Genomic DNA, 111,132 nt, shown 5'->3' on the forward strand with positions numbered 1-111,132 from the left:
GACAAGAAGGAGAACGACAAGAAGGGGAAGTGACCTTAACGGTCACAGGCGTCAGGGTCGGCGTGTCCTGCTCGCCCAGACCAGTCCACGTTCGACGATCGTCCGGACGTTGGTGTCCTCGAGCACGTCGACACTGTGGCCCGGGGTGGCCACGAAGACCCGACCTGCACCCCATTGCCTCGTCCACACCGCAGGCGACGTCACAGGACGATGCCACGGATGGTAGGGCTGAACGGGGTGAGTGGTCGTCGCGAGAACATCGATGAGATCATCGTGCAGCACCCAGTACTGCTCCGTCGTCAACGAGAAATCGTTGATGCCGGCCGTGATCTCATGCGCTCGGCCGAGCTCGGTCATGTCGAGCGTGTACGACAGGTAGTTGTCGGTCTCGTCACCCGGCCGTTCTGCCGGCGGCCGGCCGGGATGCGTGGCGAACTGCCCGCCGATGAGATGCAGATAGTCGGAGTTCGCGCGGTACGAGTCAGCGATCCCGCCGTGCCAGCCCGCCAGGCCGGTGCCTGCTTCGACGGCTGAGCGAAGCCCGGCGAACGCCTCTTTCGAGATCTCGGACATCGTCACCGACTGCACTATGAGATCGGTCGCAGCCATGACCTCGGCATCCGCGTAGATCTCATTGGACTCCTCGACGCGCACCTCGAAACCCGACTTCTCGAGGAAAGGGATGAAGAGCTCCGTCGTCTCGACGGGATGGTGTCCGTCCCATCCACCACGGACGACGAGTGCACGTCGATCGGTCATGAGGTCATTCCTTTCAGTGCCGTGAACCGGCTGTCAGAGCGTGCGGATTCTGTCGTCACGGCGGCTACCATCGGTCGGGCCGGGAACCCGCCGGAACGGAATCCGGCCGCCCGGTCGTGCTCGTCAGAGCCACCACCCGACGCTCCCGCCCAGCGATGAGCACCGCTTCCATCGTCTCCAGCACGTGGAAGGCGAGCCGTCCAGACGCACGGTGCGGGCGCCCCGTCTCGATCGCTCTGGCCATGTCGGCGAGACCGACTCCGCGCCCCGCGTCGGCGTAGCCGCCGGAGACCGGAGCGACCGTCCATTCCGGACGCTCGGCTGTCCACACCTCGGTCGGATCGGAGAAGCTGTTCGGGTCGGCCACGGAGATCGTGCCCGTGGTTCCGTAGATCTCGATCAGCGGAGCCCTCGACTGCCAGACGTCGAAGCTCATCGTGACCGTCGAGCTGACCCCGCTCTCGTGGAAGAGGATGGCGGAGATGTGGGTGTCGATCGATACGTCGAGCGGCGTTCCCTGCAGCGGACCGGTGCCGATGGAGCGGCTGCGACCGGAGGTGCTCACCGACCCCGCCACCGACGTCACCGGTCCGAACATCGTGATGAGCGTGGTCAGGTAGTACGGCCCCATGTCGAAGAGCGGTCCTCCGCCCGGCTGGTAGTAGAACTGGGGCGACGGATGCCACGACTCATGTCCCGGCGACGACCAGTGGGCGGCGGCACCGACAGGGGTGCCGATCGTCCCGTCGTCCAGCAGATTCCGCGCCGTCTGCACGCCGGTTCCGAGCACGGTGTCAGGTGCCGATCCGACGCGCAGTCCCGCGGCGTCCGCCGCCTGCAGCAGCTGCGTCGCCTCAGTGATATCCAGACCGAGCGGCTTCTCGGCGAACACATGCTTGTCTGCGGCGATCGCGCGCAGACCGACTTCCACATGCGCGGCCGGGATCGTCAGATTCAGTACCGCGTCGATCCTTTCGTCCGCGAGGAGGTCATCGACGCTCAGCTGCTCCACCCCCTGCTCCTGGGCGACGCCGCGCGCCCGCACGGAGTCGACATCAGATACGGCGACGAGCGACAGATTCGACAGCTTCGGAATCTGAGCGAAGTACTGTTCGGCGATCTTGCCGACGCCGACGACGCCGATCCTCATCGGAGTGGTCATGGGTGTTCCTATTCGGTCGGGTTCGCGGCAGCCATCATTCAGCTCGCGACACTGCTGGTGCTGTCGCGAACGACGAGTGACGTCGCGAGGTTCAAGCGGAGGCTGAGATCCGGCTCGCGGTCGCGGATCCGGATCACGATGCGCACAGCCTCTTCGGCCATCCGGGTCAACGGCTGCCGCACGGTGGTCAGTGGAGGGCCGGCCCACTCCGCCCCCTGCACGTCGTCGAAGCCGACGACCGACAGCTGCTCCGGAACGGAGACGCCCAGCCTGCGCGCTGCGGCGTACACGCCGAATGCCTCGAGATCGTTCAGAGCGAAGATCGCCGTCGGCGCTTCGGGCAGCGACAGCAGCGCTTCGGCTGCGCTGATCCCGCTCTCCGCGCTGTAGTCGCCCGGGCGGATGAGTTCCTCCCGGATCGAGATGCCGGCCGCATCCATGGCCGTGCGAAACCCCGCGACCCGTGCCCGCGCTGACATCACGTCGGCTGGCCCGCCGACGACGCCGATCCGAGTGTGTCCGAGTTCGATGAGATGCCTCGTGGCGAGAATGCCGCCTTCGTAGTTCGCGGCACCGACGACCGGCACGTCCGCAGCCGGCTCTCCCGATGGGTCCACGAGAACGAACGGGATTCCGCGTGTTCGCAATTGACGCTGCAGCTCCGGCGACAGGCTCGCGAGTACCAGCAGGACGCCATACGGACGCCGACGGAGCACTCCATCGATCCAGTCCGGCGCGGGCGAATGGCGATCGCCACTCTGAGTGAGGATGAGGCTGAGTCCGCGCTGACGTGCGACGGCTTGCGCCCCCCGGATGATCTCGGCCGACCACTGCGTGTCGGTCTCGCTCATCACGAGTTCGAGGAACGGCTCCCAGGCTGTCGCCTGCCCGCGCGGCGAGTAACCATGACGATCGAGCAGTTCCTCGACGAGAGCACGAGTGTCGGCTGAGACGCCGGATCGGCCGTTCAGCACCTTCGACACCGTCGACATCGACACCGAGGCTTCCCGGCTGATCATCGCAAGCGTCGCCCGACCGGTCTCACCTGTGCTTTCGGGCATCTCTTGGGCCCTTCCTGGGTTTCCGGCGCCGACGCTGCGCTACGAAAACTATCGTACCCAAGAACGAAAGATGAGAACGAACCCGCCGATCCTTCTAGATCATCGGCGGTCTCCAGTCACGGGAGGTCGGACAGGTTCACGTCCTCGTCGTCATCTTCTTCGTCGTCCGTGTCATCCGAGGTGACGGCGGCTGCACCGAGTTCAGGGTCGACGTCTTGACCGGGCAGTACACCGTCCTCGTCGGGCATGGCGCCTTCTTCATCGGGAAGCGGGTTGGACATGGCTTTCTCCATTCGACAGCGGTTGGATCCTCTGCATAGAGGTTCGCCGCCGCCGCGGATTTCGACAGCCCCATTGACATGAGGCCGGCGACGTGACCGTCGAGGCGACTAGCCCAGCGTCACCGCGAACGGATCGAAGTCCGCCGGCATCACCGGAACCGCACCGACTGTGCTCTCGATCTCGAGATACTGGCCGGTCGCCGCTGAGTCCTGCGCCGACAGCAGCACGTCGAGCACGTGATAGCCGAGCTCGCCCGTGGCGATGTGCGGACGATCGGCGGCAATGGCGCGCGCCATGTCGAGCACGCCGAGACCTCGCCCGACGACGGTGCCCTGCTGCTCGACGTCGATCCACTCCTGCACCGTCGACATGCCGTCGCGCAGCACTCCGAGAGGTTTGACGTAGGCGGTCCGGCCCGAGAAGGTGTTCGGATCCGGCATCACCAGAGTGCCCTCACTGCCGTGGATCTCGATGACCCCGTGACGCTCGAGCGCCGAGTCGAAGCTCAGCAGATGCGTTCCCTGCTGACCGCCTTCGAAGGTCGAGAGCACCTGCACTGTCGACGGGACCTCGACGGAGAAGCTCTCCCCTGCACGAGGACCGGTGTGGATCTGCCGCTCGGTGCGCCATCGCGAACCGCGCGCGGCGACACCGGCGATCGGACCGAGCAGGCTGACGAGAGCCGAGAAATAGTACGGGCCCATGTCGAGGAGCGGGCCGGCTCCGGCCGCGAACAGGAAGGCGGGTTCCGGATGCCACAGGTCAGGGCCCTGGGTCTGGAACGCGGTATGCACGAACTGAGGAGTTCCGATGATGCCTTCGGCGATCGCACGTTTGGCAGTCTGGAAGCCCGGTCCGAGGATCGTGTCGGGTGCTGACCCGATGCGCACACCGGCAGCGTCCGCAGCACGAAGCAGTTCCTTCGTGCTCTCGCGGTCCATCCCGATCGGCTTCTCCGTCCACACATGCTTGCCCGCGGCGACGGCGCGCGAGGATATCTCGATGTGCGTGGCGGGAATCGTGAGGTTCACGACGAGATCGACGTCGGGGTTCGACAGCACAGCATCCGCGTCTCCCCAGGAGGGCACGCCATGTTCCTCTGCCTTCGCTCGAGCGCGCTCCGGGATCAGGTCGCCGACGGCGACGACGCGCACGTCGGGGAAGGAGGTGAGGTTTTCGAGATACGTCTGGCTGATGACGCCCGTGCCGATGATGCCGACGCCCAGGGGCGCGCTCATGCGACGAACCCGCCGCCCTGAAGGAAGGTGAAGCCGGCCGCGATGTCTTCGAAGACGTCGCCCGGCGCGTGGTCGTATTCGATCACGGCGTACTTGATGTTGTCGTTCGCGCGCAGCGCGTCGGCGAGCGGTACGTCGCCTGTTCCCGGATGCCGCTGGTCGAGGCTGTCCGAGGAGAACGACGCGCCTTCCGGTCCCCACGGGTTCACGGCGGGGATGATGCCGTCCTTGACGTGGACGGCCGTGAGCCGATCGCCGAGGCGTGCCGTCAGCGCCGTGACGTCCTGCCCGCCGGTCTGTGCCCAGAACAGGTCGAGTTCGATCTGCACCCGCTCGTCGGTGAGCTCGATGAAGCGCTCGTACGCGGTCTGATCGCCGAACGACGCGACGAACTCCTGCGCGTGGTTGTGATAGCCGACCGACAGGCCGAAGGTCGCGGCGACGTCTGCAGCGCGGTTCAGCCGGTCTGCGATGTCGGCGACGCCATCCTCGGTGAGCCACCGCTCCGGTGCGACGAAGGGATCGAACACGGTCGTCATGCCGATGGCCGCTGCTGCCTCGAAAACGATCTCGGGCTTGGGCGTGGGGATCGCGCCGTCCGGAGTCCACAGCTCATCGGAGAGCAGCGGGGCGTGCCCGGTGGAGGCCGCGATGCCGGTGGCGTCGAAGGCCGCGCGGATCTCGGCCGGGCGCCCGACGAAGTCGAATGCCTCCACTGTCGTGAACCCGATCGCGGCAAGTCGTTCGAGCGACCCGTGCATGTCGGTCGAGAACTCGCTCGCGAGCGAATACAGCTGCACTGAGGCAAGAGGCAAAGCCATGGGTCTTCCTTCGTACGTCGTTGTGGAGGGGGTCCGTGAGGCGCGGATGCGACGAGATTATCACAAAACCTCCACATGGAGGTTAATCTCGTCGACTCTCGGATATGTTGTGAGATATGGACTCAGAGCCGGTGATCGGACGCCGCGGTGCCCACGCCAAGGGCGTCGCGCGGCGGCAGGAGATCCTGGACCGCGCCATCGAAGTCTTCAGAGAGCGCGGTGCTGACGGCACCTCGCTGCGGCGCATCGCCGAGGCCATCGGGGTCTCCCATGCCGCGTTGCTGCACTACTTCGATTCGCGGGAGCAGTTGCTCGTGGCCGTCTACGCGCACGCCGAGGCGACGCGCGCCGCGACCGGCGCTCTCGACAGTTCCCCGGGAGTCGAACGGATGGTCGACGCGGCGATCGCGAACGTCGAGGTTCCCGGGCTCGTGCAGCTGTACTCGACGCTCGTCGCGGCGGCGCTGGAGAGCAGCAGCGAAGTCAGTCGCGACTACTTCTCCGCGAGATTCGAGCGGCTGCGCGCCGAGTTGACGACCAGCTTCCGCGCACAGCAACAGGACGGTCGCATCCGTGACGACGTGCCTGCTGAGCATCTCGCAGCACTCGTCATCGCGGCATCCGACGGCCTTCAGATCCAGTGGCTGCTGAATCCTTCGGTCGAGTTGGAGGGAACGCTGAGGTCCATCGCGACGTTGCTGCAGCCAGGCGCGCCCGGCACATCACTGCGCTGACCGTCAGGGCGCGACCGGGTAGTGACTGCGCACCGCGACGCGATTCCATACGCCCGTCACGATCGCAAGCCAGCTGATCGCTGAGATCTGCTCGGGAGTGAGAGACCCGTCGTCCCAGTCCGCACGCTCTGGCACGACCATCTTCGTGACCTCCTCCGCAAGGCCGAGCGCGGCCCGTTCTTGGGCGGTGAAGTACTGAGACTCCCACCATGCGGTGACGACGGCGAGCCGGTCCGCGGACTCGCCCTTCTTGATCGCGTCGCGTGTGTGCATGCGCAGACAGTAGGCGCACCCGTTCAGCTGCGAGACGCGCAGCTTCACCAACTCGACCAGCTTCCCATCGACGCCTGCGGCAGCCAGGGCTTCCGCCACCTGCCCATCCAGTTCGAGCACGTGACGGTATGCGGCCGAGTTCGTCTTGCTGAGGTTCACCGTTGTCTTGTCCATCGCCTTCTTCCGGGTTGCGCGCAGCGCAGTGTTCCACGCGCTCCTTGCGTGTGTCTCTCCTGACCCGACGACGCGGCGCGGTGGAATGTCAGGTGGCCGCCCGACTTCTCGGAGGGTTTCCGCGAATCACATCCGCGCGTACCGGGCGCGCGCGAAGCAGAACAGACCGTAGATCACGAGTCCGGCGCCCACGGTCCACAAGATGATGGTGCCGAACGGCAGGCCCGCCAGCGCACGCAGCGCAGAATCCAGCCCACCCGCAGTCTCGGGGTCATGTGTGAGTGCAGCGATCACGAAGAGGACACCTGCTACCGCGACGGCGATGCCCTTGGCGATGTACCCGACGACGCCGAAGGTGACGATGCCCGATCGCGTCGCACCTGAGGGAAGGTCGAGGTGCTTCTTGAATGCTCGAGTGACGCCGCGCACGATGAAAGCGATACCGATAGCCGCCACGATGAGACCGAGCAGGACGAGCAGCACGACGCCCGCCGGCACTGCCAGCAGCCGCGCACTGAGCGACTGCGAGGACTGAGATGACTGGGACTGCCCACCAAGGGCGTAGGTGAGGGCGGTGCCGGCGATCGCGAGATAGGCGAACGCGGTGCCGACGAACTTGACCCGATGTCCCCACTTCTTCTTCGTATCGGGGTCACGCTCGATCACGGCTTCGGCAACCTGCCAGATCGCGAGCGCGAACAGGCCGAGCACGATCACCCACAGCATCACGACGCCTGCCGGTGACTTCTGGATCTGCTGCATCGCACCTCCCTGATCGGCGTCTCCGCCTCCTCCACCAGTGGCGATCGAGATCGCGATCGCTCCGATCAGGAGATGAAGGATGCCGAGCACCACATACCCGATGCGGGCGAGGACCCGGAAGACGGTCGAGTCCTGCGCCGCGCTGGCTGCGGAGGCGGCTGAGGTGTTGGGGTTCATGAGTTCGTGACGCTTTCGCTCGGTTGTTCATTGGAGGATGCGCCGACTGCGCGGGCGGCGTGACGATCGCGCGCGGCTTCGATGGCGACCCAGACCAACGTGGCGACGGCGATGCCTTCGAGCATCCCGGCGACCACGTCGCTGAGCCAGTGGGCATGGAGATACGTACGACTCCACATCATCGTGAGAACCCATACCGCGCCGAGGATCCACACGTACGAGCGTCGGAGCAGGAGCCCGAGGACCACCGCCACAGTGGTCGCGACGGCGGTGTGCCCTGAGGGGAAGGAGGTCGCCATGCTCTCCGCGAGCGAATCCTCTGGACGGGTGCGTCCGAGCACGGCAGCCATGGTCGCCCCGATCGCGACGACGATGATCATCGAGACCGCCAGCGTCACGGCATCCGCACGGCGTCCGCGCCACAGGAAACACGCGATCAGCACGGCACCCACGACGATCATTCCGATCGTGCCGCCGACGATCGCAGGCACCCACGCAACGGCGATCCACACGTCGCTGCGATCCGCGACCATCAGATCGTGCCACCAGATGTCGACTGCCAGCGGCTCATGCTCTCCCGCCGCCACGATGAGCCGGAGGGCGATGAACGCGATGGCAGCGGCAGCGCCCACGACGAGAGCGACAAGACGGCGCCGCGAAGTCGGGACGATCGTGTTGCTCATGCCAGTGCCCATCCTCCCCAGAGATCGCGCCTTTGCGCTGCACGGATAAGACTATTCTTCAGCAGCCGTTTCGTGTACGGCTTTGCAGCTGAAACGACCTCCCATCCGGCCGCTCGGGCGAGTATCGTGCGAGATGGAGGACACTATGGACAGTGTTCGAGATCTCGTGGCCGAAGCGGAGGCTCGCTCCGCGCTCGCGCCCGGCGCGACGGAACGCTTCGCCGGGTATGCACTCATGAGCCTGCCGTTCAGTTCCGGCTACGTGCTGGGGCTCCGCCGGTTCCCCGTCACGTCGATCGGCCCCGGGTATACATCGGTCTGGTTGCGCACACCTGCGGATGTCTGGACGATCTACACCACCGTCGATGCGACCGTCTCCTGCCCCCGCTACTTCGGGGCGGCGCTCGAGTCCACCTCCGTTCACAGGATCGAGGTCGAGTGGACGGGCGAGCGCACCTTCACCGTGAACATCGACGACGAGGTCGATCTCCGCTGGTCGGTCACGCTCGCCGCCACGCCTATGACGCGGATCATGTCGCGAGTCGCCAGTTCACTGCCTGCTCGTTCCTGGCAGAGCGAACGGTTCCTCTCCGCGCTCGGCGCAGTCGCCGGGCCGTCTCTCCGGGCCGGTCGCATCGGCATGACGGGGAAGACTCCGAACGAACAGCTGTTCAAAGCCAGCCCCCGACGAATGTGGATCGTCGACACGTCGCAGGCGTCCGTCCGCGGCGAGGACCTCGGGGCGATCGAACCATTGCCTCGCCAGACCAGACTCGGTGACTTCTGGATGCCGCAACGCGGGATCTTCATGATCGGAGGCGCGGAATTCGATCCGTTGGCAGCAGGGGTCGTTCCACCGACCACCAAGGCCGCTTCCCGTGGCTGATGAACGATGCGGTCCCGAGCCGCATGCGCCGGTGGATACGAAAAAACCCCCGATCTCCCGGGGGTTTTCATCTGTAGCAGGAGCGGGGCTTGAACCCGCGACCTCACGATTATGAGTCGTGCGCTCTCACCAACTGAGCTACCCTGCCGCACGGCATCCAACTCGCGAAAGCGAATGCTGCGAGCCCCGAGTCAGGATTGAACTGACGACCCCTTCCTTACCATGGAAGTGCTCTACCACTGAGCTATCGGGGCGTTGTCACCCGTGAAGGCAACCACACGAGAATACCATTTCTTCGGCGTTCTCAAAAACCGAGGCGGTCAGTACGAGTCCCGTCCCGCGTTCTCCTGCAACCACGGGAGCGGGTCGATGGTCGAGCCGTTCACGATGAGCTCGAAATGCATGTGCGCACCGTAGGAGCGGCCGGTGTTTCCGACCTTTCCGATGATGTCGCCGACCTTGACCTTGTCGCCCGCCGCGACCCGCAGAGAGCCGTACTGCATGTGCGAATAGTGGCTCGTGATGAGCTCGCCGTCGACGATGTGATCGATGTAGACCGTGACGCCGTAGTTGCCGCCGGACTCCGTCGCGATGCGCACCGTGCCGTCCGCGATCGACTGCACGGGGGCGCCTGCGCCCGGAACGAGATCAAGACCCTCGTGAAGGCGTCCGCTGCGCATGCCGTATCCGTAGGTCATGCCAACGCCGACCACGAACGGCCACTGGATGGCAGCTGCCGGGTCGTTCGTGTACAGCGAATCCGAGTAGTTGATGCCCTGCTCAGCTGCACGGTCGACAAGCGAGAGCGTGGAGTAGTCGTCGGTGCGTTCGATCGCGTCGTTCTGCAGACCTGACGACGCGACGTACGCCTGAATCTCATCGTCGGAGACCTCGGATGCCGCACCCGCTGACGCAGCGACGAGCGACGTCGTCGACTTCGCCGGGAGTCCCTGAGCGGCGGCGACAGCCTCGGCGGGAAGCGTCATCGACACAGCGAGCAGACCGGCGATCCCCATGATGCCGACCGTGGCACCGGCCGCGAGAACCTTGCGACGCGAACGTGGCTTGCGCGGTGCGACATGCACGGCAGTCGCCTCGGTCGGAAGCGCACGCGCTGCAGGGTCGGTGTCGGAGGAGACGACCGGCAGCCCCCCGGTCACGGCACGGAAGGCACGGGATGCTGCGATGAACGCATCCTCGACACTCTCGGCATCCTCTGCCTGCTCAGCGACGATCTCGACGACCGGCTCTCGCCCGACCTCGGCCTCTGCGGTCAGCTCGACGACCACTGGCCCGTCGTGCACGACCTCGTCAACGCTCTCGGGCACTTCGTCGACGCGCTCGGATGCGACGACCGGCGTCCCGCTCGACTCGGCGCGCTGACGCTCGCGAGCTGCGCGGCGCGAGAGCATCGGCACGATGACCTCAGTAGGAGACGTCTCTCGAACACCCGCCAGGGTCACGGAATCCGCGGTCTGACGACGGCTGGAACGGCGCGAGGGCGCAGGTTCAGCCATAGAGGTGTCAAAGGGCAAAACGGTTCTCTCGGGATTCGTCACGCTGGGGGGCTTAGGACCTTCGATGTTCGGGCACCAAAGGTAACGATCGGGTAAACACTACCGTGCTGGCGCTGAGAATGCCATGTACGGATCCTCAAATGTCCTTGTCGAGGATACCGGAAAGCCGTGCGTGCAGAGCGGCGCCGGCAGCGACCAGCATCGGACGATCGGATGCCGTGTCGAGACGGGTCACGACGCCACCTGCTTCTGCGACCAGGAGCGCACCTGCGGCGAAGTCCCAGGGCTTCAACCCCCGTTCGAAGTACCCGTCCAGGCGCCCGGCTGCGACATAGCTGAGATCCAGCGCTGCCGACCCGATCCGGCGCAGGTCGCGCGCGAGCGGCATGATCTGCCGCACCGTCAGCAGGTCACCGTCATGCGTCGCCGGGTCGTAACCGAATCCGGTCGCCAGCAGTGCCCCCGCCGGAGTCTCGGCGGTGACCGCGAGCCGCATGCCGTCGCGCCATGCTCCCTCGCCGCGTCCGGCGGTGAAGAGCTCCCGCAGCACCGGCGCATACACGGCAGCGGCGAGCGGGCGCCAGGTGTTCGGATCTGCACCGCCTTCCACAGCCGCGACGCTCACGCTGTATGCGGGGAGGCCGTATGCGTAGTTCACCGTGCCGTCGATCGGATCGACGACCCACGTGACCCCTGTCGTGCCGTCGCCGCCGCCGGACTCCTCACCCAGGAACCCGTCTCCGGGGCGCTCGGCGCTCAGCCGTGCTCGGATCAACGCTTCGACCTCGCGGTCCGCCTCTGTGACGATGTCGGCGATCGTCGACTTCGTGGCGGCGAGCGAGACGCCTTCGGCACGTCGAAGGCGCGCGAGCTCTCCTGCCTCGCGAGCGATATCGGCTGCGAGCTCTTGCAGGCTCAGCGCCGCGGTCACTGCGGCGGCGCGGGGGGAGGCGGCGGGAACGCACCGGGAGCTGCCGGTGGCACGTTCGGCGTCGGCGGCAGGTCGGGCATCGGAGGCGCGTCGGGCGTCGGAGGTACATCGGAAGCCGGTTGCGCGTCCGGCGCCGAGGGCACGGTGAGAACCGACGTGTCGCCGGCGATGCCGTCGGGTGCAGCCGGCGCTCCTGCGGGCGGAACCGGCAGCCCGTCCGGCCCGATCGGCGCGTCAGGAGACGAGACGAAGCCCTGCTGCGAAGGCGACGGCGGATAGATCTGCTCGGGGGCCTCAGGCGCCGCTGGCGCCGATTCGGGCGTCGGGAACGGTGCCGCCTGCGCAGGGTACTGGTTCGGTTCCGGGAACTGCTGCGGAGCCGAGAGCTGGTGCTGTCCGGGGTACTGCCCCTGCTGCTGAGTGGTCGGGAACCCGGTGTAGTAGGCGTTCCAATCCGGCGAGCCATCCGACATCACCGGCAGCGGCGTGACGCCGTCGGCATATGTCGGCCACTGCTGCTGGACGGGCTGCTGACCTGGTGCACCGATGGCAGGACCAGAGGAATAAGCCTGAGGTGCGTACCCGGTGGCTGCTGATCGTGGCTTCTTCGGCGCGAAGAGCGCGTTCAGCAGCGGGATGAGCGTCGTGCCGACCGCCGCGAGGATCGCGAGCGCGACGACGATGCGCCAGTAGAGGTCGCCGTAGTGGAACGTGTCGGGAAGCGTGAGGTAGATCACGAGCATCGCGACCAGCAGTACGAGAACGGCGATCGTCACGTAGTAGATGACCGTGGTGAAGGTGGTGACGTAGCGCTTCGCGGCCGGGGTGAACAAACGCACGTGCAGCAGGGCGAGCTGGAGAACGCCGATGACGAGCAGCAGCATGAAGAAGCGTGCGATGCCGCCGGCGTACTCCCCCGGCTCTTCCGGCAGCCAGATCTTGATGGCGCCGACCAGGAGCGCGACGATCCAGGTGATCATGCTGGCCAGTGCCAGCCAGTCGGGCCGCTTCGGGGCGAGTCCTGCCTCGAGGATCGCGATGCCGGCGAATGCCGCCAGCAGCAGGATCGTCAGGAACGCGCGGCCGATGATGCCGTCCTGATCACCGATCAGCACCCACACCACGCAGACGAGTGCCGCCGCGATCAGCGCACCGATGGCGATCCAGATCGCCCCTCTGATCAACAGGGAGGCATCAGCCTTCCCCTTGGTTTCCGTGCTGACCTCTGACATGGCGTTCCCCTCTTCGGCCGATTGCTCTCATCCTGCCACGCCGCTCGCCGCGCGTGCAGAGCCGGCGTCGGTCTGTGCGTAAGTCGCGTGCGGGCTCAGCGCGGTTTCTTCGCGGATGCTGCGGCGAACCCCGCAACGCGAGCCTTGGCATCCGGGGTGTCGAACGCCGCTCCGATGGAGCGAGCCTCTTCATCGAGCTGCTCGACGAACGAGCGCTCCGGGCGCGAACGGACCAGTCGCTTCGCCTGCCCGTACGCATCGGCGGCGCCGGAGAGCCAGAAGCGGGCGATCTCCTCGGCGCGCTCGCGCACACGGTCGGCCTCGTCCGCGGCATCCGTGCCACTGACCACCTCGGCGACCAGCCCCCATTCCTGCGCCTCTTCGGCCGTCAGCAGGCGGTCCTGCAGCACCAGTTGCAGGGCACGTCGTTGGCCGACCGCTGCGGCGAGCTGCGCTGACACCGACAGGTCGGGAGTGAGGCCGATGTTCGCGTAGAGGCTGCCGATCTTGGATCGTCCACCGACGACGGCGTAGTCGGAGCAGAGCAGGATGCCGAGGCCTCCGCCTGCCGTCGTGCCATGGGCTGCGGCGACGACAGGGACGGCGGATTCGGTGAGGGCGCGGATGCCGGCGTTGATCACTCCGGCGAGGTCGGCGATGTCGGACCCCGCGCCCATCGTGGTCGCCATGTCGAGCACGTCGCCGCCAGCGCAGAAGGCAGGACCTGAGGCATCCAACAGGATCGCCTTGACGTCATCCCGTGAGACAGCCTCGATCGTGACCTCGCGCCACGCTCGAGCGAGGTCGGCGTTGAACGCATTGAGCCGCGTCGGACGGTTCAGCGTCAGCCTCGCCAATCCTTCGTCGACCGAGAACAGGATGGCATCGCTCATGGCAACTCCTTCGAAGCACAGGGTGAAACAATCGCGCTCAGCGTAGCTGTCAGCCGGCGTCGTCCAGAACTCTGTTGGCGAAACCCTCCATACGCCGCCGTGTGCCGTCGAGGCGCATGTCGATCTGGCCGGGGACGCGGATCTCGTTCGGGGCGAGCGGATGCGCGAGCCGCACGTTCTCGTGGCACGAGAGGTCGGTGCACATGTACGTGCCGACGCTGTCGCCTCGGCGTCCGGCATCCCCCGCTCTGCGAGCAGAGAACAAGGCGACCTGATTTCCCGGCTGCATCGTGTGGCAGATGTTGCACATGCCGGCGCGACCTCGGCCGGGGTCGGTGGCTCGCAGCACGATGCCGACCAATCGCTTGTCGATTTCGACAAGGACGCACCCGCGCTTGCTTGACGCCGGATCGCGCCAGGCGAGGAAATCATGGAAGTCCCAGTCGACGAGCAGGAAGTCGTGCGGCATCTCCATCAGCCGCAGTTCCTCCGGCGAGGCATTGACGAACGACGCCCGGACATCGGATTCGGTGAGCGCTCGCATCGCTCCAGTCTAGGAAAGCCTCAGGGCTTCGGCGCTCGGCTCACGCTCGCGGATGAGGAAACCGAATCCGAAGGCGATGAAGAACATCAGCACTCCGTAGACCGCGGCAGGCAGACTCAATTCCACCGAACCGAGGACGGTCTGCGCGATGACGATCGCCAGGGTCGCGTTGTGGATGCCGATCTCGAACGACGCCGCGATCGCCTGACGTCGTCCGACCTTCAGCAGCCGCGGAACCACATACCCGACCGCGAGGCTGATCAGGCAGAAGAGGATCGTGATCAGAGCGAGCCCTGCGAAGTTGTCGACCAGGAGATTCCAGTTGGATGCGACGGCTCCTGCGATGACGACGATGAGGATGACGACGCTCGCGATGCGCACCGGGCGATCCATGCCGTCGGCGAACTTCGGCCAGAAGCGCCGGATGAGCATTCCGAGGGCCACCGGGAGCAGCACGATCGCGAACACCTCGAGGGCCTTCGCCCACTGGAGCCCCAGCTGATCATCGAACGGCTGGAAGTACATGATCGCGAAGTTCGTGATCATGGGGAGCGTGATCACGGCGATCACCGAGTTCACCGCGGTCAGGGAGATGTTCAGTGCGATGTCGCCTCGGAACAGGTGGCTGTAGAGATTCGCCGTGGTACCGCCTGGCGATGCGGCAAGCATCATCATTCCCACCGCGAGCACCGGTGGGAGCTGGAACAGCAGCACGAGTCCGAAGCAGATCGCGGGCAGGATGAGCAGCTGGCACACCAGTGCGGTGAGCACGGCCTTGGGCTGCTTCAGCACGCGTGCGAAGTCCCCGATGGTGAGGCTGAGCCCGAGGCCCAGCATGATGATGCCGAGGGCAACCGGCAGTCCGATGGTGGTCAACGCTGATCCCATGGGACTCAGTATGGCGGCTATCGGTGTTCAGTGTCACTCCATGCGGACAAAGTCTCGCGGGCCGGATCCGTGCGATCCGGCCCGCGACCCTCACGTCAGATCACGCCGAAGCGGTGCCGCCACTGCGACGACTGCGGCCACGAGCGTGTACCCCAGCAGGATGAGGACACCGACCAGGGGCGGCAGCAAAGGTGCACTCGCCAGCGACGTCTGCTCGGCGACTGCGTCAGTGAGGAACGTGAAGCGAGTCAGCGACGCCGTCGCTCCCCCGGGCAGAAGCGGATAGATCACGTTGACGCCCGGCACGAGCATGAGGACGTTCTCCAGGAAGTAGAAGTAGCCCAGCACGATTCCTACGGCAACGAGCTGGTTCCGCGCGAGCGCTCCTATGGCGACGCCCAGCACCATGTAGACCGTCGATGCCAGCGCCAGCTGCGCGAGCATCGTGACGAGTTGACCTGTCGTGATGCCGAGCTGCACGTCGCGCACAGCCGCCGCCAGTACCAGGGCGATGCCCGCGGACCCCGCCGCGACCAGACCGTACAACAGGCCGAAGAGCGTGTAGACGCCCAGCTTCGCGACGAGGACCCGACCGCGCCGTGGGACGGCGAGGAATGTGGCCCCGATGGTGCGGTGCCGATACTCACTCGTGATCGCGACGGTGCCGATGAGTGCCGGGACGAACAGCAGCATGGCACTGAGTCCTACGGCCACGCCCGCTCCCTCTGGGGTGTCGAGTCCCGGCATCGGAGGGTTCGCGTTCTCCGGCCCGATGAGAGCGATGACCGCCGTCAGGATTCCTCCGCATCCGATCGCCACGAGGAACGACCAGAGCGGAAGCCGGGTGGAGAACAGCCTGACGACTTCGCCACGGATTGCGTTCATGAGTGTGCTCCTTGAATGGCGTGGAGAAAGGCGTCTTCCAGGGAAGAACTCGAGGCGAGCAGTTCAGAGAGCTCCCCCGCCCACGAGATCTGTCCTCGGTCGATCACGATCACATCGTCGACGCTGTGCTCGACCTCGCTGAGCACGTGACTGGAGAGGAGGACGGTTCCGCCGCCGGCCGCGAACGCGCGCAGGAAGCCACGCATCCACGCGATGCCGGCCGGATCGAGGCCGTTGGACGGTTCGTCGAGGACGAGGATCTCGGGATCACCGAGAAGCGCTGTCGCCAGGGACAGCCGCTGCCGCATCCCGGTCGAGAACGTTCCGATGCGACGATCGGCGAATTCGCTCGCTTCGACGATCGAGAGCACGGCCTCGACTCGCCCGTTCGGCAGGCCACCGAGCGCGCAGTACGTACGCAGGTGAGCACGAGCCGTCATACGCGGATGCGCGGAGGCGATGTCGAGCACGGCGCCGACGGTGCGCGTCGGCGATGCCAGATCGCGATAGCTTCTTCCGTTGATGAGCGCCGAGCCCGAATCGGGCCGAACCAGCCCGAGGAGCATTCGCAGCGTGGTCGATTTCCCCGCTCCGTTCGGGCCGAGAAAGCCAGTCACCCGACCAGCTCGCGCAGCGAACGTCACATCACGGACGGCATCCACCGCGCCGAAGCGCTTGCGGAGCCCCGCCACTTCCATGACCGCGTTCATCGCCGCCCTCCTGCATCAATCGTCCGTGCGCAGCCCGATCGAGCCATGATCCGCACCTCCTGCTTCGTTAGAATGAATCAACACTGAGAACATTATCACGGTGATAACAATCAGGAGTTCCCTCATGCCCGAAGAGTCATCAATCGCTGATGTCGTGCTCCACCCCGTGCGGCTGCGCGTCGTCCAACAACTCGGCGGACGCAGCCTCACCACGGCACAGCTACGCGCAACGCTTCCCGACATCACACAGGCGACCCTGTATCGACACGTCGCGGTGCTCGTCGAGGCCGGCGTCCTCAAAGTCGTCGACGAAAGACGCGTGCGCGGCGCTGTCGAGCGCACTCTCGCACTCGGCGAACGGATGGCGCACGTCGACCAGGCCGAGCTGCGCACGATGAGCGACGCACACATACGCGGCGCGTTCCTCACCTTTCTGGGAGACGTCGCCGCCGACTTCGACCGATTCATCGACAGCGACGACGGATCTCTGCGCGACTTCGTGGGCTTCGGGCGCACACCGCTCTATGTCGATGCCCAGGCCCTCGCGACGATCCAGACCGGTCTCTCCGAGCTGATCGCTCCGTACACGTCGGAAAGAGACGGGCGACGGCGCGTCAGTTTCGGGACCTTGCTGGTGCCTGACGCCGCTGATCCCCAACAGTCGCAACACTTCGAGAACGACGAAAGCCCCTGACGTCAGGGGCTTTCTGTGGTGGCGAGTGAGGGATTCGAACCCCCGAATGCGATGCAGTCTGATTTACAGTCAGATCCCTTTGGCCGCTTGGGTAACTCGCCAAGTGCACACCCGTCCAGCTTGTACAGCCAACCGGGGGCGCGAGAATCAAGCATACCCGCCAGAAGCGGGTGTAAGAAATCGGCAGGTCAGCTCCCCCGGACCCCGCGTTCGCCGCCCTCGAGCGACTCGGGCGTCCGCAGCAGACCGCCCTCAGCGCGGCAGGTCGCGGCGGCGACGTCCATCGCGCGATCCAGCAACTCCTGCCAGTCATCCGCGGTCTGCGGTCGCCCTCCGACGAGCCCTGCGGCGACTGCTGAGAGCGTGGCATCCCCTGCTCCGACCGTGTCCACGATGGGGCCCGGCAAGTCAGCTATCGGAGCACTCAGGATGCCGGCATCCGTCTCGAGCGCCGCGCCGTCCTTGCCCGCCGTCGCCAGTACGGCGTCGGTCCCCAGCGCCCGCAGCCGCGCCCGCAGCGCATCGAGATCGCCGTCGTAGAGCAGCGCGGCGTCGTCCGCCCCGACCTTCACGATCGCGGCACCCGCGACAAGACGTTCGAAGCCGCGCACGAACTCGTCGCGGTCGCTGAGCATGCCGGCGCGCGGGTTCGGGTCGATCGCCACCCTGACGCCGGCGAGAGCGTCGGCGAGAGCATCCACCTCTGCAGGCACGTCCAACGGGAAGCAGCTGATCACCGCGAGATCGGCGTCCGCGAGCGCCCGGCGCGCCTCGTCGCCGTACCGGATGCTGCGCCGCTGAGCCGCCTCGTTGAAGACGTAGGTCGGCTCACCGTTCCGATCGCGTTGTACGATCGCTCTCGACGAGCCGAGCGGAGCGTGGCTGGTGATGAGACGCACGCCGTGGTCGGCGAGATACTCACGGATGTGGGAGCCCGCCTCGTCGTCACCGACCATCGCGATGAGCGTCGTCGGCACGCCGAGCCGGCGAAGCCCGACGGCGACGTTCAGCGCCGCACCCCCGACCAGCTCGCGCACGCCGCCGTTGTCATGGATCTCGTCGATGAGCGCGTCGCCGATCACGACGGCGCCCGGGGTGTTCTGCTGCATCCTGCAATTGTGGCCTAGGTCTGGCGTCAGCCGACGCGGTCAGCCCGATGGAAGAAGACTTTCGGGGCTCTCGAGCGGCGGGAAGCCCCGAAACTCTTCTTCCGACGAAGGATGTGCCCCCGGTGCACAAAGAAGGCCCCAGGGCGAACCCTGGGGCCTTCTTCAGTGGATCAGAACGCTCAGTTGTGTCGCGACTTCGTCACTCCACAACTTCAATCGGCTCGGCCGAACGAGCAAGCTCGCTCGGCTCTCGCCTCAATCAGTTGTAAGTACCGGGCGTCACGTCATCCGTCGAGAACGCGTCGAAGTCGACATAACCGAAGTCGCCCTCAGCGTACGCGCCGTCGGATGCGAAGATCCGGTTCGGGTAGCGCTCGCTCTTGGCTTCCTCAGTCGCCTCGACCGTGACGTCGCGGTACTTCGCGAGGCCCGTTCCAGCGGGGATGAGCTTACCGATGATGACGTTCTCCTTGAGACCGACCAGCGGGTCGCGCTTGCCCTGCATGGCAGCCTCGGTGAGCACGCGGGTCGTCTCCTGGAACGACGCAGCCGACAGCCACGACTCGGTCGCAAGCGACGCCTTCGTGATACCCATCAGCTCCGAACGACCGGATGCGGGACGCTTGCCCTCGGCGACAGCCGCACGGTTGATCGCCTGGTAGCGCTTGAGGTCGACCATCTCACCCGGGAGCAGGGTCGTGTCGGCGTGATCGACGACGGTGACCTTGCGGAGCATCTGACGGACGATGACTTCGATGTGCTTGTCGTGGATCGGCACACCCTGCGAGCGGTAGACGCCCTGGACGCCGCCGACGAGGTAACGCTGCACCTCACGGGCACCCATGACACGCATGACCTCCTTGGGGTCCAACGTGCCCACCAGGATCGGCTGACCGACCGTGACGTGCTGGCCGTCCTCGACGAGAAGCGTCGCACGCTTCAGCACCGGGTAGATGACCTCCTCATCGCCGTTGTCGGGCGTGAGGATGACCTTCTTGGCCTTGTCGGTCTCGTCGATCGTGATGCGGCCATCGGCCTCTGCGATCGGCGATGCGCCCTTCGGCGTACGAGCCTCGAAGAGTTCCTGCACACGGGGCAGACCCTGGGTGATGTCGTCCGCCGATGCCGAACCACCGGTGTGGAACGTACGCATCGTCAGCTGGGTACCGGGCTCACCGATCGACTGAGCGGCGATGATGCCGACGGCCTCGCCGATGTCGACGGTCTTACCCGTTGCGAGCGAACGGCCGTAGCACTGCGCGCAGACGCCGACAGCCGAGTCGCAGGTCAGCACGGAGCGCACCTTGATGGTGTCGACACCGAGCTCGACGAGCTTGTCGATCAGGACGTCTCCGACGTCGTCGCCTGCAGAGGCGAGGACCTCGCCCTTGCTGTCGACCACGTCAGCGGCCAGCGTGCGAGCGAACACCGAGTTCTCGACGTTCGCATCGCGCACGAGCTCACCCTGCGAGTTCGGAGCGGCGATCGGGAGCTCGAGGCCCTTCGACGTGCCGCAGTCCTCTTCGCGGATGATGACGTCCTGCGAGACATCCACCAGACGACGGGTCAGGTAACCCGAGTCGGCGGTACGCAGAGCCGTGTCAGCCAGACCCTTACGAGTACCGTGCGTCGCGATGAAGTACTCCGCCACCGACAGACCCTCGCGGTACGAGGAGATGATCGGACGCGGGATGATCTCACCCTTGGGGTTGTTCACCAGACCACGCATACCCGCGATGTTGCGGATCTGCAGCCAGTTACCACGAGCACCGGAGGACACCATGCGGTTGATGGTGTTGTCCTCAGGGAAGTTCTCGCGCATCGCGACCTGAACCTCGTCGGTTGCCTCGGTCCAGATCTTGATGAGCTCCTGACGACGCTCGGCGTCGGTGGTGAGACCCTTCTCGTACTGGGACTGGACCTTCGCAGCAAGCTTCTCGTGCTTGGCGACGATCTCCTTCTTGTTCGGCGGTGTGAGAACGTCGCTCAGCGCGACGGTGACACCCGAACGAGTGGCCCAGTAGAAGCCGGCGTCCTTGATGCGGTCCAGCGTCGCCGCCGTCTCGACCTTCGGGTACTCCTCAGCGAGCTTGTTGACGATCTGCGACAGCTTGCCCTTGTCGGCAGGCTCACGCACGAAGGGGTAGCCCTTCGGGAGCGTGGCGTTGAAGATCGCCTGACCCAGCGAAGCATCGACGAGGCCGTGGCGCTCGTATCCCTCGGGCGCCTGGCCCTCGAGGAACGTCAGGCCGTGGATGCGGATGCGGACCTTCGCCTGCAGGTCGAGCGTGCCCTCGTCCTTGGCGAGGATCGCCTCGGAGACGGAACCGAATGCACGGCCCTCGCCCTTCGCGCCGGCCTTGACCACCGTGAGGTGGTGGAGACCGATGATCATGTCCTGCGAAGGCAGGGTGACCGGACGGCCGTCAGACGGCTTCAGGATGTTGTTCGAAGCGAGCATCAGCACGCGGGCCTCGGCCTGAGCCTCGACCGACAGCGGCAGGTGCACAGCCATCTGGTCACCGTCGAAGTCGGCGTTGAACGCAGCACACACCAGCGGGTGAAGCTGGATGGCCTTACCCTCGACGAGTTGAGGCTCGAAGGCCTGGATGCCGAGGCGGTGCAGGGTGGGCGCACGGTTCAGCAGCACAGGACGCTCGCGGATGATCTCCTCGAGCACGTCCCAGACCTCGGGACGGGTGCGCTCGACGGCACGCTTCGCGGCCTTGATGTTCTGCGAGTGGCCAAGGTCGATCAGACGCTTGATCACGAACGGCTTGAACAGCTCCAGAGCCATCTGCTTGGGCAGACCGCACTGGTGCAGCTGCAGCTGCGGGCCGACGACGATGACCGAACGGCCGGAGTAGTCGACGCGCTTTCCAAGCAGGTTCTGGCGGAAACGACCCTGCTTGCCCTTCAGCATGTCGCTGAGGGACTTGAGGGCGCGGTTGCCGGTACCGGTGACGGGACGACCGCGGCGGCCGTTGTCGAACAGTGCGTCGACGGCCTCCTGCAGCATGCGCTTCTCGTTGTTGACGATGATCTCGGGGGCACCGAGGTCGATCAGACGACGAAGACGGTTGTTGCGGTTGATCACGCGGCGGTACAGGTCGTTCAGGTCGGAGGTCGCGAAGCGACCACCGTCGAGCTGTACCATCGGGCGCAGCTCCGGCGGGATGACCGGGACGACGTCGAGAACCATGGATGCCGGGCTCATGCCGGTCTCCAGGAACGAGTTGACGACCTTCAGACGCTTGATCGCACGGATCTTGCGCTGGCCCTTGCCCTCAGAGATCTGAAGGTGCAGGTTCTCTGCCTCCGCCTTCAGGTCGAAGGCGGCCAGCCGACGCTGGATCGACTCCGCACCCATGTGGGCCTCGAAGTACTGACCGAAGCGGTCCTGCAGCTCGTGGAAGACGTCATCCTCGGGGCGAAGAGCGCCGACCTGAAGCGTGCGGAAGTCTTCCCACACGCGCTCGAGCTTGGCGATCTGCTCGTCGTGGCCCTTGCGAAGGAGAGACATCTCCTTCTCAGCGGCGTCCTTGACCTTCTTCTTCGCGTCGGCCTTGGCACCCTCAGCCTCAAGGGCTGCGAGTTCCTCTTCCAGACGCGAGAGGCGCTCCGCGATCTTCGAGTCGCGGCGGTCCCCGAGCGTCTTCAGCTCGAGGCGGATGTTGTTCTCCTGCGTCGCGAGGTCGCGGTGACGAGCATCCTCATCGACCGAGATGACCATGTAGGCGGCGAAGTAGATGACCTTCTCAAGGTCCTTCGGAGCCATGTCCAGCAGGTACCCCAGGCGAGACGGAACGCCCTTGAAGTACCAGATGTGGGTGACGGGCGCGGCGAGCTCGATGTGGCCCATGCGCTCGCGACGGACGGAGCTCTTGGTGACCTCCACGCCGCAACGCTCGCACACGATGCCCTTGAAGCGGACGCGCTTGTACTTACCGCAGGCGCACTCCCAGTCGCGGGACGGTCCGAAGATCTGCTCTCCGAAGAGGCCGTCCTTCTCGGGCTTGAGCGTGCGGTAGTTGATGGTTTCGGGCTTCTTGACCTCACCGTATGACCAACCACGGATGTCGTCGGCGGTGGCCAGGCCGATGCGAAGCTCATCGAAAGTGTTTGACTCGAGCACTAGTTCTCCTGTGTCTCAATAAGAATTCGTTATCGGCCGGATCAGATCTCGTCGATCGAGGCGGACTCGAATCGGCTGGAGATGTTGATACCGAGCTCCTCCGCTGCGCGGAATGCCTCGTCGTCGGTGTCGCGGAGGTTGACCGCCGTGCCGTCTGCCGAGAGGACCTCGACGTTCAGGCAGAGCGACTGCATCTCCTTCATGAGCACCTTGAACGACTCGGGGATGCCGGGCTCCTGGATGTTCTCGCCCTTGACGATCGCCTCGTACACCTTGACGCGGCCGAGGATGTCGTCGGACTTGATCGTGAGGAGCTCCTGGAGGGCGTATGCAGCGCCGTAAGCCTCGAGGGCCCACACCTCCATCTCACCGAAGCGCTGTCCACCGAACTGCGCCTTACCACCGAGCGGCTGCTGGGTGATCATCGAGTACGGACCCGTCGAACGCGCGTGGATCTTGTCGTCGACCAGGTGGTGCAGCTTCAGGATGTACATGTAGCCCACCGAGATCGGCGCCGGGAACGGCTCACCGGAGCGGCCGTCGAACAGCTGCGTCTTTCCGGTCGAGTCGATCAGGCGGTCACCGTCACGCGTCGGCAGCGTGGAGTCGAGAAGACCAGCGATCTCCTGCTCCTCCGCACCGTCGAACACCGGGGTCGCGACCTTGGTGCCAGGGGCAGCCTCGAATGCGTCCTTCGGCAGGTTCGTCGCCCACTCCGGGTTGCCCTCGACCTTCCAGCCCTGCTTGGCGATCCACCCGAGGTGGGTCTCCAGCACCTGACCGAAGTTCATTCGACCGGGGATGCCGAGCGGGTTCAGGACGATGTCGACCGGGGTGCCGTCCGGAAGGAACGGCATGTCCTCGATCGGCAGGATCTTGGCGATGACACCCTTGTTGCCGTGACGACCGGCGAGCTTGTCACCCTCGGTGATCTTGCGCTTCTGGGCGATGTAGACCACGACGCGGCGGTTGACGCCGGAGCCGAGCTCGTCGTCGCCGTCTTCGGCGTTGAACTCCTTGACAGCGATGATCGTGCCCTGCTCACCGTGGGGCACCTTCAGGGAGGTGTCACGGACCTCGCGGCTCTTCTCGTTGAAGATCGCGCGGAGCAGACGCTCCTCGGCCGACAGCTCGGTCTCGCCCTTCGGCGTGACCTTGCCGACGAGGATGTCGCCGGGGCGGACCTCGGCACCGATGCGGATGATGCCGCGCTCGTCGAGGTCCTTCAGCAGCTCAGGGCTGACGTTGGGGAGGTCACGGGTGATCTCCTCCTTGCCGAGCTTCGTGTCGCGGGAATCGACCTCGTACTCTTCGATGTGAATCGAGGAGAGGGTGTCGTCCTTCACGAGGTCCTGGCTGAGGATGATCGCATCCTCGAAGTTGTAGCCCTCCCACGTCATGAACGCGACCAGCAGGTTCTTGCCGAGCGCGAGCTCACCGTTCTGGGTGGCGGGGCCATCAGCGATGACCTCGTTGACCTCGACACGCTCACCGGCTGACACGAGCACCTTCTGGTTGTACGAGGTGCCCTGGTTGGAGCGATCGAACTTGCGGAGGTAGTACTCCTTCGTGCCGCCCTCATCGAGCTGGAGCACGACGCGGTCTGCCGAGACCTCGGTGACCACACCGGCCTTGTCGGCGCTGATGACGTCGCCGGCGTCGATGGCTGCGTAGCCCTCCATACCGGTTCCGACCAGCGGCGAGTCGCTGCGCAGCAGCGGCACAGCCTGACGCTGCATGTTGGCGCCCATGAGCGCGCGCTGAGCGTCGTCGTGCTCGAGGAACGGCACGAGCGAGGTCGCGACCGACACCATCTGGCGCGGCGACACGTCCATGTAGCCGATCTCGGAAGGCGCGAACACGTCGACCTCGCCACCGGGGCGGCGGGCCAGAACGCGCTCTTCACGGAAGTGACCGTCTGCCTTGAGGGGCGCGTTGGCCTGAGCGACGATGAAGTCGTTCTCCTCGGAGGCGGTCAGGTAGTCGATGTCATCCGTGACCTGGCCGTTGACGACGCGACGGTACGGGGTCTCGATGAAACCGAACGAGTTGATGCGCGCGAAGGTCGCGAGCGAGCCGATCAGACCGATGTTCGGGCCTTCAGGAGTCTCGATCGGGCACATGCGGCCGTAGTGCGACGGGTGAACGTCACGAACCTCGACACCTGCGCGGTCACGGGACAGACCACCAGGGCCCAGCGCCGACAGGCGACGCTTGTGGGTCAGACCCGCGAGCGGGTTGTTCTGGTCCATGAACTGCGACAGCTGCGACGTTCCGAAGAACTCCTTGATCGCGGCGACGACGGGGCGCACGTTGATCAGGGTCTGCGGCGTGATCGCCTCGATGTCCTGCGTGGTCATGCGCTCGCGGACGACGCGCTCCATACGGGAAAGACCCGTGCGGACCTGGTTCTGGATGAGCTCGCCGACGGCGCGGATACGACGGTTGCCGAAGTTGTCGATGTCGTCGGTCGACATGCGGATCTCGGCCTTCTTGCCGCTGCGGAGACCCTCGAAGGTCTCGTCGCCGCGGTGCAGACGCACGAGGTACTTGATCGTCGCGACGATGTCTTCGACGGTCAGCACCGACGAGTCCAGCGGCTGGTTCAGGCCCAGCTTCTGGTTGATCTTGTAGCGACCGACCTTCGCGAGGTCGTAACGCTTCGCGTTGAAGTAGAAGTTGTCCAGCAGCGCGCGGGCGGCCTCAGCGGCGACCTGCTCGCCCGGACGGAGCTTGCGGTAGATGTCGCGCAGCGCATCTTCCTTGGTGAGGATGGTGTCCTTCGCCAGGGTCTCCTCGATGGAGGGGTACCCGGCGAACTCGACGAGGATCTCCTCGCTGGTCATGCCCAGCGCCTTGAGGAAGACGGTGACCGACTGCTTGCGCTTGCGGTCGATGCGCACGCCCACCTGGTCGCGCTTGTCGATCTCGAACTCGAGCCATGCACCACGGCTCGGGATGACGCGAGCGGAGACGATGTCCTTGTCGGAGGTCTTGTCGGGGGTCTTGTCGAAGTAGACACCCGGCGAGCGCACCAGCTGAGACACGACGACACGCTCGGTGCCGTTGATGATGAAGGTTCCGCGGCTGGTCTGCAGCGGGAAGTCGCCCATGAAGACGGTCTGAGTCTTGATCTCACCGGTCTGGTGGTTCATGAACTCGGCCTCGACGTACAGCGGAGCGGCGTATGTCTTGCCGCGCTCCTTGCACTCGTCGATCGAGTACTTCTCAGGCTCGAGGTACGGGTTCGTGAAGCTCAGCTGCATCGTCTCGCTGAGGTCTTCGATCGGAGAGATCTCCTCGAAGATCTCCTCCAGACCGCTGAACTCGTTGAGATCCTTGCGACCGGCCTTCTTGCCTTCTGCGACACGAGCCTTCCAGGCGTCGTTGCCGACGAGCCAGTCGAAGGACTCCGTCTGCAGCGCGAGAAGGTCAGGGACCGTCAGCGTGTCGGAGATCTTGGCGAACGAAAGACGGGAAGCTCCGCGTCCGTTCTTGTTGGTGGTGGATGTGGATGCGTTGCGAGCAGCAGCCAAGGGAATAACCTCCGTGAGCCCCGCAGGGCTTCTCGATTCCTTTGTCGTCAGGTGGAGTGCGCACTCGTGTGCTCAACATCTGCCGACCACCATATGAGGGCAGGGAGAACCGAGGCGCAAAGAACAACTATACGTCCGATTTCGCGACATGGCAAGTAGAGTCCTTGACCAATTCCGGATGCTGCGGTAAAAGGCCCTTCGACCCGTGAGTGGGTCGAAGGGCCAGGGCGCGTCACGCGGGGTCAGGCGATGTTCAGTTCGTTGCCGGGAATCGAGGCCAGCAAGCGGCGTGTGTACGGATCCCGCGGGTTCGTGAAGATCTCCTCGGACGTCGCGGCCTCCACGAGTGAGCCGTCCTTCATCACGCAGACGTAGTCGCTGATCAGCCGCACGACCGCGAGATCGTGCGAGATGAACAGATAGCTGAGTCCGTACTCGCGCTGCAGATCGCCCAGCAGACGGAGGATCTGATCCTGCACCAGCACGTCGAGTGCGGAGACCGGCTCGTCGCACACGATCAGGTCGGGTGAGAGCGCCAGAGCCCTCGCGATCGCGACGCGCTGACGCTGCCCGCCGGACAGCTCCGACGGATACCGCCGCAGCATCGACTGCGGCAGCGCCACGTCATCCAGCAGCTGCCGCACCCGCTTGCGTCGATCCGATCCGCTCCCGCGCCGGTAGAACTCCAGCGGTTCACCGATCAGTCTCTCGATCGTGAACATCGGGTTCAGGCTCGAGTACGGATCCTGGAAGATCGGCTGCACACGCTGACGGAAGTCCCGCGTCTCGGCACGGTCGAGGGTCGAGATGTCCTTGCCCTCGAACCTGATCAGGCCGCTCGTCGGTTCGAACACCTTCAACAGCATCCGCGCTGTCGTGGTCTTGCCCGAACCGGACTCCCCCACTATCGCGACGGTCTCGCCGCGCGGGATCACGAGGGACACGTCGTTCACCGCGACGAAGTCCTCGCCTCGACCCCGCACCGGATACACCTTGGTGAGGTTCTCGAACTCGACGATGTTGTCGGGTTTCGTGTCGGCGCCCTCGCGCCCTTCGACACGCTCCGGGAGCTCGGTCCCAGCCGGTTCCTGACCCTTCGACTGGCTCAGGGGTCGAAGGATCGGCGATTCTGCTTCCGAGGAGACGGAGAACGCCTCGGGCCGCAGGCGCGCGATCGCTACCGACGGGGCGGCCTTCACGAGCGACTGCGTGTACGGATGCTGGGGGTCTTCGAGGATCTGCTTCGCAGCGCCCTGCTCGACGACCTTTCCGCGGTGCATCACGATGACGCGCTCGGCGCGCTCGGCGGCGAGGCCGAGATCGTGAGTGATCAGCAGCACGGCCGTGCCGAGCTCGCGCGTCATCGTCCCGATCTGGTCGAGGATCGTCTGCTGCACCGTGACATCCAGCGCACTGGTCGGCTCGTCGGCGATCAGCAGCCGCGGCTTGCAGGCGAGTCCGATCGCGATCAGCGCGCGCTGGCGCATACCGCCGGAGAACTCGTGCGGATACTGCTTGGCGCGCTTCGCCGCATCAGGCAGACCGGCGGCTTCGAGAGCCTCGACGACCTTCGCCGAGACGTTCTGGCGGTTCGCGAGTCCGTGGGCGAGCAGAGTCTCCGCGACCTGCGTGCCGATCTTCGCGACCGGGTTGAGATTCGACATCGGATCCTGCGGCACGAGGCCGATGTGGCGTCCGCGGATCGCGCGCATCTCGTGCTCAGGAGCCTTCGATATCTCCCTGCCGTCGAGGCGGATGCTGCCGGCGGCGATGCGTCCGCCACCGGCGAGGAGCCCGATGATCGCCATCGCCGTCGTGGACTTGCCCGAGCCGGACTCCCCCACGATCGCGACGGTCTCCCCCTCCGAGATCTCGAGATCCACACCCTCGACCGCGTGCACGACACCGTCGGTGGTGTTGAAGTCGACGGCCAGGCCTTCGACTGACAGCAGCGGAGTACTCATGCTCTGTTGTTCTTCAACCATCTCAGCGCGCCCTCGTCCTCGGGTCCATGGATTCTCGCAACGCCTCACCGAACAGGGTGAAGCCCAGCGCAGTCACGGCGATGCAGATACCGGGCAGGAAAGCCAGCCACGGTGCGATCGCCAACTCGCTCTGCGCGTACGTCAGCATCCGCCCCCACTCGGCCGTCTCGGGGCGTCCGCCGCCGAGGCCGAGGAAGGAGAGGGCCGCCGCGTCGATCACGGCGGTCGCCAGCGTCAGCGTGCCCTGCACGATGACCGGGCCGATCGCATTGGGAAGCACGTGCGACATCGTGATGCGTCCACGACCGAGACCGAGCGTCTGCGCCGAGAGCACGTAGTCACTCGATCTCTGCTGCAGCATGGATGCACGGAGCAGGCGCGCGAAGATCGGCACCTGCGATGCACCGATCGCGATCATCACCGCGTACGGCGTCTGGCCGAGGATGGCAGCGATCGAGACGGCGAGCAGCAGGTTCGGCACCGACAGGATGATGTCGACGATGCGCATGATCACGGTGTCGACCCAGCCGCCGAAGGTTCCGGCGAGCAGGCCGAGGATCATGCCGCCGACCAGACCCATCGCTGTCGAGACCACACCGACCATGAGCGAGGCTTGGGCTCCCCAGATCAGCTTTGAGAGCACGTCGCCGCCGAAGCGGTCGAGCCCGAGCGGGAACTCCGGCAGCTCGCCCGGTCCCGGGATGTGCGTCGGCGTGATGTACTTCGCGCCGGGCAGCGCGGTCTCAGGGTATGGCGCGAGGATCGGCGCCAGCGCGGCGACGAGCAGGAACAGCAGCACGATCACCGCGCCGATCCAGGCGGTGGGACTGTGACGCAGACGCCGGAAGACGTCCTGCCAGAACCCGCCGCCGGCATCCTTCAGCTCGGTCTGGGCGAGCGCGACCGTGTCGATGATCTCGCCACCCTGCGCCGGTGGAAGTGGAATGCTCATTGGACCCTCACTCTCGGGTCGATCAGGCTGTAGGACACATCCACCGCGAGGTTGATCAGCGCGTACGCGATCGCGATGAAGATGATGAAGCCCTGCAGCACGGGGAAGTCACGCGTGAAGATGGCCCTGGCCAGGAACGAACCGATTCCCGGATAGGCGAACACTGTTTCGGTCAGCACCGCGCCAGAGATCAGCAGACCGGTCTGCAGACCGATCGTGGTGATGACGGGCAGCATCGCGTTGCGCAGGATGAACCGAGCGCGCAGCGTCGAGTTCGCGACGCCCTTCGCGCGACCGGTGCGGACGTAGTCGGCGTTCTGCACCTCGAGAACGCTCGCCCTGGTGATGCGGACGATGATCGCGAGAGGGATGGTCCCGAGCGCGAGCGCGGGGAGGATCAGATGGAGGATCGCATCCCACGAGGCGTCGAACTCGCCCGTGATGATCCCGTCCCACACGTAGAACCCGGTGGGGTGCGTGGCATCGATCCGCGGACTCTGCCTGCCGTCGGCCGGGAGCCAGCCGAGCTGCACCGCGAAGATGTACTTCAGGATGAACGCCAGGAAGAAGACCGGGATCGTGATGCCGACCAGGCTGAGCACGACGGCGGCGTGGTCGCTGAATCTGCCGTGGCGTCGGGCTGCCCAGTAGCCGAGCGGAATACCGATGCCGACCGCGATGATCAGCGCCGCGACCGACAGTTCGATCGTCGCAGGGAAGCGACGGAAGAACTCTTCCGTCACCGGGCGGTTGGTCTGGATCGACGTGCCGAAGTCGCCTTGGAGCAATCGGCTTATCCAGATGAAGTACTGCTCGATGAGGGGTTTGTCGAAGCCGTAGAGCTCGTTGACCCTTTCGATGGCTTCCGGGGTGGCCTTCTCTCCGAGGAGAGCCACGGCGGGTCCGCCCGGGAGGGCTCTGACCCAGGCGAAGAGCAGGATGCTCAGGCCGAAGAGAGTGGGGATGAGGAACAGCAGTCGCCTGCCGATGGTGCGCAGCAAGAAGTACTCCCAGCTTTCAGGTCAGGATCATCACCCCTCTGATCATTGTGATCAGAGGGGTGACGCCCGAGTGAATCCTTACTTGGTGAGGACGATGTCCGTGAAGACCTCGTCGTTCACCGGGCTGGCAGGGTAGCTCTCGACGCGCGGGTCGAAGGCCAGGGTGGGAGCAGGGTGCGCGAGCGGGACGCCGGGGATGAACTCGGCGACCATCTCGTTGATGTCCTGGTACAGACCGGTCTGCTCGTCGAGGTCGGCGACCCCACGCGCCTCGGTCAGTGCCGAGAACAGCTCAGGGTTGTCGAAGCCCCACTCCGAGCTCTTCGCACCGAAGAAGACGCCGACGAAGTTGTCGGTGTCGTTGTAGTCGCCGGTCCAGCCGAGCAGGTGGATGCCGTGATCGGCGGTGCCGGTGGTGCGGTCGAGGTATTCGACCCACTCCTCTGAGACCGGGGTGGTCTCGACGCCGACCTCAGCAAGCTGCGAGGAGAGCACCGTGAAGATCTGCTCGGGGTCCGGCATGTACGGACGCGACACGTTGACCGGGTAGTTGAAGTCCAGCTTCAGCGGGTTGGCCTCGTCGTAGCCGGCCTCGGCCAGCAGCGACTTCGCCTTGTCGACGTCGTACTCGTACGTCGTGACGTCCTCGTTGTACCCGTTGACGACCTCGGGGATGAACTGGGTCGCCTTCTGCGTGCCCTCGGGCAGCACCTGGCTGATCAGCGCATCCTTGTCGATCGCGTACGACAGCGCCTCGCGCACCTTCGGGTCCTGGAGCTCGGGGATCTGCTGGTTGAACGCCAGGTACAGGATCGTGAACGGAGGACGCGACACCATCGTGAAGCCGTCCTCTTCGAGAGCGGCCGTGTCGGCGGGGCCGACCAGGTCGTACCCGTCGATGTCTCCGGCCTCGAGCGACTGACGGCGAGCGGTCGGGTCGTCGATCGTGCGGAAGATGATCTCCTCGATCTGGCCCTTCTCGCCCCAGTAGTCGGGGTACGACTTCAGCGTGACCTGCTCACCGGGTGCCCACTCGTCGAACTGGAACGGTCCGGTGCCGACCGGGTGCCCCATCGCGTATTCCGAAAGAGCGGGGGCCTCGGCCGAGCCGCCGACCTCGTCAGCGGCGAACTCCTGCATGGCTGCGGGGCTCTGCATGGCGAATGCGGGCAGCGAGAGCGCCGGGATGAATCCGGCGAACGGCTTGTTCAGCTCGATCGTGGCGCTGTAGTCGCCGTCGGGCGTGCAGGACTTGTACACCGCGTCGGCCGGGTTCTCGGCGTAGCCGTGGAACAGCTTGTTGTAGTAGTAGCCGAACGCCTCGGAGGCGGCGAGGCCGGTCCAGTTGTACCAGCGGTCGAAGTTCACGCAGACGGCTTCGGCGTTGAACGGCGTGCCGTCATGGAAGGTGACGCCCTCCTTCAGAGCGAAGGTGTACGACAGGTTGTCCTCGGACGGCTCCCACGACTCGGCGAGCAGCGGTGCGGGGTCTGCCGTGCCTGGCTCCGTGCCGACAAGACCCTCGAAGATCTGACGCGAGACGCGGAAGGTCTCGCCGTCCTGAGCGAAAGCCGGGTCGAGGCTGGCCGGGTCGGAGGATGCTGCGAACACGAACGTGCTGTCGACGTCGCCTTCTGCATCTCCGGAGTCGTCGCCGCGATCGCTGGCGACGCAGCCCGCGAGCAGCATCGCTGCGATCGCGGTGCCGGTGACGGCGATGAGCCCTCGCCGGCGCATGGATGTGTGGTGCATGCTGTGTACCTTCCCTGTTGGGGCGCTTCGTTGCGCGTGCCGGGGCGTCATCGCTCCGTTACACGGTGATGCAATGACGTTACCCAGCACGCTCCTGGAATCCAAACGCATCCGTGTTGCGATCCGGTATCAGCTGCGTAACGGCCTCGTGTTACCGTCAGGCAGGATCGGAGGACAACGGATGAAGAAGGTGCCTGACGCGCTCCACCGCTCGACCGTCGCGCGCCACGCGACGCTGTCCTCGCCGACCAGGACATCGACAGGGCTGAAGCTGCTCGGCGGCGCACTCGGCGCCGTTCTGCTCGCTACCATCGGCGTCGGCGCGTTCATCGCGATCGACCTCGCCACGCGTGCGACGGCGGATTCCGTCGCGCTCGAAGGCGCGCCTGACATCGCTCCCCCGGCGCTCGGTGAATATCCCGGCGCGTTCGACGTGCTCGTGCTCGGCACCGACGAGTGCGGACCGATCTCCGAGCGCTGGCTCGGCGAGCGCTGCGAGGAGAGCGACGCCGGCATCCTGAACGACGCGAACCTGCTGGTGCATGTGTCAGAGTCACCGCGCAAGGTGACAGTGGTGTCGTTCCCGCGCGACCTGATGGTCGAGGTTCCGGAGTGCACCCGCGAAGACGGCTCTGAGGCGTCGGCGCAGGGGACGCAGTCGCTCAACAGCGTGTACGCCCACGCCGGGCTGTCCTGCGTCGCGCAGACCATCACCGAGCTCACGGACGTGCCGATCGGCTTCGCCGCGAAGCTCAGCTTCGACGGCGTCATCCAGATGACGGATGCGATCGGCGGCGTCGAGGTCTGCATCGCCGAGCCGGGCATCAGCGACACGCAGACCGGAATCGACTGGCCTGCCGGCACCCGCAACGTGAAGGGCCTCGAGGCGCTGCAGTTCCTGCGCACACGCCACGGCGTCGGCGACGGGAGCGACCTCGCACGCATCTCGAACCAGCAGCAGTACATGTCGCGCCTCGCGAAGAAGATCCTCAGCGCAGAGGTGCTCAGCGACCCCACGAAGGTGCTGCGCCTGGCGAACACCGTGGCGGAGAACATCGTGCCAAGCGACACCCTCTCCAATCCGCTGACACTGGGCCAGCTCGCTCTCGCGGTGAAGGACGTGCCGTTCGACGACTTCGTGTTCGTGCAGTACCCGAGCTTCACTGCTCCGTACGATCCCAACAAGGTCGTGCCCGACTACGACTCCGCCGCAGTGCTGTGGGATGCTCTCGCGGCGAACCAGTCGCTGGAGCTCACCGGCGGCGCGAGCCCCAACGGGGGTGTCGAGAACGTCACCCCCACGCCTGAGCCGGCGCCGGGCGAGAGCGCCGCTCCGGAAGAAAGCCCCGCCCCCGAGGACAGGGCGACGCTTCCACCCGAGGTCTCCGGGACGAACGTCGAACAGGAGACCTGCTCCGCGGGCAACCTGAACTGAGCGAGCCGCCGCTCGGGCCGGGCGCGCCCCTGTGTGGCGCGTCGGCGCGGCGCGAAGTGTCGCAGATGGTCGGGTTGACGTTGTTGAAGCGACCATCTGCGCCACCACTCACGCTGCGGCCGCTCGGGAGGTGTCGCAGGTGGTCGCTTTCTCCGCTCGAAGGCGGCAATCCGCGCCACCTCAGCCATCCGCGCCACCTCGTGCCACCCGCGCCACCTCGGGGCGGGCGAGCGGGCGAGCGGGCGGCTCAGCGCCCGAGCAGCATGGCGCGGGCGGCCTCGGCTCCGACGCGGCTCGCCGCGGCCACCTCGACCACTGGAAGCGGCAACGGATGCCGGGCCGGCAGGCCCACGTTCACCACGACGGCGCCGGGGTCACGGTCGGCTGCGAGTTCTGCGAGGGCGCGCTGCGCAGCATCCACGTCGGGGCGGTCGACCAGCAGGACGAGGCGTCCTTCGGCGGCGATCGCCGCGTCCAGCGCAGCATCCCGCTCCTCCTCCGTCGCACGCTCGACGTCCAGCCGGACGCGGAAGCCGTCCCCGGCGAGGGCGTCGGCGACATACGCGGCCGCGCTGTCGACCGCGAGTGTCGAGCGGCGACGCGCGTCGATGACGGACAGAGCGGATGCCGCGGCATCCGCCACCCCATCCATCACATGTGTCACGCGCAGAGCGCGGCTGACGATGTCGGCCGCCTCGTAGGACGCCCCATCGGGGCCATCCGAGTCTGCCGTGGCGGCGCCCGCGAGCTTCGTCGCCAGCATCCGTACCCGATCGCGTGCTTGCTCGACGCGCTCGCGAGGCAGAGTGCCGTCGCGCAACGCGGCGACGATCGCCTCTCGCGCGGTGAGATAGTCGCTCTCGTCCTGGTCGGCCCTGGCCGCAGCCCCCGGGTTCGTCGGGTTGCCGATGCAGAGCAGATCGGCGCCCGCAGCCAACGCCTGCACGGCGCCACCGCCGATGCCGACGGACTCGCGGATCGCCGCCATGTCGAGCGCGTCTGTGATGATCACGCCGTCGAATCCCATGGTCCGCAGGCGCCCGAGCACCCCAGCGTTCAGCGTCGCCGGCTGCTCACCCCACTCCGGGACGACGATGTGCGCGGTCATGATCGAGTCGACTCCCGCGGCGATCGCGGCGCGGAACGGTGCGAGGTGCACGTCCTCGATCTCGGCCGGGTCCAGGTTGATCACCGGGAGCGCATGGTGCGAATCGAGATGGGTGTCGCCGTGACCTGGGAAGTGCTTCACACACGCCGCGACTCCCCCGCCCTGCATGCCCTCGACGGTCGCTGCGACATGCCGTGAGACGAGCGCGGCATCCGCGCCGAACGAGCGCACGCCGATCACCGGATTGCGCGGATCGGTGTTCACATCGGCGACAGGACCGAGCACGACATCGATGCCCGCTGCATGCGCACGCCGGGCGAGCTCTGCGCCGGTGGCCCTGCTCGCGGCGACGTCATCGACGACGCCCAGCTGCGCTGCACCAGGAAGTGTCGAGCCCGTGCCGACCTCGAGACGGGTGACGCTTCCCCCCTCCTCGTCGATGCCGATCAGGGCGTGCGGGTTCGCCGCACGGATCTGAGCGCTGAGCGCGGGCAGGTCGGCCGAGATGTTCTGGCCGAAGTACACGACGCCTGCGAGATCATCCTTGAGCGCCGAACGGAGCCACGCCGGCGCGTCGGTGCCGAAGAATCCCGGCCACAGCACGCTGTTGGCGAGACGGGTGAGCTCGTCCGTCATCCCTTCACTGCTCCCGCGACCATGCCGCTGGCGAGCCTGCGCTGCACGATCACGAAGAAGATCATGACCGGGATGGTGATGATGGTGGAGGCGGCCATGATGCTGCCCCAGTCGTTGGAGTGCAGGCCGAAGAACGACTTCAGACCGATCGCGACCGTGTACTGGTCACTCGCTCCGCCGAGCATCGTCATCGCGAAGATGAACTCGTTCCATGCCGTGATGAAGCTGAAGATGCTCGTGGCGACGAGGCCGGGCATCACCAGCGGCAGCAGCACGGAGCGGAACATGCGCCACCAGCTCGCGCCGTCGATGTACGCGGCCTCTTCCAGCTCGACAGGCACGGCGGCGACGAAGCCGCGCAGCATCCAGATGCCGAACGCGAGCGAGAGCGCGACGTAGACGATCATCAGGCCGATGATGCTGTTGAGCAGACCGAGGCTCTTCACCTGCAGGAACAGCGGGATGACGAGCGCCTCGAGCGGCACCATCTGCACCACGAGGATCATCATCAGGATCGTGGTGCGGAACTTGAACTTGAACCGCGCCACCGCGACGGCGGCGAGCAGGCAGACGAGCGCGCTCACCAGCACCGTCACAAGCGCGACGATCGCGGAGTTGCGCAGGAAGACGCCGAAGCCGCCCTCGGTGAAGACGAAGGTGAAGTGGTCGAACGTGAGCTCTTCCGGGAAGAACGAGCGCCCACCGCTGGACGCGTTCTTGTCGAAGGCGCTGGAGATCATCCAGTACACCGGGAACAGCGTGAAGATCAGGACTGCGGCGACGGCGACGCCGATGCCGACCTTCGACAGGACGGACTTGTTGTTCGGGTTCACAGTTCGTCCTCCTTCATGAGCGAGCGGATGTACACGATCGTGATGCCGATCAGCGCCAGTGTCAGCAGCACCGCGAGCGCGGCGCCGAACCCGTAGCGGTTCTGACCGAACGATTCGACGTACGACCAGACGCCGAGGTTGAGGACCGAGCGATTCGATCCGGAGCCGCCCGGCATGAGGTAGACCTGCGCGAACACCTTGAAGTCCCAGATGGTCGACAGGATGATCACCACCGAGAAGACCGGACGCAGAGTCGGGAAGATGATGCCCCAGAATCGACGCCAGGCGCCGGCACCGTCGAGTGCCGCTGCTTCGAGCATCTCCTTGGAGACACCGAGCAGACCCGCGAGCACGGTGATCGCGACGAACGGGAAGCCGTGGTGCACGACGTTCAGCAGCACGATCGCGTAGAACGACCACTGGTTCGTGAACCAGTTGACCGAGTCGTCGATCAGGCCGAGGCCCTGCAGCATGTCGTTGAAGACGCCTCGGTCGGCGTCGAAGATGAACGTCCACACGTAGGTGCCGGTGACGGCCGGCATCGCCCACGCGATCATGATGCAGCTGGAGACGATCACGCGCCAGGTCGTGCCGAGACGCTGCAGCAACAGCGCTACGAGCGTGCCGACGGCCACGGTGGCGAACACGGCGACGGCGGCGAAGCCGACGGTGTTCGGGAGGACGACGGTCCAGAGCGTCGGATTGGTGAGCGCTTCGACGTAGTTGTCGAAGCCGATGAAGTTGGTCTCTCCGGTGTTGATCTCCCGCAGCCCGTAATCCTGCAGCGAGTAGATGAAGACCTGCACCAGCGGCCACAGCATGAGCACCGCGAGGATGGCGAGGCCGGGGGCGAGGAGCAGCCAAGGGCGGGCCTTGGCGATGGAGAGGAACCGATTGGATCGGCGGCCACCGGCCACGGAGGCGGGGGTGTTCCCCGCCTCCGTGGGTGTCGGCAGCGGTGCGTGCACCGTCGACATAGAGGGTTATTGCCTAACTGGTTGTTACTGGTTGAGCAGCTCGGTCATCTCGGCCGCGGCATCCTTCGTCGCCGTGGCGACGTCCTTCTGCCCGCTGAGGATCGACTGGATCATCGCGTTGGTGGTCTTCTTCGCCTGGACGGCGCCGAAGTTCGGAGTCACCGGCACGGATGCGCCGCCGTCGACCATCTGCTCGGCGAACGGTGCGACCAGCGGGTCGGTCGAGGCGAGGGCCTCTTCCATCGCCGAGGCGACACCCGGGAAGTAACCGGTCTGCTCAGCCCACTGCTCGGCGTACTCGCCGGTGGTCATGAACTGGACGAACTCCCATGCGAGGTCGGCGTTCTTCGTGGTGTTGAAGATCGACAGGTGCGATCCGCCGAGCACGGACGGGGCGATGTCGCCGTCCTGGCCGGGGATGACGGCTGCGCCGAGCTTGCCCTCGAGGTCGGGGTTGGTCTCGATGAGCGCGTTCGGCGTCCACGAGCCGGACAGCATCATCGCGACATTGCCCTGCGTGAACGCGTCACGGACGTCGGTCTCCTTCCAGGTGGTGGCACCTGCGGAGGAGAAGCCGTGCTCTGTGGCCAGGTCGGTGTAGAACTGGATGCCGGCCTGCGACTCAGCGCTGTCGAGCTCGCTCGTCCAGGTGTCGCCGTCGAGCGTGGCGATCTCGCCGCCGGCGCCCCAGACCCACGGGTAGACGAAGAACTCGGAGTCTCCGGCGACCGGGAACGCGAGCATCTCCGGGTGCGCGGCCTTGATGGCCTCGCCTGCTGCGACGATGTCGTCCCAGGTCTTCGGAGCCTCGAGCCCGAGCTCTTCGAAGATGTCGGCGCGGTAGACGAGCGAGCGGACACCGGCGTACCACGGCATGCCGTAGAGCTCTTCTTCGTAGGTGCCTGCGACCTCGAGTCCCTCGACCAGGTCGTCACGGAGGCCGTCTTCGGCATCGACGTACTCATCGATGGGCAGCAGCGCGCCTGCGTCGGCGAACTCGGCGGTCCAGGTGGTGCCGGTCTCGGCGATGTCGGGGGTGGTGCCGCCGGCGATCGAGGTCACGAAGCGGTCGTGCGCGTCTGCCCACTGCACCTCTTCGAACTCGACGGTCGCGCCGGTCTCTTCCTTGAACGCCGCGGAGACCTCGTCGAGGAACGCTGTGGCGTCAGGGTTGGTGCCCTGCATGATCCAGACGCTGAGTGTCTGATCCTCACCGTCGGCCGAGCCGTTGCCCGAGCCGCCGGAACATGCGGCGAGGCCCAGTGCTGCCGTGACGCCGAGCGCCACGATGGGAAGAATGCGCTTCTTCATCTGGTGAATCTCCTCATTGAAAAATGCCTCGGCGCGCAAGGGTTGCATGCCGATCAGGAAAAAGTATTCATCACTAACAAAATACCTGCAACTCCTGCCGACGATCGTCATACACCTGTAACACGCGCCGGAAGCATAGGCTCAGAGCATGGGACGGATGCGCACGAAGAACACCGAGCATCCGCACGCCACGCTCGATCACGGCGGCATCGCACAGATCTCACCCTCGGAGTTCACGAGTGGTTTCGAGCTGATCGTCGACGACACCCCGCAGTCCCACGTCGACCTCGATGACCCGACGCATCTGCACTTCGAGTACGTCGTGCGAATGGGCGCGGTGATCGATCAACTCACTTTGGAGGGTGCGCCGCTGACCGCCGTCCACCTCGGTGCGGGTGCGATGACCATCCCCCGCTACATCGAGGCCACGAGACCGGGATCGCGTCAGCAGGTGATCGAATGGGAGGCGCCACTCGCAGCTCTCGTGCGCGAACACCTCCCGCTGCCCCGAGGGGCAGCGATCCGCATCAGGATCGGAGATGCGCGCTCGGGTGCGAAGAAGCTGCCTCCTGCGCTCACCGGCGCGTGCGATCTCGTCGTCTCGGATGTGTACTCCGGGGCACAGACGCCCGCTCACCTGACCAGCGTCGAGTTCTACCGAGAGCTATCAGGGCTCCTCGCCCCGTCGGGCGTGCTGCTCGTCAACGTCGCCGATGGACCAGGACTGGCATTCGCGAGGCGGCAGGTCGCCACGATCGGCCATGTGCTTCCCGAGATCGCGCTGCTGGCCGACACCCAGGTGCTCAAGGGCCGCCGGTTCGGGAACCTCGTGATCGCGGCATCCGCTTCTCCCCTGCCGACGCAATGGCTGCCGCGGATGCTGGCGGCCGGCCCCCACCCGGCGAAGATCGCGCAGGGCGCCGAGGTCGTCGCCTTCGCGAAGGGGGCCCGCATCGTCACTGACGCGGATGCTGTGGCGTCCCCGAAGCCGGACGCATCGATCTTCCTGCGCTGAAATCCGCCTCCGGGGCGTGCCGCCGACTCGTCTGCAGATCCGACAGGCAGACTGGAGCGAGGCGCCGCGGAAGGAGAGCACATGGGTTACATCAAGGGTTACGATCCACAGACTCTTCGTGAGCAGGTCGATCGGGTCGAGTGCGCGCAGCGACTGGTCGAGATCGAGGCGCAGCGCAGCCTGCCGGCATTGCTGGAGCGGGTCTGGCTGCTCAAGGTGCTCGACCAGCTCGACGATGCGCTCAAGCTCTCCGACGAATCGGTGCGCGTCGCGCGCATGGCCGGCACCCGCAAGGATGTCCTGCGGGCACGCGTGCTGCACGCGACGATCCTGCAGTACCGCGGCGCACACGCGGCCGCCGAGCAGGAGCTCGCGACCTGCGCCTCCGAGGCCGAAGGACAGGGCTGGACATCGATCGCGGCGTTCGCGTACCAGCACCACGGCAAGAACGCGTATGACGCAGGTGACTTCGATGAGGCTCGTACGAGCCTCAAGCAGGCGCTTTTCCTGCGCCGCGAGGCCGGCGCCGCTGACGCCGAACTCGAAGTCGCGCTGCTCGCGATCGAGGCAGCGGAGAAGCGCCGCAGCGGACAGCTCGTCGGAAGTTGACCTGCTCGCTCCCCTAATGTCTGCGGGATGATTTAGCCTTGGCGCATGGCGGAACTTGACCGTGTGCGCATCTGGGGCGAGGCGTTGATCCGGTTGCATCTCGACGAGTCGTGGTCGTTCGGCTTCGACCACGCGAAGCGTCGAGCGGGGCAATGCGATTTCCGTGCGAAGCGGATCACCGTGTCGCGCTATCTCGCAGCACGTTTCGACGACGACGAGATCCACCAGGTGCTGCTGCACGAGGTCGCACACGCTCTGGCCGGACACCGTGCCGCGCACGGGGCGAAGTGGAAGCTCATCGCCCGTGACCTCGGCTACGTCGGAGGAACGACGCACCACGGCGAGACGGCAGAAGAGCTGGCACCGTGGATCGGCACCTGCCCTGCGGGTCACGTGACGTACCGGCATCGTCGGCCGAGCAGGGCCACGTCGTGCGTCAAGTGCTCACGCACCTTTGACCCGCGCTTCGAGTTCTCCTGGACCCGCCGGGAGATCACCGCTGACGTTCGCCTCGCCGCGCAGATGCCGCGCGAGCAGTAGTCGGCTGCTCAGGCGAACGCGACGAAGACACCGTCGCTGAGAACCGGCACGACATCGGTCGCGTCGACCTCGGCGGCAGCCGCCGTGGCGGTCGGAACGAGACCCGCCGCTTCGATGCGCGCGGTCGCGGAGACGCCCTCGGCGATCTCCTTGGCCGATCCGGATGCCGTGAGCAGGTGTCGCATCGCCCGACGAAGCCCGCGTGCCGATTCGCAGACGGCCGCCGCCTCAGGAGACGTGTGGTCGGCGCCCAGGTCGCTCAGCGCCGCGATGATCGTGCCTGCACCGAGCTGGTCTTCGACGGCGAAGCGGAGGTCTCCAGCATCCGTCAGCTCGCCCGCAGCGATCACGGCCACCGACGTGCGCTGCTGGCGACGATTCTGCAGTTCGAGCACTGTCCTCGCCACCGCTGATGCATTGCGCAACGATCCGAGCAGCACGCTCGGCTCGCCCGCTGCCGCCGCCGTGACCACGGCTGCCCCGTTGCGTGACCAACGCTCGGCATCCGCCAGCGCGACCGTGCGGCCGGAGGCGACGGCATCCGTCACGATCGAGGAGAAGCGGAGCACGTCGACGACGACGATGACATCGGCCGGCGCGAGCCGCTGCAGTCCGGCGACTCCCCACTCGAAGCGGACCTGGTACGCGGACTGATCGAACGGATGCGGCATCCTCCCAGCCTAGGAGAAGTGGGAGGGCGGCCGCTCCTCCGCGCGCGGTCCGCGAGGTGTCACCGGATGCCGCATCCCCGGCGCCCAAGCGACCTCCCGCGCCACCCTCCGCGCCACCGAATCACTCTCGCCCCCGAGAGGTGTCACCGGATGCCGCATCCCCCGCACCCAAGCGACATCCCGCGCCACCTCACGCGCCACCCGCCATGGGCTCGACCGCTGAGCCTGTCGAAGCGTCCGAGAGCTCAGTCGACGGCGAGCGCCTCGACCGGGGCGACCCTGGTCGCGAGCCGAGTCGGAGTCGCTGCAGCCACGAGCGTCAGCACCGCGGTCGCGGCGATGATCACGACCACCGGGATCCACGGCACCGCGGGCGCCACGAGCCCCGCGGTCTCCTCGAAGTGCGGAGGCATCCGAACTGAGCCCAGCAGCGACTGCGCCGCGATCCAGCCGTACAGCACTCCGAGAACGAGCCCGGTCGCTGTCGCCGTGATCGTGATGTGCAGTGCCTCGAGCAGGATCATCCGGCGCACCTGACCGTTCGACAGCCCGATCGCGCGAAGCAGCCCGAGCTCGCGACGCCGCTGCACCACTCCGATCGTGAGCAGGTTCACCAGCCCGACCGCAGCGATGACCGCCGAGATGCCGACCAGCACCATCATGACCGCTGCGAAGCTGTCCATGATGATCGCGAACTCGGAATCGAGCTCTCCTCCTGCGGCCGTGGTCAGCAGAACCTTGACCGATTCCAGGGCCACCGCGAACATCGTCACGAGGGTCACTCCCATGACGACGCCGATGGCCATCCGACTGGAGCGCTCCGGATACCGCAGCGCGTTCTCCGCGGCGAGTCGCGCCGTGGCCGAGCGACCGAACAGCCTGCCCACGAGGCGCAGCAGCGGTGGAATCACGAGCACGGCGGCCAGCGAGATCCCAGTGAAGGAGAGCAGCCCTCCGAGGAAGGCCACGATGACTCCCAACGGGGTGACCAAGCCGACGAGCACCCCGAACACCAGCAGCGCGACGCCGGCGATCAGAAGCAGCAATGCACCGACATGACGCGCAGGGCGCCCGGCGGCGTCCTCGTGCGAGCGCTCGACCGAACCGGCGATGGCCTGCAGCGGGGTCACCGCGAGCACCCGCCGTGATCCGACCCAGGCGGCTGCCCAGGTCGTCAGCACGACTCCGAGTGTCGGGATCAGGATCGTCGGGAGCATCGGCGTGAAGGCGGGCACCTCGCCCAGCATGCGGTCGGCGAAAGCGACACCGGCCCACGCGATGAGCAGCCCGGCGACGAGGCCGATGCTCGCACCGATCGCGCCGACGATCAGCCCCTGACGAGCGACCTCGGCTCGTTGCGAGCGCGCACTGCCGCCGATCAGGCGAACCAGGGCGATGTGCCGTGTCCGCCCGGCGATGATGGTCGAGAAGGTGTTGGCCGTGACGATCGCCGCGACGTAGAGCGCGACGCCGATCAGCAGAACCGACAGCATCGCGACGACGACGGCAAGCGTTCCGCTGTCACCGATGTACGGGTCCGCCTGCAGCATCGCACCGATGTACGCCGTCGCCTCGACCAGCACGACGCCGAACGCCGACGAGAGTGCGGCGACCAGGATGCTGGCGCCCATGCCGCGATCACGCAACCAGGTGAGGCGAGGGCCCGTCGCCGTCGACTCGGGAACGACCGCAGCCACGGCACTCATGCCGACACCTCGGCAGCGAGCATGTACGCCGCGATCTGCTCTGCGCTCTGGCGAGGGTGATCGGCCACGATGCGGCCGTCGCCGAGGTACAGCACGCGGTCGGCGTGACTGGCGGCGATCGCGTCGTGCGTGACCATGGCGATGGACTGACCGTGCTCACGACTCGCGGTGGAGAGCAGCTGCAGCACTTCCCGACCGCTGGCGGAGTCGAGGTTGCCGGTGGGCTCGTCCGCGAAGACCAGGTCGGGTGCGGTGGCGAGCGCGCGGGCGATCGCCACACGCTGCTGCTGGCCGCCGGAGAGCTCATGCGGGCGGTGGCGCAGACGTGCACCGAGGCCGAGCGTCTCGACGAGCCCGTTGATCCTGGCGCGTTCGATCGCGCTGGGGCGGCGGCCATCGAGTTCGAGCGGCAGCAGGATGTTACCGATCGCGTCGAGCGTCGGCACCAGGTTGAACGACTGGAAGATGAACCCGACGCGGCGACGCCGCAGGATCGTGAGGTCGAGGTCGCCGAGACCCGTGATCTCCGTGTCGCCGATCCATGCGCGACCCTCGGTCGGGGCGTCGAGGCCGGCCATGATGTGCATGAGGGTCGATTTGCCGGAGCCACTGGGGCCCATGATCGCGGTGAACTGTCCGCGGCGGATGCCGACGCTGATGTCGTCGAGAGCCGTGACGGCACTCTCGCCGGCGCCGTAGGACTTCGTCAGGTGCTGCACACGGGCTGCGAGCCCGAGGTCTGTGGTCGTGATCTCCATACCTACGACGTTAGGAAGAACGGATGCCACGCCACATCGCCCGCCCGGAGCATCCGCCTACATCTCAAGGATGATCCTGCTCGCCTCTCCAACTCGCGAGACGCGCGTCCCGATCTGCTGACCTCGTCCCGATCTGCGGACAGATCCGGCGAAATGCTCAGCCAATCGTGACACCGTCCGCGAATCGGGACACGCCAGTCCGGCGAACACCTCAGTTCAGCCCGTGCTCGAACGCGAACACCACGAGCTGCACCCGGTCGCGCAGCGCGAGCTTGGTGAGAATGCGGCTGATGTGCGTCTTCACCGTCGCCTCGCTGAGGAACTCGCGCCCGGCGATCTCCGAGTTGGACAGCCCGCGCGCGGCGAGTGCGAAGATCTCCCGTTCACGATCGGTCAGGGAGGCGTACGCAGGTGGCACCGGCTTCGCAGCCTCGGTGAAGTGCGCGAACAGCTCGCGCGTGGCGGATGCTGCGATCACGTTCGAGCCGGAGTGCACGGTGCGGATCGCCGCGAGCAGGAACTCCGGCTCTGCGTCCTTCAGCAGGAAGCCGCTCGCCCCCTGCCTGATCGCACGCGCTGCGGCTTCATCGAGGTCGAAGGTCGTGAGCATCACGACCTTCGGCGCATCCGGCGTCTTGAGGAGCTCGGCCGTCGCGGTCAGGCCGTCCATCACCGGCATCCGGATGTCCATGAGCACGACATCCGGCGCCGCGTGCGCGACCGCGGCGAGCGCCTCCTGCCCGTTGCCGGCCTCCGCGACGACCTCCATGTCCGGCTGGGATGAGACCAGCATCCGAATGCCGGCGCGGAACAGCGCCTGGTCGTCGACCAACAGCACCCGGATCATGCATCTCCTCCAGTGGTCACAGGCATCTCCTGCGCGGCTCCGATCGGCAGTGTCCCGCGGACGACGAACTCCTCGCCCTCCCGCTCTGAGGTGAGCGAGCCCCCGACGAGCTGCGCACGCTCTCGCATCCCGACCAGACCGTGCCCGCCGGACGCGCCCACCACGGGGACCGCGGCGATCTGGTTGCGCACTTCGACGTCCACCCGGTCCGTCAACCACGCCAGGTGGACGTCGACGGCCCCGCCCGCGCCGTGTCGGATGGCGTTGGTCAGGGCTTCCTGAAGGATGCGGTAGACGGCGAGCTGAATCGCGCCAGGCGGTTCCCCCGGCGGCATCGGGTCGACCGTCACGCGCGGCTCGACGCCCGCCTGCCGCACCTGCGCGAACAGCTGCTCGAGGTCGGCGATGGTGGGCTGAGGTCCGTCTCCCTGACGGTGACGCAGCTGGGTGAGCAGCATCCGCACGTCGGACAGCGCGGAGCGGGCGGTCTGGGAGATCGTGCCCAGCGCCTCGGTCGCCACCTGCGGATCGGATGCCGCGGCGTAGCGCGCCCCATCGGATTGGGCCACGATCACTGCGAGCGAGTGCGCGACGACGTCATGCATGTCGCGGGCGATGCGCACGCGCTCCTGCTCCTCCGCCGTGGCGATCTCGGCCAGAGCCTGAGCTGCGCGACTGACCCGCCAGCGCAGCACCATTCGCCATCCGAAGCCTCCCAGCCACGGCGAGCCGAGCGCGAGGATGCTCATGAACGCGAGCAGCACGAAGGAGGCGACGGTGCTGGAGATTCCGGCCGCGAAGAGCTGGCCGTTGCTGAAGGCGACGTACGTCGCGGCGATGACGCCACCGACGAACGACGAGACGAGACCGGCCCAGAAGACGCGCGTCGTTCCCCAGGCAGCGGTCGCGTACAACACGCCGAGGATCGCGACGTTGATCGGAAGAGGTCCGAGCCCGGCGGCCATCTGCACGATCGCACCGAGCCAGGCGACGGCCAGCGCGATGCCGGGCGCGAGCCGCCCGATCGCGACGGCGCCGCACTGCAGCACCGCGGCGACGACGAGCCCGCCGACACCGACGGCCTCGGGAACGGTCGAGCTGAGGTTTCCTGGCGCATAGAACACCACGGACGTGGGTGTGAAGATCGCGAACAGCACGAACGCCCCGACGATGTCGAGGATGAGCGAGGTGCGGGACAGCGGGCGGATCACCCTCTCACGCTACGCGAGGCTACGGTCGTCAGCATCCGCCCAGCGATGTATCCGCGGATGTCACGCGCGGGCCAATATCTCGCCGTGCGGTACGAGGTACCAGCCGTCTGCGGCGTCGGACCAGGTGCGCCAGGCTCGACTGATGCGGTGCAGGTCGGCGCTCGTCGCGAAGCCGTCGTCGACGAGCTGGCGTGCCAGCGCGGACTCGACGATGCGATCCGCCCACATACCGCCCCACCACTCGCGCTCCTCGCGTGTCGCGTAGCACCAGGTCGAAGCAGACGCGGTGATCTCTTCGAAACCCGCTGCCCGCGCCCACGACAGCAAACGGCGTCCGGCATCGGGCTCGCCGCCGTTCGCACGCGCGGCGGCCCGGTACAGCCGGAGCCACTCATCGAGCTCCGGCGCAAGAGGGAACCAGATGAAACCGGCGTAGTCGGCGTCGCGCGCGGCGACCAGCCCGCCCGGCTTCGTGACCCGCCGCATCTCTCGGAGCGCCCCCACAGGGTCCGCGACGTGCTGCAGCACCTGATGGGTGTGCACGATGTCGAAGCTGTCGTCGGCGAAGCTCAGCGCATGGGCATCCTCGACCGAGAAGGCGACGTTCGACCTGCCCTGTGCTGCCGCGAGCCGCTGTGACAGCGCGAGCTCGGCCTCACCGATCTCGGTCGCGGTGACGTGGGCGACGTGCTGTGCGAAGTCCATCGTGATCGTGCCGGGGCCCGCGCCGACATCGAGCAGTCGCACATCGGAGTGCAGATGCGCGCGCAGATACTCCGCCGAGTTCGCGATGGTGCGATTGCTGTGCGAGCGCAGGACCGACTCGTGATGCCCGTGGGTGTATGCGGCCATGATCTCACTCTCCTGAATGTCAGCGCAGCTGGGTGGCCAGGCGTCGGATCGCCTCGCGATCGGGCTTGCCCGAACTCAGCGTCGCGATCTCGTCGACGATCACCATTCGTGCGGGGCGCGCGGGCTTGCCCAGCTCTTCCGCGACCACCTCTCGCGCATGTTCGAGCTGTTCGGATTCGCTGCGTCTGAGAGCCTCGCCGCGCTCGGCGACGATCACGGATGCTTCGCCCCATCGCTCGTCGTCCACGCCGACCACCACGGCGCCAGTGAGCCCGGGGATGGTGCGGACGATGCGTTCGACCCTGTCGAGGGAGATGTTGACGCCCCCGGAGACGATCACGTTGTCGGCGCGGCCGTGCACACGCACGACGCCGTCCTCGACGATGCCGAGGTCGCCGGTGCGATACCAGCGGATGCCGTGCTCGTCGCGCACGAAGGTGGTGTCGGTGAGGACCGGATCGCCGAGGTAGCCATCGGCGAGCATGGGACCCGCGATGCGCAGCTCACCGTCGACGGCCTTCACAGCGACGGTCTGGAGCGGCACGCCGTCGTAGACGCATCCGCCGCTCGTCTCCGTCGAGCCGTAGGTGCGCACGAGGCGCACGTCGAGCTCGGCGGCGCGTTCCCGCACCGGTTCAGGCAGTGCCTGCCCTCCGACGAGGATCGCGGAATAGGCCTGGAGCGCCGCACGAACCGTCGTGTCCTCGATCGCCGCGTCGAGGAGGGTGGCGACCTGCGCCGGTACCAACGACGTGAACAGCTGCTCGCCGCGGCCGCGCAGCATCGGCAGCGTGGCCTCGGTGAAACTCCGTGCCGAGAAGCCTCCCTCCAGCACCACCGGAGTGGTTCCGGAGAGGATGGAGCGGGCCAGCACCTGAAGGCCGGCGACGTATCCGGCCGGCAATGCGAGCAGCCAGTTGCCTGAACCGATGCGATCGGCAGTGGCTTCGGCGCCTGCCCGCAGCGCCTCTGCGCTCAGCACGACACGCTTCGGGATGCCGCTCGAGCCGGAGGTTCCGATGACCACCGCCGTGCCCTCTGCGACAGCCTCCGGCTCATCATCCGAGCCGCCGAGCCCCAGCATCCCCAAGGCCAATGCGGGGCCGCCCTCGAGCGCACGTGCGAGTTCGCGCTGCAACTGAGCCGCGTCGTCGGCCGAGGTGGCGATGAGTCGTGTCATCCGTCAGCCCTTCAGAAGTGCCAGGGGAACGACGTCCAGTCGGGGTCGCGCTTCTCGAGGAATGAGTCGCGCCCTTCGACGGCCTCGTCGGTGCCGTAGGCCAGACGGGTCGCCTCACCGGCGAACACCTGCTGGCCGACCATGCCGTCATCCACTGCGTTGAAGGCGAACTTGAGCATGCGGATCGCCGTCGGCGACTTCGTCAGCACGGTACGAGCCATCCGCAGCGCCTCGCGTTCCAGCTCAGCGTGCGGCACGACCCGGTTGACGGCGCCCATCTCGTAGGCGCGCTGCGCGGAGTACTCCTCGGCGAGGAAGAACACCTCACGGGCGAACTTCTGACCGGTCTGCCTGGCCATGTACGCCGAACCGTAACCCGCGTCGAAGCTGCCGACGTCGGCATCCGTCTGCTTGAACCTCCCGTGCTCTGCACTCGCCACGGTCAGATCGCACACGACGTGCAGCGAATGCCCGCCGCCGGCTGCCCAGCCGGGCACCACAGCGATGACGACCTTGGGCATGAAGCGGATCAGCCGTTGCACCTCGAGGATGTGCAGGCGCCCGGCTCGTGCCGGATCCGCCACGGTCGCCTCGTCCTCGGAGTACTTGTAGCCGTCGCGGCCACGGATGCGCTGGTCGCCGCCCGAGCAGAACGCCCAGCCGCCGTCCTTCGCGCTCGGTCCGTTGCCGGTGAGCAGCACGGCGCCGATCTTCGGGTCCTGGCGGGCGATGTCCAATGCCCGATACAGCTCGTCCACCGTGTGCGGCCGGAAGGCGTTGCGCACCTCCGGTCGGTCGAACGCGATACGGGCGACGCCGCCGTCGTGCGTGACGTGCGCCGTGATGTCCGTGTAGGCATCTGCGCCGGGCGCGAGCACCCATTCAGCGGGATCGAAGAGTTCGGAGACGGATGCGGTGGCCACGGCATCCAGCCTATTGCCCGACATGGCCACCTCACGCAAGAAAGCGCCGCCTCCGGGAGGCGGCGCTTCCTGCATTCGATCCTGATCAGGCGTTGCGCGACCGCAGCGTCTTGAGCCAGCCGTCCACGATGTCCCACACCGGGAAGGCGACGAGGCAGAAGCCCGTGATGATCGTGAGGACCTGCATGGTGTCCTCCTTCACCCCGTTGTCAGTGAACACGAAGCTCAGGAACTCCGGATTGATCAGCTCACCGCGCATGAGAAGCGTGACTGACCATACGGCGAAGGCCACCGCCAGCAGCGTGTTGATCACCGCTGCACCGATCGTCCACCGCCGCTTGGCGTGGACGGCGACGGACAACGCGGCCTCGGCGACGATCAGCGCGAACAACACGGTGATCCCCCACGGCCACAGGCCAGGGTTCAACATCGGGATGGGGTCGCCCCCGGTCGGGAAGAATCCCATGAGGGCGTCCCAGAACACTGCGCCGACTCCGATCGCCAGGAACACGAGCGAGGCGATGGCGTCTGCACGCCCCGCGCCGTTCTGCGTCGGCTCCGGCAGCTGATCGAGATCCCACTCCGGCAGCGTCGTGTCGCTGTTCGTCCGCTCCAGGATGACGAACACGAGCGTCGTCCAGAATCCGATGTGCACCACCGTGCTGATCGCGACGGCGACCATCGCGCCGATCACCGCACCGACGTCACCGCCCGAGATCGCCGTGCCGAACGCGACGCCGACCATGGCGATGGGCGGGACGATGATCAGGAGCAGCTTCAGCAGCCGCCACCAGGTGAGGTAGAAGCGCGGTCCGATCAGGTGAAGCGGACGGTCCGCGTAGCTCGCGGCGAGGATGCCGGGGTCACCGAGCTCCATCAGCACCGCCCGCTCCGCGGCTTCGCGCGGCTCGCCCTGCTCGAGCCGGGCCTCGATGGCGTCGTCGATGGATGCGCCCAGCTCGGCACGCACGTCGTCCTGCGCGGCCGGGGTGATGCTCTTGACAGTGGCGGCGATGTACCGCTCGGTGAGCGTGGTTGACATGTCAGTGATCCTGTTCGGTGAGTGTCGCGATCGCGGCAGTGAGCGCGAGCCAGTCTTGGGTGAGGGTGTCGGCGAGCCGGATGCCGGCTTCCGATGTGCGGTAGAACTTTCGAGGCCGTGCCTCTTCGGTGTTCCACTCGCTGGTCAGGTACTCCTGCTTCTCGAGCCTGCGAAGCAGCGGGTACAGCGTGTTCGCATCAGTGGCGAAGCCGCGGCGTTCGAGCTCTTCCAGCAGCGCGTACCCGTAGCCCGCCGTGCGCAGCAGTTGCAGACAGGCCAGCACCACAGTGCCGCGCCGCAGTTCCTGCAGGTGCGTATCGAGGGTCTCGTTCATGTCGATCACATTACTGTGTCTCACACACTAATGTCAATGACGCTTTGATGCGCAATCGATCAAGCTACGGTTGCAGGATGCTCGAACTCATCCAGATCGACCCGTTCGACGGCGTCGCGGTGACGCTGTGGTGGGAGATCTACGCCGCCGCAGAGCGCGCGGATCGTGGCGCCGACACGGCGGTCTGGACGCGACACGAATCGCAGCGCGAGCTGCAGCAGGACACCGAGACGATCGACCGACGCGCCTACCTGGCCTGCATCGACGGCGAGATCGTCGCGAGTGGCCGGCTCGCGCTCCCCCTGCGCGACAACCTGCGCGTGGCGACGCTCGGCGTGCACGTCGCGCCCGAGCTGCGGCGTCAGGGTGTCGGCACGGCCGTACTCACTGCACTCGAGACCGAAGCGCAAGAGGCCCATCGCGATGTCTTGAAAGCGAGCGCGTCGTGGCCCTGCAGCGCCGGCGACGACGGCCACGGAGTTCCGGGTCGAGAGTTCGCGCGGCGCCACGGCTACGCACTGGCACTCGGCGACGTGCAGAGTCGGCTCCGGCTGCCGGTCGCGGAAGCGCATCTCGCCGGTCTCAGTGCCGAAGCATCCACTCGTTCGCAGGGATTCTCGCTGCGCTCGTGGATCGGCAGCGTTCCCGAGGCGGTCGTGGGCGGGTGGGCCGAGCTGGACGCTGCTGTAGACACCGAGGCGCCTGTCGGAGATCTCGAGATCGAGCCGGCGTCGGTGGACATCCGCGAGATCCGCAGGAGCGAGATGCTGATCGCTCAGCAGAATCGGCGCAGTTTCGGAACCGTGGCGTGCGACGGCGGGGGCCGCGTCGTCGCATACACGCAGCTGGTCGTGTCCGGCGACGACGGGAACGCATACCAATGGGGCACTCTCGTGCGGCGAGAGGCGCGCGGTCACGGATTGGGCCTGGCCGTCAAGATCGCGAACCTGCAGTTGCTGCAGGAGCACGCCTCTGACGTGCGCGCGATCTACACGTACAACGCCGGGGTCAACGAGCACATGCTCGCCATCAATCGCCGGCTGGGCTTCGCTCCCTCGGAACTCATGGCCGAACTGCAGAAGCGCCTGGCCTGACATGTGTCCCAGATGGTCGTGCGTGATCGGCACGGCTGGCAGCCCGATGAGACCCGGAAGGGCATGATGGGGACATGAACCCGTCGCTCGCAGAGCTGCTCGAGACGGCCCGTGTGGTCGCCCTCCCCATGACGACACGTTTCCGTGGCGTGGATGTGCGCGAGGCGCTGCTCTTCGAGGGACCCGAGGGCTGGGCGGAGTTCTCACCGTTCGTCGAATACGAGGACGCCGAGGCATCCGTCTGGCTCGCCTCAGCGATCGACTACGCCTGGAACGCGCAGCCGGCGCCGCTGCGGCAGTCGATCGGTGTGAACGCCACCGTGCCGGCAATCGCCGCGGCCGATGTTCCCAGGGTGCTTGCGCGATTCCCCGGATGCCGTACGGCGAAGATCAAGGTCGCTGACCCCGGCCAGCCGCTGAGTGACGACATCGCCAGGGTGCGCGCGGTGCGCGACGTGCTGGGCCCTGAGGGGCGCGTGCGCATCGACGCCAACGGTGTGTGGAACGTCGACGAGGCGGAGCACGCGATCCACGCCCTCGCCGAGTTCGACCTGGAGTACGCCGAGCAACCGTGCGCCACGGTGGAGGAACTCGCCGAGCTGCGCAAGCGAGTGAAGTACATGGGCATCCCCATCGCCGCTGACGAGAGCATCCGCAAGGCCGACGATCCTCTCGCTGTGGCAAGAGCCGGCGCCGCCGACCTCATCGTGATCAAGGCGCAGCCGCTCGGCGGCCTCACGCGCGCACTGCAGATCGTCGTCGCCGCAGGGCTTCCCGCGGTCGTCTCCAGCGCGCTCGACACCGCGGTCGGTCTTTCGCAGGGAGCAGCCCTCGCTGCGGCGCTCCCCCATCTCGACTACGACTGTGGCCTCGGCACCGGCGCGCTGTTCGTCGAGGACGTCGCAGACCTCTCTCCGGTCGACGGCGCGATCACGGTCGGCCGCGTCATCCCCGACGCGACGAGACTCGACAGGCTCGCGGCATCCGCCGAGCGCCGCGACTGGTGGCTCGATCGCCTCGAGCGCTGCCACGCACTGCTCGCCGACCGGTAAAGCAGAGAATCGAGCGAGCAGCGCCGGTTCAGCCTGCGGCAGGCGCGATGAGCAGATCGACGAGTTGTCCGAGCGCCTCGGCGCCGGCACGATGCAGCTTCTCGCCGTCCCATCCGGACACGGCCGCGCGCGCCATGCAGCCCTCCCACTGGATCATGAGCATCTGCGCAGCAGTGGGGACATCGATCCGCAGCGCGAACAGACCGGAGTCGACGATGCCCTGGATGATCTCCTCGATGCTCGCGGTCATCGCCCGATCCTGTGCGAGATAGGCCTTCCCGAAGCCTTCATCGCGCAGGGCGCGAATGCGGATCTCGCTCATCATGAGCACGCTCAGGCGGTCGTCGAGCCGTGAGTCCATCACCTTCTGCACGAGTTCGATGGGATCTGCATCACCGTTCAGTACGCCTGCGGCGACGAACTCCTCGATGCGTCCGCGTACTGAGGCCAGACGCTGCTCGGCCACCGAGGAAGCGAGCTCGAGGAACAGCTCGTCCTTGGACTCGAAGTTCGAGTAGAAGGCTCCGCGAGTGAAGCCTGCCCGCTCGCAGATCGCCTCGACGCTGGCGCCCTCGAGCCCGACCTCGGCGAACACCTCTGCCGCGGCATCCAGCAGCCGCGCGCGGGTGTTCTCTCGCCGTCTCGTCATGGGAATCGTCATCGAAGCCTCCTCCCTCCACACTTTCACATCCGGCGCACAGATTCGCACGCACGACCCACCGTAGGATACACAGATGTATCGGATACATCTCTGTATCCATTCTCCCGTCCGCTGCCCCGGAGGAATCTGTGTCCACTCTTCTGTCGTCGCTCGGGCGCTGGTCCTTCCGTCACCCGTGGCGCGTGCTCGTCGCCTGGCTCATCGTCCTGGGAGTCGCCGGCGGGGGCGCACTCGCCCTGAACCAGGGCACGGACAACTCATTCAGCATCCCCGGCACCGAGTCGCAGGACGGTCTGGAGCAGCTCTCACGCTCGTTCCCCCAGGTCAGCGGCACGAACGCGCAGTTCATCGTGGTCGCCGCCGAGGGTGACTCGATCACGGACGACGAATACCGCGAGCCGATCGCGGACGCCGTCGACGAGCTGAGTGACCTCGACGGAGTCCTCGCCGTCACCTCTCCGTACGACGAGATGATCGAGGGGATGATCAACGAGGACGAGACCGCCGCGATCGTCCAGCTGCAGTTCGACGGCCAGGCGACCGACGTCTCCGCTGAGACGAAGGACACGCTCACCAGGTCGGTCGATGAGCTCGCCGCCGCCCTGCCCGACGGCTCGCAGACGAAGCTCGGCGGAGACCTCTTCGCCATCTCGATCCCCGGCGTCACGATCACCGAGGCCGTCGGACTCATCATCGCGCTGCTGGTGCTCATCGTCACGTTCCGGTCCTTCGTCATCGCCGGTCTTCCGCTTCTCACCGCCATGCTCGGCGTCGGCATCTCGATGGCCGGCATCTTCGCCGCCACCGCGTTCGCTTCGGTGTCATCGACCACGCCGTTGCTCGCGCTCATGCTGGGCCTCGCGGTCGGCATCGACTACGCGCTGTTCATCATGGCCAGGCACCAGGATCAGGTGCGCGCGGGCGTCGATCCGGAGGAGTCCGCCGCTCGCGCGGTCGGCACCGCCGGGTCTGCCGTGGTGTTCGCCGGCATCACCGTGCTGATCGCCCTGATCGGCCTCGGCTTCGCCGGCATCCCGTTCCTCACGACCATGGGCATCGCGGCATCCGTCGCCGTCGCGTTCGCCGTCGCGATCGCCGTCACTCTGACTCCCGCGGTGCTCGGCTTCCTGAAGGGCCGCATCGTCGGCCGGCCCAAGAAGGAGCGCCCGGCGAAGAAGGGGAAGGAGGCGAAGCCCCGCCGCGGCTTCAGCGACCGCTGGGTCGGCGGAGTGACGAAGCATCCGATCCTCACCTCGCTTGCCGTCGTCGTCGGTCTCGGCATCGTCGCCGTTCCTGCCCTCAGCCTCAACCTCGCTCTGCCCAACGCCGGCGTGCTCGCCCCCGACGACGAGGGCAGGCAGAGCTACGACCTCGTCGCCGAGGAGTTCGGCGCCGGATTCAACGGTCCCCTCATCCTCACCGGCACGATCGTCACGTCCACCGATCCGCTCACGCTGATGGAGGACCTCGGGGATGCTGTCGCCGAGATCGATGGAGTGAAAGAGGTCGCGCTCGCCACTCCGAATGAGACGGCAGACACCGGCATCGTGCAGGTGATCCCCGAGACCGCCCCGGACGACCCGGCGACCAGCGACCTCGTGCGCGAGCTGCGCACGCACCACGACGAGTGGCTCGACGAGTTCGGGATCGACCTGAAGGTGACGGGCTTCACCGCCGTCGCGATCGACATCTCCGACCAGCTCGGAAACGCCCTGCTGCCGTTCGGCGTCTTCGTGATCGGACTGTCGCTCATCCTTCTGACGATCGTGTTCCGCTCGCTGTGGGTGCCCGTCACCGCAGCACTCGGGTATCTGCTCTCGATCGTCGCGGCGTTCGGCGTCGTCGGCGCGGTGTTCGAGTGGGGCTGGTTCGCCGATCTGCTGCACGTCGCCAAGGTCGGGCCGATCATCAGCTTCATGCCGATCATCCTCATGGGCGTGCTGTTCGGTCTCGCGATGGACTACCAGGTCTTCCTGGTCTCCCGCATGCGCGAAGACTTCGTGCACGACCCCGACGGCCGCTCCCCCGACAGGCGCGTCCGTAGAGCCGCCGCCCTGCGTGCCGTGCGCAGCGGATTCACCGGTTCGGCGAAGGTCGTCACCGCGGCGGGACTCATCATGTTCGCGGTGTTCGTGGCCTTCGTGCCCGAAGGCGACTCGTCGCTGAAGCCGATCGCCCTCGGCCTCGCGGCCGGTATCGCGATCGATGCGTTCCTGGTGCGGATGACGTTGATCCCTGCACTCATGGCGATCCTCGGCGAGCGCGCCTGGGAGATCCCGGCGTGGCTGGAGAAGATCCTTCCCAGCGTCGACATCGAGGGCGAAGCCGTCGAGCGCGAGCGGCATCTCGAGGCGTGGCCCGGTGACGGCTCAGTCGTCGCGGCAGATGACCTCGTGCTGAATGCGGATGCTCCGATCCTCGAGGACGTCACTTTCCGAGTCGCGCCAGGCGCGGCGGTCATCGCCACCGGACGCGACAGCCGGGTGCGCCGCGCACTGGCGCTGGCCGTCGCCGGCAGGCTGACTCCGGATGCCGGCAAGCTGCGGGTCGCCGGGCACCTGCTGCCCGGACGCGCCGCCTGGGTCCGCAGTCACGTCGGCTGCGTGCTGGTCGACGATGCGGATGCTGCGCTCATCGACCTTCGCGAAGCTCTGCGTGGGGCGCCCACTCTTGTCGTCATCGACGGCATCGACCGCTTCACCGGCGGGCAGCGCGATCAGGCCACCGCGATGCTGCAGGATGCTGCGGCATCCGCGCGCGCAGCCTCTCACGGTGAGGATGCGGCTCCTCGTTCGCTCGCGGTCTTCGCGACAGCATCCGATGCAGATCTCGCCGGCGTCATCCTCGCAGAGGCCGCCTGGCCCGCTGCTGAAGTACTCGACGTCACCGCGCCGATGCCTCCTGCTCAGACCACCTCCGACACAGACTCCCATGAGGTGAACGCATGACCCTCTCGATCGAACGCGCCCGTTCGCGCAAGCCCATCACCTGGTTGACGCTGCTCGGCGTTCTGCTGCTGCCGGCAGCGGTCGGCGGCATCCTGGTGGCTGCTCTCCAGAACCCGACCGAGCGGCTGGACACCATGACAGCCGCCATCGTCAACCTCGACGAGCCGGTCACGATCGACGACCAGTACACGCCGCTCGGGCGCCAGCTGGCGTCGGGTCTCGTCGAAGGCTCCGACGAGCTCGACTCCAACCTCACCTGGGTCATCTCGAACGAGGAAGACGCCGCCGAGGGGCTCGCCGACGGCAGCTACCAGGCGGTCATCACGATCCCTGCGGAGTTCTCGTCCGCAGCGACGTCCGCCGGCCAGGCGATCTCCGATGGCGGCGGCACCGCAGAGAAGGCGACGATCGAGGTCACCACGCCGGATGACGGCCTCGTCGCCGACGATCTCATCACCGGACAGATCGCGTCGGTAGCCGCCTCCACGATGGGCACCATGCTGTCTGAGGCGACCATGGAGAACGTGCTGGTCGGGTTCACGACGATCGGCGATCAGATCGGCGAGGCCTCCTCGGGGGCGCTCGAACTCGCGAACGGCGCGAGGTCCGCAGCAGATGGCGCCGCCGCTCTGCCAGACGGCGCGACGAAGCTCGCCGACGGTGCTGCACAGTTGGGGACAGGTGCGTCGGAGCTCGCCGGCGGCCTCGGTACCATCGCCTCTGGCACGCGCGATGCGGCCGGAGGTGCGAGTGACCTCGGCTCCGGGCTGACGAAGGGTGCGGACGCGCTCGAGGCGCCTGGGAGCGATCTGAACAAGCTGGTGGGGGCGGCTTCGACCGGAGCCGGCTACGCGAAGACCGCGGCAGATGAGACGGCCGAGCTGGCACAATCCCTCGGCGCGAACGCGCAGGGTCTGGGCACCCTCGCCGGTGAATGCGAGGCATCAGGTGCATCACCGGAATTCTGCGATCAGCTGGCCATCGCAGCGCGAAGTGCGGAAACCAATGTCCAGAGTGCGGGCACCGCGGCAAAATCGGCAGGAACCGCGGACGTCTACGCCGGGAATGTCTCGACGGGCGTCAGCGCGCTCCCCGGCGCACTCGCCGGTCAGCTGCGAACCGCCGGAGCAGGCGCGACCGAACTCGCCGGTGGGCTCTACCAGCTCGCCTCCGGCGTCGATCAGTCCGCGGCCGGTGCGAACGCACTGAGCACCGGCGCCACTACGCTGAGCGACGGTGCGACTGCACTCTCCGACGGCGCAGCAGAACTCGCCTCCGGTGTCGACACGCTCGCCACCGGCACGGGAGACCTGGCCGGTGGACTGAAGACGGCGTCGAAGTCGCTTCCCTCGTTCGGGGATGAGGAGTCGGCCTCGCTCGCCTCCGTCATCGCAGACCCTGTCTCGTCGAATTCGTCCGGCTCTTCGATGAACACGATCTTCGGGCCTACCGCCATCCCGCTGCTCGCTGCGGTGGTGCTGTGGTTCGGTGGTCTGGCTTCGTTCATCGTGATGCGGGCCCACACGGCGCGCACGCTGACCTCGCGCCGCTCGTCGGCAGGGCTGACGCTCCGGGCCTTCGCTCCTGCCGCGGCGATCGGCGCAGGACAGGGACTGCTCGTCGCGCTGATCGTGCAGTTCGTCGCCTCATACGACGCCGCAGCATGGTGGGCCTTCGCAGGCACAGCGGTCGTGGCAGGAATCGCATTCGCCGCGGTGAATCAGGCCCTCGTGGCGCTGTTCGGCGGCATCGGACGCTGGGTCAGCGCACTCATTGGAGTCGTGGCGGTGGCCACAGGGCTCATCTCGACTGTTCCCGACTGGCTCGCATCGATCGGCGGTGCGCTTCCGACGGCCCCGGCCTTCACTGGCCTCATCGCCGCGAACGGCAGCGCACTCGCCGGCCTGGTGGTGTGGGGCGTGCTGTCGCTCATCGCGACGACCCTGATCGTGGCCGTTCGGCGGACGACCTCAGCGAGGGCCGTGCTCGCCGGCGCGTGATGCTGCTGAAAGGAGGAAATCGCACGTCATCCTCGAGTTTGGCCGGCACTTTCCTCCTTTCACCGCCCCTGGACGGACGATGCGGCGTGTTGCGACACTCTTAGCCTCGAGCGCCGTAACCACGACCCGCGGGCACCCTAAGCTCGGGGCATGCGCCGTCCGTTCATGAATGATCCCCGACAACTCACGTCTCTGGACGGTCAGCAGTACCTGGTGCTGCGTCCGACCGGAGCAGTTGCCGACGACTACCGAGCGGTTCAGGATGCTGTTCTCCAGACCCTGCCGGCCGACGTCACACATCCGCATACCGGGCACGTCACGCTTCGCGGGTTCTATGAGCCGGAGCGTCTGAACGACGTACGCGCAATCGTTCGCGAATGGGGCGCAGCGCAGCATCCGATCGAGATCACGACCGAGGCGATCGACACCTTCCCCGCGCCGTGGCAGATCGTCATCGCGCGGCTCGCGCGCACCGCATCCGTCGTCGACGCGTACGCAACGCTCACCGATGCCCTCGCCGGCACCGACTTGCGCCGCCTCGACGAGCGGTCGCTCGACGACTGGACCTTCCACATGTCCGTCATCTACGGCAAGACGCTCGACGTGGACGAGTGGTCCGCGATCGCGGCATCCGTCACGCGCGAATATGCGGAGCGCCCCACCGAGGTCGTCACCGTGGCAGAACTGGTCTGGTACTCCGGCTGCGTCGAGCACCATGAGGTGATCTCGCTGGGGTGATCTCGCTGGGGTGAGTTCGCTGGGGCGAGCTGGGCGCGAGCTGGGCGCGAGCATCCGCCGATTTCGGCAGGTGTCGTTGGATGCCGCATCCCGTCGGACGATGCGGCGTGTTGCGCCACCTTACGAACGACTCCATGTCGAAGGGTGTCGCTGATGGTCGCTAACGCTCACACGATGCGGCGTGTTGCGCCACCTCGTGAGCGGATGCCGTGAGCGGATGCCGCGGCCGATCCGCGCCGCAGCCGCGGGCCGCGAGGGCGGCGCGAGCGCGCCCCTCAGCTCAGGCCGGAGTAGGCGTGCAGACCCTTGAAGAAGACGTTCACGATCGTGAAGTTGAAGATCACGGCGGTGAAGCCGATGATCGCGAGCCACGCCGACCGGCTGCCCCGCCAGCCACGTGTCGCCCGTGCGTGGATGTACCCGGCGAACAGCACCCAGATGATGAACGTCCAGGTCTCCTTGACATCGAAGCCCCAGTATCGGCCCCAGGCGTCCTGCGCCCAGATCGATCCTGCGATGAGCGTGAAGGTCCAGAGGATGAACCCGACGATCGCGAAGCGGAAGGCCAGCCCCTCGAGGCGCTCGGAGCCTGGCAGCGTCGCGAGGAAGGACGGTCCGGTCTTCTCCGCTTCCTCAGCGATGCGACGCTCGCGCCTGTGCTGCATCAGCTGCAGGCCGGACAGCGCCGCGGTGAGGGCGAAGAACGCAGTTCCCAGCGACGCCACGAACACGTGGATCACGAGCCAGACGCTCTTGAGCGGATCCATCAGCGGCACAACGCCGACGTAGAAGCTGAGCGCGGCGGAGCCCATCAGCACGACGATGAGGCCGGTGATGAAGGTGCCGAGGAAGCGCAGATCGATGCGTGTGAGCACCAGCAGGTACACCAGGACGACCAGCAGAGTGCCGATCATCGCGAACTCGTAGAGGTTCGCCCACGGCACGCGCTCCGCGGCGATTCCCCGCAGCACCGTGGCGGCGAGATGGAACGCGAACGCGAGCCAGGTCAGGGTGGTGCCGATGCGCGCCATCACATAGCGCGGCTTCGCGGGCTCAGCGGATGCCGCATCCTCGGCTGCCACGGTCGATCCGCCGCCGGAGCCGACCAGCACGGCTTCGCGCGCGAGACGCGCATCGGCGCTGACCTCTGATCGACGCGCGAGATCGAACGTGTAGGCGACGAACGCCGCCGCGTAGATCGCGATAGCCGTCCAGATGAACAGGATCGAGAGGGAATCGAGGTCGGGCATGGTCCCAGTCTACTTTCGAGGCTTCTTCTCAGAGGTGGTGGAGCGGCGAGGGTCATCGAGCAGTCTCGCGTGACCCGCGGCGAGGTCTTCGACGGCCGAGGCGAGAGTCGGATCCTCGCCGCGTGCCAGACCCGCGTATTCGAGGGTGACCGTCCCGTCGGCGGAGGTCGCCTTCACCCACATGCGCCGACGCGGCACGAACAGCGCGAGCATGAGGCCGGCGAGGGCGAGCAGCGCGAACACGAGCACCCACACGGCCGAATCGTCGTGATGGATCTGCAGTGACACGAACCGCTTGACCGACTGCGTGTAATCGGTCGCGCCGGCGGGCGACTCGTCTTCGAAGGTGATCGTCCCGAGGCCGTTGGGCAGATCCGCCGTCTGCCCTGGCTGCAGCTCGATGGAGTCGACGTCGGTGGTCCGCCCGGTGAGCTTCGTGAGTTCTTCGGTGTCAAGCACGTACACCGAGCGGGGCGTCCCCTCGTTGATGCCGAGGTCCCCCTCGTAGACGTCGAGGGTGAGCAGTGGGGCCAGGAGGTCGCCGTGCGCAGACGCGAACGCACCGGTGTCGAGCCTTGCCGCGCTCGGGTAGAAGAAGGCGGCGATGCCGAGCTGTTCCGGCATCCCGTCCGTCACCTTGACGACGCCGAGCGAGGTCAGGTTGGTGTCCTGGGGCAGGAACGGCACCGAATTGCTGTAGACGACATCGCCATCGGCGTTACGCACCGTGAGAGTCGGGGCGTAACCGTTTCCGAGCAGGTAGATCTTGTCACCTGCGACGCTCAGCGGATGGTTCACGCGCACGGATTCCTCGCGGGTCTCACCGCTCTCGCGCACCGAGACGTTCGCGGAGAAGTCACCCGCCTGGCCGGATGCTGCGGAGCCGTACTCCTGATAGGTGACGTCGAAGGAATCCAGGGTCATCGCGTACGGCGACAGGGCGTCGTCGCTGACGAAGCGTCCGCGGTTCATCGACTCGTAGTCGAGCAGCGTGTTGACGAACGTCTGCCCCTCGACGACGACGCGCTGCCCCGTGTACGCGAAGCTGCCGCCGATGCCGACGACGAGAAGGACGCCGACGAGCGCGAGGTGGAAGACGAGGTTGCCCGTCTCCCGCCAGTACCCGCGCTCGGCGGACACCGAATACGTGCGGCCCTTGTCGTATCGCTCGACGCGGTATCCGAGCGCCTTGAGCTGCTTCTGGGCGACATCGATCGAGCGTGCGGCTTCTGCTTCAGCATCCGTCGCGTCGCGCGTCGCCTCGCGGTGATCCTCGAGCCGTCCCAGACGTGCCGGCGTCCGCGGTGGACGCGCGCGCAGCGCCTTGAGGTGGTGCTTGATGCGCGGGATGACACAGCCGACGAGCGAGATGAACAGCAGCAGGTAGATCGCGGAGAACCATGGCGACAGATACACGTCGAACATGTTCATCGCATCGAGCACGGGGAACAGGTCGGGGTTGTCGCTCTGCCACTGCGTGACGCCGTTGGGGTCGGCCATCCGCTGCGGGAAGATCGAGCCGGGGATCGCGGCGATCGCGAGCACGAGCAGCAGGATGATCGCCGTGCGCATCGACGTCAACTGGCGCCACCCCCACCGCAGCCAACCGATGAAGCCGAGGCGGGGCTGAGTGATCGCGGAGTCGTCGCCGTCGATGTGGTCGGACGGACGAAGCGGATCGGAAGACGTCACGGCATCCTTCTGGTCGGTTCGGGGATCAGAGCGGGAGGATGACACTGCCCATCACCGCCGTCAACTGCGACATGATGCGCGTCCAGATACCGGTGACCATGAGCACGCCGAGGAGGATCAGCAGCACGCCGCCGATGATGTTCACGACACGGATGTGCCGGCGCAGGAACCCGACCGCTCTGGTCGCCCAGCTGAAGCCGAGAGCGACGAGCAGGAAGGGGATGCCGAGACCGAGGCTGTACGCCAGGCCGAGGAAGGAGGCGCGCCACGGGTCGCCGACGTTCCATGACAGCGACACGATCGTGGTGAGCGTCGGGCCCATGCACGGGGCCCAGCCGATGCCGAGCGCGAGCCCGAGCAACGGGGCGCCGATGATTCCGGCCTTCGAGTCGACCTGGAAACGGAACTCCCGCTGCGCGAATCCGAAGAGGCCGAGGAAGACGAGACCCATCAGGATGATGACGACGCCCAGGATGCGGGTGATCAGTTCGCCCCACTGCACGAAGAAGTGCCCGGTCATTCCGCCGAGCACCGTCCACGCGACGAACACCACGGTGAAGCCAAGGATGAACAGCAGAACACCCAGCACGAGGCGGCTGCGGCCGGCTTGAGAGGCCGAACCGTTCGACGAGCGAGGAGCCACCGCGCCCCCGAGGAATCCCAGATAGCCGGGCACGAGCGGAAGCACGCAGGGCGACAGGAAGGACACGAGTCCTGCGAGCATCGCGACAGGGATCGCGAGCCAGAGCGCTCCTGAGCCGATCAGCTCCTGGGTGTTCACGCGCTCTCCGCGAGCGCGTCCTTGACGAGCGTGGAGAGGATGGACGGACCATCGAGCGGACCGACGATACGGGCTGCCACACGCCCCTGCTTGTCGAGCACGAGAGTGGAAGGCGTTCCCTGCAGCGGCGCGTCGCTGGCGAACGCGAGCTTCGCCTCGCCGCTGTCGACGTCGATGAGGCTCGGGTAGGTCACCCCGTACGTCTCGGCGAATGCCTTCGCCGTGTCCGCCTGATCGTAGATGTTGACGCCGACGAAGGAGACGTCCTCATCCTCGTTCGCCTGCCAGACCGATTCGAGATCCTTCGCTTCGACGCGGCAAGGAGCGCAGCCCGCGTACCAGAAGTTGACGACCGTGACATCGCCGGCGATGTCCGCGCTGCGGAACTCTTCACCGTCTTCTGTCACCCCGCCGAAGACGATTGGTTCGCCACGATCTTCCGGGGCGATCTCCACGACGGCACCATCCGCCGAGATGTATCCCTTGTCGTCGCCGGAGAGATACTGCTCAGCGACCGGATCGGGCGCGCAGGCCGTCAGAGCGACGGCGAACAGCGCGGCGAGCGCGGCTCCGACCACACGACCGGAGCGTCGAGTACGGGAGGAGCGGCCGCTGCGAATCGGTCGAATCGTCGAGGCGAGTGGCACATTCCCAGTCTAGACGCGGGAATCTATGCGGCCCCTGTACTCTGTGCGCGCTGACTCGGCGCGCACGGCGCGGCGGGTGCCGGCGCCTCGGTAGAGATCCTCGTATCGCCGGACGATCGTCGTGGCGTCGTGCTGAACGGCCCGCTGCACGGCGTGCCCGCTCATCGTCAGGTAGTCGTCCTCGGGGAGACTCAAGATCCTGAAGATCTGGCGGGCGAACTCCGCGGCGTCGTAGGTCGGGACGAGATATCCCTCGACGCCGTTGTGGACGAGGTGCGGGAGAGCCATCGCGTCGGCAAGGACGACGGGGGTCCCGGATGCCAATGCCTCAAGGGTCGCGATGCTCTGCAGCTCTGCGGGCGAAGGCATGACGAAAACGGTCGCCTCATGATGCAGCGTCACAAGCTGCTCGTCCGTCACGCGTCCGTGAAATCGCACGCGATCTGACACACCGAGTTGTGCGGCGAGCTGCTCCAAAACGGCCCGCTCGGAGCCTCCGCCGACGATGTCGAGGTGCGCGTCGACGTCGTGGTCGAGCAGTGCGATCGCTCGCAACAGCGTCGGAAGGTTCTTCTCGGGATCCAGACGCCCGACGAAGAGGATGCTGCGCTGTTCGGGCTTCGCCTGCTTCGGGGTGAAGCGGTGCAGGTCGACGCCGCACGAGATCGGAGTGACAGCTGCGATGCCGATGCTGCGTTCCAGGTAATCAGCCGCGATCGGGGTCGGGCTCGTGACGACGTCCGCACGCGAGTAGACCGCGGCAGCCAGGTTCCAGCCGCGTCGCGTCACCGCGGGGACGATGCGGCCAGGGAGCCCGCCGACAGAGGCGAGGTTGTCCGGCATCACGTGATTCGTCGCCACGATCGGGATGCCGCGCGCGTGCGCTTCGTACGCGACCCCTCGACCGATGCCGATGAACGACTGCACGTGCACGACATCGGGGCGGACCTCGTCGAGGATTCGACCGACACGTCGGCGCACCTCCCACGGCGGAGCGATCCGCAGCCACTCGTGCGACGGCCATTTCACGCTGCGCAGTCGATGCGCCCGGATCGTCTCGCCGTCGATGATGGTGGGCCCGGAGTGTCCCGAGAACGTCGGCGAGGGCGCGATCACATGCACGTCGTGTCCGCGGCGAGCGAGGCGCACCGCATGATCGCGGGCGAACCGGGCCGCGCCGTTGATGTCCGGCGGGAACGTGTCTGTGGCGATGAGGACGCGCAGTGGTTCAGTCGGATGCTCGGGAGACGCGGTACTCGTCATCGTCTACGTCCTTTTTCGTTGTGGACAGCTTGTTGTCCTCGACGTTACGACGAGACCGCCCCTGGCGCGTCCATCTGCGGTGCCATTTCTCGACCGATCGCGTGCCTCTTCGGTAGGGGGCGTCGCGCGCCCGCCGTCACGGGGCGCTCAGACCGCCCCGACGTCGACCGCGTCGCCGGTCGCTGCCGGTTCCGCGTACTCGACCTCGCGCCAGACGTCACCGACGCGCTCGAAGGACGTCACGCTCGAGAGTGCGCAGCGGCGCGTGCGAGGGTCATGCCGCAACGCCAGCCCGGCGACGCGCAGGTGCGCGATCCAGATCGGCGCCTGATGCGACACGATCACGGCATCCCCGCCGTTGGACTCGCGCCAGGCGCTGTGCATGGCGTCTTCCATCCGGGAGGCGATCGATGCGTATGGCTCGCCCCAGCTCGGCACGGACGGCCGGCGCAGATGCCACCAGTTGCGCGGATCGCGCAACGACCGGCTCATGCGCGTGCCCTCGAACACGTTCGTGGGCTCGATGACCCGTTCGTCGATGATCGGATCCAGCCCGAAGATCTCGGCGAACGGTTCTGCCGACTCCCTCGCGCGCTGCAGCGGAGAGCAGTGCAGAGAGGTCACCGTACGGCCGAGCCCGGCGACGTACTCGGCAGCATCCTGTGCCATTCGCCGTCCGTCATCGCTCAGCCGATAGTGCGGCAGTCGGCCGTAGAGCACGCGTTGGGGGTTGTGAACTTCGCCGTGGCGGACCAGATGGAGACGTTCGGCGGGCATGGCCCCAGTCTAGGGAGGCTCGGCCGCAAGCGTCCGCGAGCACCCACGTAGAATGGCGGAATGCTGCGAACTCACACGACCGGCTCCCTGCGAGCCGAGAACATCGGTCAGACCGTCACCCTCACGGGTTGGGTCGATCGTCGTCGTGATCATGGAGGAGTCGCGTTCATCGATCTCCGCGATGCGTCAGGCATCGCCCAGGTGGTCATCCGCGATGAGGAGACTGCGCACCCGCTGCGCAGCGAGTTCGTGCTGAAGGTCACGGGCACGGTCTCCGCCCGACCGGCCGGCAACGAGAACCCGAACCTGCCCACCGGCGAGATCGAGGTCATCGCGACCGCTGTCGAGGTGCTCAACGAGTCCGCTCCCCTGCCCTTCCAGGTCTCCACCGGCCTCGGCGACAGTGAGACGGTCGGCGAGGACGTGCGATTCGCGCACCGCTATCTCGACCTGCGTCGCCCGTCCTCGGCATCCGCTCTTCGTCTGCGCTCCGACGTGAACAAGGCGATCCGCGATGTGCTGCACGCGCGCGACTTCCTCGAGGTCGAGACCCCGACGCTGACGCGCTCCACTCCGGAGGGCGCCCGCGACTTCGTCGTGCCTGCGCGCCTGCACCCCGGCAGCTGGTACGCCCTGCCGCAGAGCCCGCAGCTGTTCAAGCAGCTGCTCATGGTCGGCGGCGTGGAGAAGTACTACCAGATGGCCCGCTGCTACCGCGACGAGGACTTCCGCGCCGACCGTCAGCCGGAGTTCACCCAACTCGACATCGAGATGAGCTTCGTCGACCAGGAAGACGTCATCGCTCTGATGGAGGAGCTCATCCCCGCGATGTGGGCGACCATCGGTGTCGAGGTGCACACTCCACTGCCGCGCATCACGTACGCCGACGCCATGGCGAAGTACGGCTCGGACAAGCCCGACTTGCGCTTCGGCCTCGAGCTCGTCGAGGCGACCGAGTATTTCAAGGACACCACGTTCCGCGTCTTCCAGTCCGACTACGTCGGCGCCGTGCTCATGCCCGGTGGCGCATCGCAGCCGCGCAAGCAGCTGGATGCCTGGCAGGACTGGGCGAAGCAGCGTGGTGCTCGCGGCCTCGCGTACGTGCTCTTCAACGAGGACGGCTCGCTCGGCGGCCCTGTCGCCAAGAACCTGTCCGACGCGGAGAAGGCCGGTCTCGCCGATCTCGTCGGCGCCGCGGCAGGCGACTGCGTGTTCTTCGCCGCCGGATCCGCGAAGGACGGCCGCGCCCTGCTGGGAGCTGCCCGCGTGGAGATCGGACGCCGGCTCGGCCTGCTCGACCCCGACGTCTTCGCGTTCACCTGGGTGGTCGACGCCCCGATGTTCGAGCCTGCGGCGGATGCCGTGGCATCCGGTGACGTCGCCGTCGGCGCCGGGGCATGGACGGCCGTGCACCACGCCTTCACCGGCCCGAAGCCGGAGTTCGCCGACACGTTCGACACCGACCCCGGCTCAGCGCTCGCCTACGCGTACGACATCGTCTGCAACGGGTCGGAGCTCGGTGGCGGATCGATCCGCATCCATCGCGAAGACGTGCAGAAGCGCGTGTTCGAGGTCATGGGTATCAGCGATGAGGTGGCTGACGAGCAGTTCGGCTTCCTGCTCGACGCGTTCAAGTTCGGCGCCCCGCCGCACGGCGGGATCGCGCTCGGCATGGACCGGGTGCTGCAGCACCTCACCAAGGCCGAGTCGATCCGCGAGGTCATCGCGTTCCCCAAGACCGGCAACGGCTTCGACCCGCTGACCAGCGCTCCCGCGCCGATCACGGATGCGCAACGCGCCGAGGCCGGCGTCGACTTCGTCCCGGAGCCCGCTGAGGCCTGACCCGCATTCGGTGTTCGCCGAGACCCCGCCTTGTCACCGAGACCCCCTGCTGCAGACGTCTGCAGCAGGGGGTCTCGGCGCTATCCAGGGGTCTCGGCGACAGGTCAGGTGACGTCGCGGGCCGCCTCGACGCTGAGACAATGAGCGCATGCTCGATGCACTGCCCCTGCCGTATCCGTTCGACTCCCGCGCCGGACGCGCGATCCTGCGCAGGGCGACGCCTGCGGATGCGGATGCATTGATCACGCTGCTCGCGGACGATCCGATCAGCGCAGCGCGCGGGGACGTGGCATCCGATGCGGATCGTCCGGCGTACGCCGGGGCGCTGCGGGAGATCCTCGCGGAACCGTCGAACGATCTGCTCGTCGTCGACCTCGAGGGCACTGTCGTCGGCACCCTGCAGCTCACGTCGATCCCCGGCATGGCGCGCCGGGGCTCGCGGCGACTGCTGGTCGAGGCCGTCCGAGTGCGCAGCGACCTGCGATCATCCGGCATCGGATCGGCCGTGATGCGCTGGGTGGCCGACGCTGCCGCACCGGCACTGACCGCGTCGATGATCCAGCTCACCTCGGATGCCGCCCGCACCGACGCGCATCGCTTCTACGAACGCCTCGGATACACCGGCTCCCACGTCGGCTTCAAGTACACGCTGTGAACGTCGTCGCGCCCACCTGCCACTGACCCGACACCTTCCGTTCACCGGAGCCGCGCCCGCACGTCATCCGGGCGCAATAGTTTCCTCTCGCAACCCGATTCCGGCCGACCCGCGGCCGGACACCGAGAGGACTCCCCATGGCCACCATTGCCCGTCGCACGCGGCTCGTCGCAGGCATCGCCCTTGCCGCGACCGCCGCCCTCGTTCTCACCTCCTGTGCTGCCGATACCGCCAGCGGAGACGGTGCCGGTGGCGGCTCAGAACCCGGCGCGGATGCCGCGACCGCGACGTCCATCGAGGACTTCGGCTCTTTCGAAGACCTCGAAGCCGCGGCCAAGGCCGAAGGCCAGCTCAACGTCATCGCCCTCCCCCGCGACTGGGCGAACTACGGCGAGATCCTCGACCTTTTCACCGAGACCTACCCCGAGATCACGATCAACGAGCAGTCGCCCGACATCTCGAGCGCTGAGGAGATCACTGCGGCGGAGACCAACGAGGGCCTCGACACCGCCCCCGACGTCTTCGACCTCGGCCTCGCCGTCGCGCTCTCCAGCACGGACCAGTTCGCGCCGTACCAGGTGCAGACCTGGGACGAGATCCCTGACGCACTCAAGGAGCCGAGCGGCCTGTTCGTCGGCGACTACGGCGGATACATGTCGATCGGCTACGACTCCTCGAAGTTCGACGAGCCCGGCTCGCTGGATGACCTGCTCGGCGCCGACTACAAGGGCGCGGTCGCGATCAACGGCGACCCGACCCAGGCAGGCGCCGCGTTCGCGGCCGTCGGCCTCGCCGCAGTGCAGTCCGACGGAACGCTCGACGACTTCCAGCCCGGAATCGACTTCTTCGGCGAGCTGCAGAAGGCCGGCAACTTCCTCAAGGTCGACGTCACACCAGCGACCATCACCAGCGGTGAGACACCTGTCGTCTTCGACTGGGACTACCTGAACGCCGCCGCCGGTGCTGACAACCCCGACTGGAAGGTCGCGGTGCTCGACGGCACCGGGTACGCCGGCTACTACAACCAGGCCATCAACAAGGACGCTCCGAACCCGGCGGCTGCCCGTCTGTGGCAGGAGTTCCTGTACAGCGACGACGTGCAGAACCTGTGGCTCAAGGGCGGGGCACGTCCGGCACGCATGGAGGCCATGACCGAGGCCGGTACGATCGACGCCGACCTCGCGGCAGCGCTGCCCGAGGTTCCGGAGGAGACGGTCGTCCCGACCGAAGAGCAGAGCACCAACGCCGGCACCCTGCTCGGCGAGAAGTGGGCAGCGGCGGTCCAGTGACCTCGATGATCCTGGGGGCGGATGCTGCGGCATCCGCCCCCTCCACCGCCGGGCCGTCTCGCACGGTCCGGCGGTCGGGCATGTCCCTGGCGTGGCTGGGACTCATGCCGTTCGCCGCCTACGTGTTGATGTTCCTCGCGGTCCCGACGATCCTCGCCGTCGGCTCAGGGTTCTTCGCCGACGACGGCGCATTCACGTGGACCAACGTCACCGCCCTCGCCGATCCCGTCGTGCTGAACACGTTCGCGAACTCCGCAGGGCTCTCGCTGCTCACCGCCATCGTCGGCGCGGTCGCCGGAGCGCTCGTCTGCTACGCCCTGCTCGGTATGAATCCGCAGGGCACGGTGCGCTCGAGCGTGGATGCAGCGGCCGGTGTGCTCGCGCAGTTCGGCGGGGTCATGCTCGCCTTCGCCTTCATCGCCACAGTCGGCGCGCAGGGGGTGATGACACTGTTCCTGCAGGACGCGTTCGGGCTGAACATCTACGAGAACGGCATGTGGCTCTATGAGGTCCCGGGTCTGATCATGCCGTACGTCTACTTTCAGGTGCCGCTCATGGTGATCACCTTCATGCCGGCTCTCGCAGCGCTGAAGCCGCAGTGGACGGAAGCGAACCTCACCCTCGGTGGCACGCGCGCGAGCTTCTGGCTGCGCATCGGCATCCCGGTTCTCGCGCCGTCGTTCCTCGCCAGCCTGCTGCTGCTGTTCGCGAATGCGTTCTCGTCCTATGCGACCGCCGCCGCCCTCGCCAGTCAGGGCTCGCAGATCGTTCCGCTGCAGATCCGCGCAGCGCTCACCAGCGAGACCGTGCTCGGCCGTGAGAACCTCGCAGGGGCCCTCGCGCTCGGCATGATCGTCGTGGTCGGCATCGTGATGGCGCTGTACTCGCTCGTCCAGCGCCGAGCAGCGAGGTGGCAGTCATGAACCGCCACGGGCCCTCCCGCGCGACCCGGTGGATCATCGGCATCCTCATCGGCGCCTTCTTCGCGATCCCGCTGGTGTCGACCCTGCTGTACACGCTCCGCAGCCCGGACGGCGGCCTGTCGTTCGAACGTTGGGCCGCGCTCTTCGACCCAGCGGCATCCGCGGCGATCAGGCCGATCTGGACCGGCCTCGGCAACTCGCTCGTACTCGCCTTCATCACGGTCCTGATCGTGCTCCTGCTGCTGGCACCGACCATGATCCTCGTGAACCTGCGCTTCCCGAAGCTCAAGCCGTTCTTCGAGTTCACCGTGCTGCTGCCGATCTCGATCCCGGCGATCGTGCTCGTCGTCGGGCTCTCGCCGATCTACCTGCAGATCGGCCGGACGCTCGGCACCGGCACGTGGACGCTGGCGTTCGCCTACGGCATCACCGTGCTGCCGTTCGCCTTCCGTTCGATCCAGGCGTCGATCGACGCCGCCGACCTGAAGACGCTGTCTGAGGCTGCCCGATCGCTCGGCGCGAGCTGGCCGGTCGTGGTCGTGAAGGTGCTCGCTCCGAACATCCGCCAGGGTCTGCTCGCAGCATCCCTCATCTCGATCGCCGTCGTGCTCGGCGAGTTCACGATCGCCTCCCTGCTCAACCGTCAGGTGTTCCAGACCGCGATGGTCGTCGTCCAGAAGCAGGACGCATACGCCCCGGCGATCTTCACGCTGCTCGCGCTGCTGTTCTGCTTCCTGCTGCTGCTCATCATCGGCCGCGCCGCCCGCGGCAACCGAAAGGCCCGCTCATGACCGCTCTACCCGCCACCGCTGACAACGTGCTGCTCGCCGAGGCCGGCGAGGGGACTCGCGTGCAGTTCCAGGGCATCGAGAAGAGCTACGGCGCGAACCGCGTGCTGCACGGCGTGGACCTCGACATCGCGCCCGGCGAGTTCGTCTCCCTGCTCGGTCCATCGGGCTGCGGCAAGACCACGGCGCTGCGGGTGCTGGCCGGCCTGGAGAGCGCAGACGGCGGGGCCGTGCTGCTCGGTGGTCAGGACGTCTCCCGCATTCCGACCAACAAGCGCGACATCGGCATGGTGTTCCAGTCGTACTCGCTGTTCCCCCACCTGCGCGTGGACGACAACACCGCGTTCGGGCTGCGTCGTCGGGGCGTGGGCAAGGCGGCGGCTGGTCGACGCGCTCTCGACGCCCTGGCGCTGGTCGGACTCGAAGGGTTCGCCGATCGGTTCCCCCACCAGCTCTCCGGCGGGCAACAGCAGCGCGTCGCGCTCGCGCGGGCGCTGGTCACCGAGCCGCGCGTGCTGCTGCTCGACGAACCGCTGTCGGCGCTCGATGCGAAGGTGCGGGTGCAGCTGCGCGACGAGATCCGCCGCATCCAGCTGCGCCTCGGCATCACGACGGTGTTCGTGACCCACGACCAGGAGGAGGCGCTGGCCGTCTCTGATCGGATCGCGGTGATGGATGCCGGACGCATCGATCAGATCGACACTCCGGAGGAGCTCTACCTGCGGCCTGCGACGGCACATGTCGCCGCCTTCGTCGGGCTCTCCAGCGTCGTCTCCGGTGTCGCGTCGGGTGATCGCGTGACGGTGTGGGGACGAGAGCTGCCCACCAACGCACCGGCCGAGGGTCTGGTCCAGGTGCACCTGCGCCCCGAGAACCTGCGGTTCTCCGGCGAGGCGGATGCCGCGATCGGCGGCGTCGTCGAGGAGAGCACCTTCCTCGGCAGCATCCGTCGCACGCTCGTCAAGACGGATGCCGGAGAGCTGGTGCGCGTGCAGCACGATGCCCGACAGCATCCGGCCTTCGGTGACCGCGTCCACCTCGCCGTCGAGCCCGTCCCCGTGGCCGTGCGCGCAACCTGACCCCGAGACCCCGGGTTCGTGCCGAGACCCCCTGCTGCGAACGTCTGCAGCAGGGGGTCTCGGCGACAAGACGGGGTCTCGCCGGAGGTCAGAGAACGCGGGAGAGGAAGTCCTGAGTGCGCGGATGCTGCGGGTTCGCGAGAACCTCGCGCGGTTCGCCCTCTTCGACGATCACGCCGCCGTCCATGAAGATCAACCGCGAGCTGACCTCGCGTGCGAAGCCCATCTCGTGCGTGACGACGAGCATCGTCATCCCCTCGTCGGCGAGCGTCCGCATCACCTGCAGCACCTCTCCCACCAGTTCGGGGTCGAGCGCCGAGGTCGGCTCGTCGAAGAGCATCATGTCGGGGTTCATGCACAGCGCCCTGGCGATCGCGACTCGCTGCTGCTGACCGCCGGACAGGTGTCCGGGGAAGGCGTCGGCCTTCTCGCTGAGGCCCACCCGCGCCAGCATCTCGTGCGCGATCTCGTCGGCATCCGCCTTCGAGCGCTTCAGCACACGTCGCTGCGCGAGGGTGAGGTTGCCGAGTACATCGAGGTGGGGGAACAGATTGAAGCTCTGGAACACCATCCCGATGCGCGTACGCACCCGATCGATGTCGACGTCGGGATCGGTGACGTCGATCCCCTCGATGATGATGCTGCCGCCCGTGGGTTCCTCTAGTAGGTTCACCGAGCGCAGCAGAGTCGATTTGCCGGAACCCGACGGACCGATGACGCAGACGACTTCGCCGGGCGTCACCGTGAGGTCGATGCCCTTGAGCACCTCGTTGTCGCCGAAGCTCTTGAACAGTCCTCGGACCTCGATCGCCGGGGCCTGGACATCGATCAGATCTGTGCTCATCGCTGCTTCGCCATCTTTCGTTCGAGCCATGCGACCGCCCGCGTGAGTGGGATCGTCACCACCAGGTAGAGCAGTGCCGCCATGATCAGGGGAGTCGAGTTCGCGTCCACCGACTGTGCATCACGAGCGAACGTCGTGAGCTCCTTGGTCGCGAGCGTGGAGCCTACGACGAACAGCAGCGACGTGTCCTTCAGCAGCAGCACGAACTCATTCGTCATCGGCGGGATGATGATGCGGAACCCCTGCGGGAGCACGACCCAGAACATCGTCTTCATCGGCGACATCCCGAGCGACCGTGAAGCCTCCGTCTGCCCCTTGGGCACCGCCTGGATGCCTGAGCGGACGACCTCTGCGATGTAGGCGGACGACACCATGATGAGGCCGAGCAGACCGGAGACGATCGCGCCACCCGGCATCTGGAAACCCAGGCCGATCGGCAGGCCGTAGGCGATGATGAACAGCGTCAGGATCGCCGGCATCCCGCGGAAGAGCTCGATCCAGGCCGTGGCGAACCACCGGTAGGGCCCGACGCTCGACAGCTTCATGATGGCGAACAGCACTCCGAGGATCGCTCCGCCGACGAACGCGATCAGCGTGAACAGGATCGTGTTGCGCAGCGCGATCACGATGATGTTGGGGAACTGCTTGATCGCCACTTCGACGTTGAAGAAGACCGTCGTGATCTTCACCCAGTCGGTCGCCAACGCCACCCACACGACGATGGCGATGAAGATCGCATACATCGTGAACCGGTAGAGCTTCGTCCGCGTCGTGCGCCTCATCGCCATCGTCCGCAACCGCCCTGGTTACTCGGCCGCGAAGTAGGAGTCGTAGATCTCCTGGTACGTTCCGTCGTCACGCAGTTCCTGCAGTGCCTCGTTGACGGCCTCGATCAGCTCGGCGCGCTCGCCCTTCGCGAATGCCCAGCCGTAGGACTCGTCGGTGTCGTACTCCTCGACGATCTTGTAGGCCGAATCGGCCTTCTCATGCTCGATGTTCACGGGCTGGTCCTGAAGGATCGCGTCGATGTTGCCGGCCTGCAGTGCCGGCCACAGCTCACCATCGGACGGGTAGGAGACGACCTCGGCCCCGGTGGCGTTCTCCTTCGTGTACGCCTCACCGGTCGTACCCTGCTGGACGCCGACGGTCTTGCCGTCGAGATCCTCGATGGACTTGATGCCCGAGTCGGCGCGCACCAGGAGCGACTGCAGTGAGTCGTAGTAGGAGTCCGCGAAGTCGATGTTCGCCTGGCGCTCCTCGGTGATCGTCATCGCGGAGGCACCGACGTCGCACTGGCCGGCAGCGAGGATGGTGCCGGACTGCAGCGCGTCGAAGCCCACGTCCTGCACTGCGAGTTCGAGATCGAGCTTCTCCGCGACGGCGCCGAGCAGATCGATGTCGAATCCCGAGTATCCGGTCTCGCTGTTGGGGTCCTCGAACTCGAACGGCTTGTAAGGGATGTCGGAGCAGACCGTGAGCGTGCCGGCTTCGATGAGGCCGTAGTCTTCACCGGCCGGTGCGTCATCGCCGCCGGCGTCACCTCCGCCGCTCGCGCAACCGGAGAGAGCCAGGGTGGCGGTCGCGGCAAGCGCGAGACCGAAGAGGAGATTACGACGACGGGGCATGACCGCTCCAGGATGACTGGGGCGAGAACGCCCACGGACGGGTATGCAGATCATCTAAACACGACGAGGGCCGCAACGACCGATCAACGAGGTTACGTTTCCGTTTCACTCCGTGCGCAGTGCCCTCAGACTTCGAAGTCCACAGCCACTCGACCTGCGACGACCGAGCGCACGTACGCGACGACCTCTTCGTGCGCTGGGTGCACCTGGTACTGCTCCAGCGCCTCGACCGAGTCGAAATCCGCGACGAGAGTGACGTCCCAATTGGCATCGGGATACACCGAGTTGGCGCCCGCGGAGATCGAGCGCAACTGGGGCACGACGTCACCCAGCGCGTTGAGGCGACGCGCGACCTCTGCAGCCTGTTCGCCGCGCTCGACAGCGTCCTCGCTTGCGAGCTTCCAGGTGACCACGTGCCTGAGCATCAGATTTCCTCCAGCCTCTGGCGCAACCGGTCGGGCGAGACCCGCCAGTGCGCGTGCAGTTCATCGTCGATGAGCACGACGGGGATCTTCTCCCACCACAACTCGTACAGGGCGGGGTCGTCTTCTATCGACTTCTCGACGATCTCGATACGGTCGCCGATCTCGTCCGGCAGATCGGCGACGACGGTCTCGACGATCGCGAGCGCAGTGGGGCAGAGATGGCACCCGGCTTTGCCGATGACCGTGATGGTCGTCACGCCGAAGGAACCTCGACCGGGTGACCCGAGGCGATCCACTCGCCGGTGCCGCCCTCGACATTCGTGGCGTCGTGCCCCTGCGCTTCGAGCGCCTGCACGACGCGTGCGGAGCGGCCACCGGCCTGGCAGATGACGTCGAACGCTTCGGCGGGAAGCTCTTCGAGTCGGTTGCCCAACTCGGACATCGGAATGTTCACCGCTCCGGGCACATGCCCCGCAGCGAACTCGTCCTTTTCACGCACGTCGATGAGCGGCGTGCTCTCGCGTGTCGCGAGGTCGGCGATGGTGATCGACTTCATGGCTTCTCCCCTGTTGTGGAAACTCGAGGTGTTGCGGAAACTCGCGCCCACAGACACAAAGCGCCCGTCCGAAGACAGGCGCTCGTGTCTAGGCCGCTTACTTCTTGTTGCGGCGCTGGTGGCGAGTCTTGCGAAGCAGCTTGCGGTGCTTCTTCTTCGCCATGCGCTTGCGGCGCTTCTTGATGACAGAACCCACGGAAACCTCACTACGTCAGTGGCTGGGCGTCGCACAAAGGCGGACGCCCGGGTACGGGCACGGAAAAATGCCTCGGGTCAGTCTAGCAAACCCGCGGGCACTCGCTGATCACAACGTCGAACGGGGTCACCCTACGTCGGCGATGGGCCGATGCAGCGCATCGCTCACGGCGGACTCGGGCACGCGGTAACTGCGGCCGAATCGAATCGCGGGCAGCTCACCCGCGTGGACAAGGCGATAGACGGTCATCTTCGACACGCGCATGATCTCGGCGACTTCGGCAACCGTAAGGAACCGGACGTCTGGAACTTCGGGCATCCCCTGTACCCCTTTCTGCTGAAGCACACTCTATGGCGAAGTTGCGACGTGTGTAAACCCGTGTGGCCAATGTGACCTGTGGGATCGCTGTGCATCGCCGATGCGCGATCCGAGCTCTCAGTCGCGCTTGCGCGCCCGCAGAACTCGGTCGTGCGCGTCCCGCAGTGCGACGCGCTCGATCTTCCGAGCGTCTCGGAGCGCCTTCTCCGCGTCGCGGACGTCCTTACGCGCCTCCCTGAGCTTCTTGTCCCCAGCGACTTCAGGCGGTTCGACACCGATCCATTCGGCATCGATCACGTGAGCCTCGCCGCGATCCAGCCCGGCGATGTACGCGTCCACTCCGTCGAAGATCCGCTCCATGGCGAACCGGAACGGATCGTCGTCGGCCGTGAACACTCCCGCGTCGATCGCGCGGCGCAGTGCAGGGTATTCATCGGCCGAGATGACCCGGTCGAACAGCGCCGCTTCCTGCGCTGACACCTCTGCCGCGGAGAGCCCGGTCGCACGCGATTGTTCGATGTAGCCCGCAGAGACCAGTCCGTACCACCGTGCCTCTCCTGTTACGGAGAGGGCGACGGCAAGCCGCTCGGCATCGGCCAGAGGGGTCTCCGCGAGTGCGTCCAGCCCGGCGTCGAGCCACGCAGAGCTGTTCGGAGTGATCGGCGACCCGGCGATCGGAATCGACAGCATCCAGGGATGACTGAGGTAGACGATCACCTGCGCTTCGAACAGCATGCGCAGCTTCGCGCGCCAGCCTTCCTGGACGCGATACTCCTCCGGCGGCAACCCGGTCGCCTGCTCCTGCATGAGCAGCAGAAGGTCGTCCTTCGCGGTGACATACCGGTACAGCGACATCGGCGTGAATCCGAGTTTGGCGGCGACGGCGGCCATGGAGACCGCGCCGAGGCCCTCGGCATCCGCGAGCTCCACCGCGGCATCGACGATCTTCTCGACGCTCATCTCTCGCTTGGGCCCGCGCTGCGGATTCGCCGCCACACCCCAGGCGAGTGCGATTCCTCGCGGCAGTTCCGGTGGTTCTACGTCGCTCATGCTCGCCATCCTACTTCTGTTTATTGGTTAAACAGTGTGTTATGGTCATACGCAGTAGTCTCCTCCATACACAGTTTTCCCCCTACACAGAAAGGAATGTCATGACGACAGCAGCAATCGAAGTGCGAGGTCTGCGCAAGAGCTTCGGGAAGCAGACCGTGCTCGACGCCCTCGACATCACCGTCGCACCAGGCGAGGTGTTCGCCCTTCTCGGCCCGAATGGCGCGGGTAAGACGACGATCATCAACATCCTCACCACGCTCGTGCACGCCGACGCCGGAACAGCCACCGTCAACGGTTTCGACGTGTCCGACGAGGCGGTGCAGGTGCAGCGACGGATCAGTCTCACCGGACAGTCCGCCGCGGTCGACGATGCTCTCAACGCAACCGAGAACGTCGTCATGTTCGCGCGCCTTGCAGGCCTAGGGCGCGCCGATGCACGCCGTCGCGCGTCTGAACTCATCGCGCAGTTCGGGCTGACGGATGCCGCGTCCCGACTGGTCCGCACCTTCTCCGGAGGCATGCGGCGGCGTCTCGATCTGGCGTTGAGCTTCGTCGTGACTCCGGAGGTGCTCTTCCTCGACGAGCCGACCACGGGTCTCGACACACGCAGTCGCCGAGATCTCTGGGACATCATCCGCGCACTCGCAGCGGCCGGGACCACGGTCTTCCTCACCACGCAGTACCTCGAAGAGGCAGACCAACTGGCCGATCGCATCGCAGTCCTGCACGACGGACGCACCGCCGCCCTCGGCACGGCCGCCGAACTGAAGGCCCGCGTCGGCGGCGACACCGTCGAACTCCACGACGAACGCGGCGAGTTGCTCAGCGAGATCCCCACCGACGGCACGGTCACCGATCTGCGACGGGCGTTGGACGCATTGGACGAGCAAGGGGCGGACGGCGTCGTGACGCTGCGGCGCCCGACGCTCGATGATGTCTTCCTCGCCCTCACCTCATCCGATTCACGCGCTCTGAAGGAGAACGCATGACCACTGCACTCGCCGCCGTCGCGGCATCAGCTCCCCCGACCGTCCGGCCGCGTCTGCGCGGCTTCACCGCGGAGGCCGTGTTCGTCGAACGCAGCCTCCGCCAATCCATGCGCGACGGCGAATCGCTGCTCATGGCGGTCATGCTTCCCGTGATGCTCATGTTGATGTTCACCTGGGTCTTCGGCGGGGCGATCGATCCCAGCGGCGCGTATGTCGACTACGTGGTGCCTGGCATCATCCTCACCTGCGCGGGCTTCGGCGCCTCATCGACCGCCGTGTACGTGGCCAACGACATGCGCACCGGAATCATCGACAGATTCCGCACGATGCCCCTGCGCGCCGGCGCCATCCTCACCGGACATGTCGTCGCGAGCCTGTTGCGCAATCTCGTCGCGACCGCCATCGTCATCGGCGTCGGCGTGCTCGTCGGGTTCCGCCCCACAGCGAATCTCGCAGAGTGGATCGCGATGGGGGCAATGATCGCGCTGTACATCCTCGCGATCACCTATCTGTTCGCCGCGATCGGGCTGGCCGCCGGCTCGCCGGAAGGAGCGAACGGCTACGGCTTCGTCCTGTTGTTCCTGCCGTACCTGTCCAGCGCGTTCGTTCCGATCGCCAGCATGCCGGACTGGCTTCAGCCGGTGGCGGCGAATCTGCCGATCACACCGATCGTGGAGACCATCCGAGGGCTTCTGATGGACGCGCCGCTCGAAGCTGAACCATGGTGGGCGATCGGCTGGTGCCTCGTCATCCTCGCGATCGCCACGGTATGGGGCGCATGGCTGTTTCGTCGGAAAGCCGGACGCAGGTGAGGAGCCGCTGACCGCACCTCGACTCCGCTCGGAGCCAATACGCGGTCAGGCGCCCAGCCGCTTGAAAGCGGTGGCCACCACGTGCTTCGCGGACGCCGCGGCGCGGCCGAACACCTCGGCCGCGTGCGCGGCGCCGTCGGGCAAGGGTGCGGAGGAGAAGTCGATGTCGGGAGCGCCGTCGCCGAACGCATCCACCAGGAACGGCACGAGCCAGTCGTCCACGACTTCCAGCGGTTCCACCTCGATGCTGTAAAGCCGGCGCTGGCCGTCTTCGCGAACGCTGACCAGTTCGGACTCGCGCAGCACCTTCAGATGCTTCGACACCGTCGGCTGGCTGATGCCGAGCTCGCTGACGATCTGCGAGACGCTGGTGCCGGCATCCCCGTCTGCCGCCCGCCGCAGGAGGAGCTGGAGGATGTCTCGCCTCGTGCCGTCTGCGATCACGTCGAAGATGTCGGTCATGAGATCAGGGTAGTCGTCCCACGCGCGGAGTACCATGACGAAGGCTCGCCGGAATGTCGCCGGCGAGGGAACACGGATCTGACCCTGGGAGGGCGGCGATGTCGAGCATCGGGTCATCGTCATCGCCGCGCACGCGCGCACGAGATGTGTGGCGCTTCCTCCGCCACCTCATCACCTCCTCGCCCTCACGCTTCGCGATCATGATCTTCTCGGCGCTGATCGTGGTGTTCACCGCGCTGTTGGCGCTGCCGATCGCATCGGCGACGCGCACCATGACCCCGATCAGCGACGCGCTCTTCACTGCTGTCTCGACCATCTGCGTCACAGGCCTCGCCACCGTCGACATGGCGTCGCACTGGTCACCGTTCGGGCACGTGGTCATCTTCCTCGGCGTCAACATCGGCGGCATGGGCGTACTGACGCTGGCGTCCGTGCTCGGACTGGTGATCTCGAAGAAGCTCGGCCTGCGCGCCAAACTTCTCGCCGCCGGAGACAGCAACCCGCTGCGTGCCCACGGCGGCGTGGTCAACGAAGGACAGACCGTGCGGCTCGGCGAGGTCGGGCAGCTGCTGAAGACCGTCGCGATGTCACTGCTGCTCATCGAGCTCGTGGTCGCGCTGCTTCTCTACCCCGGGCTCCTGATGGCGGGCATCCCTCCGCTCGCCGCTCTCTGGGAGGCGCCCTACTACGCCGCGATGTCGTTCACGAACACCGGGTTCACGCCGAACGCCGGTGGCGTCGGAGTGTTCGCCGACGACTACTTCGTTCTCACCGTGCTCATGATCAGCGTGTTCCTCGGCAGCATCGGCTTCCCGGTGATCTACACGCTCGCTAAGCACCATTGGCATGTGAAGCGGTGGTCGCTGCACAGCAAGCTCACACTCATCACCACTGCGATCCTGTTCGTCCTCGGCGCGGCCGTGTTCCTCATCCTCGAGTACAACAACCCGATGACATTCGGATCGATGGATGCCGGCGACACGACCTTCCAGGCATTCTTCCTCTCTGCCATGACGCGCTCGGGTGGGTTCAGCGTCATCGAGATCTCAGACCTCAACGGCTCCTCGATGCTCGCCGCCTCCATGCTGATGTTCGTCGGCGGCGGTTCGGCATCCACCGCCGGCGGCATAAAGGTGACGACGCTCGCCGTGCTGGCCATCGCCGTCTGGTCCGAGGCACGCGGACGCCAGTCCGTCGAGGCGTTCGGACGCCGCATCCCCAGCGACGTTCAGCGTGTCGCGCTGTCGGTCGTCGCGTGGGGAGCGACGATCGTCGCCCTGTCGACCATCGTCATCGCTCAGATCACCAAAGCCCCCATCAGCGACGTGCTCTTCGACGTCATCTCGGCGTTCGGCACCGTGGGGCTCTCCTCCGGCCTCACCGCAGAACTGCCGGACTCGGCATCGTATGTGCTCGCAGCGACCATCTTCATGGGACGAATTGGTACAGTGACTCTCGCCGCGGCGGTCGCCGCGACATCGCGCTCGCAGCTCTACTCGCTGCCCGTGGAAAGGCCGATCGTTGGTTGAAGTCCTCCGGGGCGACGCGCCCGTACTGGTCATCGGACTCGGACGCTTCGGCGCCGCGTGCGCGGGCGAGCTCGACCGACTCGATCGCGAAGTGCTCGCGATGGACGAGAATCTCGAGCTCGTGCAGAAGTGGTCCGATCGCGTCACGCACACGGTGCAGGGCGACGCCCGCAACATCGACGCGCTCAAGCAGATCGGGGCTCAGGACTTCCAGGTCGCAGTCGTCGCAGTCGGCTCGCTCATCGAGGCATCCGTGCTGATCACTGCCAATCTGGTCGACCTCAAGGTGCCGCAGATCTGGGCGAAGGCCGTCTCACAGTCGCACGGCAAGATCCTCGCCCGCGTCGGCGCCAACCACGTCATCTACCCCGAGCGTGAGGCCGGCGAACGCGTCGCCCACCTCGTCAGCGGACGGATGCTGGACTTCATCCGCTTCGACGACGACTTCGTGCTCGCCAAGATGTACCCGCCGAAGTTCATCCGCGGCGTCGGCCTGAACGAGTCCGGCGTGCGGTCGAAGTACAAGGTCACGGTCGTCGGCGTGAAAAGCCCGGGCAAGCCGTTCCGTTACGCCGAGGCCAACACCGTCGTCACCAACCACGACCTCATCATCGTGTCGGGCACGAACAGCGACATCGAGCGGTTCGCCAGCCTCGACCGCTGATCTGCCGGCGAGCCCCGAGGTCAGGCGCCGGAGGCGAGCTCCCTCGAGCGCGCGAGCGCTGCGTCTGTCGCCTCGGTGAACAGCCGATCGAGATGCGCCTCCTGCAGCACGGCGATCGCGCGTTCGGTGGTCCCCTTCGGGCTCGTCACACGCCGACGCAGTTCGGTGGGATTCTCACCGGATGCATCGAGCAGTGCGGTGGCGCCGATGAAGGTCTGCTCGACCATCAAGCGCGCGTCCGCCTCGTCGAAGCCCTTGTCGACCGCCGCCTTCGTCAACTCCTCGATGAGCAGGAAGACGTAGGCGGGCCCGGACCCCGAGATCGTCCCGAGAGCGTCGATCTGCTCTTCCGGCACCTCCACGGCAGCGCCGACCAGCTCGAACAGTCGGCGCACGACCGCGAGGTCTTCGGCGGATGCTGCACCTCCGGCCGCGAGTCCGGTGACCGCCTTGCCCACGGTGGCCGGCGTGTTCGGCATAGCGCGGATGACTCGGGCATCCGGGCCGAGACCATCGGCGAACGTCGCCAGTGTCACGCCTGCGGCGACGCTCACCACGATGGCATCCGGCCGCAGGACCGGCGCGATCTCGCGGAGCAGATCAGGCACCATCGCGGGTTTCACGCCGACGATCACGATGCCGGCTGAAGCCGCGGCATCCGTGTTCCCTGCGGGCTGTTCATCCAGCGCGATCGAGGTCACGCCTTCCAGCCCTGCGAACGCAGACGCCTTCTGCGTCGTGCGGTTCGTGGCGATGATGCCGCCGTCGACGCGTATCCCTGAAGCGACCACCCCCTGGAGGATCGCGCCCCCCATGGAACCAGCACCGAGGAACGCGAGGGACGGAAGCGAATCAGCCATATCGCCATCCTATTCGCGGCATCCGAAAGCGCCGAGAGTGCTCGTACGGATCGCGTACGGCGGAACTAGACTCGCGGCATGAGTGCATCCGGTGGCAGCAAGGCGATCGTCGCGGCGTTCCTGGCGAACCTGGGCATCGCGATCGCGAAGTTCGTGGCGTGGGCTCTTTCAGGCTCCGCCTCGATGCTCGCTGAGGCGATCCACTCGGTCGCCGACTCCGGCAATCAGCTGCTGCTGATGCTCGGCGGGCGCAAGGCGAAGCGATCCGCCGACCGCGAGCACCCCTTCGGCTACGGCCGGGAGCGCTATGTGTACGCGTTCGTCGTCTCGATCATCCTGTTCTCGGTCGGTGGTCTGTTCGCGATCTACGAAGGCATCGACAAACTGACCCACCCGCACGCGCTCGACCCGGTGTGGTGGTGGTTGCCACTCGTGGTGCTCGTCATCGCGATCGGTCTGGAGTCGTTCTCACTGCGAACCGCGGTCAAGGAGAGCAATCTTGTGAGAGAGAAGGGGCAGTCGTGGGTGTCGTTCGTGCGCCGAGCGAAGGCTCCCGAGCTGCCGGTCGTGCTGCTGGAGGACATCGGCGCCCTCACCGGACTCACGTTCGCGCTGCTCGGCGTGAGCCTCACGGTGATCACCGGCAACAGCGTGTTCGATGCGCTCGGCACTCTCGCGATCGGTGTGCTGCTGGTGCTGATCGCCGTGATCCTCGGCATCGAGACGAAGAGCCTGCTGGTCGGAGAAGGAGCCAATCAGACCGATCTCGACCTGATCATGGATGCCATCGACTCCGGCCCTGAGGTGGAGAAGCTCATCCACCTGAAGACGCTGTACCTCGGGCCCGACGAGCTGCTGGTAGCCGCCAAGGTCGCGCTGACGTCGGACAAGACCGTGCGTGAGGCCGCGGCTGACATCGATCAGATCGAGAAGCGGATCCGGGATGTCGTGCCCATCGCACGCGCGATCTACATCGAGCCGGACGTCTACCGCCCGGCGATCGATCCGACGCCGCCGACGGATGTGTTCGTTCTGAAATCCTCCGACTGAGCGCGTCGATCGCGGAGCCTGTCGACGGGCTCAGCGGCGCTGTTCGAAGAAGTCACGGAGCAGCGCCATCGCGGCATCTTCCGACACCCCGCCGATGACCTCGGCGCGATACGGAAGCCGGCGATCGCGCAGCACGTCGTACATCGAGCCCGCGGCCCCGGCCTTGTCGTCCCACGCACCGAAAACCACGCGCCCGACACGCGACTGCAGGATCGCCCCTGCACACATCACGCACGGCTCGAGCGTCACGACGAGGGTGTGACCTTCGAGATTCCATGAATCCACGGATGCCGCGGCCCGCCGCAGTGCGATGATCTCCGCGTGTCCAGTGGGATCGTGGGTCTCCTCACGAGTGTTGCGCCCCTCCGCAATGATGCGACCGTCGGCATCGAGCACGACTGCGCCGACGGGGACCTCCCCCGCAGCGGCCGCCTCCGCAGCGAGCGCGAGAGCCCGCCGCATCCCGTCGTCATCTGCCTCGCGCATGCTTCGAGCTTATTCCGGCAGTGGCGCGTCCGGAGTCGCGGTCGCTTCCGCCACGCGCGCCTGAGGACTCGCATCGTCAGCACGAGGGTCGGCGCATTACTCTGTACTCATGCGTGTTCACGTCGCCGACCACCCTCTCATCACTCACAAGCTCTCGGTGCTGCGCGATGTGCGCACCCCATCGCCGGTGTTCCGCCAGTTGACGGAGGAGCTCGTGACGCTGCTCGCCTACGAGGCGACTCGCAACGTCAAGGTGAGCCCCGTCGAGATCACGACGCCGGTGACCACCACGATGGGCGTGAAGATCTCCGAGCCGCGCCCGATCGTCGTCCCGATCCTGCGTGCCGGGCTCGGGATGCTGGAGGGCATGGTCAAACTCCTCCCGACAGCAGAGGTCGGCTTCCTCGGCATGGTGCGCGACGAGACCACGTTCGAACCGACGACCTACGCCGAGCGTCTGCCCGACGACCTCAGCGACCGCCAGTGCTTCGCGATCGACCCGATGCTCGCCACGGGTGGATCGCTCGGCGCTGCGATCGAGTTCCTCTTCAAGCGCGGCGCACAAGACGTCACGGCGATCTGCCTACTGGGCACACCGGAGGGCGTGGAGGCCATCGAGAAGATGGTCGGTGATCGGGATGTGACGCTCGTCCTCGGTGCACTCGACGAACGACTCAACGAGAAGGGCTACATCGTTCCCGGACTCGGCGACGCCGGTGACCGTCTGTACGGCACGGTCTGAAGCCGACACTCGCCGCTATTGCGAGGCCCACACTCCGAGTTCGTTTCCACTGGGGTCGGCGAAGTGAAGTCGACGCCCACCGGGGAACGCATACGCCGGCTGCAAGATCGTGCCACCGGCACTGACGATCGCGTCCGCCGTCGCGTCGAGATCGTCTGAGTAGAGCAGCACGAGCGGTCCGCCGTTCGCCCGCGGCTGAGGCGCCAGCAGCAGACCGCCGACCTCTTCGCCGTCATCCGTCGGTGAGGCTATGCCAGCGTAGTCCGGCCCGTAGTCGACAAATCTCCAGCCGAAGGCACCTGCGTAGAAGGCCTTGGCCGCGGTGAGATCTGTCACGGTCAGTTCGACGTAGTTGAGCGAATGGTGAGTCAGTGGCGGTGTCATGGCGACAACGTAACAGCGGTCTGTGACATCGCCGCCGCAGTGTCCGCTGACATTTCCTACCCTGCGCCGACCAGTCGTGCGAAGGCGCTGAGTCGCGCGACGCCCTCCGGCGTGCGCGGCAGATCGTCGAGCAGCGCAGGCGAGTAGATGAGATACGCCGCCACCTGCGCTCGCGAGATCGCGACGTTCAGGCGGTTCTGCAGCAGCAGGAACTCCGGCCCTCGCGGGGCGTCCCGCCCGCTGGAGGCAGCGAGCGTCGTGATCGACACGACCGCCTCCTTGCCCTGGAAGTTGTCGACCGTGCCGACCGGAACGCCGGTGAGCCCTGCTGCGGCGAGCGCGTCGATCACGAGCTGCTTCTGCGCGTTGTACGGCGCGACGACGATGAAGTCCGATTCCGTCAGGGGCCGGGAAGCGGCGCCCGGCTCAGTGAACTCGCGACCGAGCAGTTCGCGCACGATCCGAACGACTTCGCCCGCTTCCTCGGGCGACTGGGTCGCATTGCGCCGATGCCGCAACGAGACGACGTGCAATCCGGGCTCCACGCCCTCGATCGCGCGCTGATCGGTACCTGCTGCCGACGCCAGCTGACCCGCGTACGACAGCCGCGAGACCGGAGCCGCGACAGCGGGATGCATCCGCCAGCTGCGGTCGAGGAAGTAACCGTACTCGGGGCGGATCACGGCGTCGCCGTCCATGACCCATCCGAGCGCAGAGGTGTCCACGGGTTCAGGGTGCGCGCCCTGACTCACCTGCGGCAACTGCTGAGGGTCGCCGAGCAGCAGCAGGCTCTTGGCGCCAGCGGCGACGGCGATCGTCGACGCGAGCGAGAACTGACCGGCCTCGTCGATCACGAGAAGGTCGAGCCCCCGGCGTTCCACACGGCCTGTGTTGCTGAAGTCCCAGGCCGTGCCGCCGACCACAAGACCCTGGCCGGCACGCTCGGCCAGGAACGCTGCCATGCCGCTCTTCGGGATCGCCGTGTACGTCGAATCGCTGTCTTTGTCCTTCGGAGCCTTGGCGACCTGCCCCGGTGGGACACCGTCCGCGACCACGCGGTCGAGCAGCGTCTCGATGATCGCATGCGACTGTGCCACCACACCGATGCGGAAGCCGTGCTCGTTCACCAGTTTCGCGATGACCCGCGAACCCGTGTAGGTCTTGCCTGTGCCGGGAGGGCCCTGCACCGCGAGATAGCTGCCGTCGAGATCGAGCACGCCGCGTACGATCGCGTCGATCGTGTCATGACCCGCCGCAGCACTGCCGCCTGTCGCGGGCAGCCCTTCTCCCGACCGGGTACGCGGCGGGATCCGACGCAGGATGTCCGTCGCGGCATCCGACGGGAAGGCCGGGGCCGCGTCGTGCACCGAATCAGCCCACTCATCGATCGCCCCCTGCAGGGATACGACGCGCGGCGGCGCAGCCGGGGTCAACGCGAGCGGGAACTCCTCCCACGTCTGACCGCCAACCGCACTCTCCGTTATCACGTACCCGTCGTCGAGGACCTCTGCGATGGTGACTGCCCGAGGCACGTGCACAGCGCGCGACGGTGCGTCGGCGTCGAACGGAGCGGGGAACGGATACAGCGCGAACGGGTTGGCGCCCACTCCGAGCGTGGTGCCTGGCGAGACCTCGCCGCGGATCTCGACCTCACGTGAGGAGACACGACGACCTTCTTCGATACTCCAGTCACGCCTGAGAACGCACTGCGCGGCATCCACCTTCACGACGTCTCGGGTCTGATCCCACATCGACACCGGTTCGCGCAGTCGCTGGAAATGCCCCACCCAGAAGCTCTTCGCCTCGCGAGGGTAATAGTCGATCGCGGCCGCAGCGACGCGGTGCACCTCACCATCGCCGCCGGCTTCGACGTCGCGCTCGGCATCGGCGAGCAGCGCGACCGAGCGGGGAGACGGCTCGTAGACGAGTTCTTCTGTCTCGTCGGGCGGTGCGGGGCTCACGCCCTTGTCCCTGGCGATCTCGATCAGCCAATTGCGCAGTCGCCGGGTGGAGACGCAGTCGTAGCGGTTGTAGTCGGCCAGATCGGCGAGCACCGATTCGGCCTCAGCACTCTCGCCCGCCTCAGCCAGTGCGCGAGCGGCGACGTACTGCACGATCGAGTCGTCGCCCTTCTGAACGTCGCTGGTGCGCACCTCAGCACCCATGTACAGCGGCTCGAGCTTCTTGATCGAGTACGAGCGCGACCCGACCCGGACAGTGCGCAGCACGAGCGGGTAGAGATCGACGAACACGCCCTCGCGCAGCAGCCTGTCGACGTCGCCTTCACGTACGCCGTGGCGCGCGGCCATCGCGACCAGATGAGAGGTCTCGTACGGCGCGTAGTGGTAGATGTGCATGTCCGGGTGGGCGGCGCGACGGAGGTTCACGAAGTCGAGGAACCGCTCGAGCGCATGCTTCTCCTCTGCGAACGTGTGAGCCCACAGCGGCGTGTACTGATCGTCGTTGTCGACCCACCCGAAGAGATAATCGATCCCCCATTGCGCGTGTCCGTCCGGTGCGGGCTCGGTGTACAGCGGGTCTCCTTCGAAGTCGAAGAAGATGTCGCCGCGGCTCGGTCGAGGCAGCGTGTGGATGGCCCCCGGGTGATAGACATCGAACGTCGGAGCGTCGTCGGCATCAGCATGCAGTTGCAGCCGAGCCTGGGCTCGGAGCGACTCGAAGGTGTCGACGTTCATCCCTTCGGGGGCGGACGCCGCTGCCGCGAGGTCATCGATCGTCTCGATGCCGGCAGCCCGCAACCGGGCGCGCTGCACTGGGCGCATGCGCGCGACCATCAGCAGGTCGCGGTGCGCGTCGACCTGGTCGGTGCACGTCGCGCACCGACCGCACGCGACGATCTCGAGGTCTCCGCGGTCATCGCCCCACGCGAGCGCATCGCCGGCGGTGCCCGACTCGAGACCACGATCGGCGATCAGCGCGCGCAGACGTGCCCGCCGTACGTGAAACAACGGCAGCAGGTCGTCGACGGCATGCGTGCTGATCGTCCCGTCGCCGAGAATGAGGTCGACCGAGTCCGAGCGAGGGATGCCGAGGCCGTCGAGCTGATCCACATATGCCGCCAACTGCATGAGAGCGGTGACGCGGGCCGTGCGGGCGAGCTTCGAGTCCTGCACTCGCCAGGACCCGTCGTCTTCGCGAAGCAGGAAATCAGCGAAGCCGACGAACTCGTCGGTCGAGAACGCCGCCTGGAACAGCACCTTCGCATCGGAGCGCAGCGCGGTGCCGGTCTCGGCGACGACGGCAGCGAGGGAATCGGCGTCGGCCGATGACGCCTTGGAGACCTCGTGCACGGCATCCGCACCGAAGCGCTCGCGATAGGCGTCGAGCACCTTCAGCTCGTGCAGGTCTCCGAGCTTCGCCGCACGCGCCAGAGTCGCATCTTCGGGCTCGACGACCGCAGGGACACGACCGAGCTTGGCGTCGATCGCGCGGGACCATGCGAACTCGCACTCTGCGGCCGCCTTCAGGTCGCTGGCGCTCCAGATGACGCGCTGTGCCTGAATATCGATCCGCATGTCTCGAGCGTAGCCGGGGCGTCAGACAGCGGATGCGCGGCTGAGCGTCAGCGCCACCAGTCGTCGTCCGGCCCGACCGGCAGGTGACGCTTGTGCTGACTGGCGAGGTACTTTCCCTCCAGGCGGGCGGCGGCGGCGGCATCCACCGGTTTGCCCTCGAGGTAGTCGTCGATCTGCTCGTAGGTCAGTCCGAGTTCGTCCTCGTCGGCGCGCCCCGGTTGGTCGTCGAGCAGATCGGCCGTCGGCACCTTCATCCAGAGCCTCTCGGGGGCGTCCAGCGCGCGCAGGATTGCCTTGCCCTGGCGCTTGGTGAGCCCGGACAGCGGCAGGATGTCGGCGGCACCGTCGCCGAACTTCGTGAAGAAGCCGGTGACGGCCTCGGCGGCGTGGTCGGTGCCGATGACAAGGCGACCGTCGTGCCCCGCGAGCGCATACTGCGTGACCATGCGGATGCGGGCCTTGATGTTGCCGCGGTTGAAGTCGGAGATGTCGGCGCCTGCGGCGTGCTCGATGTCCTTCTCGACGCCGTCGACACCGTTCTGGATGTTCACCTCGACGATGCGATCAGGTGCGATGAAGTCGAGCGCGGCCGTCGCATCGTCCGCATCGTGCTGCACTTTGTAGGGAAGTCGCACGGCGATGAAGGTCGCCTCGTGCCCGGAAGCGCGCACGCGCTCGACGGCGAGCTGTGCGAGTCGACCGGCGAGCGTCGAGTCCTGCCCTCCGGAGATCCCGAGCACGAAGCCTTTCGCGCTGGATCTGGTGAGGTAGTCGACGAGGAACTGCACACGGCGTTCGATCTCGACGCCTGGGTCGATCTCGGCCTGCACTCCGAGTTTCTGAGCGATCTCCTGCTGAAGCGTCATGCGTCCAGTATCCCCCTTGACTGTTACGTCGTCGTGACGGAGATGGAATATGTCCCTCTGACATCGACTTGACTGGGTAGACGACAGCTGTCGGCGGAAGAGCTGCGTGCGCTCGACGAGATCTCGGCGTGGAGTCCGGCGAACGCCTGATCGCTGCGTGCCTCTGCCTCAGGTGCGGATCCGGCTCGGGCCGTTCTCGGTCTGCTCGACCACGAGCTGAGCCGGTATCTGCTCCTGCATCGACTCGACGTGGCTGATGATGCCGACCGTTCGGCCGCCCGAGCGCAGCTCGTCGAGCGTGCGCATCGCGACGTCGAGAGTGTCGGCGTCGAGCGATCCGAACCCTTCGTCGATGAACAGGGTGTCGAGCTGGATGCCGCCGGCCCGCGCCGTCACGACCTCTGCGAGGCCGAGCGCGAGCGCCAACGAGCTGAGGAACGTCTCGCCTCCGGACAGCGACTGCGCTGGTCGCGTCTGCCCGGTGAATGCGTCGAAGACCACGATGCCGAGACCGGATGCCGCGCCGCGCGCAGCGAGAGCGTCAGAGTGCTTCAGCTGGTATCGACCCGTCGACATGTCGCTGAGACGGCGATTGGCGGCCTCGACGATCTCCTCGAGTTCGGCTGCGAGCACGAAAGTCTCGAGCGTCATCTTGTGGGTGTTTCCTGCGCGACCGGAGATCGTGTCGGCGAGGCCTCGGATCACCTCGTAGTCGGCCTGTTGATCGGCGCTGCGAGCATGTTCGGATGCTGCGGAGTCGATGAGGCGTCCCAACTGCTCCGCCGTGCTCTGTGCGCGGTTCGCCGAATCGACGGCCACCTTCCACGCCGCACGCGCCTCATCGGCTGACCGCTCGACGGGAGCAAGATCGATGGCGTCTTCCGGGAGGGTGCGCAGCTCGAGTTCGAGCAATGTCGCGCGCTCCTTCGCGCGTTGTGCGGTGTGCGCGGTGATCCGCGAGTCGAGCGCTGTCAGCTCAGCCGCCGATCGCAATGCCTGCTGCACGGCGGTTGCATCGTCGAAATCGGATGCGGCGAGGGCCGAGTGCTGCTCCGCCGTCGCCTCGGCGAGCGCAGTCGCACGCCGGGAATGCTCAGCCAGAGCATCCGCCAGCGTCTGCGCGGCAACGATCCGCGCTGCGGTGTCTGCCAGGCGCTCCGCAACGGTGTCGAACGGGCCCCGGGCGTCGGCGATCAGTGCCTGCGCCTCACGGCCTCGTTGGTCGAGCAGTGCCAGCGACTCGCGCGCCGCAGAGAGCGCGGCAGCAGACTCGGTGCGCTCCTTGTCGAGTTGCGCGGCTCGGGCGTCGACCTCCGCCAGGTGGGATTCCACGGCGAGGAGCGCATCCACAGCGGCGACTGCGTCGGCGTGAGCTGCCGCAGCTGCCGCGACCTCTGCCTCTGCCGTCTCGGTCGTGCGCTCCTGCGCCCTGGCCTCTGCCGCTGCGAGCTGGGCCCGCACTGCGGCGACGCGATCTCCGGCATCGCGTTCCGCACGGGTCGCGGCATCGCGAACCGACTCTGCCACCTCGATGTCGTCCACCGAGACCGGATCGGTGTGCGTGGCGGGAGCGGGATGCGATGTCGATCCGCACACAGCGCATGGTTCGCCGTCGACCAGTGCGGTCGCGAGCTCACCCGCAAAGCCGTCGAGGCGGCGCCTGCGAAGTTCGGCGAGTTCGTTCTGAGCGAGGGCCAGTGCCGTGGTGGCATCAGATAGCCGACGTTCGTCGGCGGCCAGTTCGCCGCTCAGACGGTCGCTCTCGACCGCGGCGTCGCGACGTGCCTTGGCTGCGTCGTGCGCTCGTGCGAGATCGTCGATTCGGTCGGCGCTTCGCCGTGCCTCGTCGCGCTGAGCCGTCAGCTGGGCGAGACGGGCGGGCAGCGCGATGCGCTCGATCTCTCCCGCCTCGACTCGCTCGGATGCCGCGGAGACGCGCTCCTGCGCCGCCGCGAGCTCTGTCAACAGGGCGGGCGCTGCGGCTTCCAACTCAGCCGCCCGAGCCCACGCCCCGCTTTCGCGGGTTCGGTCGGCAGCCCAGGCCTCGAGGGCCGCGACAGCGTCGGACTCAGGGTCTGTCTCGCCGGCTTCCTCCGGAAGCTCGGCGCCTGTCGCCACCCAGGCGGAACGTGCCGCCGCCTCTGCGACGGCGGCGTTCGCGCGAGCCTCTTCGGCTCGTGTCGTGGCGGTGATCGTGGCGCGCAGCGCCTCGGCTGCACGAGCACGCTCGAGAACGTGACGGGCCTCGGCTATCTGCGGTTCCTCCGCATCGAGCTGTTCGAGTGCTTCGCGTGCGCGATCGCGGTCTCGCTGCGCCTTGCGCTCTTCGCGCGCGACCACCAGCGCAGCATCTGCTGCAGCAAGCCTCTTCTCCGCCTCGTCCTGTTCGGCGCCCCGGCGTTCGGCGCGATATTCGGCGCGGGTGAGCGCCAGTCGCAGCGCCTCGAGGCGCGCGTCCGTCGACAGCGCTTCGCGCACGGGCGAGGCGGGCTCTTCCTCGACACCACGCTCGCCCCACAGCGACGCGTTCGTGACGACGCGCTCGGCCTCTTCGACGCGCGCCGTCACCGTGGCGATACGCCCCGCGAGCGCGTTCTCGGCGGAGCGTCGTCGCTCTTCGAACCGCGACTGCACATCATCGAAACGTTCGGTGCCGAACAGGCGGCGCAGGAGCGCCTGACGTTCCTTGCTGTCGCCGAGCAGGAAGCGGGCGAAACGGTTCTGCGCGAGCAGGATCACTTGCAGGAACTGCTCTTTGCTGAGCTGCAGGATCTCGTCGAGTTCGTTCCCGACGTCGACCGCGCGCGCAGCGCGACCCACCCAGGTGCCGTCGGTCCATTCATCGAGTGCGACGGCGGACGGCTGCTTCGTGAGTCCGCCGCCTCGCTTCGCCGGACGCTGGTACTCCGGCGATCGAGTCACTCGGAAGCGGCCGGCGGTCGTGCTGAATTCGACGACGATCTCGCTGAGATCTTCGGGAGCGCAGTAGTCACTGCGCAGCCGCTTGTCACCGCTTTCGTAGCGCGGCACTCCGCCGTACAGGCCGAAGCACACAGCATCCAGAATGCTGGACTTGCCTGCCCCGGTTCGCCCTGCGATCAAGAAGATGCCGTCGTCCGCGAAGCTGTCGAAATCGACGATCTGGCGATCGAGGAAAGGGCCAAAGCCCTCGATCTCGAGACGGTGGAGGCGCACTAGACGAGAGCCTCGGCGGCCACACGCTCGTCGAGGACTTCTCTGATGAGCTCGCTCTCCCGCTCACTCGGGCCCTGCCCCGCTCGCACGTGCTCCAGAAACGCCTCGATGCGCTCCGTGTCGGTGACTGCGGACTTGAGGCGCTCCGCGTAGGAGTGCTCTGCCCGCCCGGCGCCGCTCGCCGGCGTGTGCTGCACCATGGCGCAGTGCGGGAAGCTCTCTTTCAGTCGGCGCATCGGCTCGATCTGGGGCAGAACGTCTGTGTAGATCGCGCACACCCAGTCATCGGCGTGCGCATCGACGTTCTGTGGTGCGAGGATCTCATCGAGAGTGCCGGTGAGCGTCACGAGGCGGCGCGGCACTGGCAGAGCCGACCACTCCACCGAGGCGAGACCCGACGCATCGAGGTCGATCAGCCAGGAGCCGCGCTCCTTGTGCTGCTCACCGAAGCTGTAATGCAGCGGAGCCCCGGCATAGCGAACGCGCTCGCTGAGCTGCTGCCGTCCGTGGATGTGTCCGAGTGCGACGTAATCAGGGCCGTCGAACACGTCGAGCGGCACGACGTCGAGCCCGCCCTGACGAACCTCTCGTTCCAGGCCGGCCGTCGCATCCACGCCCGCCGCGAAGCAGTGCGCGATGGCGACCGAACGACCACCGTGCGCGGCCATTCCCGTGCGAACGAGCCTCATCGCATGCGCCATGGTCTGCGCCTGCGTCCGAAGGATCGCACCGTTCTCAAGGGACATCGGCCAGTGCTGGCGCACGATCGCCGGCTCGAGATAAGGGATGCCGTAGAAATGCACCGGGCCGTCGGCGTCATCGATCGTGACCGGAGTGCCGACCGCGCGTGGATCGGTGACCACGTGGATGCCGTCGCGCAGCAACCGCGCCTGGAAACCCAGTCGCGCAGCGGAGTCGTGATTGCCGCTCGTGACGATGACTTTGGCACCCGTGTCGTGGAGGGCCACGAGCGTGTCACCGAGCAACGTGTACGCGGGCCCGGCGGGAGTCGCGGAGTCGAACACGTCGCCCGCCACGATCACGACATCGACCGCGTCGTCCCGAACCTGCTGCACGAGCGCGCCCAGCACCTCGGCCAGCGCATCCATGGTCGAGGTGCCATGGAAGGTGCGACCGATATGCCAGTCGGAGGTGTGCAGGATTCGCATATTCACACCGTACGTAGGTCCTCGGACATTCACGCTGAGGCCCGCCGCGGCACCCTTCGACGCGCTCTGACACGTCGAAGGGGCCGCGGCACGGACGACGTTCAGTGCACGAGAACCGGGCTGCTCTCCGACTCGACTGCGCCCTGAGGCAGCAGATCCTCCTTGCGCCCGCGCACCATCGTGATGGCGATGGCCGAGGCCACGACCATGCCGACCGCTGCCCCGATGAACACTCCGCTGTAGCCGCCCGTGAGCGTTCCGAGCCCGACCTGACCCTGTGCGTGACCGCCGACGATGACCGCGTACACCGCCGTGAACACCGACAGACCGATCGATCCGCCGATCTGCATGGCGGAGTTCGTGACCGCCGAGGCGACGCCGGCATCATGCGGCGCGACACCCGTCAGCGCGACGTTCTGCAGCGGGATGAAGACGAACGCCATGCCCATCCCCATCACCAGCAGGGCCGGAGCCACCTGGACGAAGTAGTTTCCTGCTGGCGTGATGAACGACAGATAGATCAGAGCGGCGGCGACGACGAGTGGACCGCCGATGAGCATGGGACGCGGACCGATCTTGCCGAGCATGTTGGTCGCAAGGCCGGCGAACACCATGGTGCCCAGCGGCAGCGGGAGGCTCGCGACGCCTGCCTCCATCGCCCCCATGCCGAGCACGATCTGCAGGTGGAAGGTGAGGTACAGCGTGGCGCCGATCATGACGCTGCCGGCGACCGCCTGAATGAGGAATGCCCCGCCACGCACCCGATGGGTGACAACATGCAGCGGCAGCAGCGGATTGCTCACCTTCGTCTCGATCCACACGAACACGGCGAGCAGAACCACGCCGAGGGCGATGAAGGTGATGGTGAGCGGGTTGCCCCAGCCGGTCTCTGCGAGGCTGAAGCCGTAGACGAGCGTCCCCAGGCCTGAGGTCACGAGAACGGCACCCCACAGGTCATAGCGGTTGTCGCCTTCGGCCTTGCTCTCGGTGAGGAACAGCGCCCCGCCGATGAGGCCGACCGCGACGAAGAACAGGTTGACCAGCAGGCACCAGCGCCAGTCGAGGAACTCGGTCAGGAATCCTCCGAGCACCATGCCGACCGCGGCACCGGCTCCAGCGACCGTGCCGAATACAGCGAAAGCCGTGTTGCGCTCTTTCCCCGACGGGAACAGCACGGTCAGAAGCGCGAGGGCAGCGGGCGCGAGCATCGCCGCGAAGACTCCCTGCAGGGCTCGGCCGAGGATGAGTTCCCAGCCGGCGGTGGCCATGCCCGCGTACAACGAGGCACTGCCGAAGCCGATCATGCCCACCATGAACGTGCGTTTGCGGCCCCAGTAGTCGGCGATGCGCCCGCCAAGGAGCAGCAGTGCGCCGAACGAGAGGGCGTATGCGGTGACGACCCACTGACGCAGGTGATCATCCATCTGCAGCGCGATCTGCGCCTGAGGAAGAGCGATGTTGACGATCGTGCCGTCGAGGACGACGACGAGTTGTGTCAGAGAGATGACGAACAGAGCCCACCATCTGGCCTTGGGGTGAGCGCGCAGGGGTGAAGACATGGAAAAACCTCCGGTGTCTGGTGAGGATGCCGGAGGTTTCAAGCCTCGGACCAGCCCCCGTTCTCGGCGCTGACCGCCTCAGCGAACGGTGCTGAGCAGAGTTCGATTGTATCGGATACGACGCCGTGGATTCGAGCCGGAAGGTCCCCTGACCCACCCTCGCCACGACGATCGACACGCGGTCATGCAGTGTGCAATATGCACTTTCACCTGTGCGACGTGGGGGCTGCGCGATGCGAGATCTGGGCTGCCCTCCGCCCTACAGGGGCCGGATTTGACCCTCCGGCAGGGCTTGTGCCCGCTTCGTCGTGGCTACCGACTTCCGCTCTATTCCTCTATGTCGTGCGTCCAGTTCGCCTGCTGGATCCGGTTGTCCAGCTCTCGCAGCTCCTGCGCGACGCCGTCCGCTGCCGCGCGCAGTTCTGCGACAGGCAATGCGGCGATCTGCCGCAACTCGGAGCGCATCTGCCGCATCCCCGAATTGGTTCCGGATGCTGCGGCGGCAGCATCCGCCAACAGAGAATGCTGCAGGCGCAGAACATCGCGGGCGGCGAGCGCGTCGGTCATGGTGCCGTCCGCGCCGAGCGCGAGGCGGGCGTTGGTCGCGTTGATCCGGCGGATCAGGTCGCGCAGTTGGCCGAGGGCAGCTTCGGCCTCCCCGAGGAGAGCTGCCGCGTCTTCCGCCGGCTCCTCGCCCTCCTGATAGCGGGCGTTCGCGGTGATACGGGCGCGCAGTTGTTCGATGCGACGCTGCAGATCTGCTCGGGCCGTCAGTGCCTCAGCGAGTTTCATGCTGTCATCCTTGCAGGGCGCAGCATCGGATGTAACACTGCGTCACACTCCGTCGGCATCAGCGCCGGCGCAGCAGGCCCGCGCGTTCGGGGTTCTGCTCGAACCACTCGGCGACGTACCAGCAGACCGGATCTATCTTGCGGTCTCCGCGACTCTCGATGTCGTCGACCGCGCCTTCGACGACGCGGGCCGCGTGCCCGTTTCCGCGGAATGTCGGGATTGTGAAGGCCCTGGTCAGGGCCACCGTGCTGCCGTCATCGCGATAGTCGAGAACGCTCACGAGCACGCCGTCTCGAGTGAGTGTGTATCGCGAAGCATCCTTCTCGTCGGTGAGGATGAAGCCGTCGACGATGTGCGAAGCAGTCATCGTTCCACGGTAAGCCCGACCAGCGGAACAAGGCGACGTTTTGACACAACCCGACTTTCTCAGTAATAATCCACCCATGACCACCAACGCGCGCCCCTCGTCCGCCCAGGAGGCGAACAGGACTGCCGGGATGATGATGCCCGGTTGCGTTGGCATGTGTTGCCGAATGTGTAGCTGACCCCAGCCGCCCCGCCACGCTCCCCGCATTCGCGATCTGCGAAGAAGGAGCCCCGAGCACCCACCTGCGTGCTCGCTCCCGGCCCTCTCGGTCATTCACGCAACACATCCGAGCCGCATCGGCTCACCCTTCGCAAGGAACCCATCATCATGTCGAACATCGCAACCCTCGAGCGTCCCGCCACCCGCGCCCCTCATCTCCGTGCTGTTCCGCCCCTCGTCGAACCGGCACCCGCCGTCGCCGCCGACCTTCCTGCGACCCGCTCACCGCGTGGCTTCGCCCTCTACGTCGGACTCGATGAGATCAAGGCCGCCGAAGCCGGCGTGAGCCTGCCGCTGCTCGTCGACGCCCTCCGTCGCACACTCGCCGAACTCGCGCCCGGCGCCGAGACCCACGCCACCGTCGCACTCGCCCCGCACGGCTCAGGCGGCCGCGACCTCGACGTCGTGCGCCTCGCCCTGCAGGAGCCGGGTGCGATCGCCCGCACCAAGGCCGCCGAGGAAGAAGAGCAGGATGAGGACTACGGCGTCACCGTCGACATCTCGCGCAAGCGCGTACTGATTGACGGCGACTCGGCCGCGTTCACGTACAAGGAGTTCGAGCTGCTGCAGTACCTCGTGCTCCGTGAGGGACGCACGATCGAGCGCACCGAGCTCGTCGGCGCACTGTGGCAGTCGCCCGACGACGAGACACCAGGCGAGCGCACGATCGACGTGCACGTGCGCCGCCTGCGCGCCAAGCTCGGCCGTTACGAAGACATCGTCCGCACCGTCCGCGGCGTCGGCTATCGCTTCGACCGGCACGCGGACGTCGTGATCCGCTACGGCCACGGCACGCCTTCGCCCGACCGCTTCTGAGGGGTTGCACCGGCTCCCGCTTCCGCGGCGCTCCCGCTTCCCCGGCTGCACCGCTCCCGCATCCGCGATGTGGCGCGCGTGGTCGCCTCCGCGACCCTAACGCGACCAACAGCGCCACCTCACGGCGCGCATCCGGGCCGCAGCATCCACAAGGTGTCGCGCGTGGTCGCCTCCGCGACCCCAACGCGACCAACAGCGCCACCTCCCGGCGCGCACCCGGGCCGCAGCATCCGCGATGTGGCGCGTGTGGTCGCCTTCGCGGCCCTAACTCGTCCAACAGCGCCACCTCACCGCGCGCACCCGCCCCGCAGCATCCGCGATGTGGCGCTCGTGGCCGCCTCCGCGACCCCAACGCGACCAACAGCGCCACCTCCCGACGAGCACCCGCGCCGCAGCATCCACAAGGTGTCGCGCGTGGTCGACTCCGCGACCCCAACGCGACCAACAGCGCCACCTCCCGACGAGCACTCGCGCCGCAGCCCCGGGCCGCTTCGGCTCGGTGTCAGGCGTCGGACGTAGGGTGTTCGCATGACCACCACAGCGGATGCCGCAACCGCAGCACCCGCGACGGGTCCGCCGCGCTCGACCGTGTATCGCCCGCCGCACCCATTGCGCCTCATGCGCACCGTCGGATCGCTCATGCGCGGGCCGAAAGACCCGACGATGCTCGTCGCCGGCACGACGCTGTGGCGCGCGAGCCGCACGCCCGAGGGAGTTGCGACACTCGCGCTGCGCCAGGCGTCCGACGGAGTGCACGCGACAGCGTGGGGAGCGGGAGCCGAGTGGGCCCTCGCACAGCTGCCCGCCCTCTGCGGCGCTGACGACGACGCGAGCGGGTTCGATGTGTCGAGTCTCACCGAGGCGGGGTACCCGTTCCTCGCGGACGTCGCTCGCCGCACGATCGGTCTGCGCCTCACCCGCACCGATCTGATCTTCGATTCGCTCGCCAGCGCCGTGATCGAGCAGAAGGTCACGTCGTTCCAGGCGTTCGGCGCCTGGCGCGTGCTGATCACGCGCTTCGGCGAACGCGCACCCGGTCCGACACCACGACCGATGTTCGCACCACCGACGATCGACGGTTGGCGTCTGATTCCCTCGTGGGCGTGGCATCGCGCCGGTGTCGAGCCTCCGCAATCCCGCGCTATCGTGCGCGCCGCCGAACGCGGCCAGCGGATCAGTGATGTCGTACTCGCGGCGCAGACCGGCGCTGAGCGTGACCGCATCCTCACCAGCCTGCCCGGCATCGGCGTGTGGACATCGGCAGAGACCCGCATCCGAGCCCTCGGAGACCCGGATGCCGTGAGCGTCGGCGACTACCATCTCGCCCACGAAGTCGGCTTCGCCCTGACCGGAGCGCGCGTCGACGACGACGGGATGCTGGAGCTCCTGGCGCCCTGGGCAGGTCACCGCCACCGCGTGATCCGTCTCATCCTCGCGAGCGGCGTGCGTGAAGCCCGTCGAGGCCCGCGCCTGGCACCAGAGGATCACCGCAGGCGTTGATGACCTGCTCTCGTTCACGGTGCTCCCCTTCGCTGCGACTCTTCGACCCGGCAGAAACCCCGACCTGTCCGACGACACCCCTAGGCTGAGGTCATGGCGGCATCGAAGAAGCAACGCTGGAGTTGGCTCGGCGGCACGGTCGTCCTCGTCGTGCTGGGAGTGGTCATCGGTCTCATCCTGCAGAACGTCTGGCTCGGGCTCCTGCTCGCCGCCATCGTCTCGCTGGTCTGGCTGATCGCGGTCGAATCCCGCAAAGGCGACAACGCCGGAGTCAACGACGAATCCAACGGCATCGAACTCTGACAGCGACGGCCGCAACCATCGGAATGTCCGCGGCACCGGTTAAGGTCGTCGACATGTCGACCGGCACGCTCGCGTCACCCGTAGGCCGACTCACCGTCGTCAGTGACGGCGAGTCGATCACACGCGTCGCCTGGAGATCTGCGCCCTCACCCGAGAACGGTTCAGAAGAGCACGATCCACTACTGACCGAAGCGCTCCACCAGCTGCGCGCGTACTTCGACGGTCGACTCACCCGCTTCGACGTGCCTTTCGACCTGGGGCGCCAGACCGAAGTCACCAGCGCTGTACTGACGGCGTTGGCAGGGACGGTCGCTCACGGCGAGTCGATCACTTACGGTGAGCTCGCGGCCAGGAGCGGCACCAGCATTCCCGCTCGAGGAGTCGGCGCTGTCATGGGCGCGAACCCTGTCCCCATCATCGTGCCGTGCCATCGCGTCGTCGCCAGCGATGGCTTGGGCGGCTATTCGGGCGGCGACAGCGGGCAGGGCCTTCTGACGAAGCGCTGGCTGCTCGAGTTCGAGGGCGCCCTTCCGTCCGCACTCTTCTGAGCCTGCTCGACGATCGCGGAGACGTGAGCAAGACTGGCGAGATGCCGCTTTTCGATCATCTGGGGATCACCGTCGACGACCTTGCTCGCGGGATCACGCAGTTCGACCCCGTGATGCAAGCACTCGGATTCACACGCGTCGACGCAGAGAACAGCGTCTCGTGGCAACGCGACGACGAGACCGAGTTGATCCTCTTCCCCGCCCGCGAAGCAGACACAGGACGACACCGACATGGGCACATCGGATGGCAGCACCTCGCCTTCGCCCTCGACTCCCAGACCGAGGTCGACCGCCTCCATGCGATCGCCGTGGATGCCGGATGGACGGTCGTGCGCGAACCCAAGCTCTATCCGAGATTCAACGACCGCTACTACGCATCATTCGTCGAGGATGACAGCGGCATCCGGATCGAGTTCATGCACAATCCACCCCGCAAGAACGCGGGAGGCTGAACGCTCCCGTGAACGAATCCTTCGGAGGTCACCGCCAGAGCGTGAGCTTGTCGGGGTTGCGGACGATGTAGACCTCGGTGATCCGATCACCTGTCACGTCCACCGAGATGACCGAATCGGTGCGGCCGTCGATGGTGACGAGGAACGCCAGCCCCTCCGGAGTGAGCGTCGGTTCAGTGATCGCCGTCGGCTTGAGGTGCGAGATCCCGAGCAGGAATCGCGCGACGCGATCTGCGCCGACGACGGGGCGGCGCGCCGCGGAGACCTTCCCACCGCCGTCCGAGCGCAGCACCACGTTCGGGTCGAGAAGAGCGATCAGCGTCGATAACTGTCCTGTCATCGTCGCCTCGGCGAAGGCACGGGCGACCGCGTCATGCTGCTGCCTCGACGCGGCGCCTGCCCGGCGTTCACGCACGCGACGGCGCGCCTGAGATGCCAGCTGACGGCTCGCCTCCGGACTGCGCCCCACCGTCTCGGCGATCTCGGCGAATGGCATCGCGAACACGTCGTGCAACACGAAGGCGACGCGTTCGGCCGGCGTGAGCGATTCGAGCACGACCATCAGTGCGACGCTCACGGACTCATCCAGCGTGATCCGGTCCAGAGGATCGATCGGCACTGCCGACGCGATCGCGGACTCCCCCGGAAGCGGCTCCGGCAGCCACTCCCCGACGTAACGCTCTCGGCGAGCGCGGGCGGAGCCCAGCATGTCGAGGCAGATGCGGCTCGCGACCCTGGTGAGCCAGGCGGGAGGATTCTCGATCCGCTTCCGATCGGCATCCGACTGCCGATACCACCGGACGTACGTCTCCTGCACGGCATCCTCGGCATCGGCGACTGTGCCGAGCATGCGGTACGCGAGCGCGAGCAGCGTCCGCCGCTCCTTCTGCAGTTCGTCGACCTCGTCCATCTCGTCACATCCTTCCGCACAGTCGACGATGCGGCCAGCAGAAATGTGAGTCGTGACCTCACACTCTTCGCGGCTGTCTCGTCGAAGAGGCATGAGCATGACATTCAGGCGCATCCTGCTGTGGGCGACTGCGGCCGTCGGAGTCTTCGTCGGACTGTGGGCCGCGATATGGCCTGCCGCGTTCTATGACGCGTTCCCTGGATTGGGCCGGGTGTGGATCGCCGTCGACGGGCCGTTCAACGAACATCTGATCCGCGACGTCGGCGCCCTGTATCTCGCGCTCGCTGCGGCGAGCATCGCGGCCGCATTCACCAGGGGTCCGGAATCAGGGCGGGTGGTCGGAGTCGCATGGACCGTGTTCGGTCTGCCGCACCTGATCTATCACGCGACGCAGTTCGGCGGGATGCCGCTGATCGATGTGATCGGCAACATCATCGGTCTCGGCGGGAGCCTTGTGCTGGGGATCCTGCTCCTGCTTCCCGGCCCCGGCCCGCGCCCCCACCGGCCGGACCCGGAGACCGTCCACGACAAGAAGGAGAACCACCGATGAAGATCGCCATCGCCGGAGGAACAGGTGTCGCCGGACGTCCGACGGTCGAGGCCGTGCGCAATGACGGACACGAGGCGGTGGTCCTCAGCCGTTCTCGGGGCATCGACCTCATCAGTGGAAAGGGACTGGCAGCGGCGCTCGCGGGCGTCGACGTCGTGATCGACACGGCGAACGTGACGACGATGGATGCCGCGGTCGCGACCGAATTCTTCACCACAGCGACGGCCAATCTCATCAGCGCCGGCGCCGACGCCGGCGTCGGGCACATCGTCCTCCTGTCGATCGTCGGAATCGATCGAATGCCGCACGACTACTACGCCGGCAAGCTCGCACAGGAGAAGGTCCTCGAGACCTCCTCGGTGCCATGGACGATCCAGCGCGCGACGCAGTTCCACGAGTTCGCCGGTCAGATCTTCGCGCGGGCGAAGTTCGGGCCGCTTCACCTCGCCCCGCGAGCGCGCACGCAGCCGATCGCCGCACGCGATGTCGGCGAACGTCTCGCCTCCCTCGCTCACGGAGAACCGCTCGGCCGTGCGCAGGACATCGGCGGCCCTCGCGAGGAAGCCCTCGATGCGATGATCAAGGCGTATGCCCGCGCGAGCGGCCACCGCGGTTGGATCCCATCGGTCAGTGTGCCGTCCGCGCAGATGAAGGGAATGCGCGAAGGGCTCGCGCTGCCCGGCACGGAGGCGCTGCTCGCCACCGAGACCTTCGAGGAGTGGCTCGCAGCACGCTGAGACGGCCCTCTAGACTGTCGGGCATGGGTTTCATAATCAAGAGCGCGCTGTTCGACACGCGCTGCTTCACGTTCCGCGACCGCCGCGCCTGACGGCGCGTTTGATGGTCGCATAACGCCACTGCGCGTCGTCGTTCCGGATGTCCTGCACCCGGAGGCGCGTTCGCCGTGCCCTCGCACGCCCGCAGCCGGGTGCTCCTTTCCTCACGACTGGAGCGCATCTTGCGACCTCGATCCCATACCGGAGGCCGACACGAACTCGGCCAGAACTTCCTCATCCACCGCCCGACCCTCCAACGGCTCGCGTCGCTCACCGCAGCCACCGACGGTGCGATCCTCGAGATCGGCGCCGGCGACGGAGCCCTGACGCAGCACCTCGCCCGTCTAGGGCGTGATCTGCGTGCCATCGACATCGATGCGCACCGTGTGGAGCGACTGCGCACACGCGTCCACGGCGCGAGCATCCATCACGCCGATGCACTGCACGAGCCGTTGACTCGACCGGTGATCGTCGGGAACATCCCGTTCCATCTGACGACGCCGTTGCTGCGCCGATTGCTGAACACCGAAAGATGGCGGCACGCGATTCTCCTCACGCAGTGGGAGGTCGCGCGCAAGCGCGCCGGAGTGGGGGGCTCGACCATGATGACCGCCCAAGCGGGACCTTGGTACGTGTTCCGGCTGCACGACCGTGTTCCCGCACGCCACTTCCGGCCGATGCCGGCCGTGGACGGCGGCATCCTCTCGATCGAACGACGCGCGGCTCCACTCGTGCCGGATCGCGATAGGCGCCGGTTCGAACGGTTCGTCGGCGCCGTGTTCCGAAGCCGAGGCAACGGTATCCGGCAGATTCTCCGCAGCGCAGGGCATCAGCCGGCGATCGTCGATCGGGCTCTCGGTGAGTCCGGTATCGCTCGAGCGGCGCTGCCGAGGGATCTCTCCCCCGAACACTGGGCACGCCTGTGGCACCTCGTCGACGAGGGCGGCCGCCGGAGGGGAGGACAATAGACGTGTGAGTCTCTTCGCCTTCGGCCCGTCGCCAGGACCTCGATGGCAGCTGGGACTCCAGGCCGCGCTGGGTCTCGCGGTGCCAATCGCGGTCATGACGCTGCTCGGCCGGCCCACCCTCGGGTTCATCGCCGCGTCCGGTGCGTTCACCGTGCTGTTCGCGGGGTTCTCGCCCGTCGTCGAACGCGCCAGGGTGCTGCCGTTCGTCGGCGCCGGGCTGATCACCAGTGCGGCGCTGGGCGTCCTCGTCGCGGACGATGCATGGCTGGTCAGCATCGGCGTCATCGTCGTCGCCATCGTCAGTGCCGGACTCGCGTTCGGGTTCCGGCTGGGGCCGCCTGGGCCGTTGTTCTTCGTCCTGGTGTTCGGACTGTCCGCCCACGTGATCGCGACGGGTGCAGTAGGGCCGGTCGCATACATCGCAGCTTTCGCCGCGGGGTGCGTGTTCTCCTACCTGGTGACGCTGACTCCGCTGCTGCTGCGGAGGGTCAGGGCGAAGCGATCGCGTCCGCTGCGAGACCTGCTGCCCGGTCCGGCACTCGACGCGGACGCTCGAGTACTGCTGCTGCGCGTCGTCATCGTCTCAGTGCTCGGAGTGCTGCTCGGCCTCTTCGTGGACCCCGGCCGCAGTTACTGGATCGTCGGCGCGGCGATCGCTGTGATCGGCGTGGCCGCAGCCCGGAGGGCCGCGTTCCAGCGTGGCCTGCACCGGATGCTCGGCACTATCGTCGGCGTCGGCGCTTACGCACTGCTGTCGCTGCTGCACCCGGCCGGCCTCTGGCTGGCGTTGCTGCTCGGCGCCCTGCAATTCACGATCGAGTTGGTCGTGATCCGCAACTACGCTCTCGCGCTCGTCTTCATCACTCCGCTCGTGCTGCTGCTCACCGGAGCGGCGACCGGCGAGATCGGGTCGATGGACGTCGCGCTGGAGCGGATCGTGGACACCATCGTCGGTGCAGTCCTCGGCGCAGCATCCGGCGTCCTTCACCCACGTAGGACGAAGAGTTGATCCGAAGCGGCGTCAGCCGATCGCGAGCTTGACCAAGAGCGCTTCGAGCTGAGCGCGCTCGGCGGCGTCGAGTGGCGCGAGCAACGTCTCCTCGGTTGTCAGATGGACGGGATACATCTCATCTATCAGTGTTCGTCCGCTCTGCGTCAGCGTCACGACCCGACCACGTCCGTCTTCGGCGAGCGGATGCCGAGCGACCAGCCCCCCAGCCATCAGACGATCCACTCGCTTCGATGTCGCCCCCGCGGTGACCATGGTGTGCTCCGCGATCTCACCCTGCGGCAGTGTGAACGGGTCACCCGCTCGACGAAGCGCGCACAGCACATCGAACTCGCCCTCGCCGATCCCGAAGCGGCGATAATTCTCGACGAGCGCCGCGGTGAAGTCGTCCGAGATCCGACGCATCCGGCCGATGATCGCCATCGGACTCGGATCAAGATCAGGCCGCTGCTCACGCCATTGCTGGACGAAACGCGCCACCCGGTCGATCTCTGACATGCGACCCATCTTACTTTCCGCGGAACGTATACTCGTTTCCATGGAAAACATATCCGCGCGCTCTCTCCGCATCTGGAGTATGGCGCGCTGGCCGCTCGTCGCCGCGATCGGGCCGATCGCGTTCGGTTCGACCTACTGGGTGACGCGGGAGTTCCTGCCTGCCGACTCGCCACTGTGGGGTTCGGCCATCCGCGCCCTGCCTGCTGGACTCGTGCTGCTTCTCGTCGTACGGCGGCTCCCCCGCGGCGTGTGGTGGTGGCGTTCGATCGTGCTCGGCACGTTGAACATGGGATTGTTCTTCTGCCTGGTCTACGTGGCCGCGCAGCTGCTGCCCTCCAGCGTCGCCGCATCGGTGACCTCGGTGGCGCCGCTGATGATCGCGGCCTTCGCCTGGCTGATCCTGCACGAGCGGGCCACCGCACGCGTGCTGATCGGAGCGGGCGTCGGGGCCGCAGGCGTGCTGCTCATCGTCGGAACCGCCACAGGGCGGCTGGACATCTGGGGCATCTCGGCGTCGTTCGCGTCGATGGCCATGTCGGCTCTCGGCGCGATCCTCATGAAGCGGTGGAACGACGGCACACCTGTGCTCACCGTCACCGCATGGCAACTGGTCGTCGGTGGCATCGAACTGACCTTGGTCGCCGCGCTGTTCGAGGGCGCACCGCCCTCCGTCACCCCCTCTGAGCTCATCGCGTTCGCCTACATCAGCCTGATCGCGACCGCGCTCGGCTTCTTCTGCTGGTTCAGCGGGTTCAGGCATCTGCCTGCCGGCGTCGTCGGAGTGATCGGCCTGCTCAACCCCGTGACGGGTGTCGCACTCGGCGTGCTGATCAGCGGTGAGACGCTCAGCCCACTGCAGCTGATCGGTGTCGCTCTCGTACTCGGCAGCGTCGTACTGGTGAATGCTCGGCGAGACCGCACGACACGGGTCCCACCGATGAGCGCTGTTCGGCGCGCGCGGATCTGAGCGCCCGGAACTGGGCGCCGATCAGCGCATTCCGAGCTGCGACTGCATCACCACCGCGGCCGCACCGAGAAGCACGAGATCAGGATCGTTGGCGCCGACCTCGATGTTCAGGCCCTCACTGATCGCGGGGCGCAGTCGTGAGTGGATGCCATCGATCACACCATCGGCGAACGGCCCCTCGACAAGTGCGGCGGGTCCGACGACCACGACGACGTTGATGTTCAACATGATGACGATGGGGGCGAGCACCTCGCCGAGGATGCGTCCGGACGGTTCGAGGATCGCCTCGCCCTCGTCCTTGAGTCGTCGCACCAGGTGCGGCGCGCCGACGACCATGTCGAGGCAGCCGCGGCGTCCGCAGGGGCACAGGTCTCCGTCTGGCGCGACCGTGAGGTGTGCGATCTCACCGGCGGCGAACTGCTCGCCCAGCACGGGCTCGCCGCTCGCGAGCACGGCGGCACCCACACCGTTGTCGAGCGCGACCACGATCGCGTCGCGGCCGGAGCGATTTCGCACTCTGCCGAGGCCGAGCGCGAGCAGATTGACATCGTTGCCGACGACGGTGGGGATGCCGGTGCGCTCGTGAAGGATGTCGGCGAGTGGCACGTCGCGCCAGCGCAGCAGCAAGCTCCGGCACGAAATCAGTTCCTACGAACTCGATCCGAGACGGCGCTATCTCACCAGTGCCATCGTCGCGGGGTCACGGTCGACAAGTTCACCGGCTGTCGCTGTGATGACCCGGCGCATGGCCGCCGCGGCACGGGTGGGATTGACGTCCGAGCGATGGGCGAGACCGATCGTGCGGATCAGGCGCGGGTCGATCAGCCGCACGGAGCGCAGCGTCGGCCGATCGAGCAGCACCATCGCCGGCACGACCGCGACGCCGAGCCCTCTTTCCACGAACCGCAGCACAGCGTCCATCTCGGCACCCTCCACGACCGGAGTCGGGGCGAGCCCGGCGGCTCGGAACGCAGCATCCGTCACCGCTCGCAGGTCGTAACTCTCCGCGAAGAACACGAGGGGGAGGCGCGCGAGAGCGTCCAGGTCGATGCCGTCGTCCGCGACCGGCGCATGCTCGGCCGACGACACGACAACGAGCTCCTCCGTGAGCAACGGTGTGCGCACGAGCACTGAGCCCGACACGGGCAGGGCGTCCGACAGTGTGATGAGCGCCATATCGACCGTGCCGGCGGCGAGCTGCTCGATCAACACGTTCGACCCCGCCTCCGTGAGCTGCAACTCGACCCCGGGGTGCGCGGCGTGAAAGGCCGCCATCGCCTCGGCGACGAGACTGATGCAGAGCGTGGGGGTGGCGCCGAGGCGCACGCGCCCGCGCTGAAGCCCCGCGAGCTCGCCCATCTCGGCGCGGATGGTGTCAGCATCCGCCAGCATGCGTCGCGCACGAGGCAGCAGAGTCTCACCGGCGTCGGTGAGCGAGATGTTGCCCCTGGCACGATGGAACAGCTCTGCACCGAGTTCGATCTCAAGGGAGGAGATCTGGCGGCTCAGCGACGGCTGGGCGAGATGCAGCTTCGCGGCGGCCTGTGTGAAATGCCCGAGGTCGGCGACTTCGACGAAGCCGCGCAGCTGCTCCAGATTCATGTCTTCACGCTATCAGGACAAGTGAAACTATGCATTGGAGTTATCGAAGACAACTTCCTAGCGTTGAAGGATGAGCACACGCGAACGACAGATCTCCACCACCGTCCTGGTCATCGGCACCGGCGGATCCGGCTTGCGCGCCGCCATCGAGGTGGCAGAGCGCGGGGTCGACGTGCTGGCCGTGGGCAAGCGGCCGCGCAACGACGCCCATACCTCCCTCGCCGCCGGCGGCATCAACGCCGCACTCGGCACCATGGACACCGACGACACCTGGCAGCAGCACGCCGCTGACACGATCAAAGAGAGCTACCTGCTCGCCAACCCGCACACGGTCGAGGTTGTCACGCAGGGGGCGGAGCGCGGCATCCGCGATCTCGAGCGCTGGGGCATGGACTTCGCGCGCGAAGACGACGGACGCATCTCGCAGCGCTTCTTCGGCGCGCACACCTTCCGGCGCACAGCCTTCGCCGGCGATTACACGGGGCTCGAGATTCAGCGCACCCTCGTACGACGGGCCGAGCAGCTCGACGTGCCGATTCTCGACGGCATCTACATCACGCGCATCCTCGTCAAGGACAATGTCGTGTTCGGCGCATACGGGTTCGATCAGAACGACGGCACTCGCTACCTGATCCACGCGGATGCCGTGATCCTCGCGGCAGGCGGTCACACCCGCATCTGGCGCCGCACGTCGTCGCGTCGCGACGAGAACACCGGCGACTCGTTCCGCCTCGCCGTCGATGCCGGCGCGCGCCTGCGCGACCCCGAACTCGTGCAGTTCCACCCGTCAGGGATCATCGAGCCCGAGAACGCCGCCGGCACCCTGATCTCAGAGGCCGCCCGAGGCGAGGGCGGTGTACTGCGCAATGCGCTCGGCGAGCGCTTCATGTCGAAGTACGACCCGGAGCGGATGGAGTTGTCCACTCGCGACCGCGTCGCCCTGGCCGCCTACACCGAGATTAAGGAGGGCCGCGGCACCGAGAACGGCGGTGTCTGGCTCGACGTGTCGCACCTGCCGCGCGAGACGATCATGAGCCGCCTCCCCCGCGTCTACCAGACGATGATGGAGCTGCAGATGCTCGACATCACCACCGATCCGATCGAGATCGCGCCGACCGCGCACTACTCGATGGGCGGGGTGTGGGTGCGTCCGGAAGACCACGGCACCGACGTCGACGGGCTCTACGCGATCGGCGAGGCGTCCAGCGGACTGCACGGCGCGAACCGCCTCGGCGGCAACTCCCTGATCGAGCTTCTCGTATACGGCCGCATCGTCGGTCAGGCGGCGATAGCGCACGCCTCGTCACTGGATGCGCAGAGGCGGTCGCCTGAGGCCGTCGCACGTGCACGGGCCGAGATCGACGACCTCCTGGCCTCGGATGGCCGGGAGAACGTGCGTGCGCTGCAGCGCGCGATCCGCAACACCATGACCGAGCACGCGGGTGTTGTCCGATCCGCAGAAGGGCTGCGGGCAGGCCTTGCAGACATCGATCTCATCGAGGGGCGGATGGAGGACATCGGCATCCATCCCGACATCGCCGGCTTCCAGGATCTCGCGCACGCCTTCGATCTGAAGGGCTCGGCTGTCGCCGCGCGCGCGACCCTCGAAGCTGCGCTCGAGCGGCGCGAGACCCGCGGGGCCCACAACCGCAGCGACTTCCCCGACGCGGACCCGACGCTGCAGGTGAACCTGGTCTGGTCGCCGATGAGCGGTGTGACGCGCGAGGAGATCCCGCCGGTGCCCGAAGAGATCCACGCGCTCATGCGCGAGGTCTCGTCCGAGGGCAAGCTCGTGGAGTGACCAGTCGCCGACCACCATTGAAGATCGCCGGCGCGCGGCGCAGACTGGTTGCATCCGCGCACCCATCCGTAGGAGCGATCATGCCGAATCTCAACCCCTACCTGTCCTTCCGCGACACCGCCCGTGAGGCGATGGAGTTCTACCAGGGCGTCCTCGGTGGAGACCTCGCCGTCAGCACGTTCGGCGATATGCCCGATAGTGGAGCCGCTGAAGGCGAGGAGAACCTCGTGATGCACGCGCAGCTGAACGCTCCCGGCGGGCTCGTGCTCATGGCATCCGACACCCCCACCGGCATGGAGTACCAGAAGCCTCAGGGGCTTTCGGTGTCGCTGAGCGGCGGCTCAGTCGACACTGACTACCTGCACCGCGCCTGGGACGGCCTCGTCGATGGCGGAACAGCCATCATTCCGCTGGGCGCAGCTCCCTGGGGCGGCGAATTCGGCATGCTGGTCGACCGTTTCGGCATCTCGTGGATGGTCGCGATCGAGGACTCGTTCTCGTCACAGTCCGATTGAGGTCAATCAGCTGTGCGCCGCGTCAGCTCGACAGGACGGACAGGATGTTGCCGGCCGGGTCCTTGAACCACGCGATGTCAGGGCCCTGCCCGGCAGCCTTGCCACGCATGATGCCCTTCTCGTCCTGGTCCATGCCGTCATACCGATCCATCACGACGCCCTTGGCGAGGAGCAGATCCACGACCGCGTCGATGTCTTCGACCGGGAAGTTGAGGATGGTGAAGTTCGCCGGCTGGTGATCGTCCTTGGGATAGATCAGCACCGCGCCGCCCTTCGGCAGCTGAACCGAGATCAGGCCGCCCATGCCCTCGTCCTTGACGACCAGGCCGAGCACACCTTCGTAGAAGTGGCGCGAGGCTGCGATGTCGTTGGACGACATGCCGCTGAACGCATCGGAGTTCTCGAACATCCCTGCTCCCTCTGTGAGTCACTGTGAATACCCGCGTGCACCGACAACACTTCCACTGCGTCCGCTCGCTGTCCACGGGTGCACGAGAAAGGGGCCGCATCCAGGCGGATGCGGCCCCTCGTCCCTTGGGTCAACTGATCTTCTTGCGGTAGATCGCGATGGCGAAGCCGTAGGCGACCACGAGGATGCCGACGAGCCATGCGAGTGCGATCCAGATGTCCGCGCCGACGGGCTGCTCGGCGAACAGGGATCGGATGCTGTTCACGATCGAAGTCACCGGCTGGTGCTCTGCGAACCAGGCCACAGGGCCGGGCATCGAGTCGGTCGGCACGAATGCGGAGCTGATGAACGGGAGGAAGATCAACGGGTAGCTGAATGCACTCGCGCCGTCGACCGTCTTCGCAGAGAGCCCTGCGATCACCGCGAGCCACGTCAGGGCGAGAGTGAACAGGATCACGATGCCGGCGACCGCGAGCCATGCGCCGAAGGATGCCCCAGTGCGGAAGCCCATGATCGCCGCGACTCCGATGACGATCGCGACCGAGATCAGGTTCGACACCAGTGATGTGAGCACATGTCCCCACAGCACGCTCGATCGAGCGATCGGCATCGACTGGAACCGTTCGAAGATGCCGCCCTGCATGTCGAGGAACAGCCGGTACGCCGTGTAGGCGATGCCGGATGCGATCGTGATCAGCAGGATGCCGGGGAGCATGTAGTTGATGTACGACTCGTCGGAGCCGGTGTCGATCGCCCCGCCGAGCACGTACACGAACAGGAGCATCAGCGCGATCGGGGTGACCGCGGTGGTGATGATCGTGTCGGGGCTGCGGAGGATGTGGCTCAGTGACCGGCCCGTGAGGACGCGCATGTCGCTGAGAACGTGGGAAGCCATCAGAGGTCCTTTCCGGTGTTTGGTGCCGTCTCGGTCTCGCCGGTCTCGCCCACGAGGGCGAGGAAGACGTCTTCGAGGGAAGGCTGCTTCTCGATGTACTCGACCTTCGCCGAGGGGAGGAGCTGCTTGAGTTCGGCGAGCGTGCCGTTCTGGATGATGGTGCCCTTGTGCAGGATCGCGATCCGGTCGGCCAGCTGCTCCGCCTCGTCGAGGTACTGCGTGGTCAGGAGCACCGTGGTGCCGGCCTTGGCGAGATTCTTCACGGTCTGCCAGACCTCGATCCGTGCCTGCGGGTCAAGACCCGTCGTCGGTTCGTCGAGGAAGATGATCGGCGGGTTGCCGATCAGGCTCATCGCGATGTCGAGGCGGCGGCGCATGCCTCCGGAATACGTTGCCGCCCTGCGTCCACCCGCATCCGTGAGCGAGAACCGAGCGAGCATACCGTCGGCGATCGCACCGGGATCTTTGAGGTGACGAAGTCTCGCGACCAGGATGAGGTTCTCGCGTCCGGTGAGCACCTCATCCACTGCAGCGAACTGACCCGTGAGACTGATGGACTGACGGACGTCGTTCGGCGCCGTTGCGACATCGAATCCATGGACGGTGGCCGTGCCGGCGTCCGCTTTCAGGAGCGTCGACAGGATCCGCACGAGCGTGGTCTTGCCGGCGCCG

General features: G+C 66.7%; 109 protein-coding genes and 3 tRNA genes (2 of these 112 running past the window's edge). 37 read left to right on the forward strand and 75 right to left on the reverse strand.

From position 1 onward, the window contains the following. Positions 1–33: the 3' end of a protein kinase domain-containing protein gene (locus ACP7AR_RS09090; protein WP_426184918.1), read on the forward strand. Its footprint begins 1,317 nt before the window's first position; the window shows 33 of its 1,350 coding nt (coding positions 1,318–1,350); the start codon falls outside the window, past its left edge; its stop codon occupies positions 31–33. 18 nt (positions 34–51) lie between these two features. Here the strand turns inward: ACP7AR_RS09090 and ACP7AR_RS09095 are convergent, their stop codons facing one another. The 6 genes from ACP7AR_RS09095 to ACP7AR_RS09120 all read right to left on the reverse strand — a co-directional run bounded on the left by ACP7AR_RS09095 (position 52) and on the right by ACP7AR_RS09120 (position 5,323). Beyond that, positions 52–759: a ThuA domain-containing protein gene (locus ACP7AR_RS09095; RefSeq protein WP_426184920.1), complete on the reverse strand. Its 708-nt coding sequence runs from the start codon at positions 757–759 to the stop codon at positions 52–54. A 64-nt stretch (positions 760–823) separates the two neighbouring features. Beyond that, positions 824–1,921 (reverse strand): Gfo/Idh/MocA family protein, encoded by a 1,098-nt coding sequence (locus ACP7AR_RS09100; RefSeq protein WP_426184922.1) that lies wholly within the window; start codon positions 1,919–1,921, stop codon positions 824–826. 38 nt (positions 1,922–1,959) lie between these two features. After that, positions 1,960–2,982 carry a LacI family DNA-binding transcriptional regulator gene (locus ACP7AR_RS09105; protein WP_426184923.1) on the reverse strand — a complete coding sequence of 341 codons (1,023 nt, stop codon included), beginning with the start codon at positions 2,980–2,982 and terminating at the stop codon, positions 1,960–1,962. A 116-nt stretch (positions 2,983–3,098) separates the two neighbouring features. Then, positions 3,099–3,263: a hypothetical protein gene (locus ACP7AR_RS09110; protein WP_426184925.1), complete on the reverse strand. Its 165-nt coding sequence runs from the start codon at positions 3,261–3,263 to the stop codon at positions 3,099–3,101. 108 nt (positions 3,264–3,371) lie between these two features. After that, positions 3,372–4,502 (reverse strand): Gfo/Idh/MocA family protein, encoded by a 1,131-nt coding sequence (locus ACP7AR_RS09115; protein WP_426184927.1) that lies wholly within the window; start codon positions 4,500–4,502, stop codon positions 3,372–3,374. After that, complete coding sequence (locus tag ACP7AR_RS09120; protein ID WP_426184929.1) at positions 4,499–5,323, reverse strand: sugar phosphate isomerase/epimerase family protein; 825 nt, start codon at positions 5,321–5,323, stop codon at positions 4,499–4,501. Before ACP7AR_RS09120 ends, ACP7AR_RS09115 begins: the two co-directional genes overlap by 4 nt. Positions 5,324–5,439: 116 nt before the next feature. Between ACP7AR_RS09120 and ACP7AR_RS09125 the strand changes: the two genes are divergently transcribed. Then, positions 5,440–6,057, forward strand: a complete 618-nt coding sequence (locus ACP7AR_RS09125) for a TetR/AcrR family transcriptional regulator (RefSeq protein ID WP_426184931.1) — start codon at positions 5,440–5,442, stop codon at positions 6,055–6,057. Positions 6,058–6,060: 3 nt separating this feature from the next. Here ACP7AR_RS09125 and ACP7AR_RS09130 read toward each other — a convergent pair whose 3' ends face one another. The 3 genes from ACP7AR_RS09130 to ACP7AR_RS09140 all read right to left on the reverse strand — a co-directional run bounded on the left by ACP7AR_RS09130 (position 6,061) and on the right by ACP7AR_RS09140 (position 8,126). Then, positions 6,061–6,504 (reverse strand): carboxymuconolactone decarboxylase family protein, encoded by a 444-nt coding sequence (locus ACP7AR_RS09130; RefSeq protein WP_426184933.1) that lies wholly within the window; start codon positions 6,502–6,504, stop codon positions 6,061–6,063. A 126-nt stretch (positions 6,505–6,630) separates the two neighbouring features. Then, on the reverse strand, positions 6,631–7,443 hold the full coding sequence (locus ACP7AR_RS09135; protein WP_426184935.1) for a DUF1206 domain-containing protein: 813 nt from the start codon (positions 7,441–7,443) through the stop codon (positions 6,631–6,633). Then, a complete protein-coding gene (locus ACP7AR_RS09140) occupies positions 7,440–8,126 on the reverse strand; it encodes a phosphatase PAP2 family protein (protein WP_426184937.1) in 687 nt (228 codons plus the stop codon). Before ACP7AR_RS09140 ends, ACP7AR_RS09135 begins: the two co-directional genes overlap by 4 nt. 145 nt (positions 8,127–8,271) lie before the next feature. Between ACP7AR_RS09140 and ACP7AR_RS09145 the strand changes: the two genes are divergently transcribed. Further along, positions 8,272–9,012, forward strand: a complete 741-nt coding sequence (locus ACP7AR_RS09145) for a hypothetical protein (protein WP_426184939.1) — start codon at positions 8,272–8,274, stop codon at positions 9,010–9,012. Between the two features lie 74 nt (positions 9,013–9,086). Here ACP7AR_RS09145 and ACP7AR_RS09150 read toward each other — a convergent pair. The 10 genes from ACP7AR_RS09150 to ACP7AR_RS09195 form a co-directional block, all read right to left on the reverse strand. Beyond that, a tRNA-Met gene (locus ACP7AR_RS09150) sits at positions 9,087–9,160 on the reverse strand. Between the two features lie 34 nt (positions 9,161–9,194). Beyond that, positions 9,195–9,266, reverse strand: a tRNA-Thr gene (locus tag ACP7AR_RS09155). A 66-nt stretch (positions 9,267–9,332) separates the two neighbouring features. Further along, on the reverse strand, positions 9,333–10,529 hold the full coding sequence (locus ACP7AR_RS09160) for a peptidoglycan DD-metalloendopeptidase family protein (RefSeq protein WP_426184941.1): 1,197 nt from the start codon (positions 10,527–10,529) through the stop codon (positions 9,333–9,335). 136 nt (positions 10,530–10,665) lie between these two features. Next, entirely contained in the window at positions 10,666–11,460 is a 795-nt protein-coding gene (locus ACP7AR_RS09165; RefSeq protein ID WP_426184943.1) for an inositol monophosphatase family protein, read from the reverse strand. Further along, positions 11,457–12,692, reverse strand: a complete 1,236-nt coding sequence (locus ACP7AR_RS09170) for a hypothetical protein (protein WP_426184945.1) — start codon at positions 12,690–12,692, stop codon at positions 11,457–11,459. The genes ACP7AR_RS09165 and ACP7AR_RS09170 overlap by 4 nt, the downstream gene beginning before the upstream one ends. 95 nt (positions 12,693–12,787) lie before the next feature. Further along, positions 12,788–13,585, reverse strand: coding sequence for an enoyl-CoA hydratase/isomerase family protein (locus ACP7AR_RS09175; protein WP_426184947.1), 798 nt, complete (start codon positions 13,583–13,585; stop codon positions 12,788–12,790). Between the two features lie 49 nt (positions 13,586–13,634). Next, positions 13,635–14,129, reverse strand: coding sequence for an FBP domain-containing protein (locus ACP7AR_RS09180; protein ID WP_426184949.1), 495 nt, complete (start codon positions 14,127–14,129; stop codon positions 13,635–13,637). A 9-nt stretch (positions 14,130–14,138) separates the two neighbouring features. Then, the gene (locus ACP7AR_RS09185) at positions 14,139–15,017 is read right to left on the reverse strand and encodes a bile acid:sodium symporter family protein (protein ID WP_426184951.1); all 879 of its coding nucleotides are present in this window, start codon (positions 15,015–15,017) and stop codon (positions 14,139–14,141) included. 90 nt (positions 15,018–15,107) lie between these two features. Next, the gene (locus ACP7AR_RS09190; RefSeq protein ID WP_426184953.1) at positions 15,108–15,902 is read right to left on the reverse strand and encodes an ABC transporter permease; all 795 of its coding nucleotides are present in this window, start codon (positions 15,900–15,902) and stop codon (positions 15,108–15,110) included. After that, a complete protein-coding gene (locus tag ACP7AR_RS09195) occupies positions 15,899–16,612 on the reverse strand; it encodes an ABC transporter ATP-binding protein (protein ID WP_426184955.1) in 714 nt (237 codons plus the stop codon). The genes ACP7AR_RS09190 and ACP7AR_RS09195 overlap by 4 nt, the downstream gene beginning before the upstream one ends. Before the next feature lie 124 nt (positions 16,613–16,736). Here ACP7AR_RS09195 and ACP7AR_RS09200 point away from each other — a divergent pair, with 124 nt between their 5' ends. Beyond that, entirely contained in the window at positions 16,737–17,306 is a 570-nt protein-coding gene (locus ACP7AR_RS09200) for a helix-turn-helix domain-containing protein (RefSeq protein ID WP_426184957.1), read from the forward strand. Positions 17,307–17,322: 16 nt separating this feature from the next. Here ACP7AR_RS09200 and ACP7AR_RS09205 read toward each other — a convergent pair. The 8 genes from ACP7AR_RS09205 to ACP7AR_RS09240 form a co-directional block, all read right to left on the reverse strand. Continuing rightward, positions 17,323–17,407, reverse strand: a tRNA-Tyr gene (locus tag ACP7AR_RS09205). 87 nt (positions 17,408–17,494) lie between these two features. Then, positions 17,495–18,415 carry a carbohydrate kinase family protein gene (locus tag ACP7AR_RS09210; RefSeq protein ID WP_426184959.1) on the reverse strand — a complete coding sequence of 307 codons (921 nt, stop codon included), beginning with the start codon at positions 18,413–18,415 and terminating at the stop codon, positions 17,495–17,497. Between the two features lie 259 nt (positions 18,416–18,674). Continuing rightward, positions 18,675–22,550, reverse strand: coding sequence for a DNA-directed RNA polymerase subunit beta' (gene rpoC, locus ACP7AR_RS09215; protein ID WP_426184961.1), 3,876 nt, complete (start codon positions 22,548–22,550; stop codon positions 18,675–18,677). A gap of 41 nt (positions 22,551–22,591) precedes the next feature. Next, positions 22,592–26,086: a DNA-directed RNA polymerase subunit beta gene (locus ACP7AR_RS09220; RefSeq protein ID WP_426184963.1), complete on the reverse strand. Its 3,495-nt coding sequence runs from the start codon at positions 26,084–26,086 to the stop codon at positions 22,592–22,594. A gap of 242 nt (positions 26,087–26,328) precedes the next feature. Further along, complete coding sequence (locus ACP7AR_RS09225) at positions 26,329–28,050, reverse strand: ABC transporter ATP-binding protein (protein WP_426184965.1); 1,722 nt, start codon at positions 28,048–28,050, stop codon at positions 26,329–26,331. A 22-nt stretch (positions 28,051–28,072) separates the two neighbouring features. Beyond that, positions 28,073–29,023: an ABC transporter permease gene (locus ACP7AR_RS09230; protein WP_426184967.1), complete on the reverse strand. Its 951-nt coding sequence runs from the start codon at positions 29,021–29,023 to the stop codon at positions 28,073–28,075. Then, complete coding sequence (locus ACP7AR_RS09235; RefSeq protein ID WP_426184969.1) at positions 29,020–30,024, reverse strand: ABC transporter permease; 1,005 nt, start codon at positions 30,022–30,024, stop codon at positions 29,020–29,022. Before ACP7AR_RS09235 ends, ACP7AR_RS09230 begins: the two co-directional genes overlap by 4 nt. A 78-nt stretch (positions 30,025–30,102) precedes the next feature. After that, entirely contained in the window at positions 30,103–31,776 is a 1,674-nt protein-coding gene (locus tag ACP7AR_RS09240) for an ABC transporter substrate-binding protein (RefSeq protein ID WP_426184971.1), read from the reverse strand. A 181-nt stretch (positions 31,777–31,957) separates the two neighbouring features. Between ACP7AR_RS09240 and ACP7AR_RS09245 the strand changes: the two genes are divergently transcribed. Beyond that, on the forward strand, positions 31,958–33,211 hold the full coding sequence (locus ACP7AR_RS09245; protein WP_426184973.1) for an LCP family protein: 1,254 nt from the start codon (positions 31,958–31,960) through the stop codon (positions 33,209–33,211). A gap of 247 nt (positions 33,212–33,458) precedes the next feature. On the opposite strand, the gene ACP7AR_RS09250 is transcribed toward ACP7AR_RS09245, so the two are convergent. From ACP7AR_RS09250 to ACP7AR_RS09265, 4 genes are read right to left on the reverse strand one after another with little or no spacing between them, the layout of a single operon-like run. Beyond that, the gene (locus tag ACP7AR_RS09250) at positions 33,459–34,955 is read right to left on the reverse strand and encodes a glycoside hydrolase family 3 protein (RefSeq protein WP_426184975.1); all 1,497 of its coding nucleotides are present in this window, start codon (positions 34,953–34,955) and stop codon (positions 33,459–33,461) included. Next, positions 34,952–35,788 (reverse strand): carbohydrate ABC transporter permease, encoded by an 837-nt coding sequence (locus tag ACP7AR_RS09255; protein ID WP_426184977.1) that lies wholly within the window; start codon positions 35,786–35,788, stop codon positions 34,952–34,954. Before ACP7AR_RS09255 ends, ACP7AR_RS09250 begins: the two co-directional genes overlap by 4 nt. Then, positions 35,785–36,765 (reverse strand): carbohydrate ABC transporter permease, encoded by a 981-nt coding sequence (locus ACP7AR_RS09260; RefSeq protein ID WP_426184979.1) that lies wholly within the window; start codon positions 36,763–36,765, stop codon positions 35,785–35,787. Before ACP7AR_RS09260 ends, ACP7AR_RS09255 begins: the two co-directional genes overlap by 4 nt. Positions 36,766–36,789: 24 nt before the next feature. Beyond that, positions 36,790–38,076 (reverse strand): sugar ABC transporter substrate-binding protein, encoded by a 1,287-nt coding sequence (locus tag ACP7AR_RS09265; protein WP_426184981.1) that lies wholly within the window; start codon positions 38,074–38,076, stop codon positions 36,790–36,792. Positions 38,077–38,224: 148 nt separating this feature from the next. Between ACP7AR_RS09265 and ACP7AR_RS09270 the strand changes: the two genes are divergently transcribed. From ACP7AR_RS09270 to ACP7AR_RS09280, 3 genes are all read left to right on the forward strand, one after another. Then, positions 38,225–39,091 carry a spermidine synthase gene (locus ACP7AR_RS09270; RefSeq protein ID WP_426184983.1) on the forward strand — a complete coding sequence of 289 codons (867 nt, stop codon included), beginning with the start codon at positions 38,225–38,227 and terminating at the stop codon, positions 39,089–39,091. An 81-nt stretch (positions 39,092–39,172) separates the two neighbouring features. Then, a complete protein-coding gene (locus ACP7AR_RS09275; protein WP_426184985.1) occupies positions 39,173–39,700 on the forward strand; it encodes a hypothetical protein in 528 nt (175 codons plus the stop codon). A gap of 45 nt (positions 39,701–39,745) precedes the next feature. After that, positions 39,746–40,240, forward strand: a complete 495-nt coding sequence (locus tag ACP7AR_RS09280; RefSeq protein ID WP_426184987.1) for a SprT-like domain-containing protein — start codon at positions 39,746–39,748, stop codon at positions 40,238–40,240. 8 nt (positions 40,241–40,248) lie between these two features. Here the strand turns inward: ACP7AR_RS09280 and ACP7AR_RS09285 are convergent, their stop codons facing one another. The 10 genes from ACP7AR_RS09285 to ACP7AR_RS09330 form a co-directional block, all read right to left on the reverse strand. Further along, complete coding sequence (locus ACP7AR_RS09285) at positions 40,249–40,911, reverse strand: 2-phosphosulfolactate phosphatase (protein WP_426184989.1); 663 nt, start codon at positions 40,909–40,911, stop codon at positions 40,249–40,251. A gap of 245 nt (positions 40,912–41,156) precedes the next feature. Continuing rightward, positions 41,157–42,617: an FtsX-like permease family protein gene (locus ACP7AR_RS09290; protein ID WP_426184991.1), complete on the reverse strand. Its 1,461-nt coding sequence runs from the start codon at positions 42,615–42,617 to the stop codon at positions 41,157–41,159. Further along, positions 42,614–43,375 (reverse strand): ABC transporter ATP-binding protein, encoded by a 762-nt coding sequence (locus tag ACP7AR_RS09295; protein WP_426184993.1) that lies wholly within the window; start codon positions 43,373–43,375, stop codon positions 42,614–42,616. Before ACP7AR_RS09295 ends, ACP7AR_RS09290 begins: the two co-directional genes overlap by 4 nt. 211 nt (positions 43,376–43,586) lie before the next feature. Next, positions 43,587–44,222, reverse strand: coding sequence for a response regulator (locus tag ACP7AR_RS09300; RefSeq protein ID WP_426184995.1), 636 nt, complete (start codon positions 44,220–44,222; stop codon positions 43,587–43,589). After that, positions 44,219–45,433, reverse strand: a complete 1,215-nt coding sequence (locus tag ACP7AR_RS09305) for a sensor histidine kinase (RefSeq protein WP_426184997.1) — start codon at positions 45,431–45,433, stop codon at positions 44,219–44,221. Before ACP7AR_RS09305 ends, ACP7AR_RS09300 begins: the two co-directional genes overlap by 4 nt. Positions 45,434–45,493: 60 nt before the next feature. Further along, positions 45,494–46,285, reverse strand: coding sequence for a class I SAM-dependent methyltransferase (locus ACP7AR_RS09310; protein WP_426184999.1), 792 nt, complete (start codon positions 46,283–46,285; stop codon positions 45,494–45,496). Between the two features lie 19 nt (positions 46,286–46,304). After that, on the reverse strand, positions 46,305–47,465 hold the full coding sequence (locus ACP7AR_RS09315; RefSeq protein ID WP_426185001.1) for an AMP-binding protein: 1,161 nt from the start codon (positions 47,463–47,465) through the stop codon (positions 46,305–46,307). Positions 47,466–47,476: 11 nt separating this feature from the next. After that, the gene (locus tag ACP7AR_RS09320) at positions 47,477–48,412 is read right to left on the reverse strand and encodes a 1,4-dihydroxy-2-naphthoyl-CoA synthase (protein ID WP_426185003.1); all 936 of its coding nucleotides are present in this window, start codon (positions 48,410–48,412) and stop codon (positions 47,477–47,479) included. A 61-nt stretch (positions 48,413–48,473) separates the two neighbouring features. Then, positions 48,474–49,430 carry a permease prefix domain 1-containing protein gene (locus ACP7AR_RS09325; RefSeq protein WP_426185005.1) on the reverse strand — a complete coding sequence of 319 codons (957 nt, stop codon included), beginning with the start codon at positions 49,428–49,430 and terminating at the stop codon, positions 48,474–48,476. Position 49,431: 1 nt separating this feature from the next. Then, on the reverse strand, positions 49,432–49,764 hold the full coding sequence (locus ACP7AR_RS09330) for a PadR family transcriptional regulator (protein WP_426185007.1): 333 nt from the start codon (positions 49,762–49,764) through the stop codon (positions 49,432–49,434). 77 nt (positions 49,765–49,841) lie between these two features. Between ACP7AR_RS09330 and ACP7AR_RS09335 the strand changes: the two genes are divergently transcribed. Further along, positions 49,842–50,858 (forward strand): GNAT family N-acetyltransferase, encoded by a 1,017-nt coding sequence (locus ACP7AR_RS09335; protein WP_426185009.1) that lies wholly within the window; start codon positions 49,842–49,844, stop codon positions 50,856–50,858. Positions 50,859–50,932: 74 nt separating this feature from the next. Continuing rightward, positions 50,933–51,910, forward strand: coding sequence for an o-succinylbenzoate synthase (locus ACP7AR_RS09340; RefSeq protein WP_426185011.1), 978 nt, complete (start codon positions 50,933–50,935; stop codon positions 51,908–51,910). Between the two features lie 28 nt (positions 51,911–51,938). On the opposite strand, the gene ACP7AR_RS09345 is transcribed toward ACP7AR_RS09340, so the two are convergent. Then, positions 51,939–52,571 (reverse strand): TetR/AcrR family transcriptional regulator, encoded by a 633-nt coding sequence (locus tag ACP7AR_RS09345; protein WP_426185013.1) that lies wholly within the window; start codon positions 52,569–52,571, stop codon positions 51,939–51,941. A 128-nt stretch (positions 52,572–52,699) separates the two neighbouring features. Here ACP7AR_RS09345 and ACP7AR_RS09350 point away from each other — a divergent pair, with 128 nt between their 5' ends. The 3 genes from ACP7AR_RS09350 to ACP7AR_RS09360 all read left to right on the forward strand — a co-directional run bounded on the left by ACP7AR_RS09350 (position 52,700) and on the right by ACP7AR_RS09360 (position 58,257). Further along, complete coding sequence (locus ACP7AR_RS09350; RefSeq protein WP_426185015.1) at positions 52,700–55,519, forward strand: efflux RND transporter permease subunit; 2,820 nt, start codon at positions 52,700–52,702, stop codon at positions 55,517–55,519. Continuing rightward, positions 55,516–57,519 carry a YhgE/Pip family protein gene (locus tag ACP7AR_RS09355; RefSeq protein ID WP_426185017.1) on the forward strand — a complete coding sequence of 668 codons (2,004 nt, stop codon included), beginning with the start codon at positions 55,516–55,518 and terminating at the stop codon, positions 57,517–57,519. The genes ACP7AR_RS09350 and ACP7AR_RS09355 overlap by 4 nt, the downstream gene beginning before the upstream one ends. 150 nt (positions 57,520–57,669) lie before the next feature. Further along, on the forward strand, positions 57,670–58,257 hold the full coding sequence (locus tag ACP7AR_RS09360; protein WP_426185019.1) for a 2'-5' RNA ligase family protein: 588 nt from the start codon (positions 57,670–57,672) through the stop codon (positions 58,255–58,257). A gap of 275 nt (positions 58,258–58,532) precedes the next feature. Here the strand turns inward: ACP7AR_RS09360 and ccsB are convergent, their stop codons facing one another. The 6 genes from ccsB to ACP7AR_RS09390 all read right to left on the reverse strand — a co-directional run bounded on the left by ccsB (position 58,533) and on the right by ACP7AR_RS09390 (position 64,667). Further along, positions 58,533–59,507 carry a c-type cytochrome biogenesis protein CcsB gene (gene ccsB / locus ACP7AR_RS09365; protein ID WP_426185021.1) on the reverse strand — a complete coding sequence of 325 codons (975 nt, stop codon included), beginning with the start codon at positions 59,505–59,507 and terminating at the stop codon, positions 58,533–58,535. A 9-nt stretch (positions 59,508–59,516) separates the two neighbouring features. After that, positions 59,517–61,244 (reverse strand): cytochrome c biogenesis protein ResB, encoded by a 1,728-nt coding sequence (gene resB, locus ACP7AR_RS09370; protein WP_426185023.1) that lies wholly within the window; start codon positions 61,242–61,244, stop codon positions 59,517–59,519. After that, positions 61,225–61,980 (reverse strand): cytochrome c biogenesis CcdA family protein, encoded by a 756-nt coding sequence (locus tag ACP7AR_RS09375; RefSeq protein ID WP_426185025.1) that lies wholly within the window; start codon positions 61,978–61,980, stop codon positions 61,225–61,227. Before ACP7AR_RS09375 ends, resB begins: the two co-directional genes overlap by 20 nt. Continuing rightward, positions 61,977–62,627 carry a TlpA family protein disulfide reductase gene (locus ACP7AR_RS09380; RefSeq protein ID WP_426185027.1) on the reverse strand — a complete coding sequence of 217 codons (651 nt, stop codon included), beginning with the start codon at positions 62,625–62,627 and terminating at the stop codon, positions 61,977–61,979. The genes ACP7AR_RS09375 and ACP7AR_RS09380 overlap by 4 nt, the downstream gene beginning before the upstream one ends. Positions 62,628–62,636: 9 nt before the next feature. Next, positions 62,637–63,890: a glycosyltransferase gene (locus tag ACP7AR_RS09385; protein WP_426185029.1), complete on the reverse strand. Its 1,254-nt coding sequence runs from the start codon at positions 63,888–63,890 to the stop codon at positions 62,637–62,639. A 147-nt stretch (positions 63,891–64,037) separates the two neighbouring features. After that, positions 64,038–64,667 carry a histidine phosphatase family protein gene (locus ACP7AR_RS09390; protein WP_426185031.1) on the reverse strand — a complete coding sequence of 210 codons (630 nt, stop codon included), beginning with the start codon at positions 64,665–64,667 and terminating at the stop codon, positions 64,038–64,040. A gap of 60 nt (positions 64,668–64,727) precedes the next feature. Here ACP7AR_RS09390 and aspS point away from each other — a divergent pair, with 60 nt between their 5' ends. The 6 genes from aspS (at position 64,728) to ACP7AR_RS09420 (ending at position 71,243) form a co-directional block, all read left to right on the forward strand. Then, on the forward strand, positions 64,728–66,509 hold the full coding sequence (gene aspS, locus ACP7AR_RS09395; protein ID WP_426185033.1) for an aspartate--tRNA ligase: 1,782 nt from the start codon (positions 64,728–64,730) through the stop codon (positions 66,507–66,509). A gap of 148 nt (positions 66,510–66,657) precedes the next feature. Continuing rightward, positions 66,658–67,164, forward strand: coding sequence for a GNAT family N-acetyltransferase (locus tag ACP7AR_RS09400; RefSeq protein WP_426185035.1), 507 nt, complete (start codon positions 66,658–66,660; stop codon positions 67,162–67,164). 137 nt (positions 67,165–67,301) lie between these two features. Next, complete coding sequence (locus ACP7AR_RS09405; RefSeq protein WP_426185037.1) at positions 67,302–68,453, forward strand: ABC transporter substrate-binding protein; 1,152 nt, start codon at positions 67,302–67,304, stop codon at positions 68,451–68,453. 5 nt (positions 68,454–68,458) lie between these two features. Further along, complete coding sequence (locus ACP7AR_RS09410; RefSeq protein ID WP_426187702.1) at positions 68,459–69,376, forward strand: ABC transporter permease; 918 nt, start codon at positions 68,459–68,461, stop codon at positions 69,374–69,376. Beyond that, positions 69,373–70,167 carry an ABC transporter permease gene (locus ACP7AR_RS09415; protein ID WP_426185039.1) on the forward strand — a complete coding sequence of 265 codons (795 nt, stop codon included), beginning with the start codon at positions 69,373–69,375 and terminating at the stop codon, positions 70,165–70,167. Before ACP7AR_RS09410 ends, ACP7AR_RS09415 begins: the two co-directional genes overlap by 4 nt. After that, entirely contained in the window at positions 70,164–71,243 is a 1,080-nt protein-coding gene (locus ACP7AR_RS09420) for an ABC transporter ATP-binding protein (RefSeq protein ID WP_426185041.1), read from the forward strand. The genes ACP7AR_RS09415 and ACP7AR_RS09420 overlap by 4 nt, the downstream gene beginning before the upstream one ends. Before the next feature lie 88 nt (positions 71,244–71,331). On the opposite strand, the gene ACP7AR_RS09425 is transcribed toward ACP7AR_RS09420, so the two are convergent. The 9 genes from ACP7AR_RS09425 to ACP7AR_RS09465 all read right to left on the reverse strand — a co-directional run bounded on the left by ACP7AR_RS09425 (position 71,332) and on the right by ACP7AR_RS09465 (position 76,257). Continuing rightward, a complete protein-coding gene (locus tag ACP7AR_RS09425; protein WP_426185043.1) occupies positions 71,332–72,087 on the reverse strand; it encodes an amino acid ABC transporter ATP-binding protein in 756 nt (251 codons plus the stop codon). Further along, positions 72,084–72,869, reverse strand: coding sequence for an amino acid ABC transporter permease (locus ACP7AR_RS09430; RefSeq protein WP_426185045.1), 786 nt, complete (start codon positions 72,867–72,869; stop codon positions 72,084–72,086). Before ACP7AR_RS09430 ends, ACP7AR_RS09425 begins: the two co-directional genes overlap by 4 nt. Positions 72,870–72,893: 24 nt before the next feature. After that, positions 72,894–73,712: a basic amino acid ABC transporter substrate-binding protein gene (locus ACP7AR_RS09435; protein WP_426185047.1), complete on the reverse strand. Its 819-nt coding sequence runs from the start codon at positions 73,710–73,712 to the stop codon at positions 72,894–72,896. A 125-nt stretch (positions 73,713–73,837) separates the two neighbouring features. Continuing rightward, entirely contained in the window at positions 73,838–74,137 is a 300-nt protein-coding gene (locus ACP7AR_RS09440; protein ID WP_426185049.1) for a Dabb family protein, read from the reverse strand. Continuing rightward, positions 74,137–74,394, reverse strand: a complete 258-nt coding sequence (locus ACP7AR_RS09445; RefSeq protein ID WP_426185051.1) for a glutaredoxin family protein — start codon at positions 74,392–74,394, stop codon at positions 74,137–74,139. Before ACP7AR_RS09445 ends, ACP7AR_RS09440 begins: the two co-directional genes overlap by 1 nt. Then, positions 74,391–74,693, reverse strand: a complete 303-nt coding sequence (locus ACP7AR_RS09450) for a rhodanese-like domain-containing protein (protein WP_426185053.1) — start codon at positions 74,691–74,693, stop codon at positions 74,391–74,393. Before ACP7AR_RS09450 ends, ACP7AR_RS09445 begins: the two co-directional genes overlap by 4 nt. Before the next feature lie 97 nt (positions 74,694–74,790). Further along, positions 74,791–74,889, reverse strand: a complete 99-nt coding sequence (locus ACP7AR_RS09455; protein WP_003792170.1) for a 30S ribosomal protein bS22 — start codon at positions 74,887–74,889, stop codon at positions 74,791–74,793. A 126-nt stretch (positions 74,890–75,015) separates the two neighbouring features. Then, positions 75,016–75,207 carry a helix-turn-helix domain-containing protein gene (locus tag ACP7AR_RS09460; RefSeq protein ID WP_426185055.1) on the reverse strand — a complete coding sequence of 64 codons (192 nt, stop codon included), beginning with the start codon at positions 75,205–75,207 and terminating at the stop codon, positions 75,016–75,018. 117 nt (positions 75,208–75,324) lie between these two features. After that, positions 75,325–76,257, reverse strand: a complete 933-nt coding sequence (locus ACP7AR_RS09465; protein ID WP_426185057.1) for a TetR/AcrR family transcriptional regulator — start codon at positions 76,255–76,257, stop codon at positions 75,325–75,327. A 101-nt stretch (positions 76,258–76,358) separates the two neighbouring features. Here ACP7AR_RS09465 and ACP7AR_RS09470 point away from each other — a divergent pair, with 101 nt between their 5' ends. Both ACP7AR_RS09470 and ACP7AR_RS09475 read left to right on the forward strand, forming a co-directional pair. Further along, positions 76,359–77,249 carry an ATP-binding cassette domain-containing protein gene (locus ACP7AR_RS09470; protein ID WP_426185059.1) on the forward strand — a complete coding sequence of 297 codons (891 nt, stop codon included), beginning with the start codon at positions 76,359–76,361 and terminating at the stop codon, positions 77,247–77,249. Continuing rightward, on the forward strand, positions 77,246–78,061 hold the full coding sequence (locus ACP7AR_RS09475; RefSeq protein ID WP_426185061.1) for an ABC transporter permease: 816 nt from the start codon (positions 77,246–77,248) through the stop codon (positions 78,059–78,061). The genes ACP7AR_RS09470 and ACP7AR_RS09475 overlap by 4 nt, the downstream gene beginning before the upstream one ends. Positions 78,062–78,106: 45 nt before the next feature. Here ACP7AR_RS09475 and ACP7AR_RS09480 read toward each other — a convergent pair whose 3' ends face one another. After that, positions 78,107–78,523, reverse strand: coding sequence for an ArsR/SmtB family transcription factor (locus ACP7AR_RS09480; protein ID WP_426185063.1), 417 nt, complete (start codon positions 78,521–78,523; stop codon positions 78,107–78,109). A gap of 98 nt (positions 78,524–78,621) precedes the next feature. Between ACP7AR_RS09480 and ACP7AR_RS09485 the strand changes: the two genes are divergently transcribed. Both ACP7AR_RS09485 and ACP7AR_RS09490 read left to right on the forward strand, forming a co-directional pair. After that, on the forward strand, positions 78,622–80,052 hold the full coding sequence (locus ACP7AR_RS09485) for a TrkH family potassium uptake protein (protein WP_426185065.1): 1,431 nt from the start codon (positions 78,622–78,624) through the stop codon (positions 80,050–80,052). After that, positions 80,045–80,716, forward strand: coding sequence for a potassium channel family protein (locus ACP7AR_RS09490; RefSeq protein ID WP_188437730.1), 672 nt, complete (start codon positions 80,045–80,047; stop codon positions 80,714–80,716). Before ACP7AR_RS09485 ends, ACP7AR_RS09490 begins: the two co-directional genes overlap by 8 nt. A gap of 20 nt (positions 80,717–80,736) precedes the next feature. On the opposite strand, the gene proC is transcribed toward ACP7AR_RS09490, so the two are convergent. Further along, positions 80,737–81,576, reverse strand: coding sequence for a pyrroline-5-carboxylate reductase (gene proC / locus ACP7AR_RS09495; RefSeq protein ID WP_426185068.1), 840 nt, complete (start codon positions 81,574–81,576; stop codon positions 80,737–80,739). A 78-nt stretch (positions 81,577–81,654) separates the two neighbouring features. Here proC and ACP7AR_RS09500 point away from each other — a divergent pair, with 78 nt between their 5' ends. Beyond that, positions 81,655–82,626 (forward strand): cation diffusion facilitator family transporter, encoded by a 972-nt coding sequence (locus ACP7AR_RS09500; RefSeq protein WP_426185070.1) that lies wholly within the window; start codon positions 81,655–81,657, stop codon positions 82,624–82,626. Positions 82,627–82,656: 30 nt separating this feature from the next. Here the strand turns inward: ACP7AR_RS09500 and tadA are convergent, their stop codons facing one another. Continuing rightward, complete coding sequence (tadA, locus tag ACP7AR_RS09505; protein WP_426185072.1) at positions 82,657–83,112, reverse strand: tRNA adenosine(34) deaminase TadA; 456 nt, start codon at positions 83,110–83,112, stop codon at positions 82,657–82,659. 109 nt (positions 83,113–83,221) lie between these two features. On the opposite strand from tadA, the gene upp reads away from it, so the two are divergent. Beyond that, a complete protein-coding gene (upp, locus tag ACP7AR_RS09510; protein WP_426185074.1) occupies positions 83,222–83,854 on the forward strand; it encodes a uracil phosphoribosyltransferase in 633 nt (210 codons plus the stop codon). A 15-nt stretch (positions 83,855–83,869) separates the two neighbouring features. Here upp and ACP7AR_RS09515 read toward each other — a convergent pair whose 3' ends face one another. From ACP7AR_RS09515 to ACP7AR_RS09550, 8 genes are all read right to left on the reverse strand, one after another. Further along, on the reverse strand, positions 83,870–84,238 hold the full coding sequence (locus ACP7AR_RS09515) for a VOC family protein (protein ID WP_426185076.1): 369 nt from the start codon (positions 84,236–84,238) through the stop codon (positions 83,870–83,872). A gap of 56 nt (positions 84,239–84,294) precedes the next feature. After that, complete coding sequence (locus ACP7AR_RS09520) at positions 84,295–87,774, reverse strand: TM0106 family RecB-like putative nuclease (RefSeq protein ID WP_426185078.1); 3,480 nt, start codon at positions 87,772–87,774, stop codon at positions 84,295–84,297. Between the two features lie 47 nt (positions 87,775–87,821). Next, positions 87,822–88,640: an ammonia-dependent NAD(+) synthetase gene (gene nadE / locus ACP7AR_RS09525; RefSeq protein ID WP_426185080.1), complete on the reverse strand. Its 819-nt coding sequence runs from the start codon at positions 88,638–88,640 to the stop codon at positions 87,822–87,824. A 168-nt stretch (positions 88,641–88,808) separates the two neighbouring features. Beyond that, complete coding sequence (locus tag ACP7AR_RS09530) at positions 88,809–91,835, reverse strand: AAA family ATPase (protein WP_426185082.1); 3,027 nt, start codon at positions 91,833–91,835, stop codon at positions 88,809–88,811. Next, positions 91,835–93,004, reverse strand: a complete 1,170-nt coding sequence (locus tag ACP7AR_RS09535) for an exonuclease SbcCD subunit D (protein WP_426185084.1) — start codon at positions 93,002–93,004, stop codon at positions 91,835–91,837. The genes ACP7AR_RS09530 and ACP7AR_RS09535 overlap by 1 nt, the downstream gene beginning before the upstream one ends. A 101-nt stretch (positions 93,005–93,105) precedes the next feature. Next, positions 93,106–94,563: an MFS transporter gene (locus ACP7AR_RS09540; protein WP_426185086.1), complete on the reverse strand. Its 1,458-nt coding sequence runs from the start codon at positions 94,561–94,563 to the stop codon at positions 93,106–93,108. 327 nt (positions 94,564–94,890) lie between these two features. Next, complete coding sequence (locus ACP7AR_RS09545; protein ID WP_426185088.1) at positions 94,891–95,355, reverse strand: DIP1984 family protein; 465 nt, start codon at positions 95,353–95,355, stop codon at positions 94,891–94,893. Between the two features lie 58 nt (positions 95,356–95,413). Next, on the reverse strand, positions 95,414–95,722 hold the full coding sequence (locus ACP7AR_RS09550; protein WP_426185090.1) for a GNAT family N-acetyltransferase: 309 nt from the start codon (positions 95,720–95,722) through the stop codon (positions 95,414–95,416). Between the two features lie 327 nt (positions 95,723–96,049). Between ACP7AR_RS09550 and ACP7AR_RS09555 the strand changes: the two genes are divergently transcribed. The 5 genes from ACP7AR_RS09555 to ACP7AR_RS09575 all read left to right on the forward strand — a co-directional run bounded on the left by ACP7AR_RS09555 (position 96,050) and on the right by ACP7AR_RS09575 (position 99,560). Next, positions 96,050–96,757, forward strand: coding sequence for a winged helix-turn-helix domain-containing protein (locus tag ACP7AR_RS09555; protein ID WP_426185092.1), 708 nt, complete (start codon positions 96,050–96,052; stop codon positions 96,755–96,757). A 528-nt stretch (positions 96,758–97,285) separates the two neighbouring features. After that, a complete protein-coding gene (locus ACP7AR_RS09560; protein WP_426185094.1) occupies positions 97,286–98,257 on the forward strand; it encodes a DNA-3-methyladenine glycosylase family protein in 972 nt (323 codons plus the stop codon). Between the two features lie 93 nt (positions 98,258–98,350). Beyond that, positions 98,351–98,560, forward strand: a complete 210-nt coding sequence (locus tag ACP7AR_RS09565; RefSeq protein ID WP_426185096.1) for a hypothetical protein — start codon at positions 98,351–98,353, stop codon at positions 98,558–98,560. Between the two features lie 53 nt (positions 98,561–98,613). Next, the gene (locus ACP7AR_RS09570; protein WP_426185098.1) at positions 98,614–99,108 is read left to right on the forward strand and encodes a methylated-DNA--[protein]-cysteine S-methyltransferase; all 495 of its coding nucleotides are present in this window, start codon (positions 98,614–98,616) and stop codon (positions 99,106–99,108) included. A 41-nt stretch (positions 99,109–99,149) separates the two neighbouring features. Then, positions 99,150–99,560, forward strand: coding sequence for a VOC family protein (locus tag ACP7AR_RS09575; protein ID WP_426185100.1), 411 nt, complete (start codon positions 99,150–99,152; stop codon positions 99,558–99,560). 28 nt (positions 99,561–99,588) lie between these two features. Here the strand turns inward: ACP7AR_RS09575 and sigJ are convergent, their stop codons facing one another. Next, the gene (gene sigJ, locus ACP7AR_RS09580) at positions 99,589–100,470 is read right to left on the reverse strand and encodes an RNA polymerase sigma factor SigJ (RefSeq protein ID WP_426185102.1); all 882 of its coding nucleotides are present in this window, start codon (positions 100,468–100,470) and stop codon (positions 99,589–99,591) included. Positions 100,471–100,561: 91 nt separating this feature from the next. Here sigJ and ACP7AR_RS09585 point away from each other — a divergent pair, with 91 nt between their 5' ends. The 4 genes from ACP7AR_RS09585 (at position 100,562) to ACP7AR_RS09600 (ending at position 103,773) form a co-directional block, all read left to right on the forward strand. Beyond that, on the forward strand, positions 100,562–101,020 hold the full coding sequence (locus ACP7AR_RS09585; protein WP_426185104.1) for a hypothetical protein: 459 nt from the start codon (positions 100,562–100,564) through the stop codon (positions 101,018–101,020). After that, positions 101,017–101,757 carry an SDR family oxidoreductase gene (locus ACP7AR_RS09590; RefSeq protein ID WP_426185106.1) on the forward strand — a complete coding sequence of 247 codons (741 nt, stop codon included), beginning with the start codon at positions 101,017–101,019 and terminating at the stop codon, positions 101,755–101,757. Before ACP7AR_RS09585 ends, ACP7AR_RS09590 begins: the two co-directional genes overlap by 4 nt. 221 nt (positions 101,758–101,978) lie before the next feature. After that, positions 101,979–102,764, forward strand: coding sequence for a 23S ribosomal RNA methyltransferase Erm (gene erm, locus ACP7AR_RS09595; RefSeq protein WP_426185108.1), 786 nt, complete (start codon positions 101,979–101,981; stop codon positions 102,762–102,764). Positions 102,765–102,768: 4 nt separating this feature from the next. Further along, the gene (locus tag ACP7AR_RS09600; RefSeq protein WP_426185110.1) at positions 102,769–103,773 is read left to right on the forward strand and encodes an FUSC family protein; all 1,005 of its coding nucleotides are present in this window, start codon (positions 102,769–102,771) and stop codon (positions 103,771–103,773) included. Positions 103,774–103,785: 12 nt separating this feature from the next. Here the strand turns inward: ACP7AR_RS09600 and ACP7AR_RS09605 are convergent, their stop codons facing one another. After that, the gene (locus ACP7AR_RS09605; RefSeq protein WP_426185112.1) at positions 103,786–104,271 is read right to left on the reverse strand and encodes a MarR family winged helix-turn-helix transcriptional regulator; all 486 of its coding nucleotides are present in this window, start codon (positions 104,269–104,271) and stop codon (positions 103,786–103,788) included. 40 nt (positions 104,272–104,311) lie between these two features. Here ACP7AR_RS09605 and ACP7AR_RS09610 point away from each other — a divergent pair, with 40 nt between their 5' ends. Beyond that, entirely contained in the window at positions 104,312–105,238 is a 927-nt protein-coding gene (locus ACP7AR_RS09610; protein ID WP_426185114.1) for a DMT family transporter, read from the forward strand. A 21-nt stretch (positions 105,239–105,259) separates the two neighbouring features. On the opposite strand, the gene ACP7AR_RS09615 is transcribed toward ACP7AR_RS09610, so the two are convergent. After that, positions 105,260–105,865, reverse strand: a complete 606-nt coding sequence (locus ACP7AR_RS09615) for an ROK family protein (protein ID WP_426185116.1) — start codon at positions 105,863–105,865, stop codon at positions 105,260–105,262. 45 nt (positions 105,866–105,910) lie between these two features. After that, on the reverse strand, positions 105,911–106,840 hold the full coding sequence (locus ACP7AR_RS09620) for a LysR family transcriptional regulator (protein WP_426185118.1): 930 nt from the start codon (positions 106,838–106,840) through the stop codon (positions 105,911–105,913). A gap of 70 nt (positions 106,841–106,910) precedes the next feature. Between ACP7AR_RS09620 and ACP7AR_RS09625 the strand changes: the two genes are divergently transcribed. Then, positions 106,911–108,641, forward strand: a complete 1,731-nt coding sequence (locus tag ACP7AR_RS09625; protein ID WP_426185120.1) for an L-aspartate oxidase — start codon at positions 106,911–106,913, stop codon at positions 108,639–108,641. Positions 108,642–108,721: 80 nt separating this feature from the next. After that, the gene (locus ACP7AR_RS09630; RefSeq protein ID WP_426185122.1) at positions 108,722–109,156 is read left to right on the forward strand and encodes a VOC family protein; all 435 of its coding nucleotides are present in this window, start codon (positions 108,722–108,724) and stop codon (positions 109,154–109,156) included. 22 nt (positions 109,157–109,178) lie between these two features. Here ACP7AR_RS09630 and ACP7AR_RS09635 read toward each other — a convergent pair whose 3' ends face one another. The 3 genes from ACP7AR_RS09635 to ACP7AR_RS09645 form a co-directional block, all read right to left on the reverse strand. Further along, positions 109,179–109,565, reverse strand: coding sequence for a VOC family protein (locus tag ACP7AR_RS09635; RefSeq protein ID WP_426185124.1), 387 nt, complete (start codon positions 109,563–109,565; stop codon positions 109,179–109,181). 130 nt (positions 109,566–109,695) lie between these two features. Then, positions 109,696–110,460, reverse strand: coding sequence for an ABC transporter permease (locus ACP7AR_RS09640; RefSeq protein WP_426185126.1), 765 nt, complete (start codon positions 110,458–110,460; stop codon positions 109,696–109,698). Next, a protein-coding gene (locus ACP7AR_RS09645; protein ID WP_426185128.1) for an ABC transporter ATP-binding protein crosses the window boundary here: on the reverse strand, positions 110,460–111,132 show its 3' portion. 119 nt of this gene lie beyond the right edge of the window; the window shows 673 of its 792 coding nt (coding positions 120–792); its start codon lies beyond the right edge, outside the window; the stop codon is at positions 110,460–110,462. Before ACP7AR_RS09645 ends, ACP7AR_RS09640 begins: the two co-directional genes overlap by 1 nt.

Origin of the sequence: Microbacterium sp. TWP3-1-2b2 (assembly GCF_049896145.1) — a bacterium.
Lineage (GTDB): Bacteria > Actinomycetota > Actinomycetes > Actinomycetales > Microbacteriaceae > Microbacterium.

Excerpts from the sequence above, each read along its gene's own strand:
- ACP7AR_RS09475 (WP_426185061.1), top strand. The coding sequence starts at position 77,246 with ATGACCACTGCACTCGCCGCCGTCGCGGCATCAGCTCCCCCGACCGTC.
- ACP7AR_RS09130 (WP_426184933.1), bottom strand. The coding sequence starts at position 6,504 with ATGGACAAGACAACGGTGAACCTCAGCAAGACGAACTCGGCCGCATAC.
- ACP7AR_RS09545 (WP_426185088.1), bottom strand. The coding sequence starts at position 95,355 with ATGAAACTCGCTGAGGCACTGACGGCCCGAGCAGATCTGCAGCGTCGC.
- ACP7AR_RS09620 (WP_426185118.1), bottom strand. The coding sequence starts at position 106,840 with ATGAATCTGGAGCAGCTGCGCGGCTTCGTCGAAGTCGCCGACCTCGGG.
- ACP7AR_RS09125 (WP_426184931.1), top strand. The coding sequence starts at position 5,440 with ATGGACTCAGAGCCGGTGATCGGACGCCGCGGTGCCCACGCCAAGGGC.
- ACP7AR_RS09500 (WP_426185070.1), top strand. The coding sequence starts at position 81,655 with ATGAGTGCATCCGGTGGCAGCAAGGCGATCGTCGCGGCGTTCCTGGCG.
- ACP7AR_RS09190 (WP_426184953.1), bottom strand. The coding sequence starts at position 15,902 with ATGAACGCAATCCGTGGCGAAGTCGTCAGGCTGTTCTCCACCCGGCTT.
- ACP7AR_RS09405 (WP_426185037.1), top strand. The coding sequence starts at position 67,302 with ATGGCCACCATTGCCCGTCGCACGCGGCTCGTCGCAGGCATCGCCCTT.
- ACP7AR_RS09115 (WP_426184927.1), bottom strand. The coding sequence starts at position 4,502 with ATGAGCGCGCCCCTGGGCGTCGGCATCATCGGCACGGGCGTCATCAGC.
- ACP7AR_RS09275 (WP_426184985.1), top strand. The coding sequence starts at position 39,173 with ATGGGTTACATCAAGGGTTACGATCCACAGACTCTTCGTGAGCAGGTC.
- ACP7AR_RS09245 (WP_426184973.1), top strand. The coding sequence starts at position 31,958 with ATGAAGAAGGTGCCTGACGCGCTCCACCGCTCGACCGTCGCGCGCCAC.
- ACP7AR_RS09460 (WP_426185055.1), bottom strand. The coding sequence starts at position 75,207 with ATGCCCGAAGTTCCAGACGTCCGGTTCCTTACGGTTGCCGAAGTCGCC.
- ACP7AR_RS09400 (WP_426185035.1), top strand. The coding sequence starts at position 66,658 with ATGCTCGATGCACTGCCCCTGCCGTATCCGTTCGACTCCCGCGCCGGA.
- ACP7AR_RS09630 (WP_426185122.1), top strand. The coding sequence starts at position 108,722 with ATGCCGAATCTCAACCCCTACCTGTCCTTCCGCGACACCGCCCGTGAG.
- upp (WP_426185074.1), top strand. The coding sequence starts at position 83,222 with ATGCGTGTTCACGTCGCCGACCACCCTCTCATCACTCACAAGCTCTCG.
- ACP7AR_RS09265 (WP_426184981.1), bottom strand. The coding sequence starts at position 38,076 with ATGAAGAAGCGCATTCTTCCCATCGTGGCGCTCGGCGTCACGGCAGCA.
- ACP7AR_RS09180 (WP_426184949.1), bottom strand. The coding sequence starts at position 14,129 with ATGCGAGCGCTCACCGAATCCGATGTCCGGGCGTCGTTCGTCAATGCC.
- ACP7AR_RS09175 (WP_426184947.1), bottom strand. The coding sequence starts at position 13,585 with ATGAGCGATGCCATCCTGTTCTCGGTCGACGAAGGATTGGCGAGGCTG.
- ACP7AR_RS09135 (WP_426184935.1), bottom strand. The coding sequence starts at position 7,443 with ATGAACCCCAACACCTCAGCCGCCTCCGCAGCCAGCGCGGCGCAGGAC.
- ACP7AR_RS09355 (WP_426185017.1), top strand. The coding sequence starts at position 55,516 with ATGACCCTCTCGATCGAACGCGCCCGTTCGCGCAAGCCCATCACCTGG.
- ACP7AR_RS09285 (WP_426184989.1), bottom strand. The coding sequence starts at position 40,911 with ATGCCGCATCCGTTCGATCAGTCCGCGTACCAGGTCCGCTTCGAGTGG.
- ACP7AR_RS09610 (WP_426185114.1), top strand. The coding sequence starts at position 104,312 with ATGGAAAACATATCCGCGCGCTCTCTCCGCATCTGGAGTATGGCGCGC.
- ACP7AR_RS09330 (WP_426185007.1), bottom strand. The coding sequence starts at position 49,764 with ATGAACGAGACCCTCGATACGCACCTGCAGGAACTGCGGCGCGGCACT.
- ACP7AR_RS09635 (WP_426185124.1), bottom strand. The coding sequence starts at position 109,565 with ATGTTCGAGAACTCCGATGCGTTCAGCGGCATGTCGTCCAACGACATC.
- ACP7AR_RS09590 (WP_426185106.1), top strand. The coding sequence starts at position 101,017 with ATGAAGATCGCCATCGCCGGAGGAACAGGTGTCGCCGGACGTCCGACG.
- ACP7AR_RS09450 (WP_426185053.1), bottom strand. The coding sequence starts at position 74,693 with ATGAAGTCGATCACCATCGCCGACCTCGCGACACGCGAGAGCACGCCG.
- ACP7AR_RS09430 (WP_426185045.1), bottom strand. The coding sequence starts at position 72,869 with ATGAGGCGCACGACGCGGACGAAGCTCTACCGGTTCACGATGTATGCG.
- ACP7AR_RS09140 (WP_426184937.1), bottom strand. The coding sequence starts at position 8,126 with ATGAGCAACACGATCGTCCCGACTTCGCGGCGCCGTCTTGTCGCTCTC.
- ACP7AR_RS09575 (WP_426185100.1), top strand. The coding sequence starts at position 99,150 with ATGCCGCTTTTCGATCATCTGGGGATCACCGTCGACGACCTTGCTCGC.
- ACP7AR_RS09270 (WP_426184983.1), top strand. The coding sequence starts at position 38,225 with ATGGGACGGATGCGCACGAAGAACACCGAGCATCCGCACGCCACGCTC.
- ACP7AR_RS09260 (WP_426184979.1), bottom strand. The coding sequence starts at position 36,765 with ATGTCGACGGTGCACGCACCGCTGCCGACACCCACGGAGGCGGGGAAC.
- ACP7AR_RS09565 (WP_426185096.1), top strand. The coding sequence starts at position 98,351 with ATGGCGGCATCGAAGAAGCAACGCTGGAGTTGGCTCGGCGGCACGGTC.
- ACP7AR_RS09335 (WP_426185009.1), top strand. The coding sequence starts at position 49,842 with ATGCTCGAACTCATCCAGATCGACCCGTTCGACGGCGTCGCGGTGACG.
- ACP7AR_RS09160 (WP_426184941.1), bottom strand. The coding sequence starts at position 10,529 with ATGGCTGAACCTGCGCCCTCGCGCCGTTCCAGCCGTCGTCAGACCGCG.
- ACP7AR_RS09240 (WP_426184971.1), bottom strand. The coding sequence starts at position 31,776 with ATGCACCACACATCCATGCGCCGGCGAGGGCTCATCGCCGTCACCGGC.
- ACP7AR_RS09555 (WP_426185092.1), top strand. The coding sequence starts at position 96,050 with ATGTCGAACATCGCAACCCTCGAGCGTCCCGCCACCCGCGCCCCTCAT.
- ACP7AR_RS09435 (WP_426185047.1), bottom strand. The coding sequence starts at position 73,712 with ATGCCCCGTCGTCGTAATCTCCTCTTCGGTCTCGCGCTTGCCGCGACC.
- ACP7AR_RS09390 (WP_426185031.1), bottom strand. The coding sequence starts at position 64,667 with ATGCCCGCCGAACGTCTCCATCTGGTCCGCCACGGCGAAGTTCACAAC.
- ACP7AR_RS09230 (WP_426184967.1), bottom strand. The coding sequence starts at position 29,023 with ATGAGCATTCCACTTCCACCGGCGCAGGGTGGCGAGATCATCGACACG.
- ACP7AR_RS09095 (WP_426184920.1), bottom strand. The coding sequence starts at position 759 with ATGACCGATCGACGTGCACTCGTCGTCCGTGGTGGATGGGACGGACAC.
- ACP7AR_RS09470 (WP_426185059.1), top strand. The coding sequence starts at position 76,359 with ATGACGACAGCAGCAATCGAAGTGCGAGGTCTGCGCAAGAGCTTCGGG.
- ACP7AR_RS09625 (WP_426185120.1), top strand. The coding sequence starts at position 106,911 with ATGAGCACACGCGAACGACAGATCTCCACCACCGTCCTGGTCATCGGC.
- ACP7AR_RS09410 (WP_426187702.1), top strand. The coding sequence starts at position 68,459 with ATGATCCTGGGGGCGGATGCTGCGGCATCCGCCCCCTCCACCGCCGGG.
- ACP7AR_RS09290 (WP_426184991.1), bottom strand. The coding sequence starts at position 42,617 with ATGAGTGCCGTGGCTGCGGTCGTTCCCGAGTCGACGGCGACGGGCCCT.
- ACP7AR_RS09420 (WP_426185041.1), top strand. The coding sequence starts at position 70,164 with ATGACCGCTCTACCCGCCACCGCTGACAACGTGCTGCTCGCCGAGGCC.
- nadE (WP_426185080.1), bottom strand. The coding sequence starts at position 88,640 with ATGACGCTTCAGCAGGAGATCGCTCAGAAACTCGGAGTGCAGGCCGAG.
- aspS (WP_426185033.1), top strand. The coding sequence starts at position 64,728 with ATGCTGCGAACTCACACGACCGGCTCCCTGCGAGCCGAGAACATCGGT.
- ACP7AR_RS09550 (WP_426185090.1), bottom strand. The coding sequence starts at position 95,722 with ATGACTGCTTCGCACATCGTCGACGGCTTCATCCTCACCGACGAGAAG.
- ACP7AR_RS09250 (WP_426184975.1), bottom strand. The coding sequence starts at position 34,955 with ATGACGGACGAGCTCACCCGTCTCGCCAACAGCGTGCTGTGGCCGGGA.
- ACP7AR_RS09170 (WP_426184945.1), bottom strand. The coding sequence starts at position 12,692 with ATGTCAGAGGTCAGCACGGAAACCAAGGGGAAGGCTGATGCCTCCCTG.
- ACP7AR_RS09225 (WP_426184965.1), bottom strand. The coding sequence starts at position 28,050 with ATGAGTACTCCGCTGCTGTCAGTCGAAGGCCTGGCCGTCGACTTCAAC.
- ACP7AR_RS09520 (WP_426185078.1), bottom strand. The coding sequence starts at position 87,774 with ATGCGGATCGATATTCAGGCACAGCGCGTCATCTGGAGCGCCAGCGAC.
- ACP7AR_RS09480 (WP_426185063.1), bottom strand. The coding sequence starts at position 78,523 with ATGACCGACATCTTCGACGTGATCGCAGACGGCACGAGGCGAGACATC.
- sigJ (WP_426185102.1), bottom strand. The coding sequence starts at position 100,470 with ATGGACGAGGTCGACGAACTGCAGAAGGAGCGGCGGACGCTGCTCGCG.
- ACP7AR_RS09345 (WP_426185013.1), bottom strand. The coding sequence starts at position 52,571 with ATGACGATTCCCATGACGAGACGGCGAGAGAACACCCGCGCGCGGCTG.
- ACP7AR_RS09560 (WP_426185094.1), top strand. The coding sequence starts at position 97,286 with ATGACCACCACAGCGGATGCCGCAACCGCAGCACCCGCGACGGGTCCG.
- ACP7AR_RS09320 (WP_426185003.1), bottom strand. The coding sequence starts at position 48,412 with ATGTCGGGCAATAGGCTGGATGCCGTGGCCACCGCATCCGTCTCCGAA.
- ACP7AR_RS09145 (WP_426184939.1), top strand. The coding sequence starts at position 8,272 with ATGGACAGTGTTCGAGATCTCGTGGCCGAAGCGGAGGCTCGCTCCGCG.
- ACP7AR_RS09515 (WP_426185076.1), bottom strand. The coding sequence starts at position 84,238 with ATGACACCGCCACTGACTCACCATTCGCTCAACTACGTCGAACTGACC.
- ACP7AR_RS09310 (WP_426184999.1), bottom strand. The coding sequence starts at position 46,285 with ATGGCCGCATACACCCACGGGCATCACGAGTCGGTCCTGCGCTCGCAC.
- ACP7AR_RS09295 (WP_426184993.1), bottom strand. The coding sequence starts at position 43,375 with ATGGAGATCACGACCACAGACCTCGGGCTCGCAGCCCGTGTGCAGCAC.
- ACP7AR_RS09640 (WP_426185126.1), bottom strand. The coding sequence starts at position 110,460 with ATGGCTTCCCACGTTCTCAGCGACATGCGCGTCCTCACGGGCCGGTCA.
- ACP7AR_RS09110 (WP_426184925.1), bottom strand. The coding sequence starts at position 3,263 with ATGTCCAACCCGCTTCCCGATGAAGAAGGCGCCATGCCCGACGAGGAC.
- ACP7AR_RS09195 (WP_426184955.1), bottom strand. The coding sequence starts at position 16,612 with ATGAACGCGGTCATGGAAGTGGCGGGGCTCCGCAAGCGCTTCGGCGCG.
- ACP7AR_RS09385 (WP_426185029.1), bottom strand. The coding sequence starts at position 63,890 with ATGACGAGTACCGCGTCTCCCGAGCATCCGACTGAACCACTGCGCGTC.
- ACP7AR_RS09105 (WP_426184923.1), bottom strand. The coding sequence starts at position 2,982 with ATGCCCGAAAGCACAGGTGAGACCGGTCGGGCGACGCTTGCGATGATC.
- ACP7AR_RS09185 (WP_426184951.1), bottom strand. The coding sequence starts at position 15,017 with ATGGGATCAGCGTTGACCACCATCGGACTGCCGGTTGCCCTCGGCATC.
- ACP7AR_RS09465 (WP_426185057.1), bottom strand. The coding sequence starts at position 76,257 with ATGAGCGACGTAGAACCACCGGAACTGCCGCGAGGAATCGCACTCGCC.
- ACP7AR_RS09415 (WP_426185039.1), top strand. The coding sequence starts at position 69,373 with ATGAACCGCCACGGGCCCTCCCGCGCGACCCGGTGGATCATCGGCATC.
- ACP7AR_RS09570 (WP_426185098.1), top strand. The coding sequence starts at position 98,614 with ATGTCGACCGGCACGCTCGCGTCACCCGTAGGCCGACTCACCGTCGTC.
- proC (WP_426185068.1), bottom strand. The coding sequence starts at position 81,576 with ATGGCTGATTCGCTTCCGTCCCTCGCGTTCCTCGGTGCTGGTTCCATG.
- ccsB (WP_426185021.1), bottom strand. The coding sequence starts at position 59,507 with ATGCCCGACCTCGATTCCCTCTCGATCCTGTTCATCTGGACGGCTATC.
- ACP7AR_RS09540 (WP_426185086.1), bottom strand. The coding sequence starts at position 94,563 with ATGTCTTCACCCCTGCGCGCTCACCCCAAGGCCAGATGGTGGGCTCTG.
- ACP7AR_RS09605 (WP_426185112.1), bottom strand. The coding sequence starts at position 104,271 with ATGTCAGAGATCGACCGGGTGGCGCGTTTCGTCCAGCAATGGCGTGAG.
- ACP7AR_RS09360 (WP_426185019.1), top strand. The coding sequence starts at position 57,670 with ATGCGCCGTCCGTTCATGAATGATCCCCGACAACTCACGTCTCTGGAC.
- ACP7AR_RS09200 (WP_426184957.1), top strand. The coding sequence starts at position 16,737 with ATGCCCGAAGAGTCATCAATCGCTGATGTCGTGCTCCACCCCGTGCGG.
- ACP7AR_RS09100 (WP_426184922.1), bottom strand. The coding sequence starts at position 1,921 with ATGACCACTCCGATGAGGATCGGCGTCGTCGGCGTCGGCAAGATCGCC.
- ACP7AR_RS09485 (WP_426185065.1), top strand. The coding sequence starts at position 78,622 with ATGTCGAGCATCGGGTCATCGTCATCGCCGCGCACGCGCGCACGAGAT.
- tadA (WP_426185072.1), bottom strand. The coding sequence starts at position 83,112 with ATGCGCGAGGCAGATGACGACGGGATGCGGCGGGCTCTCGCGCTCGCT.
- ACP7AR_RS09325 (WP_426185005.1), bottom strand. The coding sequence starts at position 49,430 with ATGTCAACCACGCTCACCGAGCGGTACATCGCCGCCACTGTCAAGAGC.
- ACP7AR_RS09120 (WP_426184929.1), bottom strand. The coding sequence starts at position 5,323 with ATGGCTTTGCCTCTTGCCTCAGTGCAGCTGTATTCGCTCGCGAGCGAG.
- ACP7AR_RS09300 (WP_426184995.1), bottom strand. The coding sequence starts at position 44,222 with ATGATCCGGGTGCTGTTGGTCGACGACCAGGCGCTGTTCCGCGCCGGC.
- ACP7AR_RS09280 (WP_426184987.1), top strand. The coding sequence starts at position 39,746 with ATGGCGGAACTTGACCGTGTGCGCATCTGGGGCGAGGCGTTGATCCGG.
- ACP7AR_RS09340 (WP_426185011.1), top strand. The coding sequence starts at position 50,933 with ATGAACCCGTCGCTCGCAGAGCTGCTCGAGACGGCCCGTGTGGTCGCC.
- ACP7AR_RS09315 (WP_426185001.1), bottom strand. The coding sequence starts at position 47,465 with ATGACACGACTCATCGCCACCTCGGCCGACGACGCGGCTCAGTTGCAG.
- ACP7AR_RS09440 (WP_426185049.1), bottom strand. The coding sequence starts at position 74,137 with ATGCTCAGGCACGTGGTCACCTGGAAGCTCGCAAGCGAGGACGCTGTC.
- ACP7AR_RS09535 (WP_426185084.1), bottom strand. The coding sequence starts at position 93,004 with ATGCGAATCCTGCACACCTCCGACTGGCATATCGGTCGCACCTTCCAT.
- ACP7AR_RS09210 (WP_426184959.1), bottom strand. The coding sequence starts at position 18,415 with ATGCAGCAGAACACCCCGGGCGCCGTCGTGATCGGCGACGCGCTCATC.
- ACP7AR_RS09425 (WP_426185043.1), bottom strand. The coding sequence starts at position 72,087 with ATGAGCACAGATCTGATCGATGTCCAGGCCCCGGCGATCGAGGTCCGA.
- ACP7AR_RS09585 (WP_426185104.1), top strand. The coding sequence starts at position 100,562 with ATGAGCATGACATTCAGGCGCATCCTGCTGTGGGCGACTGCGGCCGTC.